This is a genomic window from Marinobacter fonticola (assembly GCF_008122265.1).
Lineage (GTDB): Bacteria > Pseudomonadota > Gammaproteobacteria > Pseudomonadales > Oleiphilaceae > Marinobacter_A > Marinobacter_A fonticola.
In genome coordinates, this window is record NZ_CP043042.1 from 3333546 (window position 1) to 3448888 (window position 115343).

Here is a 115343-nt window from a genome sequence, read left to right on the forward strand (position 1 = left end):
CGAGTAGGAAACCCAGCACCAGGCCGCCCACGGCCTCCTCCAGAAACAGTAACCCAATGCTGGAGAAAGTCGCTTCCCGTTCACCCTGGGCGATGCCGAGAATGCCCAGAAAAACCACCACCGCGACGCCATCGTTGAACAGCGACTCACCGGCAATCTTGGTCGACAGGCTATCGGGTGCATCGACCGATTTCAGGATCGCCAGAACCGCGACGGGATCGGTGGGTGCCACTACCGCGCCGAACAGCAGGCAGTAGATGAAGGGCAACGACAGGCCGAGCCAGTCCAGCACAAACCACAGAGCGCCCCCGACCAGAAACGTCGTCAACACAACGCCCAGGGAGGCCAGCAAGGCCACCAGCCATTTTTGCTCTGCCAAGTCGTCCAGATTGACGTGCAAGGCGCCGGCGAACAGCAGGAAACTCAGCAAACCGTCGAGCAGTGTTCTGCCCAGGTCGGCCTGCCCTACGAGCTGCTCGGCCCAATCGGTCAAATCATGGATACCCAGGTGGTTGAGTCCCACCAGAACCAGCGAAAACAACAGCGAGAACGCCATGACGGCGATACTGGTGAGCAAGCCGATAAAACGGGCATTGATGTAGCTGAACAGGGCCGAAAGGCTCAGCAGGATGGCAACGATCTCGAATAGCGTCATGTGGTCCATCACATTGCTTTTGGGGAAATGATGCATCGATTGGAGCAAATAAAGCGCCGTATTACCAACTACACAAGAGAAAGTATCCGCATCGCGGCCTGTTGCCGGCATGTTGATCGTAGACTTTTGATACAAGGCAAAGGTCAGGGTGTTATTCTTGAGTCAGGTATCACTTAGTACGTCCCGCAACGAGACCAGCGGCCCGTTTCGTTAGCGATAAGATCGTCCTACTTCGCTTTTAGCAACCATAATAACGACACGCCACTGGCACGGGCCTGGAGGGGAACGCAATGAAATCGAGCTGCATTATCAAACATTTCGAGCATTACTCACCGTTGACCGACGATGACAAGGTGTTGCTCGACTCCCTGGAAAAGAGCCCTAAGGAGTACCGCAAAAATACGTCGGTCTGGCTACAGGGAGAGCCTTCCAACCACTTCTATACCGTCAGTCAGGGTTGGGCCTACTCCTACCGCAACATGGAAGACGGCAGCCGTCAGATACTCGATGTATACGTTCCCGGCGATGTCGTCGGCCTGCGGGAGTTTGCCTTCAATAAACGCATCACCGGGCTTATGGTGATGTCCGACGCCGTGCTCTGCGCCTTTCCTAAATCCCGCCTAACAGAGGTCTTTGCGGAATCTCTGCTGCTGTGCAGTATTTTCTTCATGATCTCGGCAGCGGACCAGGCGATTCTCCTTGAGCGCCTCGTGAACCTGGGCCGCCGTTCCGCCCGACAGAAGCTTGCTCATTTCCTGCTGGAAATTTCCAAGCGGCTGGAAAAGACCAACATCGATGTCACCAATCACCTCCAGTTGCCTTTAACCCAAACCATCCTTGCCGACGCGCTGGGTTTGAGCGCCGTGCATGTCAACCGTGTCTTCAAGGAGTTGCGGGAAGAAAAGCTTGTCGGACAGATCAACGGCAACATTAAGCTCTTGAACGTTGCCGGACTGCGCGAAGTGGCCGGCTTCGACGGCACTTATCTGGAAGAGAACATTGAACCCATGTTGCAGCAGGCCCGTCAGATGCAGGGGCGCATCGACGGGGCTGGCGGTGCGAACATTTCAGATTTGAACCTGGTGGCGAACCACTAAGGCATTAGAGGGACCTTAAACCGGCGTTTCCAGCGTTAGTGGTTTTTTTAAGTACGCCATGAGTCCGTCGAACGGCATGGGGTGGGTGAATAAATAGCCCTGCCCCAGGCTACATCCCAGCCGAGTCAGCAGGTCTCGCTGCCGGTTATTTTCCACCCCCTCTATGACAAGCCTGAGCTGAAGCTTGGGCGTCATATCCGCAATCGCCGAAATCATCGACGTGGCGCTGGGCGTGTCTTCGGTCGCTCGCAGGAACGAGCCGTCCAGCTTGAGGGTGGATACCGGGAGAGCCAGTAGCCGTGAAATGGACGAATAGCCGGTGCCATAATCGTCGATGGTGAGCGCGAAACCGCGCTGCTGCAGTTCCTGAAGGACCTTCTCCATGCGAGCGATGTCACTCATCATGGCCGCCTCGGTCACCTCCAATTCCACCGCTTCCGGTGGCAGACCGGCCTGGCGCACCATGTCGGCGATACGCGCGGGTAGCGACGGTTGCCAAAGCTGACGGACCGACAGGTTTAGCGACAAACGCAAGTCTGGCAAATGCTCTCGTGCTTTGCGCAAATCCTCGCAAGCCTTGCGAAGCGCCCACTCACCCACACGGATAATCAGCCCGGTTTCTTCCAGCATCGGCAGAAAGGCCTTCGGCGCCACCGTGCTGCCATCGGGCTGAGGCCACCGCAGCAGGGCTTCCACCGAGTGCACATCGCCGGTTTCGAGATCGACCACCGGCTGATAGTGCAGCTCGAAATCCTGCTGCTGCACCGCTTCATACAAGTCTTGCTCCAACGCTACGAGACTGGAATGTTCAGCCGACAATTGGGCATTGTAGAACTGATAGCCATTGCCACCCTGGCTCTTGACCTCGTACATGGCCTGATCCGCCAAGCCCGGCAACGCCATCGCTTCCTTGGTGTCGCGAGGAAACAGGCTGATACCGACACTGGCGCCAAGATAGTGCTCGTTGTGGCCATCGGTGAACGGTTTACGCATGCCGCTAACGATCCGCTCCGCAACCTGGCTGGCTGCGCCGGTCAAATACGTGTGCTGGCTTTCCTCGTTGTATTCGAGGCCCGTGTCCAGCTTCTCGAAAGGCATCAGGATCACGAATTCATCGCCCCCCTGACGCGATACGAAATCCTCTTCGCGTACCAGCCCCTGTAGACGCCGGGCCACTTTACGCAGCAACCGGTCACCGACTTCGTGCCCCATGCTGTCGTTGATGCGCTTGAAGCCGTCCAGATCGACGAACAACACCGCCGCGTAACGCCCATGACGATCCGCCTGGGCGCCCAGAGTCGCCAGCTGTTCATGGATCCACTGTCGATTCGGCAGCCCCGTGAGCACGTCTCGATACGCCCGCAGTTCAGCACTGTGTTTCGCCTGGCGTAAAGCTTCGCGATCACGCAAGGCCTGCAAGCCAAAGGCTATATTTTCGCTCAGCCGCCCCATCAGCTCGATTTCCTCGGCCGTGAAGGCATGCCGCATCTCCGAGTAGAGCACCAGAATACCGTCCCGCGTCTTGTCGAAGCGGCAGGGCAGCACCAGGCAGGAGCCAAAGCCATACTCTTGCACCATATCCCGCCAGGGCGCGATATTAGGAGCGCTCGCCATATCGTCGCAGACTTGAGCCTGGTGATTGCGGATGGCCCGGCCGGCGGGGCCGTCACCCTCCGGCCCTTCGCCCCAGGTGGGAGAAACATGCGTAAGGTAGTTGCCAGCCGTGCCACTCTGGGCAAGGACGTCGATGCTCTTGCATTCATCGTGCTTGGCCAGCCCGACCCAGGCAAAACGGAATCCACGATTGCTCACCAGCTCGTCGAGCGTGCTATTGAGCAATTCGTCCTCGCTGTCAGCGCGCAGAATGAGTTCGTTACACGCGGCAAACAAAGAGAACGCCCGGCCCAGGACGCGGAGTTCACTGTCGCTCTGAGCAACACGCTCGCGCAGACTGACCGATAGCTCGCGCACCCGCAGCAGGTTGTTGACCCGGGCGAGAAGCTCGGCGGGCTGAAAGGGCTGGACCATGACGTCATCGATCTGCTGGCCGATCATTCCCATGGACGCATCCAGTTCCCGCGCGGGCAGCATCAACAGGACCGGCATGGCCGCCGGCGCCTCGCGGGACCGCAGTATGCCGATCTCCTCCCGCCAGGCCTGCAGGGCCTCTCGGTCGACAATGACCAGATCTAACCCGCCAGCGTGGTGCAGTTCCGCCGGATCGGCGGTGACATCATGGCTGGCGAGCGTCGCCTCGATCAGGCGACTTTCGTCAGAATGACCTACAAGGGATAAAACACGTGTCATAGGGGTCCCTAGGAAAACGAGTGTTATTCCCCGGACCTTACGCGACAACCGTTTCCCAAGTCCTTAACTTAAACAAGATCTTGAGAACGTTTAATTTCAGTTTCATCCCGCTTGATGCGCTTTTTGTGACAGCGGCGTCAGTAACTTAGGGCATGTCGCTGCTGTTTCCAGAACAGCCCTTGCCGGTAAACGTTAATCTTACTTGCTCGGGCCACCGCCCCTTTCTCCCTCTTGCCGACGATAAAGCTGATAAATCGTCTGAAAATGCGACACGCTATCGGGCAGCAACGTGCCGGTATAAAGGTCGACCGCTAACTTCTGGATATCCTCACGCTCGAGTACTCGGTTGACCTCGGCAATGATTTCCCGGCCCCAGTCGCCTTCGGTACAGCCATAGTAGTCGTTGATGTAATCCGGTTGTTCGGACAGCGGCAGGAAGCCAAGGTCCGGCGCCCCCCGATCTCCCCATATCTCGGCGGCACCCTCGCCGTGGGTAAAATGGCCAGCCTCGGAAGAATACGCCAGCACCGCATCCACGCGCTTCGCTTTCAGCATCTGGAGCAACAGCGGGCTGTTACGCGAGGCAATAAGCCGCGTCGTTATGCCTTCCGGCGCATAGCGAGCTCTGACGATTCGATCGACCTCCTCGCCGTAGCTTCTTCCGCGCACAAACCCCAAGCGAATCGACGATTCATCCATCACCCGAGCGAGACTTAATTCGCCGTTTGCATCGATAAAGGATTTCAACTTCTCTTCGCTGCCCGCTCTGACGACCAAGCCCGGCGGCAGCATCGGCAGCACCGGCCGGGAGTACGCCACGTAAGGGGTACGCCCCGGTACTTTGATCAGCGCATGGGAACACATCTGCCGACCTTGCTTCATGTCGTACAGCAAACGCGCGTAGTTCGACGTTCGAAATCGGTGCCGGTAATCCGGCAGCGCTGCGATCACCTCTAAGTGAAGACGGTCCATAACACCGTATTGGCCGGCCGCCATCTCAAGAAAAAAGGGTGGAAACTCCGGTGAACGCCATTCCACAGTCGCAACCTGAGACTGGGCATGGGTGACCCAAAGCACGCATAGCGAACAAACCATCCAACGCAGCATTCGACCTATTTCACCTCCCCAGCTCACGCCGCCCGTCAAGAACCCGTTCGGTGGCAATATGGAACGTTACCTCTTAGCGTAAATGGTCGGTCGACGACGTCTCAAGCTCAAAACGCGCGTGCCCTACCAAGAGTTCATTTGCAATCCAGTGCTTTAATTGTAGTAGTCTAAAAGCAGCGACTTGGATGCATTATCGGTTAAAAATGCTTAGGGAACCTTAGCATTCCTGCAATCCCCGGCAGTCAGGAGTTCAGCCGAGTCGTTGCTGTAACGGAAGGGCCATTGGCCGTCTGGCCGATGGCCACTTGGTTTATGGAGACACGCTACAGAGCAAGGAGAGAGCACCATGATTGGATTCGGTAAGCTCGCCGGCCGGGACGTGGACGAGCTAGCACCACTCGAACACATCCGTAACATGTACCGGGACGTGCGCCAGCGCTTCGAAGACTACTGCGCGCCCCTGGAAATCGAGGACTACGGGCTCCAGGCCGTAGCGGAAACCAGCCCCGCTAAATGGCACTTGGCCCACACCAGCTGGTTCTTCGAAACATTCATCCTCAAACCCTTCATGCCGGGCTATCAATCGCCCAACCCCCAATTCGAATACCTGTTTAATTCCTACTACAACGGCATCGGCGCGCAATTTCCCCGGTCGCAACGCGGCCTGTTGTCGCGCCCGACGGTGGCCGACGTTTACGACTACCGCCACGCCATCGACGATGCCATGATACGGCTGCTTGAATCCGGCGACGGCGGCCTGAATACAGGCGATCTGAATACGATAGTCACTCGAACGGAGCTGGGCCTGCAGCATGAGATGCAGCACCAGGAACTGTTCTTCACCGACCTGAAATACAATCTGGCGCTCAATCCGCTTTGCCCGGTCTATGTCGATGCACCCGGGCATGAGGAACCCACCCGCCCACTTGCGCTGGCTTGGACGGCCCAGGAAGGCGGCATCCTCAAGATGGGCGCGGACGCCGATAGCAGCTTTTGCTTTGACAACGAAACCCCGCGGCACCGGGTTTTCCTGGAACCGTTCGAACTGGCTAATCGGCCGGTGACCAATGCCGACGTGCTCGCCTTCATCGAGGACGGTGGCTACCAGCAGCCGGCGCTTTGGCTTGCCGATGGCTGGGGCAAAGTGCAGCAGGAGCAATGGCAGCATCCGCTCTATTGGCGTCAACAGGACGGCGAGTGGTTCGAGTTCACCCTGCACGGTCTGAAACCGCTCAACCCCTATGGTATCGCTTGTCACCTCAGTGCCTACGAGGCCGATGCCATTGCGCGCTGGTTCGACGCCCGCCTGCCGACGGAATTCGAGTGGGAATCGGTTGCCCAGCGCCAGCCCGTCAAGGGACATTTTGTCGACAGCGGTCTATATCACCCCGAAAGCGCGGACCCCGATACGTTGTTCGGCAGCATCTGGCAGTGGACCAGCAGCGCCTATGCACCCTACCCCGGCTACCGGCCGGCGGAAGGCGCCATTGGCGAGTACAACGGCAAGTTTATGTGCAACCAGCTGGTGCTACGCGGCGGTTCGTGCGTGACGGACCCACGTCAGGTTCGCGCCAGTTATCGCAACTTCTTCTATCCGCCGGATCGCTGGCAGTTCAGCGGCGTCAGGCTCGCCAGGGACGCTCGTTAGGGGCTCATTGGGCTTTCTTATTCGGGGTTCTCGCTGGGGATTCTCACTAAGGAAAGGGTAAAAACATGGCCGGATCCGCCAAAGTACTGCGCACAAAACTCGATTACGTCAACATGCACCCGGGTCAACAGGACGTTGTCGCCGAAGTGCTTGAAGGCTTGGGGCAGACACAGAAAACGCTCAGCCCCAAGTTTTTCTACGATGAACGCGGCTCTCAGCTGTTCGAGGCCATCACCGAGCAACCGGAGTACTACCCCACCCGCGCCGAGCGAATGGTGCTGAAGAACAAGGCGTCGGAAATCGCCGACCATCTCGGCGCAGGCGCCATGCTCATCGAGCCTGGCTGCGGCAGCTGCGAAAAGGTGCGCTTGCTGCTCGATGCCCTGAATCCGTCGCGCTATGTGGCGATGGATATCTCCTCGGAGTTCTTGTTGAGCTCGGCTAACGCGGTCGCCAGGGACTTTCCAGACCTGGAGATCCAGGCCATCTGCGCCGACTTCTCTCAGCTCGACGCCCTGGCGCTGGAAGAAAGCAGCGCGCGACGGGTCGCCTTCTTCCCCGGTTCGACTCTGGGCAACTTCGATCCGGCCACCGCGCGCGATTTCTTGCGTGCAGTGCGTCACTTGGTGGGTGACGACGGCGGCCTGCTGATCGGCGTCGACCGGCACAAAGACACCGGCATCCTTAATGCGGCATACAACGACCAGGCCGGGGTCACCGCGGCATTCAATCTCAACGCGTTAACCCATCTCAACCGCATCCTGCCAGCCAACTTCGATACCGATGCCTTTCGCCATAAGGCGTTCTATAACACCGAAGCCCGCCGCATCGAAATGCACCTGGAAAGTCTGCGGGACCAGTCCGTACACTGTGCGGGCCAGACGATTGACTTCCACGCTGGCGAAACCATTCACTCGGAGAACTCCTACAAGTATACCGATGCGCATTTCAGTCATCTGGCACAGGAGACCGGCTTCAGTGTGGACGCCGATTGGTCCGATCCCCAGTCGCTGTTTTCGGTGTTTTATTGCCGGGCAAACTGACTGTACTGTCCCGGCCAACCGTACTGTCCCGGCCCAACCGTACTGTCCCGGCCCAACCGTACTACGCCGTCCGACTGTACTACCCCGCCCAAAGGAACCTTTGGGCGGGTTTTCCGACTGATAAATTGAACTACGCTCATTGTAGAGGAGACGAACTAACCGGCCCGAAGGCATAAAGCCTGGGCCCAAACCCATCGAGGAACGCTGTATTCAATGGAACAGGCTGAACTGGAACGACGCGCAGGCTGGAAGAAATCGCCCGTACTGGGCATTCTGGCGAGCATTGTACTGGTCGGCGCGATTCTCGCCGTACTTTATGCCTTGGGCATCCACGAGCGTGTGGTCGAGCTCTTGCAATGGTTCGAAGCACAAGGTGCATGGGCGCCGGTGCTATTTATCGTGATCATGATGCTGGTGATGGTTTTGCTGCTGCCCGGCGTGTTGTTCACCACGGGCGCCGGTTTCGTCTTCGGCGTCCTCGAAGGTACGGTCTATGTGGTCGGCGGCACGGTGCTCGGTGCTGCGGCGTCCTTCCTCATCGCCCGTCACCTGTTTGGCGAGCGGGCCAAAGAATTCATCATGGCCCGGGCCAAGCTCAAATTGATGAGCGACGAGCTAACGCCCCACGGCTGGAAGATCGTACTACTGACACGGCTGATCCCCTTCTTCCCCAGCAAGATCTCCAACTACTTCTTCGGGCTGACTCATTTTTCCCTGGGCGGGTTCGTGGTAGGGAGTACCATCGGCTTTATTCCCTTTTCCCTGCACAATGTCTACCTGGGCTCTCTCGCCGCCGACCTGACCACCCTGGGCGTGCGCGAAACCGGTCGCTCACCGCTGGAATGGGCCATTTACGGTGCCGGGTTTGTAGGCACGGTTATCGCCGTGATTTTTCTGAATCGACTCGCCCGCCGAGCGCTGGCCAAATACACCGGTAAAGATGAAATCGTGGAGGATGTATCGTGAGCTGGATGAAATGGCTGCCCTGGCGCTTTGTGGTTCGTCACGTGGCACGCAAGCACGGTTTCCTGGACCCGATTGCGTTGCTATCCCGCTTGCATGGTTTCGCTCAGCCATCGGAGGTCGGCGAGCCCATCGAACTCCTGCGGGCGGGCGTGGTATTCCATGCCCGGGGCCTGATCAACAGCCGTGTCGTTCAGCATAACCTGGACTGGCTCTGGCCCTACTGGATCGAGAAGCAGTTCGACCCGGTCGACCCGTCGTTTATTCCCCGCGCCTTTTCCATCACCCACATCAACCTCAGTCACCGCAACTGGACCGCCGTGGGCCATCCTGATGTGGACGAGCTACCCATTGTCGACCCGCGCGGCCTGCTGACGCCGTTTTTCGACGGCTGGTCGCTGGACGGTTGGCTCATGGCCAACGACGGACGTTGTCTGCTGCCGTCACGGGTGCCTGAAGCCCAGCAACGGCAGGAACTGCGTGACGGTGTGAGCGTCACCACCGATACGTCGATGGACGGCCTGAAACTGACCACTCGCAGTTGGGTGGAGCTGGAACAAGGCATACCCGTGTGCAAGATGAGTCTGCGGGCGCGCAGCGATAGCGAAAGCTCGCTGGTCCTATCCCTGCGCCCGAGTAACCCCGAGGGCATCAGCTTCATTCACAAAGCCAGGATTTCCGAGCAACGGGATGCCTGGACCGTCGACGGACACAAGTCTGTGATGTTCAGCCGTCCGGCTGACCGCCACCATGTATCCGACTACAAACAAGGCGACGTCCATATCCACTTGCAGGACCGGGATGACCAGACCGACGCTGTTTGCGACGTGGGCATGGTCACGGCCGCTGCGTTGTTTACCGTCAAACCCGGCGAGACGACGGAAATTATCGCCAGCATCCCGCTATCGGATAAACGGGCGACGCTCGACTCGCCCGAGGCTTGGAGAGAGGAACGCGAGACCCACGCCAGGTTGGTCTGCCCCGATCCGCGTTACCAGTTCCTCTACGACGCCGCCGTGGTGTCGCTGATCCTGCACTCGCCGGACGATGTCTACCCCGGCCCGTTCACTTACAAACGTTTCTGGTTCCGGGACGCGGCATTCATCATCAACGCGCTGCTGGGTATCGGCCTGACTCGCCGTGCAGAACGGGCGCTGGATCGTTTCCCCGCCCGGCAGACGACGATGGGCTACTTTCGTTCTCAAGAGGGGGAATGGGACTCCAACGGCCAAGTGCTCTGGATTCTGCAGCGCTACTTCCACCTGACCGGCACCAAACCCGGTCCCGAATGGCACGGCCCGATCAAGCGCGGCGCCCGGTGGATCGCGCGCAAGCGTCTCAAGGACACACTCGACGCACCTCATGCCGGCTTGTTGCCGGCGGGCTTTAGCGCCGAGCATCTCGGACCCAACGATTACTATTTCTGGGACGATTTCTGGGGCATTGCGGGGTTGGAGGCCGCCAGCGAAATGCTGGCCGAATTCAGTGACGAGGAAAGCCGCGAGATGGCCCAAGAGGCCAACAACTTCACCCACGCTGTGGACCGCTGCCTGGAGAAATGCCAGCAACGTCTGGGCCGTCTGGCGTTACCGGCGTCGCCCTATCGCCGTCTGGACGCGGGGGCGATAGGCTCCCTGGCGCTGGGCTATCCCACGCAGCTTTGCGATCCGGACGATCCGCGCCTGCTCGATCTGGCCGATTTTCTGATCGAGCGCTGCTTCGTCAAAGGCGCTTTCTATCAGGACATGATCCACTCGGGCCTTAACGCCTACCTGACACTTCACGTGGCCCAGGTGCTGCTGCGAGCGGGCGACCCGCGCTATATCGATTTAATGGATGCGGTCGCCGAGCTGGCGTCCTCGACCGGCCAATGGCCCGAAGCCATTCACCCCGGCACCGGCGGCGGCTGCATGGGCGACGGCCACCATGTGTGGGCTTCGGCAGAATGGGTGCTGATGGTCCGCAACTGTTTTATCCGCGAGGAAGGCGAGCGATTGGTGTTGTGCTCGGGCATTCCCCAGCGCTGGCTGGATCAGCCCAAGGCCACCAGCTTCGGACCCGCGCCAACCCGTTTCGGCACGGTGTCCGTCACTATCACCCCACATCCAGAAGAGGCCCCCACAGTCGAATGGGAGGCCGACTGGCACGCGGAAGAGCCGGCGATTGCCGTGCAACTGCCGGGTCACGACTCGATAATGGCGACCAAGGGCTCGCGCTCGGTCGCGCTGTCGCGGCAGGGCGAGGAGGTCTGAGGAGAGTGGGCAACCATGGCGGTGCATCGCATAACCATGCGAGCCAGGCGGTATCCGCGCCTTAAGCGGCGCGGTCCGCCTTGCGTTCCTTGCGGAAGAAGGCCACGCATTGCTCCAGTTGCTTGCGCTCCGCAGCGGTCTGGTCCGCAAATTCGATACCGTAGCGATGGCGGTTATCCTGGTCCCGGCGCCAGACCACCTGCCCCCGAACCTCGACGATCCGCTGACGGGTGAAGTCGTGAATATCGTCACTGGGCATCTGGATCTGCAACCGCAGCCGATCTCCTTCGCCGAACCGTTGCTTGGCCAGCAAATTCAGGCCGGTCATGCTGATGTCCTGCGACAGCCCTTCGTACTGGGACTCCTTGTGCCAAATCGTGACCAGCAAGTGGCCGCTTACCCGCTGGGCATTGCGGCGTTCTTCGCCATCAACCGGCGCGCTGGCATTCTCGCTCAGGGTCTCGTCGTATTTCATGCCGGTAAGCTGACTTTGCAGGCGATTGGTTAGGTTGAACAGGGCGTCACCGATATTGGCCGTATTTCCAATCTTCTGCGAATTTTCCTGTAACGTACTGAAGAGTGTGGAAAGGGTATCGTTGACCTGCGCCAAACCCTCGAGCTGCTCGGTAGAAGCCTGGCTGATGCGCTGGTTGAGTTCCGTCGTCTTGGTGATGTCTTCGCCCATGGCCTCGATAATGCCGATGGTGTGCTCGGAGCGCTCGCGGTTCTCATTCATATCGGTCACCACACCGTCCATAACCTTGGACACCGCTTCCACCCGCTTGATCAGCGCTTCCACGATTCGGGCGACTTCCTCGGCAGATTGTCCGGTCCGCGCCGCCAGAGCCCGCACCTCGTCGGCAACCACCGCAAAGCCACGCCCACTGTCGCCTGCCCGGGCCGCCTCGATCGCCGCGTTAAGCGCCAGCAAATTGGTCTGCTCCGATATCGAGCGGATAGCGCCGACGATTTCTCCGATGGTATCGGCCTCAGCCTGCAGCTCGCCCACTTCGCTGGAGGCCTTGCTGACCCCGTCACCAATGACCTGCATCTTTTGGATGGTCTGCTGTACCGAATCGACGCCTTCCCGTCCCCTGGCCTCGGTTTCCAGTGCCTTTTCCAGGGTGCTGCCGCTCAAGTCGCGGACCTGCTCGGAGGCATGGTGCAATGCATTGGTCGCTTCGGTGACCTCCGTCGAACGGGCTTCCTGGGCGCGGCTGATCTGCTCGATTTCACGGGAGACCGCGGCAATCTGATAGGCGGATTGCCCCATGTGAACCGAGGAGTCGTGGATACTGGCAATCAACTTGTTAAGCCGCGTAAGCATATCGTTGAACTGGCGCTGCACCTGCCCGATTTCGTCCTGCGATGTCACTTCGACCGGATGGGTCAAATCCCCCTTCTCCACCGATCGGAGGGAACGGATCAACGCCATGATGGGGCGCACCATGAATGCAGCGAGGATAGCGATAAGCCCGAACTGGACCACGAACTCCAGCGCCGACTCCCAGATGGCGGTCACCTTGACATCGTCGTAGTGCTGATGCAGCACGGCCATTATCTCTTCGCTGACGCCCTCTCGCTCAGCCAGAGCCAGCATCGATTGCAGATTCAGCATTTCGATAAAACGGTTATAAAGCGTCGTCGCCATGGTGACGGCGAAAAAGGTGAACTGTAGTTTCCAGCGGATGCTAAGACGTGACCACCAACCGAACATGGCTACCTCAATCATTGTTACGCGGATACTCGCGACGCTTTAAAGCATTGGGAATGGCCGATTAAAGACCAATCAGACAAAGCGCGAATGTCATAGAATGCTTTTAAACGAACCGACTATTTGAACATACAACATAAGTCGGCAAGGCGAGGGAAAACTTAAGAGAATTAACAATCTATTGACTTTTATGTCGTCAATCACTCCGCATAGGAACCGAGCGCCAGACGATTGCGCACTCGGTTGCCATCGCGCCCAATAAAAGCCGAATCCGGCGTCAGGTCGAGCTACACCCCAAACGGATAAGTCTCGGGATTGGCGTCGCTCCACTCCGATACATTGTCCATCGGTTGAAGCGCTCGCGTGCGGTCAAAATGGAAGACGGCATCGAACTGTTCGGGCAAGCGGCAACGGAAGTAGTGGCTTTGGCGTTCGGTCCGGGGCAGATAAAGCACGCCAATCGCCCTTTCCAGGCGCGGTGCATGGAGAACCTCCGGCGAGGCGCTCCCAAGCTCCAGGAAAAAGTCGTTAGCTTCCATTTCGTGGAAGAGGCCTTCATAGCTCTCTGGCAAGGCCGGCCTGACCGCTTTGCGTTCGACCGGTCCATCCCACGCGGATGCTGCGGAAACTGAACCACTATGCGTCGTGAAGCCGACAAGCAAGGCATCGTCTCCGGCCCGTTCGCGGGCGAGCTGGCCGACGTTGAATTCGTCACGGTCACCCATCTGGGTCGCGCGGGCATCGCCAAGGTGGGAGTTGTGCTCCCAGACGGCGATTCTGGCCGGCTTGCCCGAACGCTGGGAAAGATGCTTCTGCAAGGCCTCCAGCGTGTCGCTCATATGCCGGTCCCGTAGGTTCCAGGTGCTGATGCGATCACCGAACATGGCCCGGTAGTAGTGCTCTGCATTGCGCACCAAACGGGCATTCTGTTCGGCCTGGAACAGTTCGTCCCGGGCCAGCATGCCATCTTCGCGCACGTAGTTGGGCGCATTCTCTCGGAGCCGGACCAGTTGATCGACCACTTCCTTCTCGCAGGATGGACGCCGTCCCATGGTGACACCGAAACCATAGCGCTGTTCGCTGGAAAGATGATCCAGACAGCCGTATTGGCGTCGCGCTTCCTCGGCCGCTTCCGGATCGACGCGGTCCAGATACTCGAGCACCGCGCCGATGGATTCGTAGAGGCTGTACATGTCGAGCCCGTAAAAGCCGACACGCAGCTCTGCCGGCTGGCTTTGGTTGTATTCACGCAACCAGTCGACAAACTCCAGAATAACGGTATTACGCCACATCCACAGGGGAAAACGCTTAAAATCCGCCAAAGCCGCCTGTGCGGTCGTGTCTTTGCCGATTCCGTTAACATAACGGTTCACGCGATACGCCGCTGGCCAATCCGCTTCGACAGCGACCGCCTGCAAACCCTGATCGAGAATCAGGCGCTTGGTGATTTCGACCCGGGTTTCGTAGAACTCATGGGTACCGTGGGTAGCCTCGCCCATGAGGATCAGCGATCTGTTCTTACACATTCGCAACAACGGATCGTAGTCGTTAGCACAGTTATGGAGAGGGATCAGCGCTTTTTGAAGTTGATCAAGTTCGCTTGCGGTCTCGGTTGCCATGGTCGCCTCCAGGTGATTAGAACAACTAATCCAGGCGCGACTTCATTTTCTGCGTCCTTTGTACCTCATACTTTATGGGTAAAGCTCATGCGCTTAAAGGGTTAGTGCACTCGGACGTTTTCCTCTGCGGCTATCCGTGGGATAGGATTGAAAGACTTCAACCATCCGGCTCTCTGTCGCCGTCACGGAAAGGACGCTCCATTGAATCTGACCACGCCAGCTCTGCTCTTCCCCGCCATCTCCCTTCTACTGCTCGCTTATACCAACCGGTTTCTGGTGCTGGCCCAATTGATCCGCCAGCTCAAACAGATGGAAAGCGAACGAGACCAGAGCATTATCGCCCGTCAGCTCGGCACCCTGCGCAAGCGCATCGTGCTGATCAAACGCATGCAGGCCACCGGTGTACTGAGCTTTCTGATATGCACGGTGTCCATGTTCGGTCTTTTCCTCGGCGCCAACGTTTTCGGCGTCATCTGTTTCGGTGCCAGCCTTATCCTGCTATCCCTGTCACTGCTGTACTCGCTCTACGAGATCATCATTTCCACCGACGCGATCAACGTGGAACTGGAGGATTTCGAAGCCCGGCATCGGCGGGGTATATCGTCCTGATACGCTTCAGGAGCCCCCAAAAAACCGCGGATTCCGCTCAATAAACGCATTGATCCAGCGCTCCAGGAACGACACCCGGCGTCCGTGCTTCAGGTAGTGCCAGCCCAGGATGGAAATCACCAGGGCGCCGATGGTATCGACAATCAGGTCCCACATGGTGTCGGTGAGGCCAGACGGGTCGCCTAGCATCGGCTTCTGCATATTCATGCCAAAAACCTGATCCATGGTGAACTCGAAGATTTCCCAGATCGCACCGAAGCCCAGAGCAAACAGGAACGCAAAAAAAGCGACGAAGCCCGCCCGCAAGTGAACATCGACCCGGTCGGTTTCGTTCAGGATATGCACCAGCAGGAAACCAACAATCCCCAATAAAAATCCGGAGCTGGTGTGCAACACGATGTCCCACCACCAAAAGCGCGTGTAATAATCGCGCACCTCACCCAAAAACAAGGCAGCGAAAACGAAAGCAATGGCCAGCAACTGCATCTGCGGCGGAACAAAAATTCGGAACCGGCGTTCAAGCACGACGGGGAAGAAGGTGATACCGATGATCAGCAGCGTGAAGCCGGCCGTCACCCACTGCCTTTCCCATAACGCGAATAGCGCCTGGCCGAGAAGCACCAGTTGGAGGGCGACGGTGATTCGCTGGTGAGTAATCCTGAAACGCATCCAAGGCATCCATGAACTTGGGATTCCATCTGACCATATCACAGTAAGGCAGGCGCGCCGGGAGCATAAGATTAAATGTCTTAAGTAGAGCGGTTCCGGAACCCGTGGTCCGAAACCGGTGGACCGAAACCCGTGGGAAACCCGTGGAGAACCCCTGAAAAGTGCTCAGAAGACGACGTCGGTCGCCTATCAGTTATAACCTGCCATTCTCCGGGCCAGCCCCCGCTGGCCCGGGTTACCGCTCTTCAAGCGAGACCGAAGTTCTCCAGGAAACAGCGGTAATCGCCCTCCACACAGTCCGCATAATCCTCGGCGATGGCTGTGACCAAGCGCACGAAATCGTCTTTCCGGTCCTCGGTCTTGGCCTGAATACCTTGTTCGAACAGAAACGGCACATCGGGATTCAGGGTGCGGCTAGCGCGCTTGTGTTCAGTGGCCAGGATCTGGCCCCAGAGGCCCGCCATCTTCTTGAGATCTTTCTTTTTATCCAGCTTGTCGGTAGCAAAGTCGTCCTTGAACGGTGAACGCTCACGCACCGAGAACACGGCGCCATCCATCTTCAGCCAGCCCAGGTAACGGTCGGGATGCTCCGCCAGAGCCCGAAAGGCGCGGGCGTGGCGGGTGCCTTCGTTTTCGTAGGTCTGGTTGTAGGCCTCACGCTCTTCCTGCGACATGGCCGTCAGGGCCGACGGACCATCCTGCTGCTTGATGTCGAGGATTAGATCGTCGTGCTCCTCGCCGCCCGGCCCTTCAATCAGGGCATAAAACCGCGGCGTACCCAGCGAGCCGGTACCCGCCTTGATGCGGCGCACCACGTCCTTGACGCGGAAAAATTCCGATTCGCCGCCATCCAGCGTCTCGCGGTACGCGTCGAACGCCACCATGAACTGCTTTTTCGCCTGGGGTGAAAGGCGCTTGAGCTTGGGGTTGGTGGCGTCGAACACGCGTTTACCGTTCTTCTGCACCCGGGTCCATTTGTTCAGCATCCGCTGACGGTCTTTCTTCTTGGCGACCTTTTTTAGAAACGCCTTCAGCGGTTTGTCGGCCGTCTCTGCCGTAAAGTGGATTTCACTGTCGAGGTCTTCCGGCTCATAGTGAGCCGCCGTTTCCAGATAGGCTTCGGCCAGCGCTTTGATGCCCTTGCCGATCTCCGCAGCATCGAACTCGCCGTTTGCCCGGCTGTCCAGCACCAGGCTGATAGCCAGCCGCCACAGATCGTATTGGTAGTCGCTGACGATGGCATCGTCGAAATCGTCCAGGCCGTAGATCACCTCGCCGTCATGATTGGCAAAGGCGCCAAAGTTATAGACGTGGGCATCGCCTTGAATCCAGGTCTGGGTCGAGGCAACGCCACCGAAGAGCACAAAGCGCCAATCGTTGTACATGTCCTGCCAGAATAGATGGCTGGTCCCCCGGAAGAAGCGATAGGGCGACTCCGCCATGGCGGCGAACTTGCGCTTGCGCGCCACCTCGTCCAGCGACTGGTTGTTGTCCGTGATCGCTTGTATGACTTGGTTCGCCCGGTTGTGCAAGGTTAGTTCCTTCAGCATTCGACGTCTCCACGACAGGTCTCAAGAATCTTCCCCAGCCTATATATAAAAACATGACAGTTGAAATCTCGTTCGCCGGGACCCACAGAAATAAGAACGATCAAGGAACCGATGGTTAGAGGAACGCTTATGTTGCAGGTGAACCCGGAAACCGTATGCCGGCTGATTGAGCTGGCCCAAAGTTATCATGCGCGCGAGCAGGCTGGCATGCCCGAAGAAGGCGGCAATGCCGGCGATGACTGGACTCAGGAAATGCTGGCCGATCACGGCGACGACACCAGTTACCTGGAGTTCGAGACCATCGTCAAAGACCTCGAACCCGATCAGCAACAGCAAGTGGTCGCTTTGCTCTGGCTGGGCCGGGGCGATTACACGCTGGAAGAATGGGACGGCATCGTAAAGCAGGCACAGGACGAGTGGACACCGGAAACCGCCCAGTACCTGATCGACCATCCGCTGCTGGCCGACGAGCTACGCGAGGGCCTGGAACTGCACGGTCACAAATGCGAGGAGATGAGTACGATCGGGACATAACTTCATGACACGCCGCGCCCGCACGGGGTCTAGCAGGGAAAATCACGAACGCTAAAGAAACCGCCACTGAAGCACTCCGTGGCGGTTTTCACCATTCATCTCGTACTCATCGTACTCGATCAGAAGCCCTGCCCCAGCAACCCCAGAACACCCAACACGATCAGGTAAGCTGCGACGATGTAGTTGAGCAGGCGCGGAAAGAACAGGATCGCCACGCCAGCGCCGAGGGTCAGCAGCGGCGCTAATTCCAGATGAAGCGTCATAACGTTACTCCCTTATGCAATGGTCCCACAGACGAAAAGTCCATAGATAGCATGACAGCCCTTTAGTTCTGTCGCCATTCCCGACAAACCGCTTTACTAACACCCTAGCAAAGCCACCGGAACCAAAGAATTACGCTGAGCTTGCCATTCTTTTAGCGTAACGGAGCCGACTCTCCGCTTCGAGGCTTCAGAGCGGCGCTGTTTCGATACGTGTCACCCGATCCGGATAGAACGCCAGGTGGCTCGAGATCGCCTCGGCCCCGGACAGTGGCGACTCGTAAGACCAGGCGGCGTTCTCCGATCGCTCCCCTCCGGCCGGAATACTGAAGTACGTGGCATCGCCTTTAAACGGGCAGTGGGTGGAGTGCTCCGTCTGCCGTAACTCTGTCATCACCACATCCTTGCGCGGGATATAGAGCACGTCATCCAGCCCTTTCTCATGCAACACCTTGGCATTGGCCGAGTCGGCGATCACCAAACCGGCGACGACCACGGTCACCCGGTGGGTGCTCGGCTCGATTGAAATGGCATGGGGACGGTCCTGCTGTCGGGTCTCAGTCATATCGGGCTCCTTGGCGGTATTCGCCGTCGATGAATTCGGCCATACAGGCCGAAAGCAACCCATTGTCACCGTGATACCTGACAAGTCTCAACTGCGTAGAGAAGCGATGGGTTTGACTGCCATCATCCAAAATCCACCCGGCACCGCCTCCGAATGCTAAGATCGAACGTATTACCACCGGGCTCGCACCTTCGCTGCAGTCGCCAACCTGCATGTGCGGAACGAATCAACCTCTGGTCGGAAAGGCCATGGAATGCTTTGACGGGGAACGTGTGTCGATAGCAATGGATAGCTTTGATTATGAAGCCTGCCTACGCGCCTGCGCCGACCGCCAAAAGGGCGCATTGCGAGAACTGTACATTGAAGAGGGCAATCGGCTGATGGGGGTGGTTTTCAATATTGTAAGAGATCGCGCGACCGCGGAAGACCTGATCCACGATCTATTTCTGAAGATCTGGCAGAAAGCGCACACGTTCGACGCCACGCGGGGCAATGGCCGCAGCTGGATCTACGCGATAGCCAGGCATCTGGCGCTCGATTCTATCCGCTTTTCCAAGCGTCACATTACACAGAGTCAGCCGGCCGAAGACATCCCGGATACCCGTGATAGCGGCTGGTACGAGAGAATAAACTCGACGCATTGGGGCATGGGCGACAGCCGGATACAGGACTGCATCATGGCGCTGGAGCCCGAGCGCCGGTCGTGTATCTACCACGCCTACGTCAACGGCTATACCCAAAGCGAGATCAGCGATCTGCTCGGCGCGCCGCTGGGCAGTGTGAAGTCATGGATCAAGCGCGGCCTGCTGGCTTTACGGGAGTGCCTGGGATGATAGACGAAATCGACGACGCGCCGCTCTTTGAGCTGGCGGGCGAATATGTACTGGGCACGCTGTTGGAGACCGAGCGCCGCGCAGTCACCGAGCGCCTCAAAACAGACACCGAATTGGCTGAGCTGGTGGCCTACTGGGAGGACAGGCTGGTGCCGCTATGCGATCTTATCGAGCCGATGCCGGTGCCATCCCGGGTCTGGCAACGGATCAGCGAAAGCATGGACACGGGCCAGGCTCGAACAAACGCCTCGCAGGCCGAACCGTCCACCCTGGAAGGGTGGTGGCGCAGCTTGAACCTATGGCGTGGACTGGCCGCCACCGGCTTTGCTGTCGCCCTTTTGCTGGGGCTGATGCTCTCGCTACAGCAAACGCAGCCAACCTACATGGTGGTGTTGGCGACACCGGATGGCCACGCCCCCGGCTGGGTGGTCAAAGCCAGCGACCGCCGGACCCTGACCCTTCAGGCCCTGGGCAGCTTTGAAGTTCCCCAAGGCAAAGCCCTGGAGTTCTGGACCAAAGCGGATGACTGGAACGGTCCGGTCTCCCTGGGACTGGTCAAACCGGGACAGCGCCTGACGGTCAACCTGGATGACTTACCGCCCCTGGAGGAAAACCAGCTCTTCGAGATTACGCTGGAAGACGAAGCAGGCTCACCGATCGGGCGGCCCACGGGCCCCATCGAATATATCGGGCGGGCGGTGCCGCTTTAGTCCACAGTGTGCCGTTGAAGGCCGCCACTCGTCAGACACTATCTCTGAAAAACGTCGCTCAAAAAAATGCCCGGGTAAAAACCCGGGCATTCTTTATTGCGGCAGCCGACTTATTCCGGCATCAGCACAATGGATTCAGGCGCCGTAGCCCCAATGGTGTCGCTTGGTGCCACGTTGCCCATCAACGCAGCATCGGTCAGGAAGTTTCTCCAGACCTGGATCTGGCCATTGATCTTTTCGGCCACATACAGGTCCTGACCATCAAACGCGATGTCAACGGGATTGCCCAGGCCGGTGAGGTCGGTGCCATCGCCCGGATTCGCGACCCGCTTGCCAACATCGGTCAGGCCTGTGGCGCTCGAAGCGGACGGAATCGTCATCAACGAGCCATCGTTATCGGCAGCCCCGGACCCAACATCGGCAACGATCAACGTATCCGACGACTGGTCGTAACGGATACCGTGAAGATTGGTCGGCGCTGCGAATGCCGTGCCCGCAGAGGCCGGAATGATAAGGCGATCCGAGCCGCCCTCACCCATATCCTGGGAGAAATCATCATAGGCGGCGACCGTGCCATTGGTCAGAGCGACGTAAAGCGTGTCCCCTGCAGGATCGTAGTCACTGTCCCAGGGCGCGATGTTGCCCGTGCTGACCACGGTCGGCGCAGCGTTGCCGCTTGCGCAAGCACTGAAGACCAGCACTTCCGCGCCGCCCTGCTCTGCAACAATCATCAGACCTAGATCGTCGGCCATTTCAATGCCTTTCGGCGACATCAGACGCGTATTCGAGCCGGTGATAATGCGATCCCGGTTTGCATCAAAATTGTCCCGGGCGCCCAATGCTCCGATCACGGCTATACCGCTATTGTCGGTGGTGCCATCGTCAAAGGTGATGTAGGCATTGCCGTCCCGGTCCAGCGTTACCGTCTCGGCACTGGCCAGTTCGGAATCGAAGGCTAACTCAGGTGCCGAGGCTAGCGTGCGAGCGTTAGTAAACAACTGACCGGAGGTGGCGGAACCCGGCGCCGGATTGCTGGTGGTCAGCACCCGGTAGGCCGTTTCGGGGTCGACAATATCCGTTACGCCAGGCGCCGGCTCTGACTCCGGAACAACCGCCAGGGACTCCGGCGCGGGCGTGTCGAGAACGAGATCCGCCGCCACATCGCCACCTGAGCGTTCGAAAATATTCTGGTAGACGAGCACCGCGCCACCGTTATTCGCCTTCTCGGCGATGCGCACATCCGTGCCATCCAACTGCAGATCGACCGGGTTCCCAAGGCGCGTGTTAGGGCCTTTGAAGGTTGTCGCCGCTGTCACCTCGCCGTCTGCGGTACTGGCGCTGTTGATCACGTACAGCTTACCGTCATCGGCCGAGCCAGCCTCACCCACATCCGCAACCACCAAACGGTCGCCGGCGGCATCGTAATCAATACCGTGCAGGTTCACCGATGCTTCGTCGTCGCTATCGACAATGGTAAAGGTGCGATTGGCGCCGCCGACTCCGCGGTTCTCGGCGAAGGCGTCAAAAACGGCCACCGAGCCGTCGACCTGGGCGACATACAGGCGGTCGGACGCCTCGTCGTAAGCCACATCCCAGGCATTGGCGCTAAGCGCGACCGTCGCCACCGGCCCGACGTTGCCAGCGGCCGTGGCGCCCATCAGCAGCAACGTGCTGGCGCCGTTGTTGGCCACGATCACCAGGCCCTCACTGGGGATGGCGGCGATACCCTTGGGGCTGGCAAAGGTCGTGCTGGCACCGGCAATCTCATAGCGGGCATCGCCGGTCATCCGCGTTGCCGCATTGCAGGCGGTCACCAGATTACCGGTGTTGCCCAGATCGCCAGCCTGCACAAGATGTCCGGCTTTATTGACCAGCACCCCTTCGTTGGCGCCGGTAGTATAAGTGTTCAACAGGCCGAGATCCTCATCGCGAACCCGCACGTTGGTATCGCCCGATGAACTGTTGCTGGCCACGTAAACGGTTGCCGGAGTGAATTCCGGCGCCCCGCCTCCGCCTCCAGCCATGCCGTCGTCATCATCGTCATCGTCGGAGTTACACCCTGCAAGCCCGACCAGCAAACCGGAGATGGAAAGTGCAAGCAGTGTCTTTTTCGGCCATGTTCCCTGTTGTGAAAAAGGCATCTTGTTCATTACGTCATCCTCGAAGCTTTTGTATTTGAGCCTGCCCTGGCCTTCAGCCTTTGGCTCTGGCTCCCGAGGTGACTACTCGGCAACACGGTTTTCGGAGGCAGTTTTTTTCGCGCAATTGAACAGGCTTTAATAACACGGCAACGCTGGCCATAGGGAAGAGGCTAAGAAACCCGGTTTACTCGCGCACATCCATAAACTTCCGCGCCCACTCCCGGTTTTCGTCCAGCGTCGAGTATCGCTCCGAAAGCTCCGAGGCATTCAATGTGCCCTCGGCGATGCGGCGCTGTTCGCGCAGGCAGTCGTAGGTGGCCTTGATCGCCGCAAAGTAGGCGCTGTGACCGTTGACGACGACCCGCACGCCATTGGCGGCCAGCCGATCGCGGTCGCTCAGTTCCGGATTGTCGTAGGCGACCAGAATGATCGGAATCTCGATGTGCGCGCTAATATCTTCCAAGTGATCGAAGTCCCGGATGCCCACCATGCAGATGCCGTCCACCCCAGTGGCCTGGTAGGCCTTCACCCGTTCGACCGCCTCGTCGATACCAAGCTGGCCGGCATTGGTACGGGCGAAGATGGCCATAGCGGGATCGATGCGGGCATCGAGGGCCGCTTCGAGTTTGCCCACGGCTTCGTCAAGCGGAATCAGGTCGGTGGACTTGTGGCCGTACTTGGCGGGAAGCAGCGTATCTTCAATGGTCAGGGCCGCAACGCCCGCACGCTCCAGCTCGGTGATGGTGCGGATCACGTTCAGCGCGTTGCCATAGCCATGATCGGCGTCGGCAATGATCGGCAGCCGGGCGACACGGCCGATCCGAGTGGCCTGCTCGGTAAATTCACTGAGGGTAATCAAGGCAAAATCCGGCGCGGCCAACACCTGGAGTGAAGCCACCGAACCACCGAGAATGCCCACTTCGAAACCCAGATCCGCCGCAATTCGGGCGGACATGGGGTCGAAGGTCGACGCGGTGTAGTAACACCGCTCGGTGTCCAGCAATGCACGGAAATCCTTGCGCAGGTCGTGCTGCGAGGGGGTTGCCATTCCTTTACTCCTTGAAGGCGTTGAAACTGAAGAGGCGAGAACAGAATGAAGGTCGCTGTACAACGATCAGGCTCGACCTCTATCGGGTCGGCAAATTTGCACGAAGCAACGACGCCTCGAGAGCGCCGCAGCCAAACCCGCGTACGGCGACTCAGCAATAGGTCAAAGCATCATGTCTAGTGCTTCGGAAGTGTATGCCAGCGGGGGGAAGGCGATAAATACGCCAAAAGTCAGGTATGGAGGATGTCTGCCTAATCGCTTTGGTGAAGTCCCATCTCCCAAAAATCGATTTCCAGCCGGGTGGCTTCGCTGAAAATCCGGGTTAGCTGCTGAAAGCGGGCTGGTGTGACATCGGCAAGCTGGCCATTCAGCCAGTCAAGTTCTGCCTGCATGGCGCCTTGAAACTCTTCGCTCTCATACATGGCAATCCAGGCATCGTAGGGGTTTTTCTCGCCGCGGACCGTCTCGCTACGCGCGTTCAGCCAGTTGGCGATTTCCCCGTAGCCCACCATGCAGGGCGCCAGCGCGACATGAAGGTCCAGCAGGTCTCCGCGGTTGCCCGTATCCAGCACATACCGGGTATAAGCGAGCGTGGCGCGGGCTTCGGGTAAACTTGCGAGAGTCTCTTCGCTGATCCCCCACTCCTGGCAATAACTCACATGCAGGTCCAACTCGACGTCGACAATAGCCTGCAGCCCCGCCTTGGCCTGCTTCAGATCGGCCAGTGTCGGGCTTTTATAGGCTGCAAGTGCAAAGGCACGGGCAAATTGAATCAGAAACAGGTAGTCCTGCTTGAGGTAATGGCGAAAGGCCTCGGGGGCCAGGGTAGCGTCCCCGAGTTCACGGACAAAACGGTGCTCGATGTATGACTGCCAGTCCTGCTGGCAGGCTTCTTTTAGGTGGTCAAATCTATAAGGCACAATCAATCCTTTTGCGACACCCGGGCGAGCGCCTTTCCTGGCTCCTCCAGGCAAATCACGCACGCCACACCTGGTGTCGTAGTTCAGTGATATGTGTTCTCAAGCGACGAGCGATTCCCGCATCATATTCAGAAGCCCGCCCTTGAGTACCATTTTGATCTGGCGTTCGCTGAGATCGTGAGTAAGTGCGTACTTATCGCCGCTACGGCTGTTCTTGGCGGCGATCTTGCCGCCGGAAGCCAGTGTCTGCGCCAGGTCGTCAAACGTCAGTTCATCGCCCTGCTCAATCCTGTCCAAATCCCCCGGCTCGGCAAAGCGTAGCGGCAGGATGCCGAAGTTGCACAGGTTCTGCCAATGTATGCGCGAATAGCTCTTGGCGATAACGACGCGCACGCCGAGATAGCGCGGGGCCAATGCGGCATGCTCGCGGCTCGATCCCTGGCCGTAGTTGTCGCCACCGACAATCACGGAACCCTGCTCCTGGTACTTCTTGGCACGTTCCGGGTAAGACTCGTCGATCCGGGTGTAGGTAAACTCGCTGATCGCCGGAATGTTGCTCCGAAACGGCAGAATTTTCGAACCCGCCGGTAGGATCTCGTCCGTGGAAACGTTATCCCCCACTTTGAGCAGCACAGGTGCGGTTAGCTCGTCCGGTAATCCGTCGAACTGAGGCAGCGTACTGATGTTGGGCCCCTTCTGTACCACGCTCAGCTCCGGATGTAGGGCCGGCGGCCGGATATTACGATCCTCGACATAAAACGTTTTGCTGCCGTCGAAGACGGGGTAGGCCATATCCAGATCCCGCGGATCGGTGATCACGCCCGTCAGTGCCGAGGCCGTTGCCGTCTCGGGGCTGCACAGGCAGACCTTGTCCTCCACGGTGCCGGACCGCCCGGGAAAGTTGCGCGGCACCGTACGCAGACTGATTTGATCCGTGGCGGGCGCCTGGCCCATACCGATACAGCCGTTGCAGCCGGTCTGGTGTAGTCGCGCGCCAGCGCTGAGCAGGTCGGTCAGATGACCGAGCTTGGTCAGGTTTTCCAGGACCTGGCGGGACGTCGGGTTGATATCGAAAGACACGCCATCGTGGATTTGACGCCCCTTCACCATCATGGCCGGTACCACGAAATCCCGTAAGCCGGGGTTGGCGGATGAGCCAATGTAGGCCTGATAGATGGGTTCGCCCGCCACCTCGCGCACGGGCACGACCTTGCCGGGGCTGCTAGGAAGCGCGATCAGCGGCTCCAGCGTGCTCAGGTCGATCTCTTCATACTCGTCATAGGTCGCGCCGTCATCGGCTTCCAGCTTTTCGAAGTCATCCTTGCGCTGCTGCTGTTTAAGAAAATCGCGAACGGCATCGTCTGCCGGGAATACCGTGGCCGTGTGCCCCATCTCCTGGCCCATGTTGGCAATGACATGACGGTCCATGGCGGAAAGGTGTTTGAGGCCCGGCCCGTAGTATTCGATGATTTTTCCGGCGCCGCCTTTCACGTCGTGGCGGCGCAGCATTTCCAGGATGACGTCCTTGGCGCTGACCCAGTCCGGCAATTTTCCGGTCAACTTCACGCCCAGTGTCTTGGGCATATTGAGGTAAAACGGCTCGCCGCAAATGGCCATCGCCACCGCAAGGCCGCCGGCCCCCATCGCCAGCATGCCCAGCGAACCGGCCGCGCAGGTATGACTATCCGAGCCCAGCAGCGTTCTGCCGGGCTTGCCGAAGCGCTCCATGTGCACTGGATGACTCACCCCCGAGCCGGGCGGACTGTACCAGATGCCGAACTTTTCGCAGGCGCTCTTGAGGAATAGGTGGTCGTCGGGATTGCGGTTGTCGACCTGGAGAAGATTATGGTCGACGTACTGTGCCGAGATTTCGGTCTTGGCCTGATCCAGGCCCATGGCTTCTAACTCAAGCATAACCAGGGTGCCGGTCGCATCCTGGGTCAGGGTCTGGTCGATCTTGAGACCGATTTCCTCGCCCGCCTTCATCTTGCCCGAGACGAGATGGGACTCGATCAGCTTCTGCGCCACATTACGCGGTTGGGTCTTGTTCTGTTTCGTCATTGGGTTCACCTCCCTGCGCGATCCAGATGAGGTGCGGGTTCAGCCGCACTCAGAAAGACACATCCTTTCTAATAATATGTGCGACTAGCCGATGGGATACAACCCTGAGGGCGAACAGGACGCAATCTCTGATTAACTATTGGCGAGTCCAATCTCCGGCGCCTACCTTAGAGCATGCCTTCAATCGGAAGCAGAGAGAAAAAGCCCACGTTGAATCGTTTGAACCAACCGGTCTCCGGTTCGGTTTCCCAACGCTCCGTACCGTTCCCCGCGCCGCTGGTCCAGTATAGGTCGCCGTCTTCGTCGAGTCTGACCCGATAAGCCACCTGGGGCAAGGTCTCTTCGAACAGTGCCTCAAGCTTGCCGGCAAGGGCCGGGCTCTGGATCAGAAAACCCAGCTCGGTATTGAGGTAGGCCGAGCGCGGGTCGAAATTGAACGAGCCCACGAACACCCAGGTCCCGTCGACCTCGAAGGTTTTGGCATGAAGGCTGGTGGCCGAGGCGCCGAAATTGTGGATGGACTCTGCCATTTCGCTGTGTTCCGGCAAGGCTTTCATCTCGTAGAGTTCGACGCCACCCTCCAGAAGAGCGTTTCGATAGCGGGCGTAGCCTGAGTGAACGAGAGCCACATCCGTGGCGCTGAGGGAGTTGGTCAGTACACGCACCCTGACGCCCTGATCCACCATTCGCACCAGGGCTTCGACACCGGTATCCGTGGGGATAAAGTAGGGTGACACGAGGTTGAATTGCTGATGAATGCCTCCAATCGATGCCGAAAGCTGGGTCGTTAACAATCCTTCGTCGTCCACCCGCCCCAACCCTTTACCCGGTGCATCGCTGAACATGCGTGTTCTCGCCCACTCCAGCGGCAAGTCGCCGGTCCCGAGCCGGCGGGCGAAGCCGGAGGATCGGATCGCCTCGAAGTAGTCTTGTGCGCGGGGCGTGCGCCATACAGCGTCGATGGACTGACTCAATTCGGCGACATCGGCCTCACTCGTCTCGCCCAGGATTAGCGCTGCCGGATAGGCGGACTCACTCGCCCAGTAGCGATCAAAATCCGTAGACACCTTGCGTACCACATCCCCTGCCACCATCACATCCAGATCGCTGAACAGCACGCCGTCCGTTGCACCGAAATACGCGTCCCCCACATTCCGCCCGCCCACCACCGATATCTGGTTGTCGGCGGTGAAGGACTTGTTATGCATGCGGCGGTTCAGGCGGGAGAAATCGGTTAGAAAACCGAGCCAGCGGGCGGAACGGATGACAAACGGGTTGAACAGGCGAATCTGCATATTCGGGTGAGCATCTGCAGCACGGAGTATGGGATCCATGCCCGAGGTGTTCATGTCGTCCAGCAACAGGCGCACCCGCACGCCGCGATCCGCGGCCTCCAGCAGTGACGCGAGCAGGACCAGCCCGGTCGTATCCGCCTGCCAAATGTAGTACTGAACGTCGAGGGTCCGGTCCGCCAGGCCGGCCAGAAGTACCCGTATGGCGAAGGCATCCCTCGCATCTGCCAGCGGATAAATCCCCGCAAGCCCGGGATGTGCGGCCAGGCGTCTCTCCAACCCCTGACCCATTCGCGTTTCGAGAGCCTGCTCGAGTGGAAGCGCCCGGGAGGATTCACGCTCCTCCAGCGACGGCAGCGATGCGCATCCCGCCAGAAGCAGAAGGCACGCGCACAGAGCGCCCGCGAGTCCCGACCGACAGAGTTGCGGCACATACCCAGACATGGTGACCTCCCTGACAATTGCTCCGACGCTCGTCGAAAAACCTAGCCATTGGAAGGAGTCATTTTGATAGCCACCCATTGACTAAATTTCACCCGCCTTTGCCTCCATAGGACCACAAAAGCCCAGCTACAGCATCCCTTGCTTGCGTATCACAGAACGGTAATGGAACGGGCAGGCGTGCAAATAGATCGGACTCCACGAAAGGCGCATACTCGGGCATCGCGTTAGGCCCCGGCAATGGCAGGGCCAGCCCATGGAGCTTCTACCCGAAGGAATCGTCAGCCGATGTGCTTTTCCGCAACAGCGAGCTTTGCCAGCGGTGCAACCGTCGCCATCGTCGGCGTGGCCACCCTGGCGAGAACCCGTCACCACAACGAATGGCTGTTCGCGGCGATACCGTTTCTCTTTGCGATACATCAAACCATTGAAGGCATGGTTTGGCTGGGCCTGCATGACCGCCTGGGAGCCGGCAGCCTCGGCGGTTGGGGCTTTCTTTATATGCTCTATGCCCAGGCCCTGCTGCCGTTACTCATGCCTTTGAGCGTATGGCTGATCGAGCCGGACATGTTGCGGCGCCGGAGGATCCTACCCTTTCTGATGCTCGGTGTGGGCCTATGCGCCTATACCCTCTGGGCGTTGATCAACTTTGAGACCGCGATTGAGGTTCGCGGTCATAGCGTGGCCTACAGCAATTCGGGTACAGGTAGCCGGTTGGTGGCTGCACTTTATATAGCTGCCACATGCGGTGCGGTCCTCTTTTCCGGCTATCGCTACATCGTGGCGTTTGGCGTGCTCAATCTGCTGGGCATGATTACGGTGCTTATTTTCAAGCAGTATGCATTCACTTCGATTTGGTGCGCTTACGCGGCAATCATCAGCGTTTTGATCTATGTCCATTTTCATCGCCGCCGACGAGCGGAAGCGCAAGGGGCCGTACTCGAGCACTAGCCTTACGGTTATGCTTTTCTCAATTCTCAGCTCAGCGAATGTCAAAACAGTTACGAAAGCAGCCCTGTTATGAAAGCGACCTTTCACGACGGAGCAGGTGCTCTCTATACCAGGCTTCGAACGCCTCGCTCGACATCGGCCTGGCGAGGTGAAAACCCTGCCCTTGCTGGCAGCCCAGCGAACGTACGTGCTCCAGCGTGCTTTGCGTCTCGATACCCTCGGCCACGACCTCCAGCCCGAGGTTGTGTGAAAGCGCGACCATAGCACCGGTTACGGTTTGGCTGACGCTATTCGCGCCCAGGCTTGTAATAAAGGATTTATCGATTTTGACTTTGGTCAGCGGCAAGCGTGCCAAGTAGGTCAAACTGGAGTGGCCGGTGCCGAAGTCATCCAGCGCGATGGTCACGCCCTTACTCTTCAACTTTGCCAATTGTGCAATCGTGTGCTCGATATCATCCATGGCGGCTGTTTCCGTAAGCTCGATCTGGAGGGCGCCTGGCTCCAGACTCGCATGCGTCAACGTATTCAGAAAACGGTCTACAAATTCATGGTCACGGAGTTCAACCACGGAAATATTGATGGCGATCGGGAGCGGGGGTAAGCGCTTCGTAAGCCATGCGGCGTACTGTTGAGAGACCTGGCCGAGAAGCCAGCTACCCAGTGAGCCAATAATGCCGGTGGCTTCCGCGATGGGGATAAACTGCTCCGGCCCCACATCCATCTCATTCCAACGCAGTAAGGCCTCAATGCTAATCACGTCGCCAGACGCCAGATCGAAAATCGGCTGATAGGCCAGCGTGAAACCTTCCTGATGAAGCGCGATTTTCAGTTTCTGCTCGATCATCCGCGTTAACCGGGTGTCGGCGGCAAGTTCCGCTGAGTAGAAACTGAACTGTCCACGCCCGCCTTGCTTAGCCTGGTACATCGCGAGGTCGGCATGACTAATGAGCACGTCGATGTCGGCTCCATCCCGAGGGTACAAGCTGATGCCTATCGACGCACTCAGCGTTAGCTCCTGGCCGTGAATGCAGTAGGGCTCACTGACACGTTCAATAATCAGGCGCGCGGTTTCGGCGACACTGTGAACATCCGCAATGTCTTGGAATAGGATCAGGAACTCGTCGCCACCGAGACGAACCAGAAAATCCTCAGAGCGAATGCATTGCCTAAGACGGGTGGCAGCCTCTTTGAGCAGTGCATCGCCAAGGGCATGTCCATGGGTGTCGTTGATCCGTTTGAACCGATCCAGGTCCATAAAGAATACGGCTGACGGCCGCCCCGTGCGTTCGCTGTGTGCAAGCAAGTGTTCGGCATACTCGAAAAGCTTGGCGCGATTGGGTAGATCCGTCAGGGGGTCATGGAGGGAAGCATGTAAAATCTGCTGATCCGCCACTTTGCGTTCGGTCACCTCCTGAATGATGCCGGTCATTCGGGTCGGATATCCATGACTGGTGTAGAAGCGGCCTTGGGCATGTATCCAGTGAACGCTGCCGTCCGGCCAAATAACCCGGCATTCAATATCCAGATCTTTTCCGTTTTCAATAGCCTTGGTGAGATCGCTTGCAACCCACTCCCGGTCGTCCGGGTGGACGTGCTCCAAAAAGGTCTCTCGCCCCCAGTACGGGGCGCCCTCGGGATAACCGAAACACTGGTCGTGAATGAGGGAGCAGTGAGCTACGTCATTCACCAGATCAAGGTCCCAGTCGCCAATACGGCTGGCCTCCAAAATAAATTTCAGGCGCGCGGAGGTTTCCCGCTCCATCGCTTCCACCTCTTGCTGGGTGGTGACGTCGGAAGCCGTAACCACGGCGCCCAGGATATTGTCCTGCTCGTCCCTTATGGCAGACGCCGAAACCAGAATGGTTTTCTGGACGGGCGTCGTCCCGAACGTCTCGATATCGAGGAGTTCATTCTGGACGTTCTGGCCTCGCAATGCCCTGACGATAGGCCAGTCCTGCGAATGTAGCTGTCGTCGAGGATAACCGGGGTTTGCTGGCCACCACGCTCTGAATTGGGAAATATCTTCGAGGGCCACCGTAAACGATGGATCGATGCCCCAAAGGCGTCGGTGGGCAGCGTTCATCTTTAAAACCACGCCATCCGCGTCGGCCACCACGATGCCTATAGGGGCGGCAGCCAACGCAGCCTTGAATTGGCGTTGTTCGGTTATCCGATCATCACCAGAAGTGGCCACGGTTAGCGCCCTCGCGGACTCATCCGGCACCTTGCGAAGAATCTTGCCGAACCCCAGCCATTCGTTTCTCTCTCCGAAAAGGGGGTAAGTTCGGTCTTCAGCATAGAATTCAGTACCGTCCCCGCATCGCTGCCAGTAGCTTGAAAGCTCGCCCTGGCGACTGGCGTTCGCACGGGCTAGCGGATCGGGTAGCGGGGGTGCGGGAAGGCCGCCCGCGCTGAAAATCTCGGAGTAATGGCGCGCCTGCACGTCTTCTTCGGTCCAGCCCAGCAGTTTTTCAGCGTTTTCCGGCCAATCGACGACATAGCCGTCAACATCAAGCACAATAAAAGCGTGATCGCCCGCCGCACGGGTCAAAAGCAGTAACCGCTGCTCCGGTGACAACCGTCTCAAATCACTCATACAGGAACATTTTCCGGGCCACACTCAAGAATTTACGGCTTACGCTGGTTTCCGATAAACCGTAAATTAGCTCCCTCGTTCATTTCGTTGTCGGCATCCTGCCAACACCCTGGCCTCGACGGCCCACTGCGCTCAACTACAACGTACCGGTATTTTTAGCGTTGTGCATGAGGCAGCCAAAAACCGACGTGCATTCGTCCGCTCCGATGCCACTCTGCTATCACCATCACCGTCCCAGAGTTGCGGCCCGCGCTGCGTGGAGTTTCTTATAGCTCTCGATCAACCGCAGGTGTTTATCCAGGCCATCCAGTTGCATGTTGGTTGGCGTAAGACCGTAGAAGCGCACCGTGCCATTGACCGAGCCAACGACGGCATCCATAGTCTCGACACCGAACATACGCTGGAAGTTGTACACGTAGTCATCCAGCTCAAGCGCCTCGTCGAGGGTCACCTCCAGCACCGCATTCACTGCGCGATAGAACAGCCCGCGCTCGACGGTGTTGTCATTGAACTGCAGGAACATGTCGACGAATTCGAGCGCCTCCTCGTGCCATTGCAAAGCCAGGCAGATCAGAATCTTTAGCTCCAGAATCGTCAGCTGCCCCCACACCGTATTTTCATCGAACTCGACACCGATCAGTGTAGTGATCGTCATGTAGTTATCGAGCTGGCTGGCTTCCAGACGCTCCACCAGATCGGCCAACTGGTCATCATTCAAGGTGTGGAGGTTGAGAATGTCCTCACGGTAGTCCAGAGCCATGTTGGTGTTATCCATAATCAGGTCTTCCACCGGATACACCTCGGAATAGCCGGGCACCAGAATACGACACGCCGGCGCCCCTAGAGCCTCATGGACAGCAACGTAGACGTCTTTGCCCATATCCCTGAGGATGCCGAACAGACAGGCGGCCTCCTCGTCGTTCGTACCCGAGAAATCCCATTCGCAGAAGGCATAGTCCTGCTTGGCACTGAAGAAACGCCAGGACACCACGCCCGTCGAATCGATAAAGTGCTCGACAAAGTTATTCGGTTCGGACACCGCCAGGCTGTTGAACGTGGGCGGCGGCACATCGTTCAGACCTTCAAAGCTACGCCCTTGCAACAGTTCGGTAAGGCTGCGCTCCAGTGCAACTTCGAAGCTCGGGTGCGCGCCAAACGACGCAAACACCCCGCCGTTTCTCGGATTCATCAGGGTAACGCACATCACCGGGAACTGACCGCCCAGGGAGGCATCCTTCACCAGTACCGGGAAGCCCTGCTTTTCCAGCCCCTCGATACCTTCGGCGATGTGCGGGTACTTCTCGATCACCTCTTTCGGCACATCCGGCAACGCGATTTCTTCCTCGATAATCTGTTTCTTAACCGCCCGCTCGAAGATTTCCGAAAGGCACTGCACTTGTGCTTCCTGGAGGGTATTGCCGGCGCTCATGCCGTTGCTCAGGAACAGATTCTCGACCAGATTGGAAGGGAAATACACCACCTCGCCGTCCGACTGGCGCACGAAGGGCAAAGAACAGATACCGCGATCCACCCGGCCCGAGTTGGTGTCGATCAGGTTCGAGCCGCGCAGATCGCCTTCCGGATCGTAGATGGCCAGGCAGTGCTCATCCAGAATCTCTTTCGGCAGTGCATCGTTCGGCCCGGGCTTAAACCACTTCTCGTTGGGGTAATGAACAAAGTCGCTGTGGGCGATATCCAGGCCGAAGAACTGATCGTTGTAGAAAAAGTTGCAGTTCAGTCGCTCGATAAACTCGCCCAGCGCCGAACACAGAGCGGCTTCTTTCGTGGCCCCCTTGCCATTGGTAAAACACATGGGCGATGCAGCATCACGAATATGCAGCGACCACACATGCGGTACGATGTTGCGCCAGGAAGAGATCTCGATCTTCATCCCGAGTTCCGCCAGGATGCCCGTCATATTGGCGATGGTTTGCTCCAGCGGAAGGTCCTTGCCCTCGATATAGGTGCTGACTCCACCTTCCGGCAGGGTCATCAGTAGGGCCTGGGCGTCCTCGGCCAGATTCTCGACGGTTTCAATCTCAAACGTCGGCCCGGTCTGCACCACCTTCTTTACGGTACAGCGATCGATCGACCGCAAAATGCCCTGCCGATCCTTCTCTGAGATGTCTTCCGGCAGCTCGACATTAATTTTAAAGATCTGGTTATAGCGGTTTTCGGGATCGACGATGTTGTTCTGCGATAGACGGATATTGTGAGTCGGAATATCGCGCGCCTTGCAGTAGACCCGGACAAAATAGGCCGCACACAGCGCCGACGAGGCCAGGAAGTAGTCAAAAGGGCTGGGCGCTGAACCGTCGCCTTTGTAGCGGATGGGTTGATCGGTGATGACGGAGAAGTCGTCAAACTTGGCTTCAAGTCTGAGGTTATCGAGGAAGTTGACGTTAATTTCCATTGCAAGGGCACCGAGCTTGGAGAATTGAGCAGGTCGTATGATCAGATACCCGCTATTGTCCAGTTTTTAAGCCCCTTCGTCTTCCTCCTAGACTATTATGCAGCAGTCTAAAGTGTTCAGCGCCTTTGCCGATGCAAAGGCACTGATAAGCAACGCAAGGCCTTACGCTATGGGACGACGGCCAAAACGCAGGCTGAAACCGAGCAGGCCAAAGCCCAGCAGGGCCAGCGTAGCAGGCTCCGGCACTTCACGGGGCGCCACAGCGGCTTCCAGGCGAGACTCTTTCCACCAGAAGTCGTTGTGCCCCATCCACGAGAAGGTATCTAACGCTGTCACGGTAACCGCGAGCTGGCCGAAAGCGTTCAGGGCTGCGATGCCGGCTTCGCCGACGCCCAATACGCGAATATCAAACCCGAACCAGTGGGTTCCGTCGACTTCATAGGTGCCGCTCAGCCCTTCGCCCGAAATACCGGCCACGTCAAACGCCAAGTCGCCGAACCGGTTGCCGTCAGAGAAGCTCAGTGTCAGAAAAGCCGAAATAACAGAATAATCGGTAGGAACACCGTCATCGGTAAGATCGTGGATAATCGTCTTGGACTCCCCCTCATTCAGGAACGTACGGGGATTGTTGACGTCGGTGATAACCAATGCGGAAGCCGAAGAGGCAATGCCGAATGAAAGCAAGAACGCTAGCGTGTTGACGAGTATTTTCACAGCTTATTTTTCCTTATAGGTCGTTGGTGGCTCCAGTCCACGGCTGACCCACAGGCACTAATCGCGCCAACCACATAACAAAACGCGTAAAAACAAAATATTACTATTTTGACATCTTTTAGGAGCAAGACGTCATGTAAATTTTATTGACACAAAATAGGCTAATTAAGCCGCGTCAACCAGCATTGGTTGGCGCTCTCATTCGGGTGGCGCCGACCATACGGCGTATTCGTTACCGTTAGGATCCGAGAAATGAAATCGCCGGCCACCCGGAAAAGAAAAGATGTCCTTAACGATCTCACCGCCTGCCGACTTTACGTTTTCGGCGGTCTCTTCCAGGGCGTCACTATAGAGCACAACTAGGACGCTGCCGTTACCGGTTGTCGCCACCTTCTCGGATTTAAAGAAGCCGCCGTCCAGTCCAGCGTTTTCGATGGCCACATAATCAGGGCCGTAGTCCACAAATGACCAACCAAATGCAGCACCGAAGAATCTCTTCGTGGCGTCGAGGTCTCGGGACGGTAACTCAACGTAGTTTATTTTCCCTGTTTCCTTCATAGTCAAAGCCGCTCCTGCAACGCCTCAATGAACCCGTACAGATCCACCACTTTCTCCGAATCCGGATTGGTAATCTTGCCCTTGAGGTCCGCAGTGACTATGCCGTCGGCCACGGTGTCTTTGAGGGCCTGTTTGAGTTTTCCAGCGTATGCAGCCAGCTCTTGGTTACCGTCCCTTTCACCAAGGGTTTCCAGGGCATTGCCCAGTGCGTATATCAGTGCCGAGGGGTTGAAATGCGCCTCCTTCCCGTCACTTTCCCGATACTTGATGTAGAGATCATGGGCGGTGCCGTGGGGCGCCTCGAAGAGCATGGCGCCGTCCTTGCTCTCAATGATCGAACTAGCGGTGGCCAAGCTCCCCCCCAGGGCTGCGGAGATGTCCGAAAAAATATCACCGTCCAGGTTCTGCGAGGGATAGAGCGCGTTCCGGGGCGGATCGGTGATCATTTTCCTTAACTGGCGGGACGGCCGCATGATCATGAAGGAAGGCGGCGGCGTATGCTCCTTGGCCAGCTCCCGGCGCACTTCGGTGATGACGTGGCTAAAGACTTCGTCGTACTCCATATATTCCCGCTTCAGGCCGAAGTAGACTTCTTTGTCCTTGCGCGATGCATCCCGGAATACCTGGCTGACCCAGTCTTTAATGGCTTCGCGGTCATTGGACATCAAGAGCATGGGGTCTCCTTTCTTGACCCGCCGCGCATGCCGTTCCTCACCATCCACGACAATCTTAAGAATGCCGTCTTCTTTTGCCGGCGCGTTGAAGCTGCCGTACTGATCGCCGCCGCCCGCACTCATGCGGGAGATGGATACATGGACATGGCGGTCAGGAATGCCATGGCGTTTCAGCTCATCGACCAGCTTGAAGAGCTTACGGCCGGTGGTATTGTCCGGCACACCCCATAGCGCGCGTTCAGGCGGATTGGAAACGATCCGCGCCGCCTGGGCGTCAATCAGCTCGTAGTAGAACTTGAGACCGAGCTCTTCCGCCTTTTTCTGGTAGTCGCTCGCATAGATGCTCTCGATAGCCGAGCGCATGGCGCCGTCGTACCCGGGGATCACCGTATCCTTCAGGCCCAGATAGATATCCCGCTCTTCGTCGATGGCACGCTGGAAAAACCGGTGGGCCCAGTCCCTGATATCGTCGAGGTCGTTGGTGGCCAGCAGCAGAGGATCGCCCTTATTGATCTCCCGGCGATGCAGTTCTTCCGGGTCGCCACTGCTGCCCACAAATAGCAGCTTGATGATCCCTGTAGCGCGGGCCAGTTCGTTAAAACTGTCCTTGATGCCGCCGTTGTCCATGGTCATCACTTCGATATCGCGGCCGACCCAGTCAGGCCTTCGCACGCGGATGTTGCGGAACTGGATGTCCTCGCGAGTGATGTTACCGCCAATGCCCTTTCGTATGGCCCCGTTGGGTGACTTGGTGGCCAGGGGGTCCAACGCGTTTCCATCGACGTCAGGGTGCTTTTCGAGGAGTTCGTCGAGCTGGCTCCGGTTAACGGTGATCCCCGCATTTTTGATGCCCACGCCGTATTTTTTAAGGGCTTCGATGGCCTCGGTCACCGCTTGACCATTAGTGGCTACGCGGTTCTCGGCAGAGAGATCGATTTCCTTGAGCTCGATATCCAGTCTCGACGTGACAAAGGTCTTCAGGAGTACCTCGAAAGCCACCTGCGCCATCTCGTCACCGTGGAGGATGACAAGGGGGGATTCCACTTCGATCTTGCTGCCCATCGCGTTCTCCTTTGCTTAGCTGCCGTGTGAGCCAACGCCTGTCCTGTGAGCCGGAATTCATATCAAAAACCGGAGTCGTCTCTGTTAACCCTAAGCTTGTTTTCGCGGGGGTCAAGGAAAGCGTTATCGAAGCATAGGCTGGACACCCTCGCCTGCCGTGGCGGAAGCCACAGCAGGCGGTCTCACGCGTTCCGTTGGGCATCAAGCTTTTCGAGAGACAATCCCGGGCATGCCGATGTACCCCGGCAGCGCCTCGATGCGCTCGATCCAGGCCTGAATGGCCGGGTATGGCTCAAGCGTCACGCCACCTTCCCAGCCCAAAGCCACGTATGGGAACACCGCGCAATCGGCGATGGTCGGTCGGCCCAAGGCCAGCCATCGATGCTCGCTCAGGTGCTGTTCGATCAACGGCAGGACTTTCGCGCTGACGTCCAAAGCACGTTCCTTGTTCAGCGGGTAGCCGAACTTGTCGATCAAACGGGCGGCGTTGGGGCCCGCGTGAATCTCGTTGGCGGCGGTTGACAGCCACTGCATGACCTCGCCCTGCTGGGCCGCACCGTCCGGCCACCATTGATTGCCGCCATACTGTCGCGCCAGATACACCAGAATCGCCTGGGAATCACGCAGGACAACGTCACCATCGGTCAGCACCGGCACTTGCCCCCAGGGATTGAGATCAATCAGCGGCGATCGCTTGTGGGCGCCGCCAGGTACGTCCACCGGTTCCAGTGCCAGTTCGATACCCGCTAAAGCGGTAAACAGCCGAACCTTGTAGCTGTTACCGGACAGTTCCAGATCGTATAGTTTCATGGCAAGGGTCTCTTTAGGGTGACGGTTCGTTAGGCTGAGCGTTCGTTGCTGGGGGCTTTGGAGCGTTTGGTCCCGGACGCCGGCTCAGGCAGTAGCTGGTTAAATTCCAGTACGTTCCGGTCGGGGTCGCGGATAAACAGGGTGATCCGGCGTGGGCCGAGGCGATGGATGCCCTCGGTAATGGCAATACCCGCCTGGTCAAGCCAGTCTTTCAAGGCGTAGAGATCATCGACGACAAAGGCGGGGTGAGTCACACCGGGTAGCTTGACCGGCTCGTCCAGCAATACATTCCGGCCATGGTGTAAACGCGTGGCGTTAAAGATCAGGTTAATCCGCACACCGTCTGGCGTTTCCATCTCATTCGCTTCGTATTTGTCGAAACGACGCACCTCCCGAAACCCAATCTGCTCATAAAAATCCACCGCTTGCTGGCGGTCGCTGACCCGAATACCGACGTGATCGTACTGACGAATGCGCTGAGGTTGTTTCATAACTGACTCCAAATGGACGGCGCTGTAGTGGACAGCGCCAGTAGACCCCTCCGAATGGATTCAATAAATGCCGCCGAGCTGCTAGGTTTATTCAGGTTTTTGCACAAATCCCATATCACCGGCTGCAAAGGTGCCTGCCGATGGACAAACTCAAAGCCATGAGTACCTTTGTCACCATTGTGGACGAAGGCAGCCTGACCGCTGCCGCCGGCAAGCTGGATCGCTCCCCGGCCGCCATCGTGCGAACGCTCGCCGGCCTGGAACAGCATCTTGGCGTGCGTCTACTCAACCGCAGCACTCGCCGCATCGCCCTCACCGATGAAGGCCGCGAGTACCTGCGACACTGCCGGCGCATTCTGGCGGACATCGAAGCGGTCGAGTTCCAGCTCGATAGCCGGCGCGCCGACCCGGCGGGCAAGCTTTCCATTACCGCCCCGGTGATGTTTGGCCGTTTGCATCTAGCGCCTTTGCTGAACCAGTGGCTAAAGCAGAATCCCGCCATGAGTGCGGAATTGACCCTGCTCGATCGAGTCGTGGATGTGATTGAGGAAGGCTTTGATCTGGCCCTGCGGATTGGCCACCTGGCCGACTCCTCGCTGATTGCACGGTCAGTCGGCAGCACGCCCTATGTCCTCTGCGCGAGCCCGGCGCTCATCGAACAACGGGGAGGACCCAGCCACCCCGAACAACTGTCGGACTGGCCGACGGTATGCTTCGCGCCGTCGGGAGAGGTGTGGCCGTTTCAGGTAGAAGGGGAACTTTGGGAGCAGCGCGTGCATCCTGTCGTCAGCGCCAATCAGATCGATACCGGACTCGCCGCCGCCCGGGACGGACTCGGTATTTGCAGGGTTTTGGGCTATCAGGCCCAGGAAGATTTCGAGCGCGGCACACTGGTGCCGGTGTTAACGGCATACAACGCCCCCGCACTGCCAGTGCAGTTTGTGTTTCCGCACAGCCGGCTGCTATCGCCGCGCGTGCGGCAATTTCTGGATGCCGTCGTCGGGCCGTTACAGGAACGCTTGAAGCCTTGACCGGTTAAACCGCTTTAACGCTAGCAGTAGGAGATCGATTGTCCGGAATTCCGCACGGAATTCACCGGATTCGGCGCCACCTGTCCTGTAAACGGGACACTTGGGCGACGACTGCTCCCCCCATCAGCCAGCCCCAACCCTTAATACATCGACATATCAGTCAGTTAAAAAGCTGGCACGAATCCTGTTGTCACCAACACATAACCATAACAACAGCCTGAAAAATTGTCGTTGGATCCCTTCTTTTATCCCGGCTCGGACAACAATAAAAGGAAGCGCTATGCGTGTGTTCTTTCTAGCCCTCTTGCTGGCTAGCCCCCTATGTTTTGGCAAAACCGTCGCGATCATCGAGAGTTATCACAAAGAATACAAATGGGATGCGGATTACATTGCCGCCGTTGAATCAGTACTCGGTCGAGAGCACGATATTCACGTGTTCGAACTGGATACCAAACGTCTGGCCAAAGGCGAATGGCCGCAGAAGGTCGCGGAAATCGAACAGGCCATCGCCAATCTGAAACCGGATGTCGTCATTCTGGGTGACGACAACGCCTTCTCGCTAATGGCAGAGCACCTGGTTGAGCAGACTATTCCCGTGGTATTCCTCGGGGTCAATGGGGGACCGGCTCAGCACCCTACCCTGAAGCACCCGCTGGTTACCGGCATCCTTGAGCGCCCTTTTTTCAAGGATAGTGTTCGTCATTTGCGCAAGATACTGGCACAGCGAGAACGGTTTCTGGTGTTGATGGACGACTCACCCACCATGCGTAATGCAGTTAACGAGTACTTTGGCGATAAACGCCAAGCCACCCTCTATGGCTCCAAGCTGGACATCGTGCTGACCAATGACCGGGACACCTGGCTGCAAACGGTGGTGGACGCCCATGAGAGCTACGATGCGGTCATTCTCGGCACCCACCACACGATCAGGGACGGGGAAGATCAGTACGCTGTGCCTCAGGAACTACTAAAGGAAGCCTTTTACCGGGCACAACTTCCGCTGTTCTCGTTCTGGGACATCTTTATTGGACAAGAGCAGTCCATTGGCGGATTCACCATTTCCGCCCGCCAGGAAGGCCTGACGGCCGCTCGGCTGGCGTCCATCATTCTCAATGGCGTAGAGCCCCAGAGCATTCCCCAGCTTCAATCACTGAGTGGCCATTACGTCTACAGCGAAAGTGGACTGAAGCACTGGAACCTGGAATTGTCGCCGATGATTGCCAGCCAGGCGTACTTCGTGGAGTGAGACTGACTGAGCCAAGACTATCTAGCTAGAACCGGAGCTAGAAATCGGGACGGCTTTATCTTGAAGCCTGTCGAGCAGCTAACGATATCGCTGTCCCGGTCTCTTTGTGCCTCTATACCTTCCTGTCTTCACACCTCTAAACAGGAAAGCGCCGGATCCGCAATGTGAGATAGACCCCCACCGCCAATACGGCGAAGGTCAGGCCGAAAGCGAACCGGAAATTGCCGGTCAGGTCGATCAACCCCCCAGCCAGCGCAGGCCCGACCAACTGGCCTGCCGCGAAGAATACCGTGACGAAACTGAACGCGATGGGGATGTATCGGGGGGCCACCTGATCCGTGGCGCTGGCTTGGATCAGGGCAAACATACCGTTGACCGAAAAACCCATCAGCAGGAAGTGCAGAAAAAAGGTCAGCAAGGTCTGGCTTGCCAGCGGCAATGCCATGGCCAGGGTTACCAGTGTCATGGAAGCCGTCAATGCATTGCCGCGCCCCCAGCGGTCTGAAAGCCAGCCCCACAAAGGCCCCGCCGCCAGCGACAGCACGCCCATGAGCGCAACGTAACGACCCGCGGTACTCTCGGCATGACCGGACTCCACCATGAAGCTGACCATGAATATCGTCTGCACGATGTAGGTCATACCGATGATCCCGTAAACCACCGCTACGGTCAGCACCCGGGGGTTCCGGTAAATTTGCCATTTATCGGCCGACGGCGGCTTCTCGCCATCCCCAAGGACAGGCCGCGCCGGATCCCGCACGAACAGGATCACCAGCACTGCGACCGTCATGGCCGCCACCGCAAAGCTCCCCCAGCTCATCCGCCAGCCACTGTCCCCGAACCACCCGTATAGCAGCGGCACCAGCAAACCCACGAGCAATGTCCCCAACCCGACGCCACTGGTCATGCAGCCGATAACCAGCCCGCGCCGCTCCGGATACCAGGTGGCCAGTAAAGCAACCATGGGGGCAAAACTGAAGGCGGTACCGAAACCTAACAGTGTCATTAACATCAGCAGGACCGGATAGGTGGACGCTATGCTCAGCCCGGCAAACCCTGCGGCCACCGATACCAGCCCAAACACGATCGTGAAACGCGCACCCCAGCGAGCAGCCGCGATGCCCCCCACCAGCACGAAACAGAGATAGCCAAGCGCGGTAACTGTCCCCAGCAATCCGGCCTGCTGATAATCCAAGCCGAGATCGGCCCGCATGGGTGGCAGGATTAGCCCGAAAGCCAACCGCGCAAACGCGATCACGACCATACTGGTGAACATCCCGCACAGGGTCATGACAATGATGTTGGGACGAGACGGGGCTTGGGACATAGGGGGCTCTCATCTGAATTAGATGAACGGTAGCATACTAATCATGCACTGTGCCCCCAACTCTTTGTGGTCAGCTAGCGATACAGATAGTTGGAAAGAAACCGGTACGAGCCCGTTCGTAATGCCTGGCAGGGTTTGGGGTCACTGCACCGGTTTCTGAAAATTCCGCAGCTGTCGTGGAACTTACCGTTCACATCGGCGCAGGGGCTTCGGAAGGGCCTATCCCACCGTTACTGCGGGCTCGGTAACAACTGACAGGCGGTACATTCCGCAATACGAACTCGCGACTCACATCATCAAAGCTGCGATGCAGATATTGGGCAGAGTGCCGGGAGAACTGGTAAACAAGAAACTCGCCCTGCGGTGGCAGCCGCGCCCGGGTCTCCTTAAGCACGGCTTCCACATCCTCCGATGACATAATCGAGAAGGGAATGCCGGAGACCGCGTAGTCGATATGCGGCCAATCCAATTCGTCGAGCACCGTTCCCAGACTGGCAGCGGAATCGCGGCGAACCACCAACCGCGGGTCATCGATGGCGGAATTGAGGTGGCGCACGAAGTCGTCGTTAATCTCCAGCACCAGCAATTTGGCCTCCGGATGCATCCGCTTCAGAATGTGGCGGGTGATGGTGCCCACACCCGGACCATACTCCACGAAGTAGCGAGCACGCTCCCAGTCCACCGGCGCCAGCAGGCTGCGGATGAGCCACCGGGAGCTTGGGATCACCGACCCCAGCATGGTGGGATGCTTAACGAAGTTGATGGCAAACAGCCACTCGTCCTTACCTTTAGCCATCGGTTTCTCCCTTAACGTCGTTCACAGCCCAGCATCAGGGCTGGGGGCTATCTTTGAATTTAGCAGATCGGCGGGTGCGATAATCCTTTTCCGGAGTCGGACCGGCGCCGGAGATATAACTTCCGAGAGCCCACACTGCTCCAATCGGCAATCGTAGAACCCCCGAAAATCGGAACCGGAACGGTACCATTTGACCTTAGACACCGCGATTACAGTGGCTGATACTGGAGTACCGACAGACAAACGAGGTGTGTCATGACCCGTTCGAACCTGATTCTAAGCGACACCCAAGCCAACGGCGTTACAACCCTCACACTGAACCAGCCTGAACGCCGCAATAGCCTCTCTATGGCGATGATGCAGGCGTTGTCCGCGGAGCTCGACAAAGTAGCCGCAGACCACGGGTCCCGCGTGCTGGTGTTGCGAGCCAAGGGCGCGGTTTTTTGTGCCGGTCATGACCTGAAAGAAATTCGTGAGCAGGGTGACCAGTACGATGCACAAGCGCGACTGTTTAACCTATGCAGCCGGGTCATGCAACAGATCGTAAACCTCCCCCAGCCGGTCATTGCCCAGGTTGCCGGGGTCGCTACGGCCGCAGGCTGTCAATTGGTGGCAAGTTGTGATTTGGCGGTGGCCTCGGGGACCGCGCGATTTGCGACACCTGGCGTCAACATCGGTCTGTTCTGCTCGACGCCGATGGTGGCACTGTCCCGAAATGTATCCCGCAAACATGCCATGGAAATGCTGCTAACCGGCGAAATGATTGGGGCGGCACAGGCCGAAAAAATGGGGCTGATTAATCGCGTCGTGGCCGAGGAAGAGCTGGAAAGCACAGTGGCAACGCTGGCAGAGACGATCGCCGGCAAATCGTCCCACACGCTTAAAATCGGCAAACAGGCCTTTTACCGGCAACTGGAGATGGGGTTGGCCGATGCCTACACCTACACCAGCCAGGTGATGGCCGAAAACCTTCAGTCCAACGATGCGAAAGAGGGTATAGGCGCGTTTCTGGACAAGCGTAGACCCGAATGGACGGATCAGTGATCAGAGTCCGTTTCGGAGCGCGATTCGCATTCCGCCCTGCAGTGGATAGAAACCGGGTAGCTAGAGGCTACAAAATAACCCCGAGCGAACGGGCAGCCCCCTTCTCCAGGGAGCGTTGCGCAGCGCCATGCGCCAACGAAATTGTCACGAAACCTTCCCTTGACACGCCACCGGGAACCAACTAATTCTTTCTTTCGAAAGTTTAATCACTTTGCGAGCTAGTCACGCACGCGTGGCGGTCTTCGAACTTTGAGACCTCGAAGTAACGTGAATGCCCACTGGCGAAACGTTTCTATCGTCCACAAGTAAGGGAGACCGTACCATGAAGGCGTTCATCCGAACGGCTCTGAGACTGTGCACATTCTCCGGCCCCATCTCTGCACAACACTGGCCAGACAGGTCACAATTGCCACACCCGCTGTCTCCCTTTGACGGCGATGTTTTTCTCACGCGCAAAAGCTCGTTGCCTGACAGGCCCAGGCACCCTCTTTCGATAAATCATTAAAGCTGCCCGATTTCAGACGTTAGCCGACACAGCCCAATTCAACTAAGGAAGGTTCACTGTGAACAAGATACGTCTCACGACGACTCTCGCGCTTTTTTTAACCTGCTCGGCAGTCGCACAAACCGATCGATTCGATAAACTTGCCAACCTACCGATGGAACACAACCGTCCCACCTCGGAAACAGCCGAGGCTCTGAAGGATGAATTGCTCTTCCAGCGAGCCACGCAATCCTATATCTGGGCCATGCCGCTACTTAACACCATGGGCATGCGTGATGGGTTTGCCGAGGCGTTCGGCAGCGGCTACAACGTCATGGCCATCTGGGAAAAGCGATTGGATGCGAAAACCCGCATCACTACACCCAACTCCGATCTCATTTACGGCATGGTGTTTACCGATCTGTCCGATACCGGCCCGCTGGTCTTCGAAGCTCCGCCCAAACTCCAGGGCATTTTGCTCGATTTCTGGCAGCGGCCAATCCCTGTTGATGGTGGTAAATTTTACGGTGACCTTGGTCTGCCGGGGCCCGACGAAGGCAAGGGCGGCAAATTTCTAATCTTACCTCCCGACTACGAAGGCGAAGTACCCGAGGGGTACTATGTCTATCGCTCCGGCACCAACAACGTCTTCGTCTTCCTGCGCTCGTTCTACCAGTCGCTCGACAACATCACGCCTGCCGTGGATGTGCTCAAGCAATCGGTGTTTTATCCGTTGGGCGAAAAGAACAATGCGAAGCCCATGCAGTTTCATGATGCTTCGGGTGAACCGCACAACATGCTGCCTCGCACCGATATTGAGGCATTCGAGCAACTTAAATGGCTTGTGGATTCAGAAGGTGACAACCTGGCCGGAACCGATTGGCTGGGCATGCTGGCTGGTCTGGGCATCGTCGAAGGACAGCCGTTCTCCCCCGGTGCCCGCAGCAAGGAGATTCTCAGTAACGCGGCTAAAACGGCATACAAAACCACCCGCGTTCTTGGCATGCAGCCGGAACTGGCCGGCGTGGATTTCCGGGTCTACGAAGACAGGCAGTGGCTGAATCCGATCAACAACCTCGACTCGCGTTATCCCGATTCCTTCGTTGACCTGACTTTCACCGACAGGGAGCGTGGTTTCCGCAACCTAGATGGCCGGGCATGGTTCTTTACGGACTACTATTCCATCAGTCCAGGCATGGTCTCCATGACGCCTGGCAAAGGCGCGTTCTACATGATCGCGTTCAAAGATGCCGACGGAGATTGGTTGAACGGTGAGAACAGTTACACGCTGAACCTGCCAAAAGACATTCCTGCCGGCCTGTTCTGGTCGGTTACGTTGTACGAAGCGGAGAACGCCTCAGGCCTCGACAACGGCCAACCGTTCCCGTCCCTCGGCAAACTCAACAATCCCGAGCAAAATGCCGACGGTTCGACCGACCTCTACCTCGCACCAGAGGCTCCCGAAGGCAAAGACTCCAACTGGCTGGCCACCGTTCCGGGCCGAGGTTACTTCGCCATCCTTCGCCTCTACGCGCCGACAGAGCCCGCCATTAACCTAACCTGGAAGCCGGGCGATATAGAAAGGGTCGATAACGCATCCGAAGGTAAGACCGCGCTCGTGCGTCCCTGACCACCGGCCGATTTGTTCGTTTGTTCACGTCAACGTCGAGTTGGCCTCTAACTAGCCCGTAATGGTGCGCATGCGCTTGCTTGCACCCCGGTCGAAGCTCGATGACTTCGACCGGGGGTAGTGGCCCATTTAACTATGTCACTACAATCAGGGCTTTTTCCCCAAATCGTCAGCGACGAACGCATCGCGCTCACCCATGCGCTGGTCCTCGCCCACGGTCGTATCCCGGCGTGTTTGATGCTCCATTTCAGCATTCAACTCGGCGCCGAGGAGAAAGATGTATGCCGTAAGGTAGAACCAGAACAGCAATATGACCACGGCGCCGACCGAACCATACGTCTCGTTGTAGTTGCCGAAACTGGAGACGTACCAGGAGAACAGGCCGGAGGTGATGAGCCAAACAATGACCGCCAGCACAGCACCGGGCGTGAGCCAGCGCCACTTGGCGGCGTGGCGGTCCGGACCAAAACGGTACATGATCGACAAGGCCAGCACGGCAATCAACCCCAGGATGGGCCAACGAAGGATATCCAATGCTATTTCGGCGATGGCGCCAAGGCCAAGCAGCTGAAGCATAACCGGGGCCGCCGCCACAATGGCCAGGGAAAGAATAAAGAAGATGATCAACCCCAGGGTCAGGGAGAACGTCAGCACTATTTGACGGAGAAAACTACGGTTGTCTTCTTCTTTGTACGCGATATTCAGCGCAATCGTCATGGCAGTGGTGCCTTTGCGCGCGCTCCAGAGCGCGACAAGGATCCCGATTAAGGCGCCGAATCCCAACGCAGATTTAGAGCCGCTAGCAAGTTGCTCGGTCTGCTGGGTAAGTAGACTGCGCGCGTCGCCCGGCAGCACTCCAGACAGCGCCGTCACTTGTTCCCGGGCTTCAGCCGGATCGAAGACCAGACCGTAAATGGATAGGAAGGCCGCGAGCATGGGAAAAATCGCCAGGAGAAAATAAAAGGCGACGCCTGCGGCGATCAGCCCGATATTATCCTTCACTACTTCCGTCTTTACCCGTAACGCGATATCGCGCCAGCCTTTAAAATCGATGTTTCGCGGGTGCCAGGCATTGCGGCCGCGCGAGTGGGTATCCTGGGTTTGGCCGAGGTTTTCGCTCATTGTGGTGTCCCTTCCTAGGCTTTCCTAGGCTGTGATAGCGGCTCGGGATCGGATTTTGCCTTTGCTTCATCTGGACGTTTGTTCACATGCGAATAATGCAAGTTGAACAACTCGTTAAGTTCTCTCCTGCTAAAGCATCGGCCCCGAGAACTTTAATGATAGCTTCTCCACGCGAGGAAACTTCGGTTAAGTAATATTTAATGCGCTTGGCGAGTGGCCGGTGCCCCTACTCCGATTTCCAGGCTGGGGGTGCTGCATCGGATTGAACGAACTGTCAGGCCCCTGCTGGTCGGGCGGATCCTTTAGAAACCAACCAACGATCATGGCTACAGCCTGTCAGAAGCCATCGGGAGCCGAGATGTCGAAGACGCCGGCTCGGACATCGCCAGCTTCCGGATGCCGTCATTGGTTCCGGTTATGGGAGAGGAAAGAAAAGCCAGCAGATCGGACAGAAATTTCTTGGCGTTATAGGGTCTGCCTGAGCTACTGGTGGTCAAGCTAAGGAAGTGGTCAACGAAACCCGTTCAGCAAAGCCGTCCCTATCGGTTCAATGAATTGCTGCTCGGTGAATGGGTATTGCGGCTCGTCAATTGTTTTCCGGCAGTGTCGTGGCCTCACTGATTTCTATTGAACTTCGTGTCATCAGTCTGTGGCTGCTCGTCGTCAAGCGACAGAATACCGAGCGTATCGGCCTGCGCAGGTAAAAACAGCGCAAACTGAGAAATAACGAAGGCGATTGAAAAAGCAGCTTTTGGCATAGTCATGTTCATTTCTCCTGTGTTTAAGTCTTTTTAACTGGGGCACCCATCCGTGATGGGCCGTGCTCGCACACACTTTCAACCGCGCGTACGGCAGCTCTCAGTATCTAACAGGAGCGCTTATTTCTTGTAACAGAATCCTCCGCGGTTATTGCACGATTCTCTGAATTGGAGGGAGGTGGCTAATAAACGATACCGCTCTGCTGATCGTTCAGGCGCGATTCAAACTCGTCGGGCTGCAACGCCTTAGAGAAGAGAAAACCTTGGGCATAGTCGCAACCAACCGATCGCAACCACTTGCGCTGATCTTCGGTTTCGACACCTTCAGCGATGACCTTGAGGCCGAGTTTATGCCCCATCACGATGATGCTTTCCGCGATCGTACGGCTGCTGGCGTTGCTGGCCATATCCTGGACGAAGGACTGGTCGATCTTGAGGTAGTCGACATCGAACTTTTTGAGATAAGCCATGGAGGAATAGCCCGTACCAAAATCGTCGATAGCCAACGCCATACCTGCCGCCTGGAGTTCCAGGAGCTTGTCCGAGGTAGTGGTTGTGGCATTCAGGATGACACCCTCGGTAATCTCCACCGAGATACTGTCTCCGGCCAATCCTTTTTCTTTGAGGTAGGCGACCCAGTTCATCCGATGACCACGCCCCTCGAACTGAACCGGCGATTTGTTAATACTGATCTGGAAGGTCCGCCCCAGCTGCTGGCCCCACCTCTTAGACCAGTGCGCGGCCTGTGTGAACACCCAGTTACCGAGGCGCTTGATCTGGCCGCTTTCCTCGGCAAGAGTGATAAACTCGTTCGAGAGCAGCAGACCCTGCGTGGGATGCTCCCAGCGCACGAGTGCTTCGGCTTTGACGATCGTGCTATCGGCCAGGCTGACAATTGGCTGAAAATATACTCTGAGCTGGTTTTCCGAAAGCGCATAGCGGAGATCCGTCATCAGCCGCAGCCGGTTCAGCGCCGCGTCCTGGAATGACCGGGTAAAAAAGCTAAATTGACTCCGACCGTTGTTCTTGGCGATATACATGGCCTGGTCGGCGTTTCTGATCAGATCGCCCGGCTCAACCGCATCCTTCGGGTAAAGCGTAACGCCGATGCTACCCGATACGTAACAGACATTTTCGTGAATCCGAAACGGACGGGCCAGTTCGTCGAGTATTTTCTGGGCCGTGCTCTCAACATGGGCATCATTGTCCAGCTCGGTCAGGATCACAGTAAATTCATCCCCGCCTAGGCGTGCCACCGTGTCGGATTCACGGACACAGGAATGAATGCGGGCCGCTGCCTGCCGAAGCAAGTCGTCGCCCGCCCCATGTCCGTACAGGTCGTTCACTTCTTTGAAGCGATCGAGATCGACGAAGAAGAGCGCCAAGGACGCACCTTTGCGCTGGGCATGCTTTATCTCAAGCTCCAGACGGTCGCGGAATAATCGCCGGTTCGACAGCAAGGTCAGGCTATCGTAGTTGGCTTCTTTCCAGACCCGGTCACTTGCTTTCTTGTGTTCGGTAATATCCCGGCTCGTACCTGCAACAGCTTCTATCCGGCCGTGATTGTCGACGACCGGGACCAGAATATACTCGAAAACCCACCGCCTGCCGGAAGCAGCTGTAAACGGCACCTCAGCACGAACCGTCTGACGAGTGGCAACAACCTCCTGTATGTGTCCCTTGATCTGGCCAGCCGTGTCGGCGGGAAAGCCAAGGTCGGTAGTTTTTCTACCCAAAACCCAATCCAACTCCAGCTCAAGCTGCTCCGTCAAGGCCCGGTTGGCATACAGAAAGCGCCCCTCGAGATCGAGCACATAAGCCTGGTCAGCTGCCGAGGAGAGCATGGAATCGAAAAGTCGTCGCTGGTATTCCATATCGGCTACAACCGACTCAACCTTCAGTCGTGCTTCGCGTTCCGCTTCAAGGGCTAGCTTGCGCTCGGTAACATCGCGCATGAAGAGCGAAAAACCGATCAGGGCACCGGCGTCGTCACGGACGCCAGAAATAATGGTTTCCACCTGCGCGACGCCAGCCAAAGTTGAGACACTCAACTCCGCGGTCGCAACCTCGTTACGGGCTCGCACCTGATCCAGACAATCGGCCAGAGTGTCGCTCCAGAACGACAAACGATGCACCGGGTGGCCAACGGTCTTTTCAGCGCGTAGACCAAAGAGTCGCTCGGCGCCGCCACTCCAGTAGAGAACTCTGGCTGTGGAGTCCAGTGACACAATGGCGTCGCGAGCCTGGGCAAGCAGATTTTTCAGATAGTGGTCGGAAATCACCAGCCGACGATAATCATGGCTATCAGCCGGCTTGAACGTACCAATTTGGATATTCGCACGATCAAGCGTGGTCCGCAGCTGGGCCCGACGCCGGTTCATACTCGCAGCCTCGGCGATCCGGTCGGGGAGCGAATCCCTGCCAGACTCAACGACCGACCAATTGCTACCGATCAGGGGGGCACGGCTCAACCCGAGCTTCAGGTGCTCAAGTGCCAACGCACTCGGTGCAAAGATGAAATGGACCAGCGACCAATCGGCGCGGAGCTTTCTCGCCAGTGGTATCATGTTCAGGATCCCGGCCCCGAAGACCACCACCGCAATGCCGGTTCCCGAGACCTCGGCTTGCTTCATCCGCTCGACCGCATTCAGCTCCGTAGCCATGAAAACCTTAAATCCCAAGGCACTGACCTCACGAGAAACAGACTCTAGCGCCCCCATCTCCTTCGAATCACCGGCGATAATAAGAATCTGTTGGGAACCCTCGGGACGATTCACAGCAGCGGCAATCCCAACAGTGCACGCCCTGTCCATGTACGGAGTATATCGGTAGTGGGCGCCATCACATGACTAGCCCGGGCATCCCGGAGCATTTGCGCTACACGGCTATTCTCTCGATAGGCGTGCCCGCCACAGATTGTCATTGCATCGTTGGTGAGCCGAACGGCAGTTTCGCCCGCGTCGGCCTTGCAGGCGAGAATGAAAGGCAGTGCATCGGGACGGCCAAGATCGCCGCGATATGCTGCTTCATGAATGAGGCTGCGTGTCTTCTCAACCGCAACCCACATTTCGGCAAAGCGGGTCTGCAGAGATTCCACTTCGGCCAGCAACTCGCCCGAATGGCTGTGCCGACGGGTACGCAAGTGCTCCGAAGCGGCGTCTACAGCAGACCGTGCAACGCCCAGGTAAGTGCCCGCCATCGCCATTAAGAAATAGGGCGCCACCACTTCGAAAACATACCAGACCTGATCGCCCGCCTCCCCCAACAAGTTGACTTGCGGAACATGCGCATTCGTGAAGCGTAGCCCCCTGGATGAATTGCCTCGCATGCCAAAGCCCGTCCAGGGTTCGAGCCACTGCATGCCACGGGTATCGTGATCGACGATAAGGCAACTGAAATCACCAGTCTCAGCCTGTTCCTCAGCGGGAGCAGTAGACACGACATAGGAATCGGCGTATCCGCCGCTGGTGATAAACTGCTTAGTACCATTGAGAACGAAGTCGTTTTCGCTGGCCAAGAATCTCGTTTCAGGGAGGTAGAAGTGCGCCCCGGTACCGCCCTCCGCCAACGCAAGGGTCGTAATGTGCTCGCCTCTCGCAATCGGACGTAGATAGTGATCTTGTTGGTACTTGGTGGCCTTGGCGGCAATGACCGCCGTGCCGACGCAGTGCATACCAAAGCACAGAGCTGAGGAGGGACACACACGCCCCATGAGTTCGGTCAGCAAACTAAGACCAAGCAGGCCTTGCCCATGACCACCAAACTCTTCCGGCACCAGCAAACCAAGAAGGCCCTCTTCGGCAAGGGCCTTCATCGAATGCTCGGGCCAAGCACAGTCACGATCAACCTGTTCCGCAAGAGGGGCCATGTGCTGCTTGGCCACTCGCTCAGTCTTGGCCAGAAGATCGATCAGCTTCGGCGGCAATTTATCCATGAATAAAGGGCCTTTCTTAGGAACTTAACTGCAACTATACCGGGAACGTCGAGGCCAAACGCATGAACCTCCTTAACCTCCTTAACCTCCTTAACCTCCTTTCACAACGTCAGCCTACAAAAAACGTTCTTGCATTGAAATTCAAACCCTCGCCGGTAAGGGAACTTTAAGGAACTTTCACCAAAGCCTGTCGATATTTTCGCTATATCGACTGAGAACCCCAGCCTAAATTTCATGCAGCGCCCTTCCACCGTTACGTTCCCTTCTGACCTACAGCCCGAAGCCTCATTGATCGCTAGCGCCATCATACGTAGGCTGTTTCTTAGAGCGTGTAGTTTGCGATTAATCGCTTCGCCAAAACTGCGCTAAACCTGCGCATACGCTTACTTTGACGCTGGAGATATCCCATGGAGCTATCCGACAAAATCATATTGTTGACAGGCGCCAGCCGAGGCATCGGCCGCGAGATCGCCTTGGCTTTCGCTCAGAAGGGAGGCAAGCTCGTTCTCGCCGGACGTAACCAAGAAGCACCGGATGAAACCCGGGCGGGCGTCGAACGCGCCGGCGGCGAAGCCATCGTAGTGGCGGGCGACGTTACGGATGCGGGCTGGCGTCAATCGGTTATCGAGAAAACGGAACAGACCTATGGCGGTCTCGACATCCTCGTGAATAACGCCGGCGTGGTCTCCGCCGGTTGGCTCGAAAGCCTCTCCGAAGCCGACGTGGAGCAACAGCTGCAGATAAATCTCATGGCTCCGATTCTGCTCACACGAGCCGCTCTTCCTGCGTTACGGCAAAGTTCGGGCGCCGCCATCGTCAACATCTCTTCGATCTTCGGTCTGCTCGGCATGCCGTTCTATGCGACCTACGGCGCCACGAAAGCCGGGATCGCGCATTTTGGCGAAGCAATGCGCCGAGAACTGGTCGATCAAGGTATCCATGTGATGACGGTCTATCCGGGCGCCACCGACACACCGATGATGGAGACCGCCGGCTTGGGCGATAAAGCAGGCTTTGCCTACGACACCCCGGAAAGTGTGGCCCAAGCGCTATTGGAAGGCCTCGAGGCCGAACAGCTCACGGTGGTCCGCGCCGACGACAACAGTCAGAGCATGCTCGATGCCAATCAGCAAAATCCTCGTCAACTGGATGAGCAAATTCGGGAGATGAAACCAAAGCTCGAGGAAGCCGTCGCCAACCACCGCAGCATGTGAGCGTGAAATAAAGGCCGCCCCGGTTTTTCGATTACGCTTTTAAGGCGTAAACGGGGCGGCTGCGCGAGGTCAAAGCTGATCAACTTTAAATCGCTCTGACCCCGCTCACTGGCCAAATCGCTCTGACCCCGCTCATTGCCTATTACCGTAGCGTCTATGTTCTGGCAACGGCCTCGCAAATTGCTGACTACCTTGAAAATAAAAGCCTTGGCCCCATCTAAAGGGTAGTTTCTGGGCCCCCGCCTGCGGCGGGTATTTTCCCTTCTTCAGCAACCACCTTCAGGGCAGAGCACTATGGGAATTCTCCAAAAACCGTTTCAGCAGCGAAGTTTCTGGCAATTGACGTCACTGATGATGCTGGTTTTGCTACTCAGTGGCTGTGGGATCAACAATATCCCCACTTACGATGAGAAAGTCACTTCCGCCTGGGCCCAGGTGGAAAACCAGTACCAGCGCCGCGCTGACCTGATTCCCAATCTGGTAGAAACCGTCAAGGGTTTCGCCGCCCAGGAGCAGGAAACCCTAACGGCGGTGACCGAGGCGCGCTCCAAAGCCACATCGATTCAGGTGGACGAGAGCATCCTTAACAATCCCGAGAAGTTGCAGCAGTTCCAGCAGGCCCAGGGTGAGCTGAGTAGCGCCCTGAGCCGCCTGATGGCGGTGTCCGAACGTTACCCGGACCTGAAATCGAACCAGAACTTCCTGGCCCTGCAGGCACAGCTCGAAGGCACTGAGAATCGTATTGCCGTCGCGCGCCGGGATTTCATCCAGGCGGTTGAGCGCTACAACACCGAGCTGCGCACCTTCCCGGGGAGAATCTGGCACAGCATCCTGTATAGCGATCTGGAGCCCCGCGCCAACTTCGAAGCCACTACGGAAAATGCGGAAGACGCACCCGCGGTGGAATTCTGATGGTTGCACTACCCCGCACAAGTCTGTTGCTGGCATTGCTGCTATGGCTGCCGGCCACCCTCTGGGCCCAGTCAACGCCGGAATTTCCCGAACTGACTGGCCGGGTGGTCGACCGGGCCGAGATGCTTTCCCCAGACGTGGAAACGCGCCTGAGCGAGATGCTTCAGGCCCACGAGCAGGCCAGTACCGAACAGGTGGTCGTGGTTACCTTGCCCGACCTTCAGGGTTTCCCGATTGAGGAATTTGGCTACCAATTGGGCAGGCACTGGGGTATCGGTCAGGAGAGCGAGGATAACGGCGCCCTGCTGATCGTGGCCGAAGAGGAACGCAAGGTGCGCATCGAGGTGGGCTATGGCCTAGAAGGCAGGCTCACCGACGCGGACGCTTCCGTGATCATCAACCGTGTGATCACCCCGGCTTTCCGCCAGGGGGATTTCCCGAGCGGTATCGTCAACGGCGCCGCCGCCATGATTCAGGTTCTCGGCGGCGAGCCATTGGGCGCTCCCCAAAGTCAGCAGTCCCATGCCGCCCAGGAAAAGCCCAAAGCCGGCGTGGTGGCGCTGCTCTTTATCATCATGATGTCGGTGGTGTTTTTCGTGGGCAGTCGCGGTGGCCGTGGCGGCCGCGGGGGTGCTGCCCTGTTAGGCGCGGCCCTGCTGAGCGGCTCCATGGGCGGCCGTGGTGGCGGCGGCTTCGGCGGTGGCGGCTTTGGCGGCGGTGGTGGGGGCTTCGGCGGTGGCGGAGCCTCCGGTGGCTGGTAACTCCCCCATAGACAGTAGCGTGCTGAACCTCACCTGCAGATGAGAATCACAGAATCATGACATTACTAAGCAAAAACGATCAGGAAGCCGTTACCGAGGCCATCAACAACGTGGAACGGGAGACCGACGCCGAACTGGTCACCGTGCTGACAGCCCAATCCGACAACTATGCCTATATTCCCCTCCTTTGGGCCGGAATCCTGGCGTTGATGGTGCCGGGCGTTGGCAATTACTTCGGCGGCTGGTTGGGTGCGGACATGTTGTTACTGGTGCAATGGGGTACGTTCATCGTGCTTAGCCTGCTATTCCGGCTGCCCAGCATCAACACCCGACTGATTCCCCGGCAAGTGCGTTACTGGCGGGCCTCCAATCTGGCGCGGCGGCAATTCCTCGAGCAGAACCTACACCATACCGAAGGCGCCACCGGCATGCTGATCTTCGTCTCGGAGGCGGAGCGCTATGTGGAGATCCTGGTGGATCAGGGCATTGCCGATGCTTTGGACAATGCGGTGTGGGAGGATATCGTGGCGGACTTCACCACCCAGGTACGCCAGGGCCAGACCAAACAGGGATTCCTGGACTGCATTGCAGCCTGCGGCAAGCTCCTGAAAGAGCATGTACCTGCCACCCACGAGCGCAACGAACTGCCGAATCACTTGGTGATCCTGCCTTAACAAGGAAGAAGGATCACGTGTTCTGAACAAAAAAGCGATCGAGGTCAGAGCTGGTTAAATTTAAGTCGCTCTGACCTCGATCGCTGATCACTGCTGCATTCCAACCGCGGACCTACCTAATACTCAGCGGTGCAAGTCGAACCGGTCGTTCTCCATGACCTTGACCCACCCTTTGACGAAGCGGTCGATCATCCGCTCCTCGCCACCGTTTGCGGCGTACTCCTCGGCAATGGCGCGAAGCTGGGAGTTGGAGCCGTAGACGAGGTCAACGCGGGTCGCAGACCACTTTTTCTCGCCCGTCGCACGGTTCTTGCCCTCGAAGCGGTCCTCGCTCTCGCCGACTGGCTCCCAGACAGTCCCCATGTCGACGAGATTGACGAAGAAGTCGTTCGTTAACTGCCCCGGACGATCAGTAAGGACACCTTCGTCGTTGTCACCGGCGTTGGCGCCGATGACCCGCATGCCCCCGAGCAATGCCGCCATCTGCGGTACGCTGAGGTTAAGCATGAACGCACGGTCGACCATCAAGTGCTCGGATGGGATGGACGTTACCTGAGGCTGCATGTAGTTGCGGAACGCATCGTGCTTCGGCTCGAGGTGGGCGTGCGTGTCCTCCTCGGTCATCTCCTGAGTCGCGTCGGTGCGCCCTGGCGTAAAGGGCACCGTGATGTTGTGCCCGGCCGCCTTCGCCGCCACTTCGACCCCAACACTGCCGCCCAGCACGATCATATCCGCCAGCGAGATGTTCGTCTCTGAGGCGCCCTTGATCTGCTCGAGCCGTCCGATCACCTCGGGCACACCGGAGCGCACGTTGACGTCCCAGCCCACCTGCGGCTTGAGCCGGATACGCGCGCCGTTCGCACCGCCGCGGTGGTCGGTCTGGCGATAGGTGCAGGCCGAGGCCCAGGCTGTTCCCACCAGTTGCTCGGCAGTCAGGCCAGATTCCGCAATCTGCTGCTTGAGCTCGAAAATCTGCTCATCGCTAACCCGTGCTCCGTCGTCCTCGGGTACCGGGTCCTGCCAGACAAAAACCTCGCCGGGCACCTGCGGGCCAAGATAGCGCTCGCGTGGGCCCATGTCGCGATGCAGCAGTTTGTACCACGCACGGGCGAACTCATCGGCGAGTACGTCCGGGTTCTCATGGTACTCCTTGGCAATCTCGAGGTAGGCTGGATCGGTGATCATGGCCATGTCAGCGGTATTCATCACCGGTGGGTTCTTCTTGCCTTCGACGTGAGCGTCGGGCACCCAGTACCCGTCCTTCACATCAACCGGCTCCCACTGGTTGGCGCCAGCCGGCGACTTCTTGACCTCCCACTGGTGGGCAAAGATGGTGTTGAGGTAGGTGTTATCCCACTTGGTCGGCGTCGGGGTCCAGGCTCCCTCGAGCCCGGAGGTCACCGTATACTCGCCAAGGCCGGTCTCGTTCTTGTTGGCCCAGCCAATCCCCTGCCGATGGATTTTCGCCCCTTCGGGCGCCTCACCGACGGCCTCCGCCGGCCCGTTGCCGTGCATCTTGCCGAAGGTGTGGCCACCGACAGTCAAGGCGACGGTCTCGCGGTCGTTCATGCTCATACGCGCGAATGTTTCCCGTACATCCTGCGCGGACTTCATCGCGTCAGGAACGCCGTTGGGGCCTTCGGGGTTGACGTAGATCAGCCCCATCTGCACTGCGGCAAGCGGGTTGTCCAGCAAGCGGTTGCCGTCTTCCCAACTCCCGGTATAACGCTCGTCCTTGGAAGCGAGCCATTCGGTCTCAGGACCCCAGTAGATATCATCCTCGGGCGCCCAGATGTCGGAGCGCCCGAACCCGAAGCCAAGGGTGCGAAACCCCATCGTCTCGAGCGCACGGTTGCCGGCGAAGACCAGTAGATCGGCCCAGGAGATCTTCTCGCCGTACTTTTTCTTTATCGGCCAGAGGAGTCGGCGCGCCTTGTCCAGGTTGCCGTTGTCGGGCCAGCTGTTCAGCGGCGCGAAGCGTTGTGCGCCGGTGCCGCCGCCACCACGGCCGTCAACCGCTCGATAGGTCCCGGCGGCGTGCCAGGACATACGAATAAAGAACGGCCCGTAGTGGCCCCAGTCCGCGGGCCACCAATCCTGCGAGTCGGTCATCAGCGCGTCGACATCGGCGGTGAGTTCGTCAACGTCGAGCTGCGAGAACGCATCGCCATAGCGAAAGTCAGCGCCGAACGGACTGGCGTCGGGGTGTTTTTGATGAAGAATGTGGAGGGTGAGCTGGTCGGGCCACCAGTGCTCATTGCCCTGCAGGCGAGGCGTCGTACGCGCGCCCCACTCGGGGCGTGCAGGCTTTGGATCGGTCACGGTCGTCTCCTTGACTGGATGGAGGCAACAGGGCATCTGAGCCAACACATCAAAACCGCCTCAGGCTTCCTGCAGGCCTCTATTGTTGTACGGACAGCATTAAGGGGGATTTCTAATCGTTGTACATCTCATACAGTGAAGGATTCCGGAACCGAACCGTCAAGAACAGGACTGGCTTTAGCCTTGATAGGGGCAGCCTATGGGAGCTGACGCCTGGATTCACTAGTCGCTGATTGTCCCGGAGAAGGCATCGAAGGAGGATCTAAACTTATGTAACGGACCGTCGCGTGCGGCCGCTTCAGAATTAGCCTCTGAGCAAGCACACTTATTAGTATCCAATAAAACAAATAATAGTATACAATTTTAAACCCATCTTAGTGCCGCTAAATGGAAATACTTTTCTAACTTTATTGCACATTGCCTGGAGTCGCCTTGCAAGGCCTCTCCGCTTGATCAACGGGAGGAGCTGCCGCAGATGCACGAAGGCTTGAGTTTGCTGTACGTAGGAGCGGTGCTGGTATTGAACGGCCTGTGGATGCAGGGCCGTATCGAGGATCGCGAGATCCAGGTGATCAACTTCTTCGCCGGCGGCCTTAGCCTGGCGGTGGCTGGCTACGCCGCCTTCGGGCCGGGCGCCGATGCCGATAGCGTGCGCGCCGCGGCGCTGACGCTGCTTTTCGCCTTCACCTACCTATGGGTCGCCATCAACCGGCGCAACGAGAGTTCCGGCCACGGGCTGGGCTACTTTTGCCTGTTCGTGGCACTCACCGCGCTGCCCACGGCGCTGCTGCAATTCGCCGATGCCGAGACGCTGTGGGGATGGTGGGCCGCCTTCAACTGGCTGGCCTGGGCGGGACTCTGGTTCGGCTTCTTCCTGATGCTCTGCCACCGCCCACAACTGCAACGGCCGATGGCCTGGGTGACCCTCCTCCAGGGCGTGTTCACCGCCTGGTTGCCTGGCTACCTGTTGCTGAGCAATCTGCTGTAGCGCGATTTGAACAATCTCGACGCCCCCGTGCGGAACGGTTTCGCGTTCCACCAATGGCGATCCGAATATTCAAACCCAAATCGTTTCACGAGACCGAGATACTCCATAGCCTTTGAGATTAGCGACAAGCAATCTCGGCTTGAGAGGAGGATAACGGGTAATGTCTGTGCGATTTTCCTTCAGGGCGCAATATTGGCAAAGAACAGAGAAAAGCCCAAGCCTATTAGTATTGCTCCAATACTTTTATCAACGACGCTCTGCCTATCCAACATAATACGACGCAGTGCTTTTGCTGAAAAAAAGTATGCAACGACACTAAACCAAATCCAGTGGGATAAGGAAATGAACAGGCCGTACGCGAAATTGCTGCTCACTGAACTGTCGACAGTCACTACCTGAGTATATGTTGCGATGACGAAAAGGGTCGTTTTAGGATTGAGAGCGTTAGTCAGAAAACCCATGCGGAAGGCGCCGAAGGATGTTGGGGCGCCACTTGGCGTAGGCTCTAGTTTTAGTTTCGACTTATTTGTTAACGATTTGATTCCAAGAAAAATCAAATAACTCGCGCCAAGAATTTTCATGACCAAAAATAGCAATGGTGATTTTTCAATGGCAACCGCAACTCCAAGCACTGTATAAAGCACATGCAATTGGACACCGCATGCGATACCTATAGCCGATATTAGACCGGCACGACGCCCAAACGCATAGCTGTTACGCGTAACCATGGCAAAATCCGGCCCGGGGCTAACTACGGCAAGAATAGTAATGGTCACTACAGCGATCAACTCAGTCATCTGATGCCCCCCTACGAAAGGCACTAATGTTTATCGTACCCTTCGGGTTTAATGTTTCAGTACTTACTAAAAGTGATAACCAGTACGTCCATCTATAGGCGCAACAATCTGTCATATTCGTGTCTTTTGGCGCCTATCCGGCTGTCTTGGAATTTTTTCCAACCGTTCAACTACTATTTTCTAGCGGACACAACAGCTTTTTCGTCTTTTCGGCCGAAAGAAAAGAGTAATCTTTTTGCGCTAGTAATTTGCACAGGTTGTCGATACGAAACTGCGCCGGTAGAAAGTCCCTAAGTATCGAGTTCTCAAAGAAAGTTTCCATGGAGTCCTTCCATTTCAGTGAGCAACGGCCGCGAGATGTCGCGACAGAAAGATTATTGGAAGGTTTGCAGGACCAAGAAAAGGGATTTATATTTTCAGAAATGTGCTAGTTTTCATCGAGCAAAAAATGAAGCTTCCAGCATTGGGCGCATTCCGTGCCTTCGACGTCGCAGCACAGACTCAAAGTTTCGTGAAAGCCGCCGAGCGGCTTCATGTCACACATGGGGCTGTGAGCCGTCAGGTTCGGCTTCTTGAAAGCGAACTGGGCGTTGAATTATTCGATCGCCGTAATCGGGCGATCTTCCTGAATCCGGCGGGGCGCGCACTCAAGGCGGTCACTACTCCTCTATTCGAGCAACTCGAAGGCGTGGTGTATCGTCTTCAGCAAGAATCCCGGGAAGGCGTGCTGGTGCTATCTTGCGAACCTACCATCGCAATGAAGTGGTTGATTCCACGCTTACCTTCTCTCCACAAAGCACATCCTGACATCAACTTGCATTTAGTGGCCGCTGGCGGACCGATTGACTTCACTAAAACAGGTGTAGACCTGGCATTGCGCCGTGATGATTTCCATTGGGATGACACGGTGTATGCCATCAAAATATGCGATGAATGGGTTGGGCCAGTCTGTGCGCCCAAAACTTGCCCGGCTTCCGGTATTCTTGAGGACATGCGCTTGCTTCACTCCGGAACTCGGCCTAAGGCTTGGGATACCTGGTTCCGTTTGAGCGGTGTTCCGGAACGAGGAAACATCCGAGTTGATTACGAGCATTTTTACCTATGCATCCAAGCCGCCGTTTCAGGACTAGGAATGGCCATGTCGTCTTTCTTTATGGCTCAGGATGAGCTGGCGAGTGGCCAGCTTTCGGCGCCGTTTGGCTTCTTGAAGGACAGTTCAAGCTATTGCTTGCTATCGCCTAGACCTTTCAACAACGACGAGAGGAACCAGCGTTTGTCAGAGTGGATTTCAACTGAAGCATTGGCAAGCATTCAACGAATTTCTAAAGAACACCTTGCGCAATAGGCCACCTTTTGGGAAGAATCAGGATAAGCGGGCCGCCCATGTATAGCTGATCGCAACCGCAATGTGACCCACCGCACAACATAGACACATTCTGTTACTTAATCAGGCCAGTTTTTTTGGGGTGCACCGGAAATCCCGTTATGTTAGTAGGCACAACAACAAAATAGGGACCTGCCGCATGTTCGGTAAGGCACTACTCCTTCTGACATTGGTGCTGACCGTTGTTGTCGGTACCAGCTACCTGCTCTCCGTCGAGACTCATCCGGAGTTGCAAAGGGTGAGCAATCTCAACAGCGGTGAGCCGCCGGTCAGCCCATCCAAACCTCCGGCCGGGCAGACACAGAAAGCTGTCCAGCAACCGGCGCCTGAACCGCCCTCAGAAAACGCCCTCGGATTTATGCTGGCCCGTGTCGCGGACCAGTACGAGCAAGCCAGCCGGTACCCGGTCTGGTCGGTGCCCCTGACCGCAGAACAGGCGCGCGGGTACCAGGACAACCACTACGAACCGACCACCCTACCCCTTCCAGGTGATGGCAAATTTACCGTCACCCTCGAGAAGTATCGCTTCACCCGGGGTGACGATATTCTGATCGCTGCCGCCATCCAGGGTTCGCAAGTAGTGGGTAACCGCCTTGAAGCAACGCTTGAAGTGCCGAACAGCCGTGAAGCGGTTGCCAGTACAAGCCTTCAGGATGCAGCCGCAGCCGGGTATTTCGAGGGATCGCTCAGCGCCGATGAAGCCCCCGGGGAATACCGCCTGATTGTCGAGGCCAAGATTGATGGGCGACCGGTCCGACATGCCTCTTCACTGACCATCGAGCCCTACCTCGGCGATTTTGAAGGTCTTGGCGATCCCCGTATCAGCGACAACAATCTGGTCATCCCGGTGCAGTTTTCCGCGGAGGAATCCGGCTCCTATGCCCTTTCCGCTCAACTGTTTGCCGGGCAGCATCCCATCGCCCTGCTACAGACCGAGCAGCGCCTGGACAGCACTTCAGACACCATTAACCTGAGGGCGCATGGCACGGTACTAGCCAACCGGCCCCTGGATGGACCGCTTCAACTGAGATCCCTCCAGCTACGCCAACTGCCGGCGAAACCTGGCGACCGGACCAACCACGCCTTTGGACCTGAAGAAGGCTATTCATTCACACCGCCGGATCTCGATGCGTTGACCGATACTCCGGCGGTGAACCCCGAATCGGAACAAAGGGCAGCGTTGCTTCGGCAGCTTGCCAACAAGTTCTGATGGCAGGGCTATGGCTCTGCACCGGCTAAGCCGGGAAAAACCGCCAAACCGGCGGAGAAACGTCTTGAGACAACAATAATTCAGCAAAGACGGAGCAACCATGAAAACAATAAAGAAAGGAAGTGCCTGTAAGACCGCTCTGGCGGTCGCTATCGCCGGCAGCCTGTTCGCCGGAACCGCCCAGGCCAACCTGGCCGGGCATAATGTGATACTGGTGCATGGCTTCCAGCAGGAAGACCTGGCCAATCCACCCGCCAATCTCCAGGCGGTGAAGAACGCCGGTGAGGATTACTGGCGAACGTTCTGGCTGTCGCGATCGGAAGCGCGCATCGACTGGGGCAGCGATGGCCGGGTGGAGGGCGGTATCGCCCAGCAAGCCTACGAGCAGCTTCGTCAGATCAGCCAACAGGGTCTGTGCGACAACTACTGTATCGTGGTCTCCCATTCTACCGGTGATCTAGTGACCCGCTACCTGCTGGAGAACCAGGCCCGCTGGCTTCAGTCCGAAGGGCTGCAACCGCTGAAAATCCTGGCGACCTTGGACTATTCCGGTGCCGGGGGTGGTACCGAATTGGCGAACCTCGCCATGAGCCTCGCCTACAACGATAGCTGGTACAACTGGCCCTTACGGGCAGCGGTACAAGCGTTCACCGGTATTGAGCCGCAGCCAGGCAAGCTGGGCGTAGTGAATGACCTGCAAACCAACGCTGCGCGCAACCTGGCCGTCGCGCCCAATGATATTCCCAGGTTGCGGTTCGTGGCCGGCGGTTCCTCCTATGGCGGTATTACCAAGCCATTCATCGCCGGCACCGACGACGGGGTGGTGCCCACCCACTCAGCCTGCGGAGCAACATCAGCTACGGGTATCGAGTCCTGCTCTTCGGGCCTCAGCCTGGCCGGCAAGGTCACCAGCCAGAATGGCCCGGGTGCACTCTACTTCAACCACTACCCTGTGCTGATGAACGAGGGAGTCAGTCACAGCGGTGTGCTGGGCTCTGAAACCGGGAACATTTCAGTGCCGGTGGTCAACAATACAACGCTAGGCGGTCTGCAGGTGGATTTCGCAAGCCGCAGCTACAACCAGCGCGCCTGGTGGCAATGGTGGGGTAACGGTGACCGGTACATCGAAGTGCCCGGCTCTGACCAGACCGATATGTCGAACCTGGTGTACAGCACACTCAACAACTGATTCGACCTGGCGCATGGAGCAACTGGGCTCAGGGATGAGCCGTCTCTCTCCTTGGCCGCTCTAAATCGCGTTTCTCTTTAATTCGTATGACCGAGAAACGCGGCCCATAAGAATAGACCTCACGCTGCCCGGCTATTGCGACTTCAACACTTCGATTTTCACGGCAATCAACCCTAAAGATGGACGACCAATACGACTGAACGCTGACTTTGAGAGATCAATGATACGACCTTTGGCAAAGGGCCCGCGATCGTTGATCCTGACAACAACACTTTTCCCATTCTTGACGTTGGTGACTTTCACTATTGAACCGAGCGGTATCTTTTTGTGGGCCGCTGTCCGAAGCTCCTGCTTAAACATTTCACCGCTGGCTGTTTTTCTGTTCTCCAATACGTCTGCGTAATAAGAAGCCTTCCCGGTTTCGGTGAAACCGACCCAGTCTTCTCCGGCCCCCGTTTGGGCTGCTGAAAATCCCGCCGTCAGGCTCAGGAATGCGGTGATCAGTATATTTCTCAGGGTGATTACCATAGTCCGGGTGCCCTATTGCCGTGGTAGGGATCTGTGGGCTCACATGACCTCTGCGAATGTAGCGCAAGACCTGACCGGGATACTAGCTCAGAATCAGATCCCGCTCGTACATATACTTGAGCAGGTTGTCTACGCACGCCTCCACCGTAAGCTCGGAGGTATCCAGCACAATCTCCGCTCGCTCCGGCCGTTCATAAGGTGAGTCAATGCCCGTAAAATCCTTGATAGCACCTTCCCGCGCTTTTTTGTATAAGCCCTTTGGATCACGGGTTTCACAGATTTCCAAGGGCGTATCCATAAAGACCTCGACAAATTCACCGGACGGAAACAGGTTACGAACCAGTCGGCGATCAGAGAAAAATGGCGAGATAAAGGCGCTCAGAACAATTAGTCCCGCATCTGTAAACAGCTTACTGACTTCCCCGACACGACGAATATTTTCTACCCTGTCCTTATCGCTAAAGCGGAGGTCCCGATTCAACCCGTGGCGGACATTATCTCCATCCAACAGAAACGTATGGTATCCACGCTCGAACAGCGCAACATCCAGGGCGTTAGCAACTGTGGACTTCCCCGACCCACTCAAGCCCGTGAACCAAAGCAAGCATGGCTTTTGACTCTTTTTTTGGGCGCGCTCTGCACGCGTTACCTTATGGGCATGCCATACAATATGTTGTTTACTCAACGTCATGAACCTTTGTGATAAATAGGGCCATGTAATTTGAACTGTTTGTTTGTGATCTACAACACGACAATATAAAGATGGTAATACCACGACGCTTCTGCCCGGCCACCAACACAGAATTCTCGCGTTCTCGATAAGACTTTCCTTAGCCGAACCGTGCGACGAGACCACCGCAATTGAAACAGCTCTAACAAACTGTTAGTTTTGCAATAATTTCAAGGAAGGTCACATGCCATTGGATAGATCAGAAACGGACTCAGACCCTGCAGTGCCCATAAGGCTCGTGAGTTGCGTAGGCGTCGAGCTCGAACTCCCTCATTTGTCGCACTTCATTCGACATTACCGCAATCTTGGTATCCCGCCATCTCACATGCATATTCTGTTGAATACAACAGATAGAGCATCGCCGCGTTTAGCGGCAGCTAAAGCCTTGCTGGCGGAATCGGGCGTGGAGGATGTGCGAGAGTGGATAGCCGTCTACACCAGCGACTCCATGTGGGCACAGCGTCGTCAGCTGCAACAGGAGGTTGCCGAGCCAGGCGACTGGATAGTCAGCGCAGATGTCGATGAGCACCACCAATACCCTGCACCCCTGCAGGAAATCTGCAGATATTGCCTGAGCAAAGGCTACAATTGCGTTCAGGGATTCATGATCGATCGTCTCGCGGAGAACGGGGAATTGGTCGAAGTGAGGGAGACGCCTGAGCTGTCCAGTCAGTTTCCGGTCGAAGCCGATGTCCTCCTCCCGCTAGCGGGACACGGCGACCATCATGGCACCACCGGCACGACCAAGGTGATGCTGTTCAGCCATGACGTGCTTCCCAGCCGCGGTGGTCACAACCCGTGGAAGGACGGTCAGACGCCACACTTTCTGGCGGGCGCAAAACTTTCAACCTTCCGGCAGGTCAATTTCCCTCACGCCAGGTTCAGCTACCCGTTCAGGGTCGATCATTACAACTGGACGTCGACCCGAAAGGCAACCCTTGAAAAGCGCGTAGCCACACCTGGTGTCAGCCCGGCCGGCCTGGAACTCAGCAATAAGTTGATTCCCTATTTACACAAGCACGGGCGAATTCGCCTGGAAGATGTCGCTACCCGCAGCCCAACGGCAAAGAGACCTTCGAACTGGCGATTCCTGAATCTGCGGTTCCGTCTGCAGGCACGGCTCGTGGGCTTATTGAAACAGTGGGGCCTGCGCTAATGTGCGGGGCCGTTCATTCGTAAGCGAGCCGATGGCGACAACCTTTGCCGACCGCAAACGGTCGCCGCGGAGACCCTGCTGATGTCGCCTAGCACTGAATTCGCATCGGCTCTATTCACCACTGGATCCTTGAAGACGAGATGAAATGACCATGCACCTGTCTTACCGGCACTCGATACCTGTTTTCGATGAGAAGTCTTCAAGACGCCACGAGTCAAAGTCACTTTGGAAGCTTCAACTGGAAAGCCTGACTGCTCGCAACAGAAGCTTCGATCCGAAACGGGTTGAATGCTTCGCGCAGTTTCTCGGGTTCCCACGCTCGGGTCATTCGCTGATCGGCGCTCTGATCGACGCTCATCCGGACGCCAGGATCTCGCACGAGCTTGACGCCATGGGCCTGCATCGTGCCGGTATGGGCTTCCCCTCCATTGCGCGCCTCATCGATAGCAATTCACGATCGTTTGCAGCCAACGGAAAGTGGTGGAACGGCTACAGCTACGCGATAGATCTGCCTGCCAACGAGGACCGGCAGCCGTTGGTTATTGGCGACAAAAAAGGCGACTGGGCGGTCCGCTGGTGCGCAAAAACGCCAGGATTATTGCAGGGCTTTCTTCAGAGTGGTGTACCCCAGCCAAAATGGTTGCTGGTTGTCCGTGCGCCAGAAGACAATATCGCCACGATGACGCTGCGCCGTGGTGGGCTTTACGACAGGCTACGCATCAAGGCTGGTGAAGAAGGTGGATCAGCCAGTGAGTCAATCGCGCAGGCTCAAGCGGATGGTAAGCTGCCAACAGCGGTGTCCGATGAGATGATCAGCGACTATCGCGAACTCTGCGAGGGGATCGTCGCGATGCAGGAGCTCATACCACGGGATCAATGGCTACGTGTTGATTATGAAACCTTTACAGCGGCACCCACCGATGGCCTGAAAGAAATTGCGGCCTTCCTGGGACTTGACCCGAATTCAGACTGGCTCGCTGCAGCAAGCGCCGCAGTGCGTCCTCCCGGCAAGTCACGCACCAGAACCAAACTGACGTGGAGTGACGCGCAGAACCAGGCCGTTGCAGAGCTCAAGACGCAATTCAGCTTTCTAGCCAGGTGATTGGAATGTCGCAAGAAATGAATGATCGACCATGGACTCTTCGTCGGCTCAGTCAATCCCCGGCGGATTCGAGCGGCACGTCCCACGCCTACTACGATATTCCAGTCATCAATGCATCGGGGAGTCGTATCGTTGCTCACCGGCTGTTTTGCAGCGAACGCCATCCAACGGTGAATGATCGTGTCGAAATCGGCCTGCTCGACACGGCTACCGAAGCTTCCGAAACATCAGACAGCTGGGAGCCTATCGGCGAGAGCCGAGCGTGGTCCTGGCAACAGGGTCCGATGTCGCAGTGGATCGGCGACACCGGACAGGTGGTCTGGAATACCAGAAACCCTAATGCGCAGAATGACGAACCGCTGATCACCGCCTGCGTCATGGACACCAATACCGGCGCGACCAGACAATTGCCTGGCCAGGTCTATGCGGTGACGCCCGATGCGACTACAGCACTCTCACTCGATATGACACGGCTCGATCAACTCAGGCCAGGGTACGGCTATGCCCCTGGGGAGAACGCGTCCAAACTGGATAGGGTGCCGAAGAATGATGGTGTCTGGGCCATGAACATAGTCAGCGGTGAGCGGAAGCTCCTGCTGAGCCTGGCAAGAGCCGTGGACTTCCTCAACAGCCAGTCGAAGCTGAAAGCGCGGTTAAAGCGAATGCTGAAGCGCTATCACTTTTGGTTCAACCATGCCAAGTTCTCGCCCGACGGCAGCCGTTTCACCGTAAAGCTTCGGTGGCGGAACATCGGCGGGCCATGGAATGACCAGCAAGGTGTGAGCCTGACGTGCGGTACCGATGGCAGCGACCTGCGGCTGCTGGCACCTGCAACCTCTCACGTTATCTGGCTGGACAATAGCGAACTCTACTTCTGGCAAAAAGACGGCCTGCGTCTCGCCGAAGATACGAGCCCGTGTGGCACCATCACCGAACATCTGGCACCGGAGCTGATCAAGGCCAACGTGCACATGCGCCATTTCCCGCCCGACCCAGACCTCTTCGTCTTCGACACGCCGTATAAAGAGGACATCGATCTCATCCTCTGGAACAGAAAAACCAATAGCCGTCAGACGATCGCCGAGTTCAAAGGTCACAAGCCGGCCAAGGGCCCGTTTCGCTGCGATCTTCATCCCTGCCTGTCCAGAGACGGCAATCTCATCGTGGTCACTTCGCTGCAAACCGGTAAGCGCGAAGTCCATGTGCTGGAGCAAGCCTGACTGGGGAGGGCGGGCGCCCACGCTCTTCAGGCAAGCTTTCCAAAAAATTTCTTCTTTTCCGCCGACCCGAAGAAGCGAAGCTTTAAAAAATATTTCAGGAAATGCTTGGGTCTGGTAAACAGATTCTTCGGTGCCAGCATTCCGGACAGGAGGCCCGGCCGTCCGTAATTCGCTTCTGAATGACCAACACTGTAAACGGCGCCCGGATAGTCGACGGGCTTGAGCGGCGTCTCATTCTTTATCATTTCGGGGATCAAGTGACGATGATGTCCGAAGATCCTACGTACAATCGTTGGGTCCATCGAATCCACATCCCGCTCCAAGGGAAGCAAATCTGTACGCACCACCGCGTAGGTTCCGCACCAGTTATGGAAGTCGCCAAGCATCACCCCCCATCGAGAGCCCACAGGCAACAGCCATCCTTTGTCGATGTACCAACCGTAAGCATCAGGATCAGAACGGGCGAGGTCACCAAGACCCGTCGCCACAAGGTCGTCCGCATCCACACTCATAACGAATCTGGAACCCAGAGTCTTTGCAAACGCGATCCCGCTCGCAACTTTATAGCCTTTATCCCAGCAGAACGCCTCTTTTCTCTCGTCCTCTGGGGTTTCTCCCTTGAATACCGAAACCGTTGGCGGGTCCAAGTCTACCCTGATTACGTCGAAGCACTTAGGCAGGTCACCTAACTCAGCATCCCGGTTAACAACCACCACCGCGCCCAGATCATTAGACTCAGCGCAAGCTGCTTCGATAGAACGGGCGGTCTCATGAAGCCGCTCAAGTACTCTCGACCAATTTCGTGAGGCGGCCGGCGATCTTAACGGAACAACGAACGTTAAAAGTCTATCCACTTTACATCTCTTTTAATGAATACTTTCAAGACAGATAATCATATATTATTGAGGCTGCTAACGAAATATGAGGGCACGTCACGTCAATGTGACCTGCACCCACCCTTCTAGCTCTATGTCCGGTGTAACGCTTTTTTAAGCGAGAACTCCGACGCCAGCATCGAGTAGAGGGCATGGTCTACATACCTGCCGTAAAGATACTCACGCTCGCGGAGCACCCCTTCAAACGTAAATCCCAACCGCTCCGGAAGGGCACGGCTTCTTCCGTTGTCCGTAGCACATGCTATCTCGATTCGATTCAAACCGTACTCCCGAAAGCCCGTTTCAATCAGCGCCTTCACAGACAAGGTGATGATCCCTTTTCCCGAATAGGCTCGGCTTAACCAATATCCGATTCCACCGATCTTGTTCGTAACGTCAAAGGAGTGAAACCCGCACACGCCACACAGGGTCGCCTTATGGAAAACCGCATACTGCGGTCCCTTGCCGGATTCACGTTGGCTGATAGCCGAATTCACGAAGGATTCGGTATCCGCTGGAGATTGATTCGCGTCGACCCACGGCAACCACTCCCGAAGGTGTTCCCGGTTTGTATCTACGAGCCGGAACAGGTCATCCGCGTGATTCTTGCTGAGCAGTTGCAGCTCAACAGCTTCGCTAATAAGCAATTCGCTCTCCAATCGCTTAACGCTAAGGTGTCCGGCGACGGAGCGCCAGCGGAGGACACCAAAAGCGGCATGCTTTCGGCCCCCGGTTGACCGAGTTGTCACATGGTGATTCGGTAGTATTCGCCATACTCTCCATCCTCCGACCCACTGTGCGTGGCCTGCCAACCCAGTTTTTGGGCCACTCTCTTGCTGGCCACATTATCGTCCGCAATGAAAACCTGGACGGTTTCTAAGTCAATCTTGGTGGATAGCCTTTCGACCGCCAACTCACATGCCTTGGCAGCTATGCCGTTGCCCCAAAACTCCGACCTAATGAAATAGCCGAAATCAAAAACCCTATCTATCTGTTTAATACCGCAGAACCCAATGAATTCATCAGTATCAGACTCGGCAATAGCGAAGCGAGCCGGATAAGCGAGCGTACTTTCGAACCACGAATCCGCCTCACCTTCTGTCAGAGCCCGACGAGGCCCAAGAAACCTCATTACTTGAGGATCTCGAAGCATGGCCATGACAGCCGCTTTATCTTGGCGATGAAGATCCCTCAGTTTTACCGAAATCATAAGACTGACTTCACCATGTAACGACTCACGCGCCGACACGGAGCCGCCAAACGGCGGAAAATCGGTCGCTGAGCGGCCGATTGTCAAATCCATTGGCGTACGATATTTTGTCCATGATCAATACCCTGTACAGGAGCAGACTTAGGGATGCCGTTAGCTAGAACCAATCTAGCAAAAACCATGGGGCAGGTCTGCGAAGACCATTCCCTGTGATCATCACCTGAAGTAAATCACAGTCAGTGGTCATGATCTCTCTTGAGGACTACGAGGATCTGCAAGAGACTGCCGATTATATGCACAAGGATGGTTAAGTGATGGACGCATATCTTTTCGACTGGGGCGACACCCTGATGGTCGATTTTCCGGGAACTCCTGGAAAGATGTGTAGTTGGGAAATAGTTGAGAACACAAAAGCGGGACAGACTTATTTAATGTCTTTACGCGGCTAAAAACAAATCCGTCCCCGCTTCTACTCGACACCGTTTACCGACGGGGAGCAGTCGATCAACGATTGACAGGAGTGGAAGGCAAATAATGACCTGATTCGGTGATCAACTCCCAGACATCCGGACGGCGCTGGAGGATGCCATTGATCAGGGATGCCGCTTCGGTGAATGCGGGCCGGCGGAGGCCGTGAAACTCCATTAGCGGTCCGACGTGGTCAAACTCTACACCAAAGCGCTTTAACAAGCGCAATTGGGCCGGTTCCATTACCGCCATCCAGTGCGTGATATTGTGTTTGACCGACATCCGCAGGATAGCGGCAAACAGACCCAGACTGATATAAGGCATGGCGCGTCGGCCGCCCTCGGCATCGGCGTAGCTGGACTGGTCGGTAACACCCGTGGGTGATTCATACTCGTTGAGGCGCCGGCGAAATTCCCGACTTACCGCCATTCTGGAAATCTCGGCCATGTGCTGACGGGGAGTTGCCGCAATCGTGTCCTGGGCTTGCTGACTCATTCTGGGGATACACGGCCCTTCCATTGGAAGGTCTGACTGCTCCGGGTTATCGCCAGTCAGGACGAGTCGAACAACCGCGACGCTATCTCCGGTTCTCCGGTGCTGGATCAAGGCATGGGCCGAGCGCGGGTCGTAAGCATCATGCTCCCTTTTGTCGGGAAATTGACTCGGGTCTTCAAAGGATCTGTCGATGCAGTAGACCTGGTACCGGACTTCAAAGACTCTATTGGTCATTTCCTCGGTGGTGGCGACCTCAATCTCGAAAAAGGACCTGAAGATGTCGCTGAGGTTCTCGGTTCCACCGGAGGCTGTTGAACGTTGTTCTTCGTTATGAAATGAAGAGCGCGCAGGCATGAGCAAGTCCTCCGATCCTCCCTTGCGGGAGGCGTTGTACTGCATAGGCCAAGTCGATCAAAAGTCCGCCGGGACGGCACGGGGGCGGGCTATCGGGTACACAGATAGAGCGCTATCGAGGACAGAACTGCCAAGCCTCGTACTTTCGTGTCTCCTATGCTCGTGTGTCGTACTGCTGATTTCTCATGCTGATCGCCTTTGTTGCTACCCGTCAAATTAATCATGGGAAAAGCGTCGTTGGTGTTTGCGGGCTAAACCGCTCGGTCGGGTCACTGCCCCGCCCTCAGTTCGTTATCTGATTCAAGCCCACGTCGGTCGGCTATAGGCGCATGCTGTGCCATCAACGCTGAGACCCAATCAATGAACACGCGTAGTTTAGCGCTGACGTACCGGTTTGCTGGAAATGCCACGTACATCGGCAACGGATCCAGGTGCCAATCCTCGAATAAACGCACCAGTTCGCCGCGCACGACATGAGCTTTGGCCATGTAATCAGGCAACCAAAGCACTCCGAGACCGGCCAAGCCGGCCGCAAGATATGCGTTGCCATCGTCGACCGCGACCACGTAGCGGCCATGCATTTTGACGACTTCGCCGTTGCGTCGCATTGCATAGGGAGAGACGCCGTTGGCGATTGTCCAACTGAAACCCACAATGTAATGATCAGGAGCCGCCAACTCCCGCGGGTGCGAAGGCAAGCCGGCACTTTCGAGATAGCTCGGCGCTGCGTAAACGCCGAGTCGCAGATCACCCACGCGGCGCGCCACCAGAGATAGTCCGGTGAGCTCACCGCCGCGCACGACGCAGTCCACGCCTTCATCAATCAGGTCTACCATGCGGTCACTCACGCCCATGTCGAGCTGAATATCCGGATATCGAGCGTGAAACTCGGGCAGGGCCGGAAGTAGGATCATGCGGGCCAGAGGGGTCGGTACGTCCACTCGCAGCCGGCCCCTGGGCGACATCGAGGCATTGGACAGACCGGTTTCGGCATCGTCCAAATCGCCCAACAGCTTTACGACACGCTCGTAATAAGCAGCACCGGCGGCCGTCACATTGACCTTGCGAGTGGTTCGATTGAGCAGTTTTACGCGCAGCCGCCCCTCCAGATATTGCACATGTTGCGTCACGCTGGTCTTACTCATGTGGAGTGTTTCGGCAGCCTTGGTGAAGCTGCCAGTTTCCACCACCCGGACGAATGCCAGCATCGCGTTGAGCCGATCCATTGCCCTTGTCTCCTCACAATTGTTTGTTCTCTACAAACAGAGTTTATCGAACATCAACGTTTATCCACTAAATGGGGACGGATAAGGTTTCCTAACCATCAATCCGGGGTCATGAACGACCCAATAAAGGAGATTTTTATATGGCTCAACGTGAAGCCATTTTCCCACTCGGTCGGCAGGACCTCTATACCTCACAGAAGTATTCCGCAGCGATTAAATCAGGCGATTTGCTATTCGTATCCGGCCAGGTCGGCAGCCGCAGCGACGCCTCTCCCGAACCGGATTTCGAGGCTCAGGTCCGTCTCGCATTTGCCAATCTTGAAGCCACTTTAACAGCGGCTGGTTGCGGACCTGAGGATATCGTTGATGTGACGACCTTTCATACGGATCCGGAAAATCAGTTCGGCACGATCATGGCCATTAAAAGCGAAGTTTTCCCGGAAGCGCCATATCCGAATTGGACAGCGATCGGCGTAAACTGGCTCTCGGGGTTCGACTTCGAGATCAAGGTCCTCGCCCGTATTCCGGGTTAGAGTTTTAAAAGAGCATTGACCTGCACACAATATGCCGTGTGGACATCCGCATGGCATATTGCTCGCCGCTGACGTCGTAGGTGCGACGTATCCTCAGCGCCAGGTGGCGTTCTGAGCCACTCTCTGGCTGGGCTTGCGGTTGACCCAGGCGTAGTAGCCGGACCGCGAGATATTCAGGTGGCAACGCCTTTACCCGGTGTTGTCCTCGGTGTTTCCAGACGAACCGGAACGCTTCCGCGACGCCTTTCACACTCCGGTGGGCCTGGCGGCTCCACTCCACCGCTTTGACTTTGAACTCAGTGCTGTACTGCTGAGTCTTCTTCCCCATGATCATTTCCGGCATCGGTTTTCTCCTGTGTCGGAGTTAGCGATGCGTGTCCACTAAACTGGAGGATGTCCAACCCTTGCCAGAAGCTCCTCAATCGATGCGTAACGCAGGCTGGGCCCAATGAACTCTCTAACGTATCGCCAACGTTCCCACGTTGCGCGCCGAAGTAAGGCGTTGATTTCACCATCACTCCTCTCGATTCGGAGGCGAACAAATGCAGAGCTGAATTCTACGCTTTCGCATCCTTCCCCCATCTTGCCAGCACGTCGATCTGAGTGGCTTCTGACGAACTTGAATCCGAATCCAAAAATAAATCCGTCCCGGTTTCTAGAGGCTTTGGTTTTGGATCAAAGGACTCTGACCCTATCGGTCCGTGCCAATTGGTTAATTTTAAATCAGTCCGCCCCCCCATTATGTAATAAGCTGCCGCTACTGAAGTTTGCTATTATGTTGATTAATGAGACCGTCTCATGTTTGCCGGTCACTTCCTGACAGACCGGAGATGATAAGCGATCATCATTCTAAAACGCGTGACCTGCCATTGAGACAACTCCCCAACCCCAGCATCACTCTTCTCTCGATCATCAGCCTTGTGGTCTTCGGATTGCTCAGTATGCGGCTTTACATCGACGAAACCGGATCGATTGCCGACAGCTTTGGAGCGCAGGTGGAACAGCGTGCCAAGGCGTTTGAACGGGAGGTGTTGCTGAACCTCGAGATCCTGCACACACTTCAGGCGGGTCTTTCGATAATTCCCGAAGTGAACCGGAAGACTTTCGATGAAATGACACGCAGCGTGCTTGATCGCTCGGTAGTCATTCAGGCCTTTGCCTGGGCGCCCTGGGTATCTCGGTCGTCAAAGGACGTTTTCGAGCTACAGCAACAGTCCTGGTATGACTCATTTCAACTGCTCGAACTGGACGCGCAGGGCGACATCAGGCCGGTGAGTGAGCGTCCCTGGTATGTACCCGTCCAGTACATTGAGCCGCTTGCGAGTAATCAAGCTGCCGTGGGCTTTGATTTGGCGAGTGAGTCAAATCGCCTTGCGGCTTTGAAGCAGGCCAGGGATTCGGGAGAGATGGTCGCAACGGCGGCCATCAGGTTGGTGCAGGAAACCGGGCAGCAAAAAGGCTTTTTGGTTTTTAACCCGCTCTATCGCGGCAAGCCGGAAACACGCGAGGAACGTCGTAAAGCGCACTACGCTTACGTAAACGGTGTATTCCGAATCGGTGATCTGTTTAATCAGGCCGTTGATCCGGAAATCGCCAACCGGATACTGTTTCGGGTCCTTGACCGAACCAATGGCGAAGAAATACTTCTACATCAGTCCGCCAATGCAGACGATGAGCGCTGGAACACGCGTTTCCGTCACGTCACAGCGCTCGATGATATTGCCGGGCGGCAATGGCAGTTCGAAGGCGTGCCTTCAGAAGCCTACATCAGTAGTCGGCGCGGGTATCTGCCATGGCTTGTTTTCGTCGTTGGTGTTCTATTCGTAGCGATTTCGGTAGCCTATTCCCTTCTGACGTTGCGCCGGAACAGCGAGCTGCAAAAATCTGAGGAGCGCCTGAAGAAGGTTTCGCTCACCGACAGCCTGACCGGACTGGCCAACCGTCGCCACTTTGACCGCCACCTTCGCCAGGAGTGGGCGAGAGCCAGGCGTGAGAAGACATCGATTGCACTGGTTTTGATCGATATCGATTTTTTCAAACCGTATAACGATGAATTCGGCCACCCTGCCGGTGACGAGTGTCTGAGGCTAGTGGCAGACGCACTGAAAAATATGCCCCAACGCCCGGCAGACCTGGTTGCGCGCTATGGAGGCGAGGAATTTGCGCTCATCCTGCCGCAGACAGAAAATGCGAGCGAGGTCGCCGAAGCCTGCCGAGCCGCCGTGGAGGGGCTGGCCATTCCGCCCGCTTCCGAATCCACCATGCACAGTGTCACGATCAGTGCCGGGGTTTGCACCATCATCCCGCAGGCTGACAGGACGCCGGAAAACCTGACGCAAAACGCTGACAGAGCGCTTTACAAAGCCAAGAAGGAAGGTAGAAACCGGGTCTTTATTTACTGACCCGATATTCTTCGGCGGAAGCAGCCAACGCTCAAGGCCAGGCAACAGACCACCGGGCATACGGATCACGTACCACAGCTGTTCGGTTGATTGAGTCGTTCAGCTATCAAAAAGGTCCGGGAGCCCCAACGACACAAAATACTGTCGGGGTAAGGCTTGCGCCAGTCCCGAACTGCGGCTCAAACGCCACGGGCCATGAGCCGACTTGACCGTATTCCAGGCCAACCTGACACTTACTCCGGACCAATGGGGTCTTATTGGTCCCTCGCATGGTTAGCTGTTTCCAAGCATGTATGCACGAAGCTGCCGCTCATCTCGCATGACGTAGAGGACAAAAACCCGCTGTTGATCCTCACGATAAAAAATACGACACGGTGGAACCACTACCTCCCTGTATACCGAATTCGGGAGCTCTGGGGGAATCCGTCCGGATTGGGGAAAATCTTCCAAACGCTCGGTCTTGTTTAAAACTTCTTGAACTAGGTCGCTTGCGGCCGCAGAATTATCCAGAGCAATGTACTCAGCGATAGCATCCAGTGCTTGAAGAGCGGGCTCTGCCCAGATTACTTCAGCCATTTACTCATTTTCTCCCTGGCCTCACTTTGGCTGTACGTTCTTCCCTCAAGTACAGCACGCTCTCCCCGAGAGAGCCCTTCAAGCAGCTCAAGTCGACGCTGCATAAACTCGTAATCCTGAACATCGACAAGGTAGGCGGACGGCTGACCATGCTCCGTAATCAGTATCGGCTCTTTAGACAAGTGCAGATCTGCCAGAATCTTTGTGGCTTGGCGTTTGAGATTCGTAACAAGCTCAACTTTCATGGGTTCTCGCTGAATCGGACTTAAAGTGACACTATAGTATCACTCTTCAGAGCCAATAAGGTCCGAGGCCTTCAGTCCTCAGTCCTTCAGGGTCTACCTTTGAATTTAGCTGGTCACAGAATATTCGATCTGACCCCGGCCACCGCGCGAAGCGGCGGAAAACCGGTCGCTGTGCAGCCGATTGTTATGTTCTCTTTGAGATGCTAGATTGTGTATAAAAGTCGAGTGCCATACACATAGGTGCATCATGAGAACTAACATAGTCATTGACGACCAGTTAATGGCCGAAGCCCTCAAAGCCTCCGGTTACGAAACCAAAAAAGAGGCCGTCGAGCAAGGCCTGAAACTTCTGGTCCAGCTTAGCAAGCAGCAGGAAATTCGGAAGTTGCGTGGCAAGATCAAGTGGGAAGGCGATTTGGACGAAATGCGAACTGCCCGATGATCCTGGTAGACACTAGCGTTTGGATCGACTATTTCAATGGAGTCAACAACCCGCAAACTGATCTGCTGGATGCTTCGATAGTCCAAGGTTCGGTTGCTATTGGAGACCTCATATTTTTGGAAATCCTCCAAGGCATCCGCAACGACAAACAATATCGCCAAACCAAGCAAAGCCTGCTCGCTCTAGATCAGTATGAAATGTTTGGCAAAGAAATGGCAGCTAAGTGCGCCGACAACTATCGAGCGCTACGAAAAAAAGGCATCACGATCAGAAAAACTGCCGACGTGATCATCGCGACATTCTGTATAGAGAAAGAGCTGCCCCTGCTGTTTTTGGATCGCGACTTCATCCCCTTTGTTGATCACCTTGGACTTGAGCCTGCTCTGAGAGAAACATAACGCCCGCCATAAACGGCGGCCCGACAGGGGCGTCCGGTGGAGGCCGTAGGCCGGAACGAATTTGATGGCCTTGTTAGGGCCTTTGCGCTATAGTTGTACGGAGTTTCCGTACGTAATGGTGCAATTATGGATATCATCAGTGTAAACAAATTCAGAGACAACCTGAAAAGCCTTGTAGAGCAGGTTATTAGTAGACACGAGCCCCTCAAGGTGACACGTCGTGCCGGAGAGGCTTTCGTGATCATGAGTGCTGAAGACTGGGAAAGAGAGCAAGAAACTCTCCATGTCCTTCAGAACCGAGACCTGATGCAACAAATTGCGGCCTCCATCGATACTCACAGCCGTAGCCAGGGATACACACCTGATGATGAGCAGATGAATGAGATCACTGGTATTTGAGGGCAACACTTGGGAAGCCTATGAAAAGATGCGCGAAAAAGACCAGAGGCTGCACAAAGCCCTCCGCAAGCTGCTGAAAGAAATGCTACGGTCTGAAGATCCATCCGCTGGCATCGGCAAACCTGAACCACTCAAACACAATTTATCAGGCTTGTGGTCAAGACGCATCTCACAGAAGGACAGGCTGATATATCGGTTCGATGACAGATCCATTTATATTTTTGCCATTGGGGGACACTACGACCAGCCCTAACGCCTTGCTCACCGGAAAATTAGGAGCGCAGCGAGTAATTTTTCCGAGTGCAGCAACTTGTTATCACCTATGAGACCTGACATTCGGCTACGATATGCTGTTCAAGGGCCGGTTTTATCTCTTCAATATCTCTTTTGATCTCTGTGAAGAGTTCTGTCCCCTCCTCGAGCCTAGCGCGCAAGGTTGGATGATTGAAAGGAGTGCCATTACGGGTGCTTGGATACTTCAGCGATTGATAAAACAAGTCCATGTCAGCTTTGGAGTTGTGACAAAACTCCTGCAGAATGACATGCAATTTCGGAGTTTCTATGTACCTCGAATAAAACTTGTTGAGTAGTGGATCGATGTATAACTCATCAACCCGGTTCGCAAGTTTGGATAGCTCATGGCCACCCCGCGTACCTTTGCCTTTCGCAGCTATCAGGGCTTTTAGGCTTAACTCAATTCCATGATAAAAATTGAAAAGCACTGGTTCAGCTATGCGTAAATCAGACCATTTTGTATGATTCTCGAACTCGGATTGCGTCGCGTTATGAAAGCCTTCGTACGCCAGCGAACTGTGGTTTCCAGACTTCGCCAACTCATCTGCCGAATTGACAACTAGCTGCCAAAAATTAAAGCAGAGGCTGATTAATTTGATAGGTTCGAGCTCATTCATTGTTCTCTGCACCTATTGATAACTTTGTATATGAGTCCCCAAGACCGATATCTCGGCGACCGATATCTCATCTCAGAATTGCGTTCAAAACTAGCTCGCAACCCTTGGTACGTCAACGTTTAAGACACATTGGTGCAGGGTCGTCTTCCTGACAAAACGGTCGCCACGACTCATATCCCCATTCTCACTCACCAACACAAACCTATGTTTTATATACGAAAACAGCACATTCTTAGGATCAACCGAAAATCACGGTCACGATGACCGTTTTTCCTGCCAACTCAACGTCATGTAGCGAAAACGGAACCACCAAGAGCAAAAACGCCAGCAAAACGCTGGCGCCTGATAACCCTATTTTCTTAAGCCAGGACTATTTATCTTACCGCCACTCCAACGTCCGAGGCTCCCCCACATGCTCACAAAACAAATGCCCCACATCCGGCACCGCATAGCACCGGTCCCCACGCTGGGGCCTACGAGCATTAAACTCCGTATGACTAATCCCCACCTCCCAAAGCTCCTCACAGGCCCAGCCGTCCGGCTTAAGTTCCACCCGCACTTCCGCCCCAATCAGGCTGATCGCTTCTATTCGAAACGGCAGGTGAGCATGCTCGCTAGGTTCCTGGGTCAGGCGCACCTCATGGGGCCGCAGGTATAGCTGGGCATCGTCGTTCTCACACCCTTCAGGCAACCGCACCCAGGCGTCGCCCTGGCGCATGGTGCCTTCACTAATCTTCCCGGAGAGCACGTTAACCTGCCCAAGAAACTCAAACACGAAGCGACTGTCCGGCCGGGCGTAGAGTTCCAGCGGGGAATCAACTTGCTCAATGCGGCCGCTGCTCATGACGACCACTTGATCGGAGAGTTCCAGCGCTTCTTCCTGATCGTGAGTGACGAACACACTGGTGAAGTGCAGCTCGTCGTGCAGGTTGCGGAGCCAGCGGCGCAGGTCTTTGCGGACTTTGGCGTCTAGGGCGCCGAAGGGTTCGTCCAGCAGGAGGATTTCCGGGCGCATGGCCATGGCGCGGGCGAGCGCGATGCGCTGTTTCTGGCCGCCGGAGAGCTGCGCGGGGTAACGGTTGGCGAGATGGTCGAGCTGGACCATTTCCAGCAGTTCTTTTACCCGCTTGCGGATTTCGGGCTTGTTGGGCCGCTCCTTGCGGGGCAGTACGTCCAGGCCGAAGGCGACGTTCTGGGCCACGGTCATGTGGCGGAACAGGGCGTAGTGCTGGAATACGAAGCCTACGCGACGGTCCCGCACGTGCAGTTGGGTGACGTCCCGGCCGCTGAACAGGATCTTGCCCTGTTGCGGGGTTTCCAGGCCGGCGATGATGCGCAGCAGTGTGGTCTTGCCGGAGCCGGACGGGCCCAGCAGCGCGGTGAGCTGGCCATCGGGGATGGTCAGGTCGATGTCGTGCAGCGCCTGGAAGTTGTCGAAAAACTTGTTGATGCCCTGGATTTCGATACTCATGGAAAACCCTTAATTACGGCTTTGGCGCCATTCGACGATGGCCTTCACGACGAGAGTGATCAGCGCGATGGCCGCCAGCAGTGACGAAGCTGCGAACGCACCGGCCGTGTTGTAGTCCTGGTACAGCAGTTCCACGTGTAGCGGCAGGGTGTTGGTCTCGCCGCGGATATTGCCGGAGACCACCGACACCGCGCCGAACTCGCCCACCGCACGGGCGTTGGTGAGGATCACCCCGTAGATCAGCGCCCAGCGGATATTCGGCAGGGTAACGCGGCGGAACAGTTGCCAGCCGGATGCACCCAGTACCACGCCGGCCTCTTCCTCTTCCCTGCCCTGTTGCTGCATCAGCGGGATCAGTTCACGCGCCACGAAGGGACAGGTGACGAACACGGTCACCATCACGATGCCAGGCCAGGAAAACATGAGCTGGATGTCGTACTGGCCCAGCCATTGCCCGACCCAGCCGTTGCTGCCGTAGAGCAGCAGATACAGCAAACCGGCGACAACCGGTGAAACGGCAAAGGGGATGTCGATCAACGTCGCGAGCAGCTTGCGCCCGGGGAAGCGGAAGCGGGTCACCAGCCAGGCCAGGAATACGCCGAACACCATGTTCAGCGGCACGGTGAATAGCGCGACGAACAGGGTCAGACCGATGGCGTCAAGGGTGTATTCGTCGAAGATATTGCCGATGTAACCCGCCCAGCCTTCAGCGAAGGCCTGGATGAAGATCAGCACCAGCGGCATGAACAGGAACAGCACGGTCAGCGTTCCGGCCACGCCGATGAGCGTGCGGCGAACGACCGGGCTATCCCCAACGCGGCGGTGTTTTGGTGTGCCCATCCCTCAACCCCCGTGCAGACGCTTGAGATAGCGACCCTGCCAGACGTTGATCGCCAACAGCAACAACAGCGAGACGGTCATCACCACGGCGGCGATGGCGCTCGCGGCCGGAAAGTCATATTCCTCAAGGCGCACAAAGATCATCAGGCTGATCACTTCACTGACGTAGGGCGAGTTACCGGCGATGAAGATCACCGCACCGTATTCGCCCAGGCTGCGAGCGAAAGACAGGGCGCCACCGGTAACCACGGCAGGCCACAGCGTGGGGAACAGGATCCTGCGGAATACGGTCATGTCGGACGCTCCCAGGCTCATGGCCGCTTCTTCGTCTTCCGGCGCCAGTTCTTCCAGCACCGGCTGCACCGTTCGCACCACGAAAGGTACGCTGGTGAAGGCCATGGCGACCACAATCCCGAGCGGCGTATAGGCCACTTCGATGCCCAGCTTGGCGAGATACTGTCCATACCAGCCGTTCTCCGCGAAAAGCGTCGCCAGGGTGATACCCGCAACGGCCGTTGGCAGCGCGAACGGCAGATCCATGATGGCATCCAGCAGGCGCTTGCCGGGGAACTCGTATCGCACCAGCACCCAGGCCATGAGCAGGCCGAATACGCAGTTGAACAGGGAGGCCGCCAGCGCGGCCAGAGCCGTGACCTTGTAGGAAGCCACCACGCGCGGGTCGGTGATCACGAACCAGAACTGATCCCAGCCCATGCCTGCGGTGCGAATGACCAGACCGCTGATGGGCAGCAGCAGAACCAGGCTGATAAAGAAAAGCGAAATGCCGAGGCTCAGTCCGAACCCCGGCAATACGCGTTTGGTGGCGGACGCGCTCAGCCGTTTGGCCGGGCGCTCCGAGACGTCAGTGGTGGCCATGGATCAAGTGGGAATCCTTTAGCGCTGGCGCTGAAGCTGATCCAGCTTGCCGCCGCTGGCGAAGTGGGTCTCCATGGCCTCTTCCCAACTGCCGGCGATCTCGTCGATGGGCAGCAGTTTCAGGTCGGGGAACTTGTCCGCCACTTCTTTCTTGACGGTCTCGTCGTGCACCCGGTAGTTGAAGCCGGCGAGCATGCGCTGGGCTTCTTCGGAATAGAGGTACTCAAGATATTCTTTGGCCAGCTTCTCGGTGCCTTTCTTCTCGATGTTCTTGTCGATCCAGGCAACCGGGAATTCCGCCAGGAAGCTCACCTTCGGCACAATTACTTCGAAGTTCTTGTCCGGGTTCAGCTCGGGGATGTTGTTGACCTCGGATTCGAAGGTCAGCAGTACATCGCCCAGACCGCGCTCGACAAAGGTGGTGGTGGCGCCACGTCCGCCGGAATCGAAGACTTTTACGTGGCCCAGCAGGTCGCTCATGAACTGGTCGATCTTCTCCTGATCGTCGCCGAATTGCTCCTGGGCGTAACCCAGCGCGGCGAGATAGGTATAGCGGCCGTTACCGGAGGTCTTCGGGTTGGGCATGATCAGCTCGACGTCTTCGCGGATCAGGTCGTCCCAGTTCTGGATGTTTTTCGGGTTACCGTCGCGCACCAGGAAGGCCATGGTGGAGTAGTACGGCGAGCTGTTGTTGGGCAAACGTGACGCCCAGTCGTCCGGGATCAGGTTGCCACGCTCGGCGAGGATGTTGACGTCGGTGACCTGGTTGTAGGTGACCACGTCCGCGTCCAGTCCCTGCAGGATGGCGCGTGCCTGCTTGGAGGAACCGGAATGTGACTGCTGGATGTTAACCGTTTCGCCGGTCTTCTCTTGCCAGTGTTTGGCGAACATCTGGTTGTATTCAGCGAACAGCTCCCGGGCGATATCGTAGGAGGAGTTCAGCAGTTCGCGCTCCTGCGCGGAGGCGGGTCCGCCGGCCAGGGAAAATACCAGTGCCAGGGCACTGAACCACAGGCCTTTGCGGAGTTTGAGTGTCGATAAGATGGCGTTCGGCATAGCGGGCAGCGCTCCCTGTTTGCTCAGAAACGTATATATTCACTTGAAGAATAAAGGAAGTGTTCGTTTAGAACCGAAAGATAAGGCACTGACGGCAAAACAACAATGCCGTGCATAGATGATTTCCGCCTGTGATTGGAACCGGCGGTTATAAAGGTAGGTTGCTCAAGGAAAACGCATTAAAACCTCGCCATAAACCGGTGGATTCTTTGACAACAGGCCCGCCAGTTGCTGCATTGAGAGTGAGCGGTTATTGCTGGCGACATGGATGTTGGGTCCCCGAGGTTTCTTTAGCTGTCATCGCTTTGCGGCCGCATCACCCCTTTCTGGGAGGTGCTGTTTTGAAAGCTATCGAGTCATTCCTGCAATCGGTTTCGAATTTTCTCTGGGGACCCCCGCTGATTATCCTATTGGTCGGCGGCGGCTTATTTTTCCTGATTTATTCCCGGGCTCTGCCCTACCGCCACTTCGGACATGCCATTCAGATCCTGCGCGGCAAGCATGATCGGGCTAGCGATCCCGGCGATATTACCCACTTCCAGGCCTTGTCCGCGGCGCTGTCCGGCACGCTGGGCATGGGCAACATTGCCGGCGTCGCCTTTGCCGTGAGTTATGGCGGCCCCAGCACCGTGGTGTGGATGTGGGTCACCGCGCTGGTGGGCGTAGCTACCAAGTTTTTTACCTGCTCGCTGGCGATCATGTACCGCGGCAAGGACAGCAAAGGCGATATCCAGGGCGGCCCGATGTACGTGATCCGGGAAGGTTTGAGCCGGCGTTGGTATCCACTGGCGATCTTTTTCTGCGTGGCGGGGCTGATCGGTACCTTGCCTGTATTCCAGGTCAACCAGCTTACCGAAACCATGCGCGATGCCATTCTTCTGCCCTACGACGTGATCGGCGAAGATCAAGTCACCGTCTTTAATTTCTGGTTCGGTCTGGTTATTGCGGCACTGGTGGCCTGTGTCATCTTTGGCGGCGTCAAACGGGTGGGTTATTTCGCCGCCCGGCTGGTGCCGACGATGGTGGTGGCTTACTTACTGTGTGTGATCGCCATTCTGGTGGTCAACGCGTCCCAGGTTCTGCCCGCCCTGGGCACCATCTTCACCCATGCCCTGCAGAGCGATTTCTCGTCTGTGGCCGCGGGCGGCTTTATGGGCGTGATTATCACGGGGATACGGCAGGGGGCGTTTTCCAACGAAGCGGGTATCGGCACCGAAGTCATGGCCCACGGCGCAGCGCGTACCAAAGAGCCCATACGGGAAGGCCTCGTCGCCATGATGGGACCGGTTATCGATACGCTTATCGTCTGTACCCTGACCGCGCTGGTGCTGATTACCACCGGCGCCTGGCAAGGCGGCAAAGATTCAGGCAGCTCCGATGTTGCCGGCGCCGCCATGACCGCCCAGGCCTTCGCGGATTCTCTAGGCGCTGTCGGCCCGTGGATCATCATGGTGCTCGTTACAGTGTTCAGCATGAGCACAATGTTTACCTTCTGGTACTACGGCGCCAAATGCCTGGGCTTCATGATCGGTGCCGAACACCAGCATGGGTACAAGTACGTCTACATCGTGTTAATCGTGGTGGGCGCGGTGATTTCCCTCAAGGCGGTGGTGTTCCTGATCACCGCAGGTTATGCCCTAATGGCGATCCCGACCATGGTGGCTTCGCTGCTGCTTGCGCCCAAAGTCATGGATGCCGCCAAACGCTACTTTGCCGGAGAGGTGGATAGTAGAAACGAACAGTAGAAACGGATAGTAGAAACGGATAGTAGAAGCGAACAGGAGAAGCGGATAGTTGGTGCGATTCGCCGGGAGCGTTTGATCGGCGCGGCACGCTCAGCCCTTGGCGAACCCTCTTTAGGGCCTCTCTTAAGGGCCTCGCTTTAGGGTGCGCTCAATGTCAGACGCTCGAACTGGTCGAGGTCGCGGGAGAAAGCCTCATGGGCATCGAAGACGAGCTGGCGCAGTTCTTCGGAGACGGCTTCGTCGGGAATAACCCGATCGTTGACGATGCCCATGCCGATGCGCACCAAAAAATTGTCGAGCCCTTCGAAGGTGCCCTCCAGGCTAAGTTGGGCCGCCTTGCCGGATTGCGGTCGGCTCACCTCGGCGGACGCGGTAATGCCCCGGCCTCCGTTGCCTTCACAGGCGACGGTGAGGAAATCCACCACCAGCTCGTCGATATGGCGCGGTAGAAAAATATTGATGAAATCCGCCGGCACCAGCCCTAGCGCGCGGCCGCCCACCTGAACCTTCGGAATGCGAGTAACGGCGGCTTCGAATCGAGCGCCGGTCGGCGTCGGCCTATAGCGGATCTCCGCATCCATATCGGACACCCGGGCAATAATGCCCAGGATATCCATACGGGTATCGATGTGCGCGACCAGATCGTGAGCTATCCGCGGATCAAACGGAGGAACATCAAGCACCGGCTGTCCGCCGCGGGTAGGGACCAGTTGCCCGCGGTGCAGGGTCATCGTTAGCTGGCCACGCAGGGTTTCGGTATCGATCGTCAGGGCTAGCAGGCGACCGTAACGGTCGTGAAGATCCAGTTGCATGTGTAGCAGCGAGTCGAGCCGGTCCAGATGGCTGGCCAGCGTTGGATAGGCATGGCGCAACTTCTCCGGATCGATGACGAAGGACGCTTCGATACTGCGATAGGTGCCATCCAGCACCGGCGCCGTCAGCAAGTTCTCGACTTCGCCAACACTGGCCAGCAAGGTCCAGATATCGGGGAAAGCGGCCCAGAGTGGCGCCAGGGATTCGACTTCGGTGGTTGTCAGGGCCGGATTCATGGCGTGTACGTGACGCCTGAAATCATTCGCATCGGCAGACGTATCGCGCGCGAAAACCGCATCGCACTGGCCCATCAGTCGCAAGGCTTCCTCGGTGGATTGCAGCATAGAGGGCCAGGTCAGGTCGCCAAGACCCAGTTCGACCTCGCCGTTCAGCAGGTAATGGGTGGTCTTCGGCTGTTCGATTTCCTGCGCCCGGATACGGGCCTCGAATTCGCCCAGGGCCGGCACCGGTGCCTGCAAGCCCAGCGGAGCCGGTCCCACGCGATAGCGGTCGTCGGTTGCCTGACCGTAAACTTGCATGGTGCGCCAATCGTCGTCCCGCTCCGGTAGCAGGCGATAGAAACGGTCGAGATCAAAGCTTTCCAGCGACGCCCAAAGCTCGTCAATAAACTGCTGGGTTTCGGGGTGGATGTCGGTATGCGCCATAACCAGCCGCTGGAGACCGACGTATTCGCGCAACCGGGCGACGGCCAGCGCAGGATCGCCCTGCCCCGCCAGCGTTACCGGCGGCTGCCAGGCTCGCTTAATCACCTCGACCGCCACCGCTTGTACCGCGCCGGGCATGACAACGGCGGCCCAGAGTAGCCACCGGAAGAAGAGTCGTGACATAGCCGCTTCTCTTGAAATAGTCGCTTCTCTTGAAATAGCCGCTTCCCTTAAAGTAGGCGCTTCCCGTGAGATAGGCGCTTCCATCGTTGTTGTTTCCAGCGCACCGGTATTTTCCGATGGACCGAGTATAAGCGGCCGGTGCTAAGGAGACGTTGACGCGACGCTCAAAAGTCTCGCCAATAGGACCTATGCCTGGGCGTAGCAGTCTACACCGGTTAGGACCCGCCATAAGACTCATGGGAAGCCCCGGCGGCCACAAGAGGTGACGGCCATGGGATGCAAGTGAGCGAAGCCCCAACGCCGTGGCTCCCGCAACAGCGAGCGGCAGATTAAACTCGCTCATAAGCTCGGCCTCCGTGCAGCTATATTGGCGGCAAAGCGAAGCCGGGGCTTCGCAGCCAGGCGCCGTGTCGACGGCGCCGACTGCTTTCAGTTTTTATCAGCTGGGGCGAGGTTTAAAGGGGTAGCATATTAAGGACGTGTAACGCGTGTTCGTGTAGCGCCGGTTTAGGGACACGAGTGCACTAGTGTGCCGTGCGGTTAATTCGCTGATCTACTGCGCGACACACTAACTGGCAGCGCCGAACACCCGTTCAAGAAAACCTACGGAACGAACACCGGGCACCGGCAGGTCGTTCACTTCTTCCATCGCCCGGCGCCAGAACCGGTCGGGGCTATCCAGGCTCGCGGCCTTTTCCCGCTCGTCCTTACTGAAGGAGTTGTGCGGGCCATTCAGATCCAGGGCCACCAGTTCCTTAACCCAGAGGTAAATCGCCGAGCGGATCATGCGTATCAAGTCGGAGTAAGTTTCACGGCTGATCGAGAGTGCCAGGTCGGCCTTAAGGTTAATGTGCTGCTGAAGCTCGGCCATGACATCGTCGGGAAATTTGACCTGATGTCCGCCACCTTTCTTGCAGTTGAGGCAGGTTCTCTCCAGGCCTTTCACACCGTCGAAGGTGTCGATATGGCCGTATTCCTGGGTCTGCCGCTGGTCGATGGGCGCCTGAATCCAACCGTACTGAGGCGAACGCGCTACGATGTGGCCGGCGAGATGCACCCGGTAAGGCGGCAGGGGGCCGCCTTCGGCATAACCGTCGAACTCGCTCCGCAACCAAGCGGCCATAGCCCGGTGCCGGAACATCATTGCTAGGGTAATCGCCGCAGGCATGATGTCGGCCAGCCCGTCGCTGGCATCCAGGAGTCTCTCCTCGAGATCGTCGACCGGTGATTCCATCCGTGTGTCTCCTTTGCGGGTATCGATGCGCCTGAGATGTCTGAGAACCAGGGCATCGACTTATTGTTGTTGAACCCGACTCCAGTGCTCAATCGGAGCCTATGGTTAAAAAGTAGGCAAAAGAGACGACACCATCCGTTGTAGATTCGTTGCCATTCGTTACTGAAGGTAATGACAGAGCGTCTTTACACAGACATACGGGAACGCAGCTCTACGGGTCGAACGCGCCGCTCAGCAATTGCCCGGCACCGGGAATATACGTTGATAACTTCAAGGCCCGCAGCATCTGAAAGGTGGTACAGGTCGCCGCCGAGACCACAGGTACGCCCAGCCGTTCTTCGACACCGGCAATCGCGCCCAATGACGGCATCTGCACACAGGCTGAAAGGACGACTGCGTCCGCGCCATCCCATTTGAGACGGTCGACAATATCATTCAGTAGCATGGGATCGCGCCGTCCGACTTCGAGGTTATCGGGAATGTTCAAGGAAATGCTGTCGACCACGCGAATGCCTTCGGCCTCGATGTAGTCTGTAACCATTTGGGTCAGCGGCTGCATGTAGGGCGTGATCACCGCAACTTTACCCGCGCCCAGGGTTTTAAGGCTTTCGGTCAAGGCGCCAGCGCTGGTGACCACCGGCGCAGCATGTCCGTTGTCCACCGTGACCTGATGCAGGCGCTGAGCGGATTCGCGATGATACCCATGACCTCGGCTCATGATGGCAACCAGGCAGGCATAACCGAGCACGTCCACATCGGCATCGGAAAGCTCCAGGGCGCAGCGGTTCGACTCGTCGTCCATGGCTGCCAGCTCTTCCCGCGTCACCTTCTGCATGCGCATGCGGCTGGAGTGAAAAGTAAAGCGCTCCGGAGCCACCGCCTCCCGGGCCCGCAGCAGGGCCGGGATTTCGGTTTCCATGGTGGTATTGGAACTGGGCACGATCTGCCCAATGCGATAAGCGGTTGGCATAGCCATCCTCTCCCTTGCTGACCCGTCAGGTTTTGTCGTAGATGGACTTGTAAGTCTCGCGTAACTGGTTCTTCTGCACCTTGCCCATGGTGTTGCGCGGCAAGGTGTCGACGAAGAACACCCGTTTGGGCTGCTTGTACTTGGCCAGGCGATCCTTCAGTGCGGCAAGCACTTCGGCCTCCGTGATTGTGGCGCCTGACTTGAGAACTACCAAGGCGGTGACGCCTTCGCCGAAGTCCGGATGGGGCACGCCAATGACGGCGGACTCATCCACTACGTCCATTTCGTCGATCACCTGCTCCACTTCCTTGGGATAGACGTTGAAGCCGCCTGAGATCACGAGGTCCTTGTCACGGCCAACGATCTGCACGTAGCCGTTCTCGTCGAGCTGGGCCAAGTCGCCAGTGACGAAGAAACCATCGTCCAGCAACTCTTCCTTCGTCTTCTCCGGCATGCGCCAGTAGCCTTTGAACACGTTGGGACCGCGCACTTCCAGCATACCGATATCGCCTTCCGGCACCGGCTGGTGGGTTTCGGCATCGGTGATGCGAATCTCGACGCCCGGTAGCGGCTTGCCGACGGTACCAGCTATCCGGGCACCATCGTACGGGTTGGACGTATTCATATTGGTCTCGGTCATACCGTAGCGCTCAAGGATGGCGTGACCGGTACGTTCCTCAAAAGCCTTATGAGTATCCGCCGTCAGCGGTGCCGAGCCTGAGGTGAACAGGCGCATGTTGCGGGTTAATTCTTTGTTGAGGCGGTCGTCCTGCAGCAGCCGTGTATAGAAAGTAGGCACGCCCATCATCGTGGTGCCCTCGGGCAGAGCGTCTATCAGCGCATCCAGATCGAACTTGGGCAGGAAATACAGGCTGGCGCCGGACATCAGCACCACGTTGCAGGCCACAAACAAGCCATGGGTGTGGAAGATCGGCAAGGCATGGATCAATCGGTCGGCGGCGGTAAAGCGCCAGGCCTCGGTCAGGGACTGCGCGTTGGAGCCCAGATTGCCATGGGTCAGCATCGCCCCCTTGGAGCGACCGGTGGTACCGGAGGTATAGAGGATAGCAGCCAGATCGTCCCTGCCGCAGACTTCCACCGATTCGAACGGATCGGCCACCTTCGCCAAATCCATCAGGCTGCCGTCTCCGCCGGTTCCGAGGGTCTCCACGTTGGAGCAATTCGTTTCGTCGCCGATGGATCGCGCTTCGGCAAAAGCCGCCGGACGGCAGACAAACAACGCCGGTTCCGCATCCCCCAGGAAATAGCCGATCTCGGCGGTGGTGTAGCCGGTGTTGAGCGGGAGGTAGACGCCGCCCATGCGCAGACAGGCCAGGTAGAGGATGATCGCCTCGGGACTTTTGTCCACCTGCACCGCCACACGATCTCCGGGCTTGACGTTCAGACCCTTCAACGCGCCGGCCAACCGGGCGCTCAGAGCCAGGGCATCGGTGTAGCTGTAGCGGCGCCCGTCGGGAGTGACGATAAAGTCCTTGTCCGCCTGGGCACCCATCCGCTGGGCGAAGGTTTCAAACAGGTTGTCAGTCATTTTCCGGTGTCTCCCTTAAGCAGTTTGCGGCCCCGCCGGCTGAGATCGCGGACGCTGGAGGAACAGACTATCGTGTGGTCGGTGATGTATTGCTCGTGATTGCGCTCGATGGCGTCGATCACGTATAGGTAATTAACCATCAGTCCGGTGGATTGCTGTATCCCTTGTTCTGATATATCTCCCTGCCAATTGATGCGATGCAGCTCGGCGCCGTTGCCCAGATGGAAACGGGCCACGGGATTCAGCGGCTGGCCATCACGATTCTTCTCTTTAAGTAAATAGCGGGCGGCCAGGGGACGGATCACTGCATTAAGCCGTTCTGACTGCTCGGGATCCGCCGGCCATTCTGGGTTTTTCAGTAGCTGGAGCGTGGCCAGTGCCTCCGGCTCCAGTCCCACTTTGTCCGGCTGCTGGACAGTTTCCTCAAGATAAGTCGACTCAAGCCATTTGCGGAAGCCGGGCATGGGCGAGAGGGTGACGAAGTTCTTCAGCTTGGGCAGTTCCTGCTTGAGTTCCTGCACGACCTGCTTGATCAGGAAGTTGCCGAAAGAAATTCCCCGCAGCCCAACCTGGCAGTTGCTGATGCCGAAGAAGGCCGCGGTATCTGCCGCTTCCGGGTCCTCGATATCGTAGCTGCCTGCGTCCAGAATCGGTTGGATCTGTTCCGGTAGGCCACGGGTCAGCGCCACTTCCACAAAGATCAACGGTTCGTCGCCGATGGCGGGATGGAAGAAGGCAAAGCAACGTCGGTCGCGGTTATCCAGGCGACGGCGCAGGTCATCCCAGTCACGGATTTTGTGCACCGCCTCGTAACGGATAATGCGCTCAAGAATAGCCGCTGGCGTATTCCAGTCGATACGCTTGACCACCAGAAAGCCGCGATTGAACCAGGACGCAAACAGGTGCGTGAAATCGGCATTGATTGCCTCGAAGTCTTTATGGCTGCGCATGAGTCGCAGCAGGTCTTCGCGCATGCGGACCAGTTCGTACGTGCCGCCGGTCGACAGGTTCAACCGCCTCAGCAGTTCCTGACGGCGCGGTTCACAGACGTCGAACAGGCGCTGTAGCGCGGCGTTCTCCCGGCCCTTCCGATAAGCGGCATAGGCGTGATCAATTTCTCGCGGATCGGCGGAGAAATCCTTGGCCAGCCGTTCGAAGAAACGGGTCTTGCTGTCGTCGTCGAGGCGCGCATAGATTTCCAGCGCATGGCTCGCGTGACTGATGCTTGAGGCCTCGCCATCACTTTTCAGCAACGCCTGGCAAGCCTCCAGCAGGTGGTTGTGGTCAACCACCAGGCCGTTACCCGTGCGCCGTCGCAGTAAGGCTTCGCGCTGGGTTATGTTGCTGAACAATTCCTGCAGAAAACTCATGTTCATGGTCGGGTCCTGTCGCTCGTTAACGGGTTCAGCCGGAGGGATTCATCAGCACGTCGGGCAGCCAAGTGGCAATTTCCGGGAAGAAACAGAGAATGACGATACCTAACACCATGCACAGCGCGTATGGCAGGCTGCCCATCAGGATATCGCGCAGATCGATATCCGGTGTGATGCCCTTGATGATGAACAGGTTCAGGCCTACCGGCGGCGTGATCAGTCCGATTTCCAGGTTGATGGTCAGAATCACCGCGAACCAGTAGGGATCGAAGTTCGCCGCCAGTACGATGGGCAATAGGATCGGTGCAGTCATGACGATCACCGCCACCGGCGGCAGGAAGAAGCCGGCTACCAGCAGAAACAAGTTGATCGCGCCCATCAGCGCCCAGCGATTCACTTCCAGTGCGGCAATCGCCTCAGCAAGCGTCTGGGTGATATACATGGACGATAGGGCAAAGGCGAAGATCTCTGCCGCGGCGATGATCAGCATGATCATCACACTTTCCCGCAGAGCGTCGCGCATGACCGTTTTCAGGGGCTTGAACTGCCACATGCGGTAGACAATGATCGCCAGCGCGATACAGAAGAAAGCACCGACACCTGCCGCTTCCGAGGGTGTGGCCACACCGCCATACAGCGCGAAAAGGATCGCGAAGACCACCACCAGAAAAGGCACCACTCGCATCAAGGCGCGCATGTTGCCCTCGACGTTCTCCTTCACCTGGTTGGCAACCTGCATGAGCGGGCTGGGCGTGTCGTAACCGCCGGCCAGCTTACAGGCAATCAACGTCCAGAGCATGAACAGGGCCGCCAGCATCACCCCCGGCAGAGCACCGGCGATAAACAACCGGCCGATAGAGGTCTCGGTGGAAATGCCATAGACGATCATGGTGACCGACGGCGGAATCAGGATGCCCAGGGTTCCGCCGGCCGCAATGCAGCCCGCAGCCACGCCATCCGGGTAACCGCGTTTGCGCATTTCGGGTATGCCCAGCTTGCCGATAGCCGCACAGGTCGCGGGAGAGGAACCGGACAAGGCCGCGAACACCGAGCAGGCGGCGATATTGGAAATCGCCAGTCCACCGGGCAGCCGACCCATCCATAGGTCCAGCGACCGGTAGAGATCCCTACCGGTCGGGGATGAGGCCACCGCAGCGCCCATCAGTATGAACATCGGGATCGCCACGAAGCCGAAGGAGGCGATACTACCGAAGAAGGTCTCACCGAAGTAAGTCAGCTCGACCATACCGCGATTGAGCACCAATGCGACGATGGAAACACCGCCCAGCGCAAAGGCAATGGGCACACCGATGGCCATGAGGAGAACCAGCGCAATAAGTACCAAGATGCCGCTCGTTACAGGATCCATATCAACGGGCCTCCCGAATCAGTTCAGCAACGTACTGCAGCGACAGTAAGGTCGAGCCGACTGCCATGGGGACAACGGCCGGCCACAGCGGCGGGTTCCAGACCGTGCCGGTGGTCCAACCCATGGTGTAGGCCTCGTGCATATAGACCCAAGCACCGTAGGTCAGCGCAGCACAGAATGCCAAACCACATAGGGACGCGACGAAATTCATGATTTTGCGCGGCGTATTGCTCAACGCATCGGGCAGTATAGTGACGGCCACATGGCCATTGGTGAGGAGGACATAAGGAGCACCCAGCAGCATGGCGCCACTGATGGCGTAGGTGGTGAATTCAGTCTGCCAGGTGGTGCTTTCACCCATCGCATAGCGCACAAACACCATGTGGCAGACGGCAAGCACACCGAAGCATAGTAGAAGGCCAGCGATGACACCGGTGGCGACAGACAATGCGTCCATAACGCGGACGTAGGCCCCGGTAACGCCGGATAAAGCGGGAGCGGGACGGCTCAGGGAATTGGACATGGTACCCTCAACTCGATGGCAGCGGTCGGCTGCCCCGCAGGCGCGAGGCGGCCGGGATCAGTTGGCACTTCCCGGAAGTTCCTGCCTGGAGCTTCCGACAAACAGGAGCGCCTATCGGAAGTACCTACAAGAGGTACCCACAGGAAGTGCCTACCGGAAGCGTCTATTCCACTTCCAGAGCCGCGTCGATCAACGCCTGCCCATTGGGTACGTTGTCGGCAAACGTCTTATACGAGCTCTCCTTGGCTATATCGAGCCATGCTTGATAGTTCTCCGGCGACATCTGCACGACTTCCACACCATTCTCCTTGTAGACATCCACCAGCTTCTGATCGAGGTTCTCCGCTTCGCTCGCGAAGTATTCTTCAGCTTTCTGGCCAGCCGCTTCGAGCGCTTCCTGCTGTTCAGGCGTCAGTCCTTCCCAACTCCGCTGGGAAATCAGTACCGGCTCATACATAAACCAAAGGGCGTTCTCACCCGGTGCCGTCAGACAGGTGGCTTGTTCGTAGATGCGGTAGGAAACGAAAGAGCCGGATGAGGTATTGGCACCATCGAGCACCCCCGTCTGCATGGCGGTGTAGATTTCGGAAGACGGCATGGAGGCAATCGACGCCCCCGCCTCGGCGAGCATTTCGTCAAAGGCCGGGCCTGCAGCACGCATTGTCTGTCCCTGAACGGTATCCGGCGAAGTGATGCAGCGCATATCGGAGGCGAAACCGCCAGCGAGCCAAGCATCGGCCAGCACTTTGACACCAGCGTCGTTGATCACCTTCTTGACCATACCCATGAACTTGGAGTCATTAAGGCGCTGGGCCCGCTCATGACTACGTACCAGGCCGGGCATCAAGGTGGCGGAAAACTCAGGATGACGGCCACTGGCGTAATCCAGAGGCAGCGCCGTCATATCCAAGCGGCCGCGTACCAACGCGCCCCACTGTTCCTTGGCCTTGAACAACGATTCCCCCGGATAGACCTGGATTTTTAAGTCGACATTCGCCTTTTCGACTTCTTTGGCCATCAACTGAACCATTTCATCACGTACATCACCCTTACCGCCGGGGAACTGATGGGAAGCGCGCAACACGGTTTCTGCCGTGGCCGTGCCGACTACGGATAAGGCCAGACCTACGGCCGCTACGATCGTTAGGACTTGATGTTTCATGTTGAGTGTTCTCCGGTCTCTTGTTCTTGTATGTATTTATCAGATCGCTCTGATGTATACATCATCGACCTAGGAGTATACTTGTGTCAACATTGCAACTGATTACACTGCGAACGCCCGGAATACCCGACTGACCGCTCGACTAATTGCTTTAGGAGCACCCCACGCGTGAAACGCTCGAACACACAGCGTCTGAAGGACTCGCTGGAAGACGACATCATCAATGGCCGGCTATCGCCCGGCGAACGGTTGGACCCGGAGGAACTGGCCCAGCGATTCAGCGTCTCACGCACGCCGATTCGCGAGGCTATCCATCAACTGACCGCCAGCGGTCTGGTCACCGTCGTGCCGAAGAAAGGTACCTTTGTGGCCAAGATGGGTGTGGAGCAGCTCATCGAGATGTTCGAGGTGATGGCCGAATTGGAAGGCATGTGCGGTCGGCTGGCTGCCCGTCGGATTACCTCGGCTGAGCTGGCCAGGTTGGGTGATGCGCTAAAGCGCTGCGAGACGGCGGCCGAGAAAGGCGATCCCGACGAGTACTACTACGAGAACGAGGATTTCCATCAGTGCATCTACCGGGCGAGCCACAATAATTTCCTCGTTTCCGAGGCCAATCAACTCAAGCAGCGGCTCAAACCCTATCGCCGTTTGCAGTTGCAGGTGCGCCACCGGGTCAGCAATTCACTGCAGGAGCACCGGGACATCTACCAGGCCATTGAGGCCGGCCGTGCCGATGAAGCGGAAGATGCCATGCGCCGGCACGTACTGATCCAGGGCGAACGCTTCAGCGATTTCGTCGCAAGTATGAAGAAATTCAGCGACCGCCTCTGATCCCGGCTCCGGGATCGCAAGTCTAGAACCCCAGGACAGGCTCCGGCGTGCTGGCAGCCAAATGGGCGAAGAACAGCGGTGGCAATGCCGCGGCCCCAGGCATCCTCGAAGGTGACCGGAATACCCGCCTCATACACCCCACACAAGCCGATAGTTACGAAGCGACACAAATTTAAACAGCCCCGTTTTGTGACAAGCATCACACTGAGTGGTGTCGGCGGGCGACCCGCCAGGCCGCGCGGGATGGGACGTTGCCTCTCTTTGTCTCTCCAAGCGGCGCGAGACCTCCTGGAGAGAAATGTCGCATTTGCAAATATGAGCTGTTCCCGCTGCGTTGACGCGCCTTAATTGGCTGATTTATATGTTTGCCTCACTCGACGTGCCCCAAAACAAAAAACGGAGAAGCCCGCGTGAAGTTCAACCTGTCCTGGCACCAGAAGTTCCTGGCCTTGATCGTCGCTACGCCCATTGGACTGGCTTTCATTGGAGGCGCGGTATTCTGGGGCCTGCAGAGCGTGTCCTCGTCCTACCAGTCGATTCACCAGATCACCCGTTATGAAAATGCCGCCGGCAACCTCCTCACTGCGTGGAGCGCAGCGGAGAAAGAGTTGAGCACGCTCACCCCCGACAACCGCAATGCGGTCGCGGAAGAGCTCGATGCCCTGCTAGCCAATGCTAACCAATTAGAGAAACAAGCCACGGCTCTTGGCGATCCTGAGGCGAGTCGCTACGCAAACCAGATCCAGGCAGAAACCGCACGCTACGTCGACTTCCGTCACCAGTGGTTGGCGCAGATGGACAAGCTCGGCTTATCCGGCAGCAGCGGTATCCGAGCGGAACTACAAACCGCCATGACGCAGTTGCAGGAGCTTTCGCTCAGCCTGTTCGAACAGTCGCTCGACGATATAGTTCGCAGCAGCCGGGCTTATATTGGCGACCGTGATCCGAATTTCGCAGAGGCGGCCAACCAGGCTGTGGCGTCCCTGGAAGCCCTAGTGGAGGAATACGACTGGCAGGACAACGTGATCGGCGAGGCAGCGCGCAACTATCGCGAGGTATTCAATCGCGCCGACGCGATGCTGAAAGACATCATCGCCGCCAATAACAGGGCCGATCAGGCGGGCGCCGCCCTACAGGATTTGGTGATAGCCCAGAGTAAATCCCTGCAATCCGGCCTGATCGCAGAGGCCATCAGCCAGGCGGAAAGCGCGGAAACCTCCGCCAAGGTCGTGAGTATCGGCGCCATCGCCGTATTCGGTCCGCTACTGGTACTGATTTTGTTCCTGATTTCCCGCACCTTGGTGAGCCGCCTTAACGCGGTGGTGACGTTGCTCTCCCGGGTATCGGGCGGTGACCTTACCCAGAAGCTGACGCTGGGCAAGAACCCGCGGGACGAGTTCAACGTGCTCGGTCAGGCCACCAACCAGATGGTAGATAATATCGGCAAGCTGATGCGCGAATCCATCGCCGGCACTGAAAACCTGCTGGGCGTCCACGGCGAATTGGAAAAAACCATGGACCGGCTGACCCAGAACAGCGAGAAAGTCGAGTCTCAAACCATTCAGGCCGCTGCAGCCACCCAGCAGATTTCAGTGACCCTTAACGACGTGGCCCAGCGCACCTCTCAGGTCGGCGTATCCACCCAGACCGCTAACGATGCCGCCCAATCCGGCTCCCGGGTGGTGGAAGACAGCGTGAACGCCATGCGCCGGCTATCGGCCATGATTCAGGATACCCACAGCCACGTGAAGCAGCTGACCCAGGCTGCCGGCAATGTCACCGGCATTATCGATGTCATCAACGGCCTGGCGGACCAGACCAACCTGCTGGCACTCAATGCCGCCATTGAAGCGGCCCGCGCGGGCGAAGCCGGCCGTGGCTTTTCGGTGGTCGCCGACGAAGTCCGTACCCTGGCCCAGAAAACCGTAGCTGCCACCACCAATATCGTCAGCATCATCGACGACCTGAACAAGCAGACCGCCAGCATGGACCGGCTGGCCGCCGAGGGCCTGACGATCGCCAACGAAGGTGAAGCCAGCGCCACCCAGATCGCTAACGCCATGGGCAGCGTGACCACCTCCATCGAGACCCTGAACTCGGAAATGGATCAGGTGGTCGTTGCGGTGGAAGAGATCTCCGTCACCACCGAGGAGATCGCCCAGAAGATGGAAGCGATTCGTGGTCAAAGCGGCGAGACCCAATCCATCGGCCAGGAACTGGGACGCCAGAACGAGCGGCTGTCTGAGGAGGCCGGAGTGATTGCCGAAAGCACGCGGCGCTTCCGCGTACAATAAGAAATTGTAATATCCCTCTGAACCGGGCGCGTTGTTCATTAGTATGTATTGAAAGACACCGCGCCGGTTCAGGGTAAGCAGACGGTCAACTTCTAGTAAACAGTCTGATAGCAAGCAGCCTGGGTCTATTCAGAAGCTAGATAGCCAGAAGCTGAAAACATCTGCAGTCTCACCGGCATCTATTCCCGTCAGGATGATAAGGGAGATTCATGCTCGCAGACTTCAACGTTGTCTTGCTGGGCTCACTGGCCAGCTTACTGGCCGGTTTGGGAACGGCACTCGGCGCACTGGGCGTATTTCTTGTTCGCCGGCTTTCCGACAAGCTTCAGGATGGCATGCTCAGCGCCGCCGCCGGGGTCATGCTGGCCGCGTCCTTCTTCTCGTTGCTGCTCCCCGGTATCAAATACGGCGAAGAGCTGACAGGGCACACCTGGATGGCAGCGCTCATGGTGATCGCCGGACTGCTGATGGGTGCCGCCCTGCTCTACTACATTCACCAGCGCCTCCCCCACGAGCACTTCACCCTCGGCCCGGAGGGGCCTTCCGCCGCCCATATCCACCGCATCTGGCTGTTCGTCATTGCTATTACGCTGCACAACTTTCCCGAGGGCATGGCGGTCGGCGTTGGTTTTGGCGGCGGCAACATCAGTAACGGCGTCGCTTTGGCCATCGGCATCGGGCTGCAAAATATTCCCGAGGGCTTGGCGGTAGCCGTTTCCCTGCTGGGGATCAATCATTCCCGCACCAAGGCTTTCGGCATCGCGATGCTGACCGGTCTGGTGGAGCCGGTCGGCGGCGTATTCGGCGCCACCATGGTCTGGATCGCCGAGCCCATTATGCCCTGGACCCTGGGCTTCGCTGCTGGCGCCATGCTGTTCATCATCAGCGACGAGATCATTCCTGAGACCCATCGTGGGAGTTACCGCACCTTGGCCACGTTCTCGCTGCTGGGTGGTTTTGTCGTCATGATGTTCCTGGATGCAACGCTTGGATGAGGAGACAACCCCATGACAGGTCCCTTGCACGGTATTCGCGTGATTGACCTGACCGCCATGGTCTCCGGCCCGATGGCCACCATGATGCTGGCCGATCAGGGCGCCGAGGTGATCAAGGTGGAAAATCCCGCTGGCGGTGATTTCACCCGGCTGGCCGCTAACCGCCAGGGCGGCTTTGCGGCCTCGTACCTCAATAACAACCGCAACAAGCGTTCGGTCGCACTCAACCTGAAGGACCCGGAAGGCAAGAACGCCCTGTTGAAGCTGATCGCCGGTGCCGACGTCTTTGTGCAGAACTTCCGTCCCGGCGTCATCGAGCGCATGGGTTTCGACGAAGACGCCGTGCGCAAGGTGGCCCCGGATATCGTCTATGTGTCGATCAGCGGGTTCGGCGAGAATGGCCCGTATGCCGACCGGCCCGTGTACGACCCGCTGATTCAGGGGCTATCCGGCTTGGCCAGCGTGCAGGCCGGGTCCGACCAGCACCGGCCGCAACTGGTGCGCACGATCTTGCCGGATAAGCTGACCGGCGTCACCGCCGCGCAGGCGATCACTGCCGCGCTGTTCGCCCGGGAACGTACCGGCGCGGCCCAGCATGTGCGTCTGTCGATGCTGGACGCCGTGATCGCGTTCCTCTGGGGCTCGGATATGGGCAGCCAGACGTTCGTTCAACACGAACTACCGCAGCAGGCGGCGGCCAGCTTCCAGGATCTGATCTACGAAACCACCAATGGCTATATCACCGTTGCGGTGCAGAACGACCGCGAGTGGCGGGCGCTGCTCAAAGCTCTGGACAAGCCCGAGTGGGCCGACGACCCACGCTTTTTGACCGCCGAGCTGCGCCAGCGCAACATCGACGCCCGGCTCGAACTGACGCAATCCGTCCTGCGGACCGATACCTCCGAATTCTGGCTTGAGCAACTTCAGGCCGAGAACGTGCCCAGCGCGCCGGTACTGAACCGGCATCAGATGATCAGCCACCCGCAAGTCGCGGCGACCGGTATCATTCGCGAATACGACCACCCCCAAGCCGGGCGTTTGCGCCAGGCCCGCGCAGCGGCTCGCTTTTCCGGCGCCGAACTGCCGCCCCCCGCCGGTGCCCCGGCCCTGGGCGCGGACACGTTCGCCGTTTTGCGCGCCTGCGGTTACGACGACGCCACGCTTGCCGACCTGGCCGAACGCGGCGTTCTTGGCATTCCTCTTGGTAACCCCAAGGAGAACCTGGAATGATCGATTTCTACTACTGGCCCACCCCCAACGGCTGGAAAGTCGCCATCATGTTGGAAGAATGCGGTCTCGACTACCGGGTCATTCCGGTGAACATCGGCCGGGGCGAACAGTTCAAGCCCGAATTCCTGGCCATCAGCCCCAACAATCGCATGCCGGCAATCGTCGATCATGATATGGATGGGGAGCCGCTGCCGATCTTCGAGTCCGGCGCCATTCTGATGCACCTGGCGGAGAAAACCGGGCGTTTCATGCCCACCGATCCCCGCGGACGCAAGGAAATACGTGAATGGCTATTCTGGCAGGTCGGCAACCTCGGGCCGATGGCGGGCCAGGTCAGCCACTTCGTCAACTACGCGTCCGGCGAACACCCCTACGCCGCCGAGCGCTACAACAACGAATACAACCGCTGCCTCGGCGTATTGGAGCGCCGGTTGGAGGAGCGTGAATACCTCGTCGGTGACGACTATAGCATTGCGGATATGGCAGCCTGGCCCTGGGTATTGATCGCCAAGCCGTTAGGCCAGAATCTGGAAGAATTTCCCAATGTGCGGCGCTGGCGCCAGGATGTCAAAGAACGGCCCGCGGTCCAGGCGGGTGTCGATCTTGGCAAGGAGTACCGGCGCCAGGCCCCGCCCGATGAGGAGGAGCGCAAGATCCTGTTTAGCCAGAACAGCCGCACCGGGCATGATTCTTAGATATGCGCCTGGTTCTAGTGTGCCTTAACACTAGTCACCGGCTATACCGCCATCGACACGGGGATCACTGCCGCCTCGCCAACCACCGGCATGACGTTCGATACCGTGCAGGCCGCTCATCAGGTCATCGACGTCCACGTTATGCCCCATGGCCTCAAGGCGATCGATCACGGTGTCCGGCACCTTTCCCGCCTCGATTTCGAGCGTCTCACCCTGATTCACGATATTAGGCAGCTCGATAGCCTGCTGGAGACTGAGATCCCAATCCAGTACGCCCACGAGCACCTTGGCGACGTAGTCGATAATCCGCCCGCCACCGCGGGAGCCGACCACCAGGCGGACCTCGCCCTGAGGATCGAGCACGATGACCGGGGACATGGAGCTGCGCGGCCGCTTGTGAGGCTGCGGCGCATTGGCCACAAGCTTGCCATCCTCATAGGGCTCGAAGGCGAAATCCGTGAGCTGGCTATTGATAACGAAGCCGTGCGTCATCACCCGGCTGCCAAAAGGCGCCGCATTGGAGTTTGTCATGCTGACCACGCCACCTTCGGCATCGACAATCGAGAAATGGGACGTGCCCTGCTCGGGCTTATAATCGAGCGGTCCGGCGACTCCATTTATCGCTACGTCGGGAGGCAATCCCGGTTTCACGTCGGCGAGCACACGTTGCGCAGGGATCAGTTCGGCTCGGCGTGCCAGGTAATCCTTATCCAAAAGCGATGCCAACGGGACGTCGACGAAATCAGGGTCGCCCACGTAGTAATGCACATCCGCCAGCGCCAGGCGACTGGCCTCCGAGAAGACATGGATCGCCTCGACCGACTTCGGTGCCATGCCGGCTATGTCGTAACGCTCCAGAATACCCAGAATCTGTAGCACGCCCAGACCGCCACCATCCGGCGGTGGCGGGCCGCAAACCGTCCATTGGCGATAGTCGCCACACAATGGCTCGCGCTTGATTGCTCGATAGTGCGCGAAGTCTTCGACGCTTATCGAACTTCCCAGCTGGGTATCCTGCTTCGCGGTTTGCACGAAATCCCGGGGAATATTGCCCTGATAGAAGGCCTTGGGCCCTTCATTGGCGATACGTCTCAGGGTCTGCGCCAGATTCGGATTACGCAGTCGGGGGCGGTCGCCGGTGCTGGCCGGTTCGACAAAGGTTCTATCCAGCGCGTCGAACAAGGCCAGCGAGGGATCGAAATCGACCTGTTCGCGCATGCGTCTGGGCATGGGGACGCCGGTCTCCGCCGCATCGATAGCCGGTTGCAAGACGTCTTTCCAGGGCAGCTTGCCTTGTTCCTGATGCGCCAGGTAGAGCATGGCAACCGTGCCCGGAACACCGATTCCGTGCCCGCTGATCACGGCAAACCACAGCGGCATGGGCACACCTGGCATCACCATGAGCTGGGAGTGCGATATACCGGCCGGCGCGATTTCCCGGCCATCGTAGACCGTCATCTGACCAGTCCCGCCATCGCGATACACCATAAATCCACCACCGCCGATACCGGTGGATGGACCGGCCACAAACGCCAGCATCATCTGCACAGCAACGGCTGCGTCGACGGCGTTACCGCCTCGCCGGAGCGCGGCCAGGCCGGCCTCGGAGGCGAGCACGTTGCCCGAGGCGATCATCATTTTCGTCGCCGTTTTCTCCTCACCGACATCTGCCGGAGCCGCTTGCACGCCGGCACGATAAAACACGGCCAGGCAAGCACCGAAAACGAGGAGCACCGTGATCGCTGACCTTCTTACGTTAGCGGCGGAGCGGAGATTCCTCGATTGGCCTGACATGACATCTTCCTATGCAGCGTGCGCCGATATTTAACTGGCAAGACAAGCATGCCATCGTCGCTGGTTCAGAACGAGAACAACGAACTTACTGCTTTGTAATATTGCCGGTGGTTGTTAATTAGCGTGTGAACTTGCATCGCGGGTAATACATCCGTTTAAGTGGATAGACAGACGGCGCAACTTGACGCGCATCGAAACGGAGATTCCATGCCTAAGCCATCGCGGTCCACGCTTAAGCCATTGCGGTCCTTACATAGATCTTCGCGGTTAAAGCACCGCCGGTCATACACTTGCCACGCCATACAGTGGATTAGAGGGGCCACTTTAGTTCGCGCGCTGATGCTCACGGGCTTTAGTTTGCAAGGTTGTGCCAGCACCACCGAGCCCCAGGGCGTCCCTCCCGCCAACCAGCCCCCCAAACAGCAAACCGCGCGCGAATTCATGGTCACCGCCGCCAATCCCAGAGCGGTGGAGGTCGGGGTGGAGGTTCTACGTAGCGGCGGCAATGCCATGGACGCGGCGGTCGCCGTGCAGATGGCACTGACCTTTGCCGAAGCACCCGAAACCGGCATTGGCGGCGGCGGGTTTATGCTCTACCGCGACGGCAAGAGCGGCGAAATCACCATGTACGACGGGCGCGAGAAGGCCCCCGCCGATGCGGAGAAGGACCGCTTCATGCTCTGGCGCTGGAGCATGCCACTGTGGGCGGCGGTGCCCAGCGGCTTGTCGGTCGGCGTGCCGGGTCTGGTTGCAATGATGCACGATGCCCATTCCGACCACGGCACCCAACCCTGGGCCGAGCTCTTCGAGCCCGCGATCGCGATGGCCGAGAACGGCATTCCCATGCCCCGGCGTTTACAGCGTCAAATCGAGAATGATTGGACCCTACGTCTGCTGGGCGACACCGACGACTATTTCGTCGAGCAGTGGGAAGAGGACGATCCCCAGCTACGCAACCCGGAGTTGGCCAATACGTTGCGCGAAATCGCCGAACAAGGACCGGACGTTTTCTATAAGGGGCACATTGCCGAAGACATTGTTGCTGCAGCCCAAAGCCGCTGGCTCTGGGGTAGCGACCTGACCCTAGAAGACATGAGCAATTACCAGCCGGAGACCCGCGAGCCGGTTTGCGGCGACTATCGTCAATGGACGTTATGCGGCCTGGCCCCGCCATCCTCGGGGGGTATCGCGGTTTTGCAGATTCTGGGGATGCTCGAGCAGTACGATATGAGCGCGCTGGAGCCGGTCAGCGCAGAGTCGATCCATCTGATTGCCGAGGCCAGCCGTCTCGCCTTTGCCGACCGTTTCAACTACGTAGGGGATCCCGCCTTCGTCGATGTACCGTCGGATGCGCTGATTGCGGAGCGCTACCTGGACCGAAGGTCCCGACTCATTCAAACGGATGTGGCGATGGCCGAAGCCAAGCCCGGGCAACCCGGCGGGCCCGTCTACCTGGAAGACGAAACCGTGCCCGAAGAAAAGGAAACCACCGGCACCTCACACTTCAATATCGTCGACCGCGAGGGAAACATGGTGGTGATGACCAGCTCCATCGAAGCCCCCTTCGGCAGCCGTAACCGGGTAGACGGTTTCTTTCTAAACAACCAGCTGACGGATTTCACGTTTCGCCCCTTCTACGACGGCGAGCTGATACCCAATGCGGTCGAACCGGGCAAGCGGCCGCGCAGTTCCATGGCGCCTATCATCGTTATGAACCCGGAAGGCGAGGTTGAGCTGATCGTGGGTTCCCGCGGCGGCAGCCGCATTATCGGCTATGTGGTCAAGGCCCTGGTAGGCGTCCTCGACTGGAACTTGAGTATTCAGGAGGCGATCGCCCTACCGAACTTCCTTCATCGCGGCGAGGGCAAGCCACTGGAGCTCGAGGCCGGCACGGCGGCGGCCTCCCACGCGGATGCATTGCGTGATATGGGCCATGACGTCCAGGTTCTGCGCCTGGAAAGCGGTATCCACGGCATCCAGCGCACCCGTGACGGCTGGCGCGGCGGCGCCGATCCCAGAATGGACGGCATCGCCCTCGGGGACTGATGCAAGAGGCCATTAGGCGTCATTCAGAGGCTTCCTGGGTCTGGGCGTTACTCAGAGGCTCTGGGGCCGTCTTTTAATCCCTGTCCTCCGGAAAATGCGCATCCGCCGGCTAACCCGTGGCGTAACCTCTTTAAGGATGGACGCTAAAGCATGGAGCTGGGAAGGGAGTCACAGCGTCTTAAATCTATGCAACGTCCGCCGCGCGACTCGCTTTTCATGTATCGTTTCCACTCAAGCAAACGCGGCCAGTATCCGTTGTACGGCGATCCCTTCCCGGTGAACCCGAGAGCCCCAAGGACAGGATCAATGTCAGCATCTCAGGCAGATCAGGAATTTCAGCAGCTTCGGCACCAGTATATTCAGGGCCTCCCCCGGCGCTTAGAGCAAATCCAGGCGGCCTGGAACAGGCTTCAGCACATCAGCTGGGACCCGAAGATCCTGGCCGCGCTCACCGGCGCAGTCCACAAACTGAACGCGAGTGGCAGCACGTTCGGCCTGCCCCACGTCACCCGCGACGCCGAGCAACTCGAACAGCTGCTCCGTCAGTTACAGACACCGGAGACCTCGGGCGCGGTGGATCGCCGAGATATCTCCCGGGTGTTGGGTAGGCTGTCCCACACGGCCAGTCAGGCTCGCAACGAGACGACCGCCGGCTACGTCCCCGCGCCACCCAATCCGGCTGCTGAAGCGCCCTTTCATATTGCTGTCATCGAGGACGACCCCGGCCACGCTCGACACATTCAAACGGTGCTGGAAAAACTGGGCTACGACGCCCACCTGTTTGCCAGCCCCGACGCCTGGTCCCGTGACACCCGTGACTACGGCTACCAGCTTCTACTACTGGGTGTCAGTTCGCCCCAGGCCCGTCTGGAGGGTCTCGCCTGGCTGGAGCGCTTGCGGGAGACCGAAGCCACCCTGCCCATCGCCTTGTTGACTGAGCGCACCGATATGGTGGCCCGAATGCGCGCGCTCCAGGCCGGCGCCGATCTCTATTTGACCAAACCGCTGGATGTCACCGTATTGTCGCGCCATATCCAGCGTTTGCAGCACCCTAGCGAGAACACCGGGCCAAGGGTGCTCTGGGCCGATGACGACACGGATTTGCTGGCGCACTACCAAGCCTTACTGACCGAGCGGGGCTACCAATTTGACGCGCTGCCACAGGCCGTACGTTTGCTGGAACGGGTGGAAGCCTTCCAGCCCGACGTCATTGTGCTGGACTACGAAATGTCGGGCTGTACCGGCTTGAAGCTGGCGCAAATGCTGCGCCAGGATCCGCGCTACATGAACATCCCTATCCTCTTCGTATCGGCATCGGCCGGGGGCCGCCCCAGCTCCGATCAAGACATTAGCAACCAGGTTGGCAACGCATTTTTCCAGAAACCGCTGAACGACAACCGCTTTCTGCGCTGCCTGCAATCCCATATCGCCCAAACCCGTCTGTTCGCCTCACCCCCGGAGATGTCCCGGTACGACGCGGCGCAATTACAAAAGCCCCATGAGTTCCTCGCCAGCCTGGAGGTTCAGTTGGCGGCGAGCGAACCCGAGAGCGTATCGGCCCGGCATTACCTGATCTGCATCAGTATCGATAACGAGCCTTACCTTAAGGCGCGATACGGCATGCACGCGATGGTGCGCTTGGGCGCCCAACTGGAGAAGCACCTGGCGCGCCAGCCGGCCGTCAACAGCGCCGGTTGCGCCATGGGTAGCGGCCGTTTCCTGTTGTTGCTGGAAGCTCCGGCCAGCATAGATGGCGCGCCATTCGTCGAGGCCTTCCACCAGTCCCTGAATGGGCGCGACTGGGTTCCGGTGCCGTTTAACCGCGCCATCGGTCTAAGCATGGGCGCTGTGCATCTCGACCCCGCCCTGGACGTGGACCGCGCTCTATCCCAGGCCGAAGCCGCCTGTACCCGGGCTGCCAAAGCCGGTGGCGGTCAATGGACCTGGTATGCCACGGATGCCCGCACGGGCCTGACCAATCACTTGAGAGAATTACTTCGAGCCCGTGCCTTTACCCTGCACTACCAGCCAGTCATGAACATGGACAACGACGATACCCTGTTCGAGGCGCTGGTACGCTTGGTGGACGACGATCAGGCGGTGTATATGCCGAGCCAGTTCCTGCCCTGGCTACCATCGGGCAGTCGCAGTAATTTCGACGACCTGGACCGCTGGGTGATCGAGCACGCCGTGGATAACCTGGTCAAACTGGAGGCGCGAACGTCGGTGGCCCACTCGGTTATCGTCAAACTGTCCTCCCCGCTGGCGGATGTGGAGCTGATGCAGCCTTTTGTGGCTCACGTTATCCGCAAGTCCGGCCTCAAACATATCCGGCAGATCTATCTCGCGTTTTCCAATCCCACGGTACTCAAGGATATTCCGCGCGCCCGCCGGGTCTTCGAGCACATGCGCAAATTGGGCTGCGGCATCATCGTCGAGCATGTCGAGCCAGGCAGCAGCATCGTTCAACTGCTCCAGGATGTGGGCTCGGTGGACTTCGTCAAACTCAACCCGGAGTATGGCGCTATGGAGACCCACACCCCGGAGCTGGAGCTATTGCTGGACCAACTCACCGCGTTTTTCGGTTCCTCCCAGCCGATCATCGTTACCGGCGTGGAAGATGCCCGGGTTCTGACCAAATTCTGGGAGCGCGGCATCCGCTATTTCCAGGGTTACTTTATCCAGAAACCCGGCTTGATGATGAATCACACGGCCGCCCACGATAGTTAACGCGCCTTAAATAACTGTCATTGGTTTTTTATGAACGTCAGCGGTTCAATGTTCGTATACAAGGATGAACGACAAGTGATAACCCATAGTGAACGTACTAAGCAACGCGGAGGAAAAGCGTATGTCTAGTCAGGAACACAAGGAAAAAGTCTGGAACCTCATCCGGCACATCAAGACCGGCATGTTGACCACAATGCATGGCGAGGAACTCCGGGCGCGTCCGATGCATCTGGTGCAGGACGAGTACGATGGAACGCTCTGGTTCTTTACCGACCTCGAATCGGAAAAGGTCTTCGAGCTAGAGAAAGATCATGATCTCTGCGTATCGTTTGCCGATACCCATGACGACACTTATGTCTCTCTGACCGGCGTGGGTCGCATCGTTCAAGACAAGGCATTGATCGACAAATTCTGGAATCCATTCATCGGTGCGTGGTTTCCCGACGGCAAGGGTTCGCCCAATGTTGGTCTGATCGAAATCAAGGTCCAGAAAGGCGAATTCTGGAACAGTGATACCAGTAAAATGGTGTCGTTCTTTAAAATGGCGAAGGCCAACGCGAAAGACGAGACGCCGGACATGGGTGAACACGAGAAATTCGGCACCTAAGCATTACGCTCGTCCGATGTCCCGTTGGCTCAGCAAACACGGAAGCGGCTACGGCCGCTTCCGTCCGGCCAGCATTCTTACCCTCACGCGCCAGTTCACCTAGCGCAAACGATCCCAACTAGATGCTTTCTCTGAGCTTTTCCGTTTCTTCGTCCACTTCGTCTTCGGCATTGCGCCAAGCCTCCGATAACCGGTCATAGGCATCGGCGAACTCGCCCTTGATCGCACTCCAGGCCGACACCGAGCTGTCTTTCAGGCGTGCGTACCATTCGGCCACTTTTGCTCGCTGGTCTTTCAGGGCATCCAGGCTTCTCTGCGTCTCTTCCCGCGCTTCATCGCTCATTTCGTCCCAGTTCTCGGCCAGGCCCTCTTCCAGGCTATCGATACGCTTGTCCAGCGCATCGAGGGTCTGATTGATAGCCTGTATCGCGTCTTCACGCTGGTCGGCGGTGTAGCTTTCCAGTTTTTGAGCCAGGGCCTGGGTATCCTGTTTCAGCGCCTCCACCGAAACATCGTTGTCATCGGCCTGGACGGCTGTGAACCCGACAATACCGGCCAACACCAAGGCTAAGCGGCCAAGAACGGGAACGTGGAATGCGCGCATATAGACTCCTCTTGCTATCGACCGTTGCGGTCAGTACTCGATCAGATTCAGGTTACCGCCAAAGACGACCCATTGCTGCCTTCGGTCACCGCGGATTGGCGCCTGAGGGCCGCACCCAGGCGGCGAAAATACTCAGCAAAGGCCTCGCCGATGCGTTCACGCTGCGCGCCTTCGGGATAAAGGCCCAACTGCGCTTCTTTCGACTCCCGCGTGCCTTTGACTAAAAAGGCATTCTTACAGGCTGCATCCTGCACGAACGCTTCGAAGGCGCGGGCACAGAGCTCTTCCGGTTGGCTGAAGTAAAAGATCCCGGCGGCCTTGTCGGCCCGCACAGACTGCTGGAAAAGCTGACTCGGTTCCACTCCTTTCTCGTTCAGCAAAACCGCTTGAAAACAGCGTTGCAATAATTGGTTAAGGGGATGTTCCACAGCGTCCGCCTTGTCCAGCCAGACTTTGGAGGCAAAGGCGGCGGGTCCGACACCGGCGAAGAGCTTGGTGCAAATATAGTGGTCGAAGGCGTGAAACCACTCGTGGGCGATACTGCCCGGCCCGGCGTTCTTGGCCAGGGCGAAGCTGCGGGTCGCCGGTGTGTAATGGGCGGACACCCCAGGCCTGCCGCCAATACCGTATTGCAACGCCAAGGTGCCCCGGAGCGAAACCAGCTCTTCCGGGCCGCCCAGGATATGCATCAAATCGCAGAGCGCGTCGTAGAACAGGCCCGCGCTTCGTTGCTTCTCCACGTCGGTTACCCAGCGCCCCAGTTCGACGGAACGAAACTGAAAGCGGCGGCGCACATCCAGAAACGTAACGCTCGAGCCGGCTCGATGATCGGGTCCTCGCCGGTAAAATGGACGTGTCATGAATCCCCAGATACTGTGCATTTATACAGGCATTTTGAGCTAGTTGGCGATAAAAGCAACCCGAAACGAGCGGCTGTTCGTGTAATCCACGGCTGTTCTGCACACGTGGCCTAACGTATTATTTCTTTTTAATTTTCTTTTTTTGGCAATCCCGCTAACGTCGGGGCTGGGTTTTATTTTCGTGGTTTTCACCGGTCGGGGGTGCGCCCATGCCATACCCGGCTGTTCAAGGATAGCTCCCCATGTCGGACGGATCCGAAAAAGCAGGCTATGTGCGCCGTCAGCTGAATCGTCTACGCCGGTTGATCGACCGCCTTATCTACTCTCGCCACATGCTTTGGGGGGTCGGCATCGCCTCCTTCCTCGAATCGATCATCGTTCCCATTCCGCTGGAAGCCATCCTGATTCCTTTGATGCAGGCTCGCCGCAGCGCGATGATCGCCATCAGTACCGCCGCCTTGCTCGGCTGTTTGGTGGGTGCCAGCGTCGGTTATGCCGTAGGCTATTTCGTGTTCGATGCCATCGGTCCGCAATTGGTGTCGCTGATAGCCTCCCAGCAACAATACGAACAGGTCCGCCAGCAGATGGAAAGCCAGGGCTTCTGGTTCGTATTGAGCGTTGGCGTCGTTCCGATCCCGTTCCAGATTGCCATGCTGGCGGCCGGGGCCACCAAATACTCGTTCGCCCTGTTTATCGCCGCATCGGTGTTGGCCCGCGCCGTACGTTACTACGGTCTGGCGGCGCTGGTCTGGCTTGCGGGCAATCAGGCTCAGGCGCTGTTCGAGCGTCACAAACTGCCCGTCGCACTCGGCCTGACCGCAGTCGTCGCTGCAGTCTGGGGCCTCTCACTGCTTTGAACCGGGATTGTTCAGAGACGGCTCAAACCGGCCCCTTTAATTCCGGTTTTTTTGCCTCAACACTCACCCTGTACCAAGCTAACTAAGACCACCACCTTGGGGGACGTTTGCAGCGCCGCGCAACACAGTGATTCGCCGCAGAATGGACTTTTTCAGTGGCCCCCTTAAACCCACGGAACTGGAGGATCGATGTCGAAAACCGCGCTTAGCCTGTCCTCGTTAATTGCCAGTATCATTCTGCTTATCGGCGGCAATGCCTTCCTGATGACGCTACTCGGGTTACGTCTCAGTATCGAAGGTTTCAATCCCAACGTGATCGGCTGGATTCTCGTATTTTATTCCGTCGGTTTCGTTTGCGGGACGCTCTTAGCTGGACGCATTATCGAGCGTGTCGGTCATATTCGCGCCTTCGCTGTGTTCGCTGCCGTGTTGGCGGCGTCGATCCTGCTCTACCCGATGGCGGTAAAAGCCGGGCTGTGGGGTGTTCTGCGAGCATTAGGCGGCTTCGTCATGGCCGGCCTGATGATCGTGATGGAGAGCTGGTTTAGCAGCCGTGCGGACAACAAGAACCGGGCGTCGCTGTTCGCTATCTATCAAATCGTGTTTTTCCTCTCGACCGCCGGTGGCCAGGTGCTGATCCGGGTCGCCGATCCGGCGGGCTTCATTCCCTTTTCTCTAGCTGCGATGCTGGTCTCCCTGGCGCTGGTTCCGCTATCGCTAACCCGCCGCAGTTCACCGGCCATTGTGCAGGGCGAGCGGATGTCGCTGGTAAAGCTCTACCGTATTTCGCCGGTAGGCACGCTAGGCGCATTGGTAGCCGGGCTATTGATCAGTGCCTTCTATGCCATGGGCCCGGTCTATGCCAACGAAATTGGTCTCAATGTGAACCAGCTGTCCAACTTCATGGCCTCGGCAATCGTTGCCGCTATGCTCCTGGCGTGGCCCGTGGGCCGTTTCTGCGACCATTTCGACCGCTACCGTGTGATGCAGCTCACCGCCGTGATCGCAGCCGGCTGTAGTATTGCCGCAGCGCTGGTGGGGAGCGTCAACATGCTCGTGCTCATCCTCTTCGTCGGTCTATACATGGGGATCAGCGCCACGCTGTACCCCATCGCTGTCGCCATCAGCAACGACCGCATGGATAGCCATCAGATCACCGCTGCCAGTACTGCGCTGTTACTGAGCTACGGTATCGGTAGCTGTATCGGCCCGATCGTCAGCTCCTTTGCCATGGGACTACTGGGACCAGAGGGACTCTTCATCAGCAACGCGGTGATTCTGGGCTTGCTGATGCTATTCATTACCGTAGGTCCCGGTCGACACAAGCGCGTGCCAGTAGAGGAGCAAGAGCATTACTACACCACCACGCCGGAAATGGCGCTGGGTATGGCCGACCTGGACCCGCGTAACCCCGACTTCGAAAACCATAGCGAAGCAGACGCGGCAGACGAAGGGGAGGCGCCGCCTGCGCACGAGGTGGAAACGACGGACGTGCCGGACGAACGAACGCCGGAAGAACACAAGCCAAGCTAGTCAGCGCCTAGCCCTCTGAATAACGCCTGGGAATTAACTGAGCGCACGCGCTCTTGATGCGTTATTCGGAGGGCCAAGGCTTGGAATGGCCAGACTTGGCGCCATATCATCCTTTTTCGCCCAACGACATAAAGCGGGCGCTTCACCCTTCAGCCGCGAGATTGCAGCCTTGTTGTCGCTCAACGTCCACCTCCTCTCCGCGTTCATTCCCACGTTTTTCGTGGTTTCGATCACACCGGGTATGTGCATGACGCTGGTCCTGTCCTTGGGCATTACGATCGGCGTGCGCCGCGCGATGTGGATGATGGCGGGTGAGCTGTTAGGGGTCGCGCTGGTCGCGACCGCGGCGGCGGTCGGTGTGGCGACCTTCATGCTGCAGTACCCGACCGCTTTCGCGTTGTTCAAGTACGCCGGCGGAATCTACCTCGCCTGGCTGGGCATCCAGATGTGGCGCTCGCGGGGAAAACTGGCCATGCCGGGAAGCGATGCGCCACCACCCGCCACATCGCGCCTCCAACTCGCTACTCAGGGATTTGTCACGGCGATAGCCAATCCCAAAGGCTGGGCCTTCTTTATCGCCCTACTGCCGCCGTTTATCGACAGCGACTTGCCGATGGCACCGCAACTTACGGTCCTGATCCTGATGATTCTGGGGCTGGAATTTCTCTGTCTCCAAATCTATGCCCACGGCGGACACAAGCTAAGCCAGGCGTTACGCCATGGCGTCGGCGTACGCGCCATCAACCGGGTGGCGGGCACGTTGATGGTGCTGGTGGGCGCTTGGCTGGCGTTTGGGTGAGAGCGGCTTAATAGTGGGCCGCCGCTCTCCACCGTACGATCACTACCGTCACTCTTTCCCCGCTCCGCGCAGCATGGCGCCTAGCAACTCTTCAGCATCGAATTTGGTCAGGGCTTCGTTGGCACCGACCTGGTTGGCGTAGCTGACGCTCATTTCGCTGTTCAACGACGTATGGAGGATGATGTAAGGCTGCCTGAGGGAGGCGTTATCCCGCACGCTGAAAGTCAGCTCGTAGCCATCCAGGCCGGGCATTTCGATATCGCTGACCAGGATATCGATCGCGCGGCGATCCTGGGATGCACTCGTCAGGATATCCAGGGCCTCGCGGCCGTTGGTGGTCACTTGATAAGGAATACCTTTGCTGTCGAGTACATCGGACAACTGCTTGCGGGCCACGTGAGAATCGTCCACCAACAGAATATTGAGCGAGGCCAGCGTTTCCCGCTGCACATCCGTCAATACGAGACTGCCGGTGTCCGTCGCGCTCGGGTAAACCATCGATAACAGCAACTCCACATCGAGCAGTTGGATGATCTCACCCTCGACATCCAGCAGTCCGGTTACGAAGGCCCGCTTGCCCAGCGCTTTGGGGGGCGGCTTGACCTGCTTCCAGTTGGCTTCGACGATCTTGCGCACGCTAGGCACTACAAAACCGATTTCCTTGCGTTGTATGTCGGTAATGATGACCGAACTTTTCTTGCGATCCTCGACGCCCAGTGGCGGGTAGCCCACGGCGGCCGCCATATCGATAACGGGCACCGCAGCGCCCCGGAACGTTGTCGTGCCGATCACCGAGGGATGGCTGTGCGGCAGTTTGGTCAAGCGAGGGAACGGCATGATCTCGCGGATCTTGAGCGTGCCAATGGCAAATGACTTCTGACCCGACAGACCGAATAGCAGCAGTTTCTGGGAATGACTGTTTCTGGAAGACATCAAAATAGGTGACCCTCGAATAACGATACCGCGCTACGCCCTACCGGACGTTGGCGACGCCAGCGCTGATCGCGCAGTTTCTTGAGTTCGGCAGTTACTATAGAAATTAATACCGCCGTCCCATAAGATCAATTTCGGTTTGTATACAGCCCCCGTTCTATTTCATGCCTTCCTGGCGTGCCCACCAGTTCCGCTACCGCCTCAACCCGCGCGAATGGCCTATAATCAGCAATAGGCGAAGCCATTGACCGTGAGCGGAGCCTTCGGCAGGGGACGAAGACCCGAGCGTCCTCAACTCCACGGCAACAATGTTGACAGGCAGCGGCATTCGACATGGTGCAGCACATCAGGAACATGGACGGCAGCCAGTTGTTGCTGACGCCCAACCGTTCAATGAGCTGGCGCGGCAATATCCGCATCTGGCTGTGCTTGTGCCTGGTATCCGGACTCATCGCGAGTGGCATGCTCTGGATGGGCGCCTGGGTGGTGCTTCCTTTCGCGGGTCTGGAGTTGTTGGCGGTGGCGGCCGGCTTCTATCGCACCGCACGCCAATGCCGGCGCAGGGAGGTCTTGCGCATTTCTCCGGATACGCTGCGTTTGGAAAAAGGCATTGACCGCAAACAGGCGGAGTGGGATCTGCCGCGTCGCGCCACCCGCATCCACCTGATCACCCCGCGTCACCCCTGGACGCCGCCCAAGCTTTTGCTGCTGCACCGGGACACGGAAGTGTCTTTCGCCTCTTTCCTCAATATTGACGACACCAAGCGACTTATTGGCATTCTCGAGAGCCAGGGCATCCTGATCGAGCGGCGCCAAGCCACCGAGGGTTTTTGGTTTTGATTGCCGCAACTATCGTTAATAGACCGTATACCCGCACGCTTTCACTTGCAGGAACGATCTTTTTGCCTGTCTAATCAGTCGAATGATCATATTTTAACAGGATCCAAAGGACCCTATGATTCTCGATACGCCCCCGCAGGATCACTACGACGTGATTATCATCGGCAGTGGCCCTGCCGGCATCTCGACCGCACTCCAACTTGCGAACAATCCGGCCATACGCATTGCGATCATCGAGACCGGATTGCTGGAACATGACTCCGGTATCCTCGACCTGGCTCAAGTCGAGCTTGTCGGCGAACTCGCGGACGACTACTTCCCCATGCACACCCAGCGCTGCTTTGGTGGCAGCTCCACCATTTGGGGGGGCTTTTGTGCCGTGTTGGAGCAGCGGGCCTTCATGGACCAGTCCTGGCCTATCGAATACGACGAACTGACACGATGGTATCCGGCGGCGGCGAAGGTGGTCGAGGTACCCGAGAGTGTTCACCGGACGCCATACACCTCGCTGCAGAACACCGAGGACCTGGTCTATAAGCCGTTCTACTTGAGCCCTCCGGTTCGCTTCAACAAAAAGTACCGTGGGTTTATCGAAGCACACCCCAATATCCACCTGATCCTGGGAACCACGTGTACTCGCCTTTCGGTACGGGAGGGCACTGTCGAGTCGGTCAACCTTAAACGCTCTGTCGCACCGTACGACGAGCAGATGCCACTGTCCGCCGACCGCTTTGTGCTGGCCTGCGGCGGCATCGGCAACCCTAGCCTGCTGCAGCTCTCCGGGTTTGCCGAGAGCCTGCCTGTGGGACTCGGTTTGATGGAGCATCCGCATCTTTATGCCGTGGCCGATATGCATCTTTATCATGACCGGATTCTCGACGTTATGGAAAGAAAAGTGCCGGTCGTACACGCCCTGCAATTGTCGGACGCCTACTGCATCGAACACGGCCTGCTCTCCTTCAGCGCCGACTTCAATCCCGAACAGCTGACCACCGAGCCGCTTATGGGCCAACGCCGGGATACGATACTCACGCCGGTAACCTTACGCACCGAAGTTGCTCCGCACCCCGACTGTTACGTTGCCCTCAGCGACCAGCGGAATGCCCTCGATCTGCCCCGGTCACGCGTCGGGTTTCGTTTCCACTGCGAAGAGCTGGCACGGGAAAGCTGGACACATTTTTCTCAGGCGCTACTGCGGTCTGGTTTAGGGCGGCCCTCGACCTTAATGCCGGAATTCAAGCCCGCCGGTGGCGGTCACTTGATGGGCACGACCCGAATGGGGCTCTCGGCGGAGGATTCGGTAGTGGATGCCAATTGCAAAGTCCATACGACGGATAACCTGTATATCGCCGGCTCGTCCATTTACCCGGCTGGCGGCGCCTCCCATCCCACCTACACTATCGTGGCCATGAGCCTGCGGCTGGGAGATCATCTTGGAAGCCTGTCGCAAACGCCGCGCACCGTCC

101 protein-coding genes (2 of these 101 cut by a window edge) are annotated in these 115343 nt (G+C 57.6%); 45 read left to right on the forward strand and 56 right to left on the reverse strand.

What is annotated here, in order from left to right; all coding sequences use genetic code 11:
* Positions 1 to 655: the 5' portion of a cation:proton antiporter gene (locus FXO11_RS14875; RefSeq protein WP_148864938.1), read on the reverse strand. 590 nt of this gene lie to the left of the window's left edge; the window shows 655 of its 1245 coding nt (coding positions 1-655); its start codon is at positions 653 to 655; its stop codon lies off the left edge, out of view.
* Between the two features lie 290 nt (positions 656 to 945).
* On the opposite strand from FXO11_RS14875, the gene FXO11_RS14880 reads away from it, so the two are divergent.
* A complete protein-coding gene (locus tag FXO11_RS14880) occupies positions 946 to 1752 on the forward strand; it encodes a Crp/Fnr family transcriptional regulator (protein ID WP_148863713.1) in 807 nt (268 codons plus the stop codon).
* 15 nt (positions 1753 to 1767) lie between these two features.
* Here FXO11_RS14880 and FXO11_RS14885 read toward each other — a convergent pair whose 3' ends face one another.
* Both FXO11_RS14885 and FXO11_RS14890 read right to left on the reverse strand, forming a co-directional pair.
* Positions 1768 to 4059, reverse strand: coding sequence for an EAL domain-containing response regulator (locus FXO11_RS14885; protein ID WP_148863714.1), 2292 nt, complete (start codon positions 4057 to 4059; stop codon positions 1768 to 1770).
* Positions 4060 to 4257: 198 nt separating this feature from the next.
* Positions 4258 to 5166 carry a hypothetical protein gene (locus FXO11_RS14890; RefSeq protein WP_148863715.1) on the reverse strand — a complete coding sequence of 303 codons (909 nt, stop codon included), beginning with the start codon at positions 5164 to 5166 and terminating at the stop codon, positions 4258 to 4260.
* Between the two features lie 346 nt (positions 5167 to 5512).
* Here FXO11_RS14890 and egtB point away from each other — a divergent pair, with 346 nt between their 5' ends.
* The 4 genes from egtB to FXO11_RS14910 all read left to right on the forward strand — a co-directional run bounded on the left by egtB (position 5513) and on the right by FXO11_RS14910 (position 11072).
* Complete coding sequence (gene egtB / locus FXO11_RS14895; protein WP_148863716.1) at positions 5513 to 6814, forward strand: ergothioneine biosynthesis protein EgtB; 1302 nt, start codon at positions 5513 to 5515, stop codon at positions 6812 to 6814.
* A gap of 65 nt (positions 6815 to 6879) precedes the next feature.
* A complete protein-coding gene (gene egtD, locus FXO11_RS14900) occupies positions 6880 to 7857 on the forward strand; it encodes an L-histidine N(alpha)-methyltransferase (protein WP_148863717.1) in 978 nt (325 codons plus the stop codon).
* Positions 7858 to 8070: 213 nt separating this feature from the next.
* Positions 8071 to 8823 (forward strand): TVP38/TMEM64 family protein, encoded by a 753-nt coding sequence (locus tag FXO11_RS14905; protein ID WP_148863718.1) that lies wholly within the window; start codon positions 8071 to 8073, stop codon positions 8821 to 8823.
* A gap of 5 nt (positions 8824 to 8828) precedes the next feature.
* Positions 8829 to 11072, forward strand: a complete 2244-nt coding sequence (locus tag FXO11_RS14910; protein WP_264766232.1) for a hypothetical protein — start codon at positions 8829 to 8831, stop codon at positions 11070 to 11072.
* A 61-nt stretch (positions 11073 to 11133) separates the two neighbouring features.
* Here the strand turns inward: FXO11_RS14910 and FXO11_RS14915 are convergent, their stop codons facing one another.
* Positions 11134 to 12804, reverse strand: a complete 1671-nt coding sequence (locus FXO11_RS14915; RefSeq protein WP_148863720.1) for a methyl-accepting chemotaxis protein — start codon at positions 12802 to 12804, stop codon at positions 11134 to 11136.
* 269 nt (positions 12805 to 13073) lie between these two features.
* On the reverse strand, positions 13074 to 14405 hold the full coding sequence (locus tag FXO11_RS14920; protein WP_148863721.1) for an erythromycin esterase family protein: 1332 nt from the start codon (positions 14403 to 14405) through the stop codon (positions 13074 to 13076).
* 201 nt (positions 14406 to 14606) lie between these two features.
* Between FXO11_RS14920 and FXO11_RS14925 the strand changes: the two genes are divergently transcribed.
* Positions 14607 to 15014: a DUF2721 domain-containing protein gene (locus FXO11_RS14925; protein ID WP_148863722.1), complete on the forward strand. Its 408-nt coding sequence runs from the start codon at positions 14607 to 14609 to the stop codon at positions 15012 to 15014.
* Positions 15015 to 15020: 6 nt separating this feature from the next.
* On the opposite strand, the gene FXO11_RS14930 is transcribed toward FXO11_RS14925, so the two are convergent.
* Entirely contained in the window at positions 15021 to 15683 is a 663-nt protein-coding gene (locus tag FXO11_RS14930; protein ID WP_148863723.1) for a hypothetical protein, read from the reverse strand.
* 245 nt (positions 15684 to 15928) lie between these two features.
* On the reverse strand, positions 15929 to 17233 hold the full coding sequence (locus FXO11_RS14935) for a DUF2252 domain-containing protein (protein WP_148863724.1): 1305 nt from the start codon (positions 17231 to 17233) through the stop codon (positions 15929 to 15931).
* 129 nt (positions 17234 to 17362) lie between these two features.
* On the opposite strand from FXO11_RS14935, the gene FXO11_RS14940 reads away from it, so the two are divergent.
* Positions 17363 to 17767: a DUF3775 domain-containing protein gene (locus tag FXO11_RS14940; RefSeq protein ID WP_148863725.1), complete on the forward strand. Its 405-nt coding sequence runs from the start codon at positions 17363 to 17365 to the stop codon at positions 17765 to 17767.
* Between the two features lie 119 nt (positions 17768 to 17886).
* Here the strand turns inward: FXO11_RS14940 and FXO11_RS14945 are convergent, their stop codons facing one another.
* Together FXO11_RS14945 and FXO11_RS14950 are read right to left on the reverse strand one after the other, a co-directional pair.
* The gene (locus FXO11_RS14945; RefSeq protein ID WP_148863726.1) at positions 17887 to 18030 is read right to left on the reverse strand and encodes a DUF3096 domain-containing protein; all 144 of its coding nucleotides are present in this window, start codon (positions 18028 to 18030) and stop codon (positions 17887 to 17889) included.
* A 187-nt stretch (positions 18031 to 18217) separates the two neighbouring features.
* On the reverse strand, positions 18218 to 18592 hold the full coding sequence (locus FXO11_RS14950) for a DUF427 domain-containing protein (RefSeq protein WP_148863727.1): 375 nt from the start codon (positions 18590 to 18592) through the stop codon (positions 18218 to 18220).
* Positions 18593 to 18876: 284 nt separating this feature from the next.
* Between FXO11_RS14950 and FXO11_RS14955 the strand changes: the two genes are divergently transcribed.
* Together FXO11_RS14955 and FXO11_RS14960 are read left to right on the forward strand one after the other, a co-directional pair.
* Positions 18877 to 19425 carry a sigma-70 family RNA polymerase sigma factor gene (locus FXO11_RS14955; RefSeq protein WP_148863728.1) on the forward strand — a complete coding sequence of 183 codons (549 nt, stop codon included), beginning with the start codon at positions 18877 to 18879 and terminating at the stop codon, positions 19423 to 19425.
* Positions 19422 to 20135: an anti-sigma factor gene (locus tag FXO11_RS14960; protein ID WP_148863729.1), complete on the forward strand. Its 714-nt coding sequence runs from the start codon at positions 19422 to 19424 to the stop codon at positions 20133 to 20135. The genes FXO11_RS14955 and FXO11_RS14960 overlap by 4 nt, the downstream gene beginning before the upstream one ends.
* 110 nt (positions 20136 to 20245) lie before the next feature.
* Here FXO11_RS14960 and FXO11_RS14965 read toward each other — a convergent pair whose 3' ends face one another.
* The 5 genes from FXO11_RS14965 to FXO11_RS14985 form a co-directional block, all read right to left on the reverse strand.
* Positions 20246 to 22285, reverse strand: coding sequence for an NHL repeat-containing protein (locus FXO11_RS14965; RefSeq protein WP_148863730.1), 2040 nt, complete (start codon positions 22283 to 22285; stop codon positions 20246 to 20248).
* A 175-nt stretch (positions 22286 to 22460) separates the two neighbouring features.
* Positions 22461 to 23324: an isocitrate lyase/PEP mutase family protein gene (locus tag FXO11_RS14970; protein ID WP_148863731.1), complete on the reverse strand. Its 864-nt coding sequence runs from the start codon at positions 23322 to 23324 to the stop codon at positions 22461 to 22463.
* A gap of 251 nt (positions 23325 to 23575) precedes the next feature.
* Entirely contained in the window at positions 23576 to 24244 is a 669-nt protein-coding gene (gene tenA, locus FXO11_RS14975) for a thiaminase II (RefSeq protein ID WP_148863732.1), read from the reverse strand.
* Between the two features lie 99 nt (positions 24245 to 24343).
* Positions 24344 to 26305, reverse strand: a complete 1962-nt coding sequence (locus FXO11_RS14980; RefSeq protein ID WP_148863733.1) for an aconitate hydratase — start codon at positions 26303 to 26305, stop codon at positions 24344 to 24346.
* Between the two features lie 167 nt (positions 26306 to 26472).
* Positions 26473 to 28041, reverse strand: coding sequence for a phospholipase D family protein (locus FXO11_RS14985; protein WP_148863734.1), 1569 nt, complete (start codon positions 28039 to 28041; stop codon positions 26473 to 26475).
* A 285-nt stretch (positions 28042 to 28326) separates the two neighbouring features.
* Between FXO11_RS14985 and FXO11_RS14990 the strand changes: the two genes are divergently transcribed.
* On the forward strand, positions 28327 to 28989 hold the full coding sequence (locus FXO11_RS14990) for a DUF6629 family protein (protein WP_148863735.1): 663 nt from the start codon (positions 28327 to 28329) through the stop codon (positions 28987 to 28989).
* A 67-nt stretch (positions 28990 to 29056) separates the two neighbouring features.
* On the opposite strand, the gene FXO11_RS14995 is transcribed toward FXO11_RS14990, so the two are convergent.
* From FXO11_RS14995 to FXO11_RS15025, 7 genes are all read right to left on the reverse strand, one after another.
* A complete protein-coding gene (locus FXO11_RS14995) occupies positions 29057 to 31585 on the reverse strand; it encodes a sensor domain-containing protein (protein ID WP_148863736.1) in 2529 nt (842 codons plus the stop codon).
* A 226-nt stretch (positions 31586 to 31811) separates the two neighbouring features.
* Entirely contained in the window at positions 31812 to 33998 is a 2187-nt protein-coding gene (locus FXO11_RS15000; RefSeq protein ID WP_148863737.1) for an OsmC domain/YcaO domain-containing protein, read from the reverse strand.
* Between the two features lie 162 nt (positions 33999 to 34160).
* The gene (locus FXO11_RS15005; protein ID WP_148863738.1) at positions 34161 to 34712 is read right to left on the reverse strand and encodes a PEP-CTERM sorting domain-containing protein; all 552 of its coding nucleotides are present in this window, start codon (positions 34710 to 34712) and stop codon (positions 34161 to 34163) included.
* Between the two features lie 198 nt (positions 34713 to 34910).
* A complete protein-coding gene (locus FXO11_RS15010) occupies positions 34911 to 35270 on the reverse strand; it encodes a VOC family protein (RefSeq protein ID WP_148864939.1) in 360 nt (119 codons plus the stop codon).
* 2 nt (positions 35271 to 35272) lie between these two features.
* Positions 35273 to 37006 carry an NADP-dependent isocitrate dehydrogenase gene (locus FXO11_RS15015; protein WP_148863739.1) on the reverse strand — a complete coding sequence of 578 codons (1734 nt, stop codon included), beginning with the start codon at positions 37004 to 37006 and terminating at the stop codon, positions 35273 to 35275.
* Between the two features lie 201 nt (positions 37007 to 37207).
* The gene (locus tag FXO11_RS15020) at positions 37208 to 37816 is read right to left on the reverse strand and encodes a glutathione S-transferase family protein (protein WP_148863740.1); all 609 of its coding nucleotides are present in this window, start codon (positions 37814 to 37816) and stop codon (positions 37208 to 37210) included.
* A 29-nt stretch (positions 37817 to 37845) separates the two neighbouring features.
* Entirely contained in the window at positions 37846 to 38307 is a 462-nt protein-coding gene (locus FXO11_RS15025) for a VOC family protein (protein WP_148863741.1), read from the reverse strand.
* A gap of 140 nt (positions 38308 to 38447) precedes the next feature.
* Here FXO11_RS15025 and FXO11_RS15030 point away from each other — a divergent pair, with 140 nt between their 5' ends.
* Together FXO11_RS15030 and FXO11_RS15035 are read left to right on the forward strand one after the other, a co-directional pair.
* A complete protein-coding gene (locus FXO11_RS15030; RefSeq protein ID WP_148863742.1) occupies positions 38448 to 39338 on the forward strand; it encodes a LysR family transcriptional regulator in 891 nt (296 codons plus the stop codon).
* Positions 39339 to 39618: 280 nt separating this feature from the next.
* Positions 39619 to 40584 carry an ABC transporter substrate-binding protein gene (locus FXO11_RS15035; RefSeq protein WP_148863743.1) on the forward strand — a complete coding sequence of 322 codons (966 nt, stop codon included), beginning with the start codon at positions 39619 to 39621 and terminating at the stop codon, positions 40582 to 40584.
* Positions 40585 to 40720: 136 nt separating this feature from the next.
* Here the strand turns inward: FXO11_RS15035 and FXO11_RS15040 are convergent, their stop codons facing one another.
* Together FXO11_RS15040 and FXO11_RS15045 are read right to left on the reverse strand one after the other, a co-directional pair.
* Positions 40721 to 41911, reverse strand: a complete 1191-nt coding sequence (locus FXO11_RS15040) for an MFS transporter (protein WP_148863744.1) — start codon at positions 41909 to 41911, stop codon at positions 40721 to 40723.
* 190 nt (positions 41912 to 42101) lie between these two features.
* Positions 42102 to 42707 (reverse strand): class I SAM-dependent methyltransferase, encoded by a 606-nt coding sequence (locus FXO11_RS15045; protein ID WP_148863745.1) that lies wholly within the window; start codon positions 42705 to 42707, stop codon positions 42102 to 42104.
* 255 nt (positions 42708 to 42962) lie between these two features.
* Between FXO11_RS15045 and FXO11_RS15050 the strand changes: the two genes are divergently transcribed.
* Together FXO11_RS15050 and FXO11_RS15055 are read left to right on the forward strand one after the other, a co-directional pair.
* The gene (locus FXO11_RS15050) at positions 42963 to 43751 is read left to right on the forward strand and encodes an enoyl-CoA hydratase (protein ID WP_148863746.1); all 789 of its coding nucleotides are present in this window, start codon (positions 42963 to 42965) and stop codon (positions 43749 to 43751) included.
* Positions 43752 to 44314: 563 nt separating this feature from the next.
* Positions 44315 to 45865 carry a DUF1254 domain-containing protein gene (locus tag FXO11_RS15055; protein WP_202980233.1) on the forward strand — a complete coding sequence of 517 codons (1551 nt, stop codon included), beginning with the start codon at positions 44315 to 44317 and terminating at the stop codon, positions 45863 to 45865.
* 147 nt (positions 45866 to 46012) lie between these two features.
* Here the strand turns inward: FXO11_RS15055 and FXO11_RS15060 are convergent, their stop codons facing one another.
* From FXO11_RS15060 to FXO11_RS15070, 4 genes are all read right to left on the reverse strand, one after another.
* Positions 46013 to 46987, reverse strand: a complete 975-nt coding sequence (locus FXO11_RS15060) for a YihY/virulence factor BrkB family protein (RefSeq protein WP_148863747.1) — start codon at positions 46985 to 46987, stop codon at positions 46013 to 46015.
* Between the two features lie 614 nt (positions 46988 to 47601).
* On the reverse strand, positions 47602 to 47751 hold the full coding sequence (locus FXO11_RS20290) for a hypothetical protein (protein WP_168203180.1): 150 nt from the start codon (positions 47749 to 47751) through the stop codon (positions 47602 to 47604).
* 176 nt (positions 47752 to 47927) lie between these two features.
* Entirely contained in the window at positions 47928 to 50408 is a 2481-nt protein-coding gene (locus FXO11_RS15065; RefSeq protein WP_168203181.1) for a putative bifunctional diguanylate cyclase/phosphodiesterase, read from the reverse strand.
* A gap of 110 nt (positions 50409 to 50518) precedes the next feature.
* On the reverse strand, positions 50519 to 51679 hold the full coding sequence (locus FXO11_RS15070) for an acyl-CoA dehydrogenase family protein (protein ID WP_148863749.1): 1161 nt from the start codon (positions 51677 to 51679) through the stop codon (positions 50519 to 50521).
* A gap of 407 nt (positions 51680 to 52086) precedes the next feature.
* On the opposite strand from FXO11_RS15070, the gene FXO11_RS15075 reads away from it, so the two are divergent.
* The 4 genes from FXO11_RS15075 to FXO11_RS15090 all read left to right on the forward strand — a co-directional run bounded on the left by FXO11_RS15075 (position 52087) and on the right by FXO11_RS15090 (position 55240).
* A complete protein-coding gene (locus FXO11_RS15075) occupies positions 52087 to 52893 on the forward strand; it encodes an SDR family NAD(P)-dependent oxidoreductase (RefSeq protein ID WP_148863750.1) in 807 nt (268 codons plus the stop codon).
* A gap of 294 nt (positions 52894 to 53187) precedes the next feature.
* Positions 53188 to 53805, forward strand: a complete 618-nt coding sequence (locus tag FXO11_RS15080; protein ID WP_148863751.1) for a LemA family protein — start codon at positions 53188 to 53190, stop codon at positions 53803 to 53805.
* Positions 53805 to 54566: a TPM domain-containing protein gene (locus tag FXO11_RS15085; RefSeq protein ID WP_148863752.1), complete on the forward strand. Its 762-nt coding sequence runs from the start codon at positions 53805 to 53807 to the stop codon at positions 54564 to 54566. The genes FXO11_RS15080 and FXO11_RS15085 overlap by 1 nt, the downstream gene beginning before the upstream one ends.
* Positions 54567 to 54622: 56 nt before the next feature.
* Entirely contained in the window at positions 54623 to 55240 is a 618-nt protein-coding gene (locus FXO11_RS15090; protein ID WP_148863753.1) for a TPM domain-containing protein, read from the forward strand.
* 123 nt (positions 55241 to 55363) lie between these two features.
* Here the strand turns inward: FXO11_RS15090 and katG are convergent, their stop codons facing one another.
* Complete coding sequence (katG, locus tag FXO11_RS15095) at positions 55364 to 57508, reverse strand: catalase/peroxidase HPI (protein WP_202980354.1); 2145 nt, start codon at positions 57506 to 57508, stop codon at positions 55364 to 55366.
* 529 nt (positions 57509 to 58037) lie between these two features.
* Here katG and FXO11_RS15100 point away from each other — a divergent pair.
* Entirely contained in the window at positions 58038 to 58550 is a 513-nt protein-coding gene (locus tag FXO11_RS15100) for an AmiS/UreI family transporter (protein ID WP_148863755.1), read from the forward strand.
* A gap of 179 nt (positions 58551 to 58729) precedes the next feature.
* On the opposite strand, the gene FXO11_RS15105 is transcribed toward FXO11_RS15100, so the two are convergent.
* Positions 58730 to 59347, reverse strand: a complete 618-nt coding sequence (locus FXO11_RS15105; protein WP_148863756.1) for a LysE family translocator — start codon at positions 59345 to 59347, stop codon at positions 58730 to 58732.
* A gap of 448 nt (positions 59348 to 59795) precedes the next feature.
* Here FXO11_RS15105 and FXO11_RS15110 point away from each other — a divergent pair, with 448 nt between their 5' ends.
* The 3 genes from FXO11_RS15110 to FXO11_RS15120 all read left to right on the forward strand — a co-directional run bounded on the left by FXO11_RS15110 (position 59796) and on the right by FXO11_RS15120 (position 63130).
* The gene (locus tag FXO11_RS15110) at positions 59796 to 60692 is read left to right on the forward strand and encodes a LysR substrate-binding domain-containing protein (protein ID WP_148863757.1); all 897 of its coding nucleotides are present in this window, start codon (positions 59796 to 59798) and stop codon (positions 60690 to 60692) included.
* Positions 60693 to 60870: 178 nt separating this feature from the next.
* Entirely contained in the window at positions 60871 to 61941 is a 1071-nt protein-coding gene (locus tag FXO11_RS15115; protein WP_148863758.1) for an AsmA family protein, read from the forward strand.
* A gap of 100 nt (positions 61942 to 62041) precedes the next feature.
* Positions 62042 to 63130, forward strand: a complete 1089-nt coding sequence (locus FXO11_RS15120) for a hypothetical protein (RefSeq protein WP_148863759.1) — start codon at positions 62042 to 62044, stop codon at positions 63128 to 63130.
* 132 nt (positions 63131 to 63262) lie between these two features.
* On the opposite strand, the gene FXO11_RS15125 is transcribed toward FXO11_RS15120, so the two are convergent.
* Together FXO11_RS15125 and cysC are read right to left on the reverse strand one after the other, a co-directional pair.
* Positions 63263 to 63658, reverse strand: coding sequence for a septal ring lytic transglycosylase RlpA family protein (locus FXO11_RS15125; RefSeq protein WP_148863760.1), 396 nt, complete (start codon positions 63656 to 63658; stop codon positions 63263 to 63265).
* 82 nt (positions 63659 to 63740) lie between these two features.
* Entirely contained in the window at positions 63741 to 64349 is a 609-nt protein-coding gene (cysC, locus tag FXO11_RS15130) for an adenylyl-sulfate kinase (RefSeq protein ID WP_148863761.1), read from the reverse strand.
* Between the two features lie 364 nt (positions 64350 to 64713).
* Here cysC and FXO11_RS15135 point away from each other — a divergent pair, with 364 nt between their 5' ends.
* The 3 genes from FXO11_RS15135 to FXO11_RS15145 all read left to right on the forward strand — a co-directional run bounded on the left by FXO11_RS15135 (position 64714) and on the right by FXO11_RS15145 (position 67866).
* Positions 64714 to 65544: a hypothetical protein gene (locus tag FXO11_RS15135; RefSeq protein ID WP_148863762.1), complete on the forward strand. Its 831-nt coding sequence runs from the start codon at positions 64714 to 64716 to the stop codon at positions 65542 to 65544.
* A gap of 145 nt (positions 65545 to 65689) precedes the next feature.
* On the forward strand, positions 65690 to 66646 hold the full coding sequence (locus FXO11_RS15140; RefSeq protein ID WP_148863763.1) for a sulfotransferase family protein: 957 nt from the start codon (positions 65690 to 65692) through the stop codon (positions 66644 to 66646).
* 17 nt (positions 66647 to 66663) lie between these two features.
* The gene (locus tag FXO11_RS15145; RefSeq protein WP_227545920.1) at positions 66664 to 67866 is read left to right on the forward strand and encodes a hypothetical protein; all 1203 of its coding nucleotides are present in this window, start codon (positions 66664 to 66666) and stop codon (positions 67864 to 67866) included.
* 26 nt (positions 67867 to 67892) lie between these two features.
* Here the strand turns inward: FXO11_RS15145 and FXO11_RS15150 are convergent, their stop codons facing one another.
* The 5 genes from FXO11_RS15150 to FXO11_RS15180 form a co-directional block, all read right to left on the reverse strand.
* Positions 67893 to 68720 carry a hypothetical protein gene (locus tag FXO11_RS15150; RefSeq protein ID WP_148863765.1) on the reverse strand — a complete coding sequence of 276 codons (828 nt, stop codon included), beginning with the start codon at positions 68718 to 68720 and terminating at the stop codon, positions 67893 to 67895.
* A gap of 113 nt (positions 68721 to 68833) precedes the next feature.
* On the reverse strand, positions 68834 to 69388 hold the full coding sequence (locus FXO11_RS15155) for a GNAT family N-acetyltransferase (protein WP_202980234.1): 555 nt from the start codon (positions 69386 to 69388) through the stop codon (positions 68834 to 68836).
* 98 nt (positions 69389 to 69486) lie between these two features.
* Positions 69487 to 70044: a GNAT family N-acetyltransferase gene (locus FXO11_RS15160; RefSeq protein WP_227545921.1), complete on the reverse strand. Its 558-nt coding sequence runs from the start codon at positions 70042 to 70044 to the stop codon at positions 69487 to 69489.
* Between the two features lie 411 nt (positions 70045 to 70455).
* Positions 70456 to 71268 carry a PEP-CTERM/exosortase system-associated acyltransferase gene (locus tag FXO11_RS15175; RefSeq protein WP_148863767.1) on the reverse strand — a complete coding sequence of 271 codons (813 nt, stop codon included), beginning with the start codon at positions 71266 to 71268 and terminating at the stop codon, positions 70456 to 70458.
* A 269-nt stretch (positions 71269 to 71537) separates the two neighbouring features.
* Entirely contained in the window at positions 71538 to 72494 is a 957-nt protein-coding gene (locus FXO11_RS15180; RefSeq protein WP_148863768.1) for a LysR family transcriptional regulator, read from the reverse strand.
* A 140-nt stretch (positions 72495 to 72634) separates the two neighbouring features.
* Here FXO11_RS15180 and FXO11_RS15185 point away from each other — a divergent pair, with 140 nt between their 5' ends.
* Positions 72635 to 73027 (forward strand): RidA family protein, encoded by a 393-nt coding sequence (locus FXO11_RS15185; RefSeq protein WP_148863769.1) that lies wholly within the window; start codon positions 72635 to 72637, stop codon positions 73025 to 73027.
* Between the two features lie 4 nt (positions 73028 to 73031).
* On the opposite strand, the gene FXO11_RS15190 is transcribed toward FXO11_RS15185, so the two are convergent.
* Positions 73032 to 73370, reverse strand: coding sequence for a hypothetical protein (locus FXO11_RS15190; protein ID WP_148863770.1), 339 nt, complete (start codon positions 73368 to 73370; stop codon positions 73032 to 73034).
* A 598-nt stretch (positions 73371 to 73968) separates the two neighbouring features.
* Here FXO11_RS15190 and FXO11_RS15195 point away from each other — a divergent pair.
* Complete coding sequence (locus FXO11_RS15195; protein WP_168203182.1) at positions 73969 to 75429, forward strand: sensor domain-containing diguanylate cyclase; 1461 nt, start codon at positions 73969 to 73971, stop codon at positions 75427 to 75429.
* Between the two features lie 273 nt (positions 75430 to 75702).
* On the opposite strand, the gene FXO11_RS15205 is transcribed toward FXO11_RS15195, so the two are convergent.
* Complete coding sequence (locus FXO11_RS15205) at positions 75703 to 76005, reverse strand: type II toxin-antitoxin system RelE/ParE family toxin (RefSeq protein WP_148863772.1); 303 nt, start codon at positions 76003 to 76005, stop codon at positions 75703 to 75705.
* The gene (locus FXO11_RS15210; protein WP_022992576.1) at positions 75993 to 76250 is read right to left on the reverse strand and encodes a type II toxin-antitoxin system Phd/YefM family antitoxin; all 258 of its coding nucleotides are present in this window, start codon (positions 76248 to 76250) and stop codon (positions 75993 to 75995) included. Before FXO11_RS15210 ends, FXO11_RS15205 begins: the two co-directional genes overlap by 13 nt.
* 247 nt (positions 76251 to 76497) lie before the next feature.
* Between FXO11_RS15210 and FXO11_RS15215 the strand changes: the two genes are divergently transcribed.
* From FXO11_RS15215 to FXO11_RS15230, 4 genes are all read left to right on the forward strand, one after another.
* On the forward strand, positions 76498 to 76692 hold the full coding sequence (locus FXO11_RS15215) for a type II toxin-antitoxin system VapB family antitoxin (RefSeq protein WP_148863773.1): 195 nt from the start codon (positions 76498 to 76500) through the stop codon (positions 76690 to 76692).
* Positions 76689 to 77090 (forward strand): type II toxin-antitoxin system VapC family toxin, encoded by a 402-nt coding sequence (gene vapC / locus FXO11_RS15220; RefSeq protein ID WP_148863774.1) that lies wholly within the window; start codon positions 76689 to 76691, stop codon positions 77088 to 77090. Before FXO11_RS15215 ends, vapC begins: the two co-directional genes overlap by 4 nt.
* 126 nt (positions 77091 to 77216) lie before the next feature.
* Positions 77217 to 77489, forward strand: a complete 273-nt coding sequence (locus tag FXO11_RS15225) for a type II toxin-antitoxin system Phd/YefM family antitoxin (RefSeq protein WP_148863775.1) — start codon at positions 77217 to 77219, stop codon at positions 77487 to 77489.
* Positions 77470 to 77742, forward strand: a complete 273-nt coding sequence (locus FXO11_RS15230; RefSeq protein ID WP_148863776.1) for a Txe/YoeB family addiction module toxin — start codon at positions 77470 to 77472, stop codon at positions 77740 to 77742. The genes FXO11_RS15225 and FXO11_RS15230 overlap by 20 nt, the downstream gene beginning before the upstream one ends.
* A gap of 67 nt (positions 77743 to 77809) precedes the next feature.
* Here FXO11_RS15230 and FXO11_RS15235 read toward each other — a convergent pair whose 3' ends face one another.
* The 5 genes from FXO11_RS15235 to cysP all read right to left on the reverse strand — a co-directional run bounded on the left by FXO11_RS15235 (position 77810) and on the right by cysP (position 82643).
* The gene (locus FXO11_RS15235; protein ID WP_148863777.1) at positions 77810 to 78400 is read right to left on the reverse strand and encodes a HEPN domain-containing protein; all 591 of its coding nucleotides are present in this window, start codon (positions 78398 to 78400) and stop codon (positions 77810 to 77812) included.
* A gap of 379 nt (positions 78401 to 78779) precedes the next feature.
* Positions 78780 to 79871: a sulfate/molybdate ABC transporter ATP-binding protein gene (locus FXO11_RS15240; protein WP_148863778.1), complete on the reverse strand. Its 1092-nt coding sequence runs from the start codon at positions 79869 to 79871 to the stop codon at positions 78780 to 78782.
* Between the two features lie 9 nt (positions 79872 to 79880).
* Positions 79881 to 80711: a sulfate ABC transporter permease subunit CysW gene (gene cysW, locus FXO11_RS15245; protein WP_148863779.1), complete on the reverse strand. Its 831-nt coding sequence runs from the start codon at positions 80709 to 80711 to the stop codon at positions 79881 to 79883.
* A gap of 3 nt (positions 80712 to 80714) precedes the next feature.
* Entirely contained in the window at positions 80715 to 81587 is an 873-nt protein-coding gene (cysT, locus tag FXO11_RS15250) for a sulfate/thiosulfate ABC transporter permease CysT (protein WP_148863780.1), read from the reverse strand.
* An 18-nt stretch (positions 81588 to 81605) separates the two neighbouring features.
* Positions 81606 to 82643: a thiosulfate ABC transporter substrate-binding protein CysP gene (cysP, locus tag FXO11_RS15255; protein WP_148863781.1), complete on the reverse strand. Its 1038-nt coding sequence runs from the start codon at positions 82641 to 82643 to the stop codon at positions 81606 to 81608.
* Between the two features lie 341 nt (positions 82644 to 82984).
* On the opposite strand from cysP, the gene FXO11_RS15260 reads away from it, so the two are divergent.
* The gene (locus FXO11_RS15260; protein ID WP_148863782.1) at positions 82985 to 84388 is read left to right on the forward strand and encodes an alanine/glycine:cation symporter family protein; all 1404 of its coding nucleotides are present in this window, start codon (positions 82985 to 82987) and stop codon (positions 84386 to 84388) included.
* Positions 84389 to 84525: 137 nt separating this feature from the next.
* Here FXO11_RS15260 and FXO11_RS15265 read toward each other — a convergent pair whose 3' ends face one another.
* The 8 genes from FXO11_RS15265 to FXO11_RS15300 form a co-directional block, all read right to left on the reverse strand.
* The gene (locus FXO11_RS15265) at positions 84526 to 86049 is read right to left on the reverse strand and encodes a hypothetical protein (protein ID WP_148863783.1); all 1524 of its coding nucleotides are present in this window, start codon (positions 86047 to 86049) and stop codon (positions 84526 to 84528) included.
* Positions 86050 to 86617: 568 nt separating this feature from the next.
* The gene (locus FXO11_RS15270; RefSeq protein ID WP_148863784.1) at positions 86618 to 87283 is read right to left on the reverse strand and encodes an AbiTii domain-containing protein; all 666 of its coding nucleotides are present in this window, start codon (positions 87281 to 87283) and stop codon (positions 86618 to 86620) included.
* Positions 87284 to 87494: 211 nt separating this feature from the next.
* On the reverse strand, positions 87495 to 88253 hold the full coding sequence (locus FXO11_RS15275; RefSeq protein WP_319945910.1) for a maleate cis-trans isomerase family protein: 759 nt from the start codon (positions 88251 to 88253) through the stop codon (positions 87495 to 87497).
* A 25-nt stretch (positions 88254 to 88278) separates the two neighbouring features.
* A complete protein-coding gene (locus tag FXO11_RS15280; protein ID WP_148863786.1) occupies positions 88279 to 89802 on the reverse strand; it encodes a malonate--CoA ligase in 1524 nt (507 codons plus the stop codon).
* Complete coding sequence (locus FXO11_RS15285) at positions 89799 to 91178, reverse strand: malonyl-CoA decarboxylase (RefSeq protein WP_148863787.1); 1380 nt, start codon at positions 91176 to 91178, stop codon at positions 89799 to 89801. Before FXO11_RS15285 ends, FXO11_RS15280 begins: the two co-directional genes overlap by 4 nt.
* A 28-nt stretch (positions 91179 to 91206) precedes the next feature.
* The gene (locus tag FXO11_RS15290) at positions 91207 to 92544 is read right to left on the reverse strand and encodes a TRAP transporter large permease (protein WP_148863788.1); all 1338 of its coding nucleotides are present in this window, start codon (positions 92542 to 92544) and stop codon (positions 91207 to 91209) included.
* Position 92545: 1 nt separating this feature from the next.
* Positions 92546 to 93067, reverse strand: a complete 522-nt coding sequence (locus FXO11_RS15295; protein WP_148863789.1) for a TRAP transporter small permease subunit — start codon at positions 93065 to 93067, stop codon at positions 92546 to 92548.
* Between the two features lie 163 nt (positions 93068 to 93230).
* Positions 93231 to 94229 (reverse strand): TRAP transporter substrate-binding protein, encoded by a 999-nt coding sequence (locus tag FXO11_RS15300; protein ID WP_148863790.1) that lies wholly within the window; start codon positions 94227 to 94229, stop codon positions 93231 to 93233.
* A gap of 168 nt (positions 94230 to 94397) precedes the next feature.
* Between FXO11_RS15300 and FXO11_RS15305 the strand changes: the two genes are divergently transcribed.
* The 5 genes from FXO11_RS15305 to FXO11_RS15325 all read left to right on the forward strand — a co-directional run bounded on the left by FXO11_RS15305 (position 94398) and on the right by FXO11_RS15325 (position 100274).
* Complete coding sequence (locus FXO11_RS15305) at positions 94398 to 95060, forward strand: GntR family transcriptional regulator (RefSeq protein ID WP_148863791.1); 663 nt, start codon at positions 94398 to 94400, stop codon at positions 95058 to 95060.
* A 410-nt stretch (positions 95061 to 95470) separates the two neighbouring features.
* Complete coding sequence (locus FXO11_RS15310; RefSeq protein WP_148863792.1) at positions 95471 to 97354, forward strand: methyl-accepting chemotaxis protein; 1884 nt, start codon at positions 95471 to 95473, stop codon at positions 97352 to 97354.
* A 209-nt stretch (positions 97355 to 97563) separates the two neighbouring features.
* Entirely contained in the window at positions 97564 to 98349 is a 786-nt protein-coding gene (locus tag FXO11_RS15315) for a ZIP family metal transporter (RefSeq protein ID WP_148863793.1), read from the forward strand.
* A 12-nt stretch (positions 98350 to 98361) separates the two neighbouring features.
* Positions 98362 to 99579 carry a CaiB/BaiF CoA transferase family protein gene (locus FXO11_RS15320; protein ID WP_148863794.1) on the forward strand — a complete coding sequence of 406 codons (1218 nt, stop codon included), beginning with the start codon at positions 98362 to 98364 and terminating at the stop codon, positions 99577 to 99579.
* Complete coding sequence (locus FXO11_RS15325; protein ID WP_148863795.1) at positions 99576 to 100274, forward strand: glutathione S-transferase family protein; 699 nt, start codon at positions 99576 to 99578, stop codon at positions 100272 to 100274. The genes FXO11_RS15320 and FXO11_RS15325 overlap by 4 nt, the downstream gene beginning before the upstream one ends.
* A gap of 30 nt (positions 100275 to 100304) precedes the next feature.
* Here the strand turns inward: FXO11_RS15325 and ggt (FXO11_RS15330) are convergent, their stop codons facing one another.
* Complete coding sequence (ggt, locus tag FXO11_RS15330; protein ID WP_148863796.1) at positions 100305 to 102068, reverse strand: gamma-glutamyltransferase; 1764 nt, start codon at positions 102066 to 102068, stop codon at positions 100305 to 100307.
* Between the two features lie 339 nt (positions 102069 to 102407).
* On the opposite strand from ggt (FXO11_RS15330), the gene ggt (FXO11_RS15335) reads away from it, so the two are divergent.
* The 3 genes from ggt (FXO11_RS15335) (at position 102408) to FXO11_RS15345 (ending at position 107451) form a co-directional block, all read left to right on the forward strand.
* A complete protein-coding gene (ggt, locus tag FXO11_RS15335) occupies positions 102408 to 104114 on the forward strand; it encodes a gamma-glutamyltransferase (RefSeq protein WP_148863797.1) in 1707 nt (568 codons plus the stop codon).
* A gap of 306 nt (positions 104115 to 104420) precedes the next feature.
* Positions 104421 to 106844 carry an EAL domain-containing response regulator gene (locus FXO11_RS15340; RefSeq protein WP_168203183.1) on the forward strand — a complete coding sequence of 808 codons (2424 nt, stop codon included), beginning with the start codon at positions 104421 to 104423 and terminating at the stop codon, positions 106842 to 106844.
* Between the two features lie 121 nt (positions 106845 to 106965).
* Positions 106966 to 107451 carry a pyridoxamine 5'-phosphate oxidase family protein gene (locus tag FXO11_RS15345; protein ID WP_148863799.1) on the forward strand — a complete coding sequence of 162 codons (486 nt, stop codon included), beginning with the start codon at positions 106966 to 106968 and terminating at the stop codon, positions 107449 to 107451.
* Positions 107452 to 107569: 118 nt separating this feature from the next.
* Here the strand turns inward: FXO11_RS15345 and FXO11_RS15350 are convergent, their stop codons facing one another.
* Together FXO11_RS15350 and FXO11_RS15355 are read right to left on the reverse strand one after the other, a co-directional pair.
* Positions 107570 to 108055: a sll1863 family stress response protein gene (locus tag FXO11_RS15350; protein ID WP_148863800.1), complete on the reverse strand. Its 486-nt coding sequence runs from the start codon at positions 108053 to 108055 to the stop codon at positions 107570 to 107572.
* 47 nt (positions 108056 to 108102) lie between these two features.
* Positions 108103 to 108915 (reverse strand): CLCA_X family protein, encoded by an 813-nt coding sequence (locus FXO11_RS15355; protein WP_148863801.1) that lies wholly within the window; start codon positions 108913 to 108915, stop codon positions 108103 to 108105.
* Positions 108916 to 109157: 242 nt separating this feature from the next.
* On the opposite strand from FXO11_RS15355, the gene FXO11_RS15360 reads away from it, so the two are divergent.
* The 3 genes from FXO11_RS15360 to FXO11_RS15370 all read left to right on the forward strand — a co-directional run bounded on the left by FXO11_RS15360 (position 109158) and on the right by FXO11_RS15370 (position 112104).
* Positions 109158 to 109772: a YqaA family protein gene (locus tag FXO11_RS15360; RefSeq protein WP_148863802.1), complete on the forward strand. Its 615-nt coding sequence runs from the start codon at positions 109158 to 109160 to the stop codon at positions 109770 to 109772.
* 189 nt (positions 109773 to 109961) lie between these two features.
* Positions 109962 to 111305 carry an MFS transporter gene (locus tag FXO11_RS15365; RefSeq protein WP_227545922.1) on the forward strand — a complete coding sequence of 448 codons (1344 nt, stop codon included), beginning with the start codon at positions 109962 to 109964 and terminating at the stop codon, positions 111303 to 111305.
* 85 nt (positions 111306 to 111390) lie between these two features.
* A complete protein-coding gene (locus FXO11_RS15370; RefSeq protein WP_227545923.1) occupies positions 111391 to 112104 on the forward strand; it encodes a LysE family translocator in 714 nt (237 codons plus the stop codon).
* Positions 112105 to 112152: 48 nt separating this feature from the next.
* Here the strand turns inward: FXO11_RS15370 and FXO11_RS15375 are convergent, their stop codons facing one another.
* On the reverse strand, positions 112153 to 113037 hold the full coding sequence (locus tag FXO11_RS15375; RefSeq protein ID WP_148863803.1) for a chemotaxis protein: 885 nt from the start codon (positions 113035 to 113037) through the stop codon (positions 112153 to 112155).
* A gap of 333 nt (positions 113038 to 113370) precedes the next feature.
* Here FXO11_RS15375 and FXO11_RS15380 point away from each other — a divergent pair, with 333 nt between their 5' ends.
* Together FXO11_RS15380 and FXO11_RS15385 are read left to right on the forward strand one after the other, a co-directional pair.
* The gene (locus FXO11_RS15380) at positions 113371 to 113877 is read left to right on the forward strand and encodes a DUF2244 domain-containing protein (protein ID WP_148863804.1); all 507 of its coding nucleotides are present in this window, start codon (positions 113371 to 113373) and stop codon (positions 113875 to 113877) included.
* A gap of 115 nt (positions 113878 to 113992) precedes the next feature.
* Positions 113993 to 115343, forward strand: the 5' portion of a protein-coding gene (locus FXO11_RS15385; RefSeq protein ID WP_148863805.1) for a GMC oxidoreductase. 29 nt of this gene lie beyond the right edge of the window; 1351 of the gene's 1380 nt are visible here — the first part of the coding sequence; its start codon is at positions 113993 to 113995; its stop codon lies off the right edge, out of view.

What these genes read in the sequence shown, in the direction of transcription:
- FXO11_RS14880 (WP_148863713.1), top strand. Translation starts at nt 946, where the DNA reads ATGAAATCGAGCTGCATTATCAAACATTTCGAGCATTACTCACCGTTG.
- FXO11_RS14885 (WP_148863714.1), bottom strand. Translation starts at nt 4,059, where the DNA reads ATGACACGTGTTTTATCCCTTGTAGGTCATTCTGACGAAAGTCGCCTG.
- FXO11_RS14890 (WP_148863715.1), bottom strand. Translation starts at nt 5,166, where the DNA reads ATGCTGCGTTGGATGGTTTGTTCGCTATGCGTGCTTTGGGTCACCCAT.
- egtB (WP_148863716.1), top strand. Translation starts at nt 5,513, where the DNA reads ATGATTGGATTCGGTAAGCTCGCCGGCCGGGACGTGGACGAGCTAGCA.
- egtD (WP_148863717.1), top strand. Translation starts at nt 6,880, where the DNA reads ATGGCCGGATCCGCCAAAGTACTGCGCACAAAACTCGATTACGTCAAC.
- FXO11_RS14905 (WP_148863718.1), top strand. Translation starts at nt 8,071, where the DNA reads ATGGAACAGGCTGAACTGGAACGACGCGCAGGCTGGAAGAAATCGCCC.
- FXO11_RS14910 (WP_264766232.1), top strand. Translation starts at nt 8,829, where the DNA reads ATGAAATGGCTGCCCTGGCGCTTTGTGGTTCGTCACGTGGCACGCAAG.
- FXO11_RS14915 (WP_148863720.1), bottom strand. Translation starts at nt 12,804, where the DNA reads ATGATTGAGGTAGCCATGTTCGGTTGGTGGTCACGTCTTAGCATCCGC.
- FXO11_RS14920 (WP_148863721.1), bottom strand. Translation starts at nt 14,405, where the DNA reads ATGGCAACCGAGACCGCAAGCGAACTTGATCAACTTCAAAAAGCGCTG.
- FXO11_RS14930 (WP_148863723.1), bottom strand. Translation starts at nt 15,683, where the DNA reads ATGCGTTTCAGGATTACTCACCAGCGAATCACCGTCGCCCTCCAACTG.
- FXO11_RS14935 (WP_148863724.1), bottom strand. Translation starts at nt 17,233, where the DNA reads ATGCTGAAGGAACTAACCTTGCACAACCGGGCGAACCAAGTCATACAA.
- FXO11_RS14940 (WP_148863725.1), top strand. Translation starts at nt 17,363, where the DNA reads ATGTTGCAGGTGAACCCGGAAACCGTATGCCGGCTGATTGAGCTGGCC.
- FXO11_RS14945 (WP_148863726.1), bottom strand. Translation starts at nt 18,030, where the DNA reads ATGACGCTTCATCTGGAATTAGCGCCGCTGCTGACCCTCGGCGCTGGC.
- FXO11_RS14950 (WP_148863727.1), bottom strand. Translation starts at nt 18,592, where the DNA reads ATGACTGAGACCCGACAGCAGGACCGTCCCCATGCCATTTCAATCGAG.
- FXO11_RS14955 (WP_148863728.1), top strand. Translation starts at nt 18,877, where the DNA reads ATGGATAGCTTTGATTATGAAGCCTGCCTACGCGCCTGCGCCGACCGC.
- FXO11_RS14960 (WP_148863729.1), top strand. Translation starts at nt 19,422, where the DNA reads ATGATAGACGAAATCGACGACGCGCCGCTCTTTGAGCTGGCGGGCGAA.
- FXO11_RS14965 (WP_148863730.1), bottom strand. Translation starts at nt 22,285, where the DNA reads ATGAACAAGATGCCTTTTTCACAACAGGGAACATGGCCGAAAAAGACA.
- FXO11_RS14970 (WP_148863731.1), bottom strand. Translation starts at nt 23,324, where the DNA reads ATGGCAACCCCCTCGCAGCACGACCTGCGCAAGGATTTCCGTGCATTG.
- FXO11_RS14980 (WP_148863733.1), bottom strand. Translation starts at nt 26,305, where the DNA reads ATGACGAAACAGAACAAGACCCAACCGCGTAATGTGGCGCAGAAGCTG.
- FXO11_RS14985 (WP_148863734.1), bottom strand. Translation starts at nt 28,041, where the DNA reads ATGTCTGGGTATGTGCCGCAACTCTGTCGGTCGGGACTCGCGGGCGCT.
- FXO11_RS14990 (WP_148863735.1), top strand. Translation starts at nt 28,327, where the DNA reads ATGTGCTTTTCCGCAACAGCGAGCTTTGCCAGCGGTGCAACCGTCGCC.
- FXO11_RS14995 (WP_148863736.1), bottom strand. Translation starts at nt 31,585, where the DNA reads ATGAGTGATTTGAGACGGTTGTCACCGGAGCAGCGGTTACTGCTTTTG.
- FXO11_RS15000 (WP_148863737.1), bottom strand. Translation starts at nt 33,998, where the DNA reads ATGGAAATTAACGTCAACTTCCTCGATAACCTCAGACTTGAAGCCAAG.
- FXO11_RS15010 (WP_148864939.1), bottom strand. Translation starts at nt 35,270, where the DNA reads ATGAAGGAAACAGGGAAAATAAACTACGTTGAGTTACCGTCCCGAGAC.
- FXO11_RS15015 (WP_148863739.1), bottom strand. Translation starts at nt 37,006, where the DNA reads ATGGGCAGCAAGATCGAAGTGGAATCCCCCCTTGTCATCCTCCACGGT.
- FXO11_RS15020 (WP_148863740.1), bottom strand. Translation starts at nt 37,816, where the DNA reads ATGAAACTATACGATCTGGAACTGTCCGGTAACAGCTACAAGGTTCGG.
- FXO11_RS15025 (WP_148863741.1), bottom strand. Translation starts at nt 38,307, where the DNA reads ATGAAACAACCTCAGCGCATTCGTCAGTACGATCACGTCGGTATTCGG.
- FXO11_RS15030 (WP_148863742.1), top strand. Translation starts at nt 38,448, where the DNA reads ATGGACAAACTCAAAGCCATGAGTACCTTTGTCACCATTGTGGACGAA.
- FXO11_RS15035 (WP_148863743.1), top strand. Translation starts at nt 39,619, where the DNA reads ATGCGTGTGTTCTTTCTAGCCCTCTTGCTGGCTAGCCCCCTATGTTTT.
- FXO11_RS15040 (WP_148863744.1), bottom strand. Translation starts at nt 41,911, where the DNA reads ATGTCCCAAGCCCCGTCTCGTCCCAACATCATTGTCATGACCCTGTGC.
- FXO11_RS15045 (WP_148863745.1), bottom strand. Translation starts at nt 42,707, where the DNA reads ATGGCTAAAGGTAAGGACGAGTGGCTGTTTGCCATCAACTTCGTTAAG.
- FXO11_RS15050 (WP_148863746.1), top strand. Translation starts at nt 42,963, where the DNA reads ATGACCCGTTCGAACCTGATTCTAAGCGACACCCAAGCCAACGGCGTT.
- FXO11_RS15060 (WP_148863747.1), bottom strand. Translation starts at nt 46,987, where the DNA reads ATGAGCGAAAACCTCGGCCAAACCCAGGATACCCACTCGCGCGGCCGC.
- FXO11_RS20290 (WP_168203180.1), bottom strand. Translation starts at nt 47,751, where the DNA reads ATGACTATGCCAAAAGCTGCTTTTTCAATCGCCTTCGTTATTTCTCAG.
- FXO11_RS15065 (WP_168203181.1), bottom strand. Translation starts at nt 50,408, where the DNA reads ATGGCTACGGAGCTGAATGCGGTCGAGCGGATGAAGCAAGCCGAGGTC.
- FXO11_RS15070 (WP_148863749.1), bottom strand. Translation starts at nt 51,679, where the DNA reads ATGGATAAATTGCCGCCGAAGCTGATCGATCTTCTGGCCAAGACTGAG.
- FXO11_RS15075 (WP_148863750.1), top strand. Translation starts at nt 52,087, where the DNA reads ATGGAGCTATCCGACAAAATCATATTGTTGACAGGCGCCAGCCGAGGC.
- FXO11_RS15080 (WP_148863751.1), top strand. Translation starts at nt 53,188, where the DNA reads ATGGGAATTCTCCAAAAACCGTTTCAGCAGCGAAGTTTCTGGCAATTG.
- FXO11_RS15085 (WP_148863752.1), top strand. Translation starts at nt 53,805, where the DNA reads ATGGTTGCACTACCCCGCACAAGTCTGTTGCTGGCATTGCTGCTATGG.
- FXO11_RS15090 (WP_148863753.1), top strand. Translation starts at nt 54,623, where the DNA reads ATGACATTACTAAGCAAAAACGATCAGGAAGCCGTTACCGAGGCCATC.
- FXO11_RS15100 (WP_148863755.1), top strand. Translation starts at nt 58,038, where the DNA reads ATGCACGAAGGCTTGAGTTTGCTGTACGTAGGAGCGGTGCTGGTATTG.
- FXO11_RS15105 (WP_148863756.1), bottom strand. Translation starts at nt 59,347, where the DNA reads ATGACTGAGTTGATCGCTGTAGTGACCATTACTATTCTTGCCGTAGTT.
- FXO11_RS15110 (WP_148863757.1), top strand. Translation starts at nt 59,796, where the DNA reads ATGAAGCTTCCAGCATTGGGCGCATTCCGTGCCTTCGACGTCGCAGCA.
- FXO11_RS15115 (WP_148863758.1), top strand. Translation starts at nt 60,871, where the DNA reads ATGTTCGGTAAGGCACTACTCCTTCTGACATTGGTGCTGACCGTTGTT.
- FXO11_RS15120 (WP_148863759.1), top strand. Translation starts at nt 62,042, where the DNA reads ATGAAAACAATAAAGAAAGGAAGTGCCTGTAAGACCGCTCTGGCGGTC.
- FXO11_RS15125 (WP_148863760.1), bottom strand. Translation starts at nt 63,658, where the DNA reads ATGGTAATCACCCTGAGAAATATACTGATCACCGCATTCCTGAGCCTG.
- cysC (WP_148863761.1), bottom strand. Translation starts at nt 64,349, where the DNA reads ATGACGTTGAGTAAACAACATATTGTATGGCATGCCCATAAGGTAACG.
- FXO11_RS15135 (WP_148863762.1), top strand. Translation starts at nt 64,714, where the DNA reads ATGCATATTCTGTTGAATACAACAGATAGAGCATCGCCGCGTTTAGCG.
- FXO11_RS15140 (WP_148863763.1), top strand. Translation starts at nt 65,690, where the DNA reads ATGACCATGCACCTGTCTTACCGGCACTCGATACCTGTTTTCGATGAG.
- FXO11_RS15145 (WP_227545920.1), top strand. Translation starts at nt 66,664, where the DNA reads ATGAATGATCGACCATGGACTCTTCGTCGGCTCAGTCAATCCCCGGCG.
- FXO11_RS15160 (WP_227545921.1), bottom strand. Translation starts at nt 70,044, where the DNA reads ATGGATTTGACAATCGGCCGCTCAGCGACCGATTTTCCGCCGTTTGGC.
- FXO11_RS15175 (WP_148863767.1), bottom strand. Translation starts at nt 71,268, where the DNA reads ATGCCTGCGCGCTCTTCATTTCATAACGAAGAACAACGTTCAACAGCC.
- FXO11_RS15180 (WP_148863768.1), bottom strand. Translation starts at nt 72,494, where the DNA reads ATGGATCGGCTCAACGCGATGCTGGCATTCGTCCGGGTGGTGGAAACT.
- FXO11_RS15185 (WP_148863769.1), top strand. Translation starts at nt 72,635, where the DNA reads ATGGCTCAACGTGAAGCCATTTTCCCACTCGGTCGGCAGGACCTCTAT.
- FXO11_RS15190 (WP_148863770.1), bottom strand. Translation starts at nt 73,370, where the DNA reads ATGCCGGAAATGATCATGGGGAAGAAGACTCAGCAGTACAGCACTGAG.
- FXO11_RS15195 (WP_168203182.1), top strand. Translation starts at nt 73,969, where the DNA reads ATGCGGCTTTACATCGACGAAACCGGATCGATTGCCGACAGCTTTGGA.
- FXO11_RS15205 (WP_148863772.1), bottom strand. Translation starts at nt 76,005, where the DNA reads ATGGCTGAAGTAATCTGGGCAGAGCCCGCTCTTCAAGCACTGGATGCT.
- FXO11_RS15210 (WP_022992576.1), bottom strand. Translation starts at nt 76,250, where the DNA reads ATGAAAGTTGAGCTTGTTACGAATCTCAAACGCCAAGCCACAAAGATT.
- FXO11_RS15215 (WP_148863773.1), top strand. Translation starts at nt 76,498, where the DNA reads ATGAGAACTAACATAGTCATTGACGACCAGTTAATGGCCGAAGCCCTC.
- vapC (WP_148863774.1), top strand. Translation starts at nt 76,689, where the DNA reads ATGATCCTGGTAGACACTAGCGTTTGGATCGACTATTTCAATGGAGTC.
- FXO11_RS15225 (WP_148863775.1), top strand. Translation starts at nt 77,217, where the DNA reads ATGGATATCATCAGTGTAAACAAATTCAGAGACAACCTGAAAAGCCTT.
- FXO11_RS15230 (WP_148863776.1), top strand. Translation starts at nt 77,470, where the DNA reads ATGAGATCACTGGTATTTGAGGGCAACACTTGGGAAGCCTATGAAAAG.
- FXO11_RS15235 (WP_148863777.1), bottom strand. Translation starts at nt 78,400, where the DNA reads ATGAATGAGCTCGAACCTATCAAATTAATCAGCCTCTGCTTTAATTTT.
- FXO11_RS15240 (WP_148863778.1), bottom strand. Translation starts at nt 79,871, where the DNA reads ATGAGTATCGAAATCCAGGGCATCAACAAGTTTTTCGACAACTTCCAG.
- cysW (WP_148863779.1), bottom strand. Translation starts at nt 80,711, where the DNA reads ATGGGCACACCAAAACACCGCCGCGTTGGGGATAGCCCGGTCGTTCGC.
- cysT (WP_148863780.1), bottom strand. Translation starts at nt 81,587, where the DNA reads ATGGCCACCACTGACGTCTCGGAGCGCCCGGCCAAACGGCTGAGCGCG.
- cysP (WP_148863781.1), bottom strand. Translation starts at nt 82,643, where the DNA reads ATGCCGAACGCCATCTTATCGACACTCAAACTCCGCAAAGGCCTGTGG.
- FXO11_RS15265 (WP_148863783.1), bottom strand. Translation starts at nt 86,049, where the DNA reads ATGTCACGACTCTTCTTCCGGTGGCTACTCTGGGCCGCCGTTGTCATG.
- FXO11_RS15270 (WP_148863784.1), bottom strand. Translation starts at nt 87,283, where the DNA reads ATGGAATCACCGGTCGACGATCTCGAGGAGAGACTCCTGGATGCCAGC.
- FXO11_RS15275 (WP_319945910.1), bottom strand. Translation starts at nt 88,253, where the DNA reads ATGCCAACCGCTTATCGCATTGGGCAGATCGTGCCCAGTTCCAATACC.
- FXO11_RS15280 (WP_148863786.1), bottom strand. Translation starts at nt 89,802, where the DNA reads ATGACTGACAACCTGTTTGAAACCTTCGCCCAGCGGATGGGTGCCCAG.
- FXO11_RS15285 (WP_148863787.1), bottom strand. Translation starts at nt 91,178, where the DNA reads ATGAACATGAGTTTTCTGCAGGAATTGTTCAGCAACATAACCCAGCGC.
- FXO11_RS15290 (WP_148863788.1), bottom strand. Translation starts at nt 92,544, where the DNA reads ATGGATCCTGTAACGAGCGGCATCTTGGTACTTATTGCGCTGGTTCTC.
- FXO11_RS15295 (WP_148863789.1), bottom strand. Translation starts at nt 93,067, where the DNA reads ATGTCCAATTCCCTGAGCCGTCCCGCTCCCGCTTTATCCGGCGTTACC.
- FXO11_RS15300 (WP_148863790.1), bottom strand. Translation starts at nt 94,229, where the DNA reads ATGAAACATCAAGTCCTAACGATCGTAGCGGCCGTAGGTCTGGCCTTA.
- FXO11_RS15315 (WP_148863793.1), top strand. Translation starts at nt 97,564, where the DNA reads ATGCTCGCAGACTTCAACGTTGTCTTGCTGGGCTCACTGGCCAGCTTA.
- FXO11_RS15320 (WP_148863794.1), top strand. Translation starts at nt 98,362, where the DNA reads ATGACAGGTCCCTTGCACGGTATTCGCGTGATTGACCTGACCGCCATG.
- FXO11_RS15325 (WP_148863795.1), top strand. Translation starts at nt 99,576, where the DNA reads ATGATCGATTTCTACTACTGGCCCACCCCCAACGGCTGGAAAGTCGCC.
- ggt (WP_148863796.1), bottom strand. Translation starts at nt 102,068, where the DNA reads ATGTCAGGCCAATCGAGGAATCTCCGCTCCGCCGCTAACGTAAGAAGG.
- ggt (WP_148863797.1), top strand. Translation starts at nt 102,408, where the DNA reads ATGCTCACGGGCTTTAGTTTGCAAGGTTGTGCCAGCACCACCGAGCCC.
- FXO11_RS15340 (WP_168203183.1), top strand. Translation starts at nt 104,421, where the DNA reads ATGTCAGCATCTCAGGCAGATCAGGAATTTCAGCAGCTTCGGCACCAG.
- FXO11_RS15345 (WP_148863799.1), top strand. Translation starts at nt 106,966, where the DNA reads ATGTCTAGTCAGGAACACAAGGAAAAAGTCTGGAACCTCATCCGGCAC.
- FXO11_RS15350 (WP_148863800.1), bottom strand. Translation starts at nt 108,055, where the DNA reads ATGCGCGCATTCCACGTTCCCGTTCTTGGCCGCTTAGCCTTGGTGTTG.
- FXO11_RS15355 (WP_148863801.1), bottom strand. Translation starts at nt 108,915, where the DNA reads ATGACACGTCCATTTTACCGGCGAGGACCCGATCATCGAGCCGGCTCG.
- FXO11_RS15360 (WP_148863802.1), top strand. Translation starts at nt 109,158, where the DNA reads ATGTCGGACGGATCCGAAAAAGCAGGCTATGTGCGCCGTCAGCTGAAT.
- FXO11_RS15365 (WP_227545922.1), top strand. Translation starts at nt 109,962, where the DNA reads ATGTCGAAAACCGCGCTTAGCCTGTCCTCGTTAATTGCCAGTATCATT.
- FXO11_RS15370 (WP_227545923.1), top strand. Translation starts at nt 111,391, where the DNA reads ATGGCCAGACTTGGCGCCATATCATCCTTTTTCGCCCAACGACATAAA.
- FXO11_RS15375 (WP_148863803.1), bottom strand. Translation starts at nt 113,037, where the DNA reads ATGTCTTCCAGAAACAGTCATTCCCAGAAACTGCTGCTATTCGGTCTG.
- FXO11_RS15380 (WP_148863804.1), top strand. Translation starts at nt 113,371, where the DNA reads ATGGTGCAGCACATCAGGAACATGGACGGCAGCCAGTTGTTGCTGACG.